The organism is Streptomyces sp. NBC_00094 (assembly GCF_026343125.1).
GTDB lineage: Bacteria > Actinomycetota > Actinomycetes > Streptomycetales > Streptomycetaceae > Streptomyces.
Genome location: NZ_JAPEMB010000001.1, coordinates 3,788,975 through 3,899,347 on the forward strand (window position 1 = coordinate 3,788,975; position 110,373 = coordinate 3,899,347).

The following is a 110,373-nucleotide window of genomic DNA, read 5'->3' on the forward strand; positions in this document are numbered from 1 at the left end:
AGCGGATCGAGCTGCCGCCGGCCCTGGCCACGTCCTGGCACGCGCGCGGCTACTACGGCTCGCTCAGCCACAACGCCAAGGCGATCTACCAGCGCTACCTGGGCTGGTTCGACGGGAACGTGGCCCATCTCTGGGAGCACCCGCCGGTCGAGACCGCGAAGCGGTACGTGGCCGTGGCGGGCGGCCCCGCCGAGACCCTCGCCAAGGCCCGCGAGTACGTCGACGCGGGCGACCTGCGGTTCGCGGCGACCCTGCTCAACCACCTGGTCTTCGCCGAACCCGGGAACGTCGAGGCGAAGGAGGCGCTCGCCGCGGTCTACGACCGGCTGGGGTACGGCTCCGAGAACGGCACCTGGCGCAACTTCTACCTCACCTCCGCGCTGGAGCTCCGCGAGGGCATCGTCAAGACGGACCTCGACCTGACCAACCCCGAGATGGCGATGGCCCTCACCGTCCCCATGCTCATCGACTCGATCGCCGTACGGATCGACGGGCCGCGCGCCTGGCACGACGACCTGACCGTCGACCTGGTCCTGACGGACGGCCCCACGGGCGCGGGGACGCGCCGACGTCTCACCCTGCACAACGGCGCCCTCACCCACCGGGAGATCTCCGAGCCCCGGACCCCCGCCGGGCTCACGCTCACGCTGGCCAAGGCGCAGCTCCTCGGCCTGCTGGCCGGCCGGAGCATCGAGGAGCTCGGGATCGGGACGGAGGGCGACCCGGCGCTGCTCGGGCGTCTCTTCTCGTACGTGACGAAGCCCGACCCGCAGTTCCCGATCGTCACGCCGTGAGCGGCCGGTCCCACCCGGACCGCCGGGAGCGGCGCGCACCGGACGGTCAGCGCACGAGCCACGCCAGTATGCCGAGCAGGATCAGCGCCGCGCAGATCCCGAGGTTCACCACCTTGTACTGGAGGAACACCGCGGCGAACTCGCGGATGGTCGCGGACGGCCAGAAGTAGGCCGCGGTGGGCGAGCCCACCACCTGGCCGTCCACCCCCACGCGGCGGGCCATCAGCGCGGCCCGGAAGGCGTGGAAGTTGTTGGTGACGATCACGCAGGAGGAGCCGGGCCTTTCGCGCTCCATCAGCTCCTTGCTGAAGAGCATGTTCTCCTCGGTCGTGCGCGAGCGGTCCTCGCGCACGACCGAGGCGGCCGGGAAGCCGCCCTCGACGAGGTAGTCGGCCATCGCGTGCGACTCGGGCAGCGCCTCGTCGGGGCCCTGGCCGCCGGAGGTGATGAGGACGGGCGCGTCCCCGCCGCGCGCGGCCAGCGTCTCGTACACCTGCCGGCCTCGGTCCAGACGGCTCGCGAGGAGCGGCGGCACGCGGCGGCCGCCGATCAGCCCGGAGCCGAGGACGACGACGTAGTCGGCGTCGCGACGGATCCGCATCCGGCCGTACAGGAACGCGTAGCCGACGAAGCAGAGGAAGAGGAACGAGACGTAGCCGAACACGAGCAGGGTGGTGACGACGATCAGTCCCAGGGCCCGCGAGTGCGTGACTACGGCGGCGATCATCAGACCCATCACGCCGAACATGCCGAGGCCCGCGAGGAGCGACAGCAGGTTCGCCGGACGTCTGCCCTCCTTGCGGACCATCTTCACCCCGTTCGCGCAGAGCAGTCCGGCGAGGACGATCGGGCCGAGGCCGAGGACGAGCAGCACCAGGATCATCACGGTCTCGGAGACACCGGGCGGGGCGGCGTCGATCTCCAGGAGGAGCCCGATCCCGAGCGCGGTGACGGCCAGGCCGAGGTGGACGGCATTGCCGAAGCGGCGCCGGTCCCGCAGCACACCGGCCCCGAAGAGCAGCAGGAAGACGGCGGCTACGACGAAGGCGAACATTCCGACATCGTAGACACCGCCACCGACAACCCGGCCGTCACCGGACCATCCGTCAGGCCTCACCCGCCAGCGCGAACAGGCCCAGCCGCGCGCCCTCTTCGTACGCGCGGCGCAGTTCCAGGTCGCCGAACAGGGCCCGCAGAGCCTCGTCGACGCGCACCCGCGCCGTCACGCAGTACGTCGCCGGCCGGTACGAGATGTCGAAGACGGAGGCTCTGAACAGGTCGACCGCGCCCAGGAGATGGGCGCCGTCGGCGGGCCGGCCGCCCACGACCCGCATCTGGGCGAGGAGTTCGGCCGCGCAGGCCGCCCCCACCGCGGAGCCGAGCGTCAGATGGCCGAGGAGCGCCCGCCGGGCGTGCTCGGCGGCCCGCTCGCGTTCTCCGTCCCAGGCGAGGAGTTCGGCCCGGGCGTGGTGCGCCCAGGCGTCGGCCCACAGGTCACGGCCCGCCCAGGTCCGGCGGCCCGTCGTGTCCAGGAGGAGCTGGTCCAGGGCCTCCTGGGCCGCCTCCGGGTCGGTCCGGCTCAGGGTGAGCGCGAGCGCGGCCCAGCACAGCTCCCGGGTCGGCCCGAACTCCGGGTGCTCCCCCATCAGGGACAGCGCGTCCCGGAACTCGACCGCCGCCTCACGGGTACGCCCCTGGTAGAGGGCGGTCGCGCCGCGCAGATGGGCCAGCATCGCCAGGCACCGGTCGTCCCCGTCCCGTACGGCCGCCGCCCATGCCTGGACGAGGAGCGGGTCGGCGTCCTCGGGGCGGCCCGACTCCAGCTCCAGGTAGGCGGCGAGCCACAGGGCTCGGGCGGACGGCTGTCCGGAGTGCAGGGAGAGGGCGTGACGCAGCCGGGTCCTGCCCTCGGCGACCCGTCCGCAGGCCAGCCACAGGAACCACAGGGAGACCGCGATCTCGACGGCCGTGTCGGCCTCGGCGCTCGGCGAGAGCGGTGCGGTCGTCGGGTCCATGGCGGCGGCCAGGTCCGGGAGCTCGCGCAGGGCGAGGTTCCTGGCGTCGACCTGCCGTCCGCTCTGCCACCAGTCGGCGGCCTGCCGGGCCAGTTTCACGCACCACCTCCGGTGGTGCAGGACGACGGCCCAGCGGTTGCCGCGTTCGGTGAGCCGGCGGGCGCCGACGGCCCGCATCGGGTGCGGCATCCAGTAGCGGGGGGCGCCGTCCTCCCCGTCGAACAGGTCGTCCACGGGGAGGAGCGCGAGGGGCGCGAGCCGGTCGAGGACGGTCTGGATCTCCTCCGAGGGGAGTGTGCCGGAGGCACAGACCTCGCGGACGGCCTCCCGGCCGAAGGCGCCCTCGAAGACGGAGAGCCGTTCCCACAGGAGGCGTTCGGCGGGGCCGCACCGCGCGTAGCCGCGTTCGGCGGCCGCCAGTTGGTCAGGACTCACGGGCTCACCCCACAGCAGCTCCGGCTCCGCCTCCGGCGACTCGCCCGCCTCTACGGCCCCGGAATTCCCGGGACCGGCGAACCTCGCCGCACTGCCCGCGCTTCCCGCGCTCCTTGTACTCCTCGCACTCCCCGTATTCCTTGTGCTCCCCGTACTCCTCGAACTCCTCGGGTTCCTCGGACTCCCCATGTGCCCCATGGATTCCATCCCCCGTACCATCCTGTCCTATTCTGTCCTGTCCTGGTCATGTCCGATTCTGTGACTTATGCCAGCCTTAATGGCGAACAATCGCCAGCACGGCTTGAATGCATATGCCTCAGTCCACATCCTGGGGCGCCCTGGTGCCCACATCCACGGTTTTCCAGGGATCGGCCAAGGAGGCATATGCACACCGGGGAATCCGTCCTGGGAGAGGCGGATCTGTCACTGATCCACGCACTGCAGATCGCTCCGCGCGCGAGCTGGACCCAGCTCTCGACCGTCCTGGGATCGAGCCCCGACACGCTCGCCCGACGCTGGGACCACCTCACGGCCGGGGGGTACGCGTGGAGCTCCCTGATCAGGGTTCCCCAAGGGGAGGGCGCGCTGTACGCGTGGGTGGAACTCGACTGCGTCGCGGGCGACACCGAGGCCACCGCGATCGCGCTGGCCCGCGACCCGTACACCCTCGCCGTCCACCAGGTGACCGGTGAAGCCGATCTGCTCCTGCTCGTGCGCTGTCCCGACCTGTACGCGTTCGACGCCTACCTCACCAACCGGACCCGGCGGCTGCCCGGGGTGCTGCGGACCCGTACGCAGATCGTCACCCGCATGCACAACCGCATGTTCCAGTCACGGATCGAGCAGCTCACCCCCGGTCAGGCACGGCACCTCAGGGAGGTCACGGGCGCGGACCGGCGGGCACGCGCGCAGGCGCGCGGTAATCCGCCGCTCGCCGAGCTCGACCGGCGGCTCATCGCCGAGCTGGCCGGCGACGCCCGCCGCAGCGCCGCCGAACTCGCCCGCCAGTGCGGTACGAGCGAGTCGACGGTCCGGCGCAGGCTGGACGCCCTCGCGGGGAGCGGGGCGCTCCATCACCACTGCCTGCCGGCCCCCAGGTTCTCCGGACGCCCGGTGTGGGCACTGGTCACGGCCGACGCCCCGCCGCTGGACGTGGCGGCGACGGTGGCGGCGCTGACCCGGCTGCGGACGTCCCGCCTGATCACCTCGGTCACCGGGCGCCACAACCTGGCCCTCTCCATGTGGCTCCGCACGGTCGACGAGCTCCACGACGTGACGGCGGCGATGACGCGGGCCTCCCCCACGCTGCGGATCACGGGCACCTCGCTCTCGCTGCGCACCCACAAGGTGGGTGCGCAGGTGATCGGCCCGGACGGGCGGCGGACCCACCACATACGGCCGGACCCGGGCCACTGAGGCCCACCGGTCTGTTCCCCCGCGCCGTTCCGCGTGTTCTCATGGCGCCATGGAGTTCGCCGTGTTCGTGACGCTGCCCGGACTGGTCATCCTGCTGACCGTGATCGCCTTCGCCGACCAGCTGCTGCGGGCGACCGGGCGCGGCAAGCGCACCGGCCAGGTCTCCTCCACGGGCTTCGAGCAGCTGCACGCGACGTTCTCGCCGGGCAAGCAGAACGAGCTCAAGCAGCGGCAGAGCTCCCTGGTGATGCGCGACGACGAGGAGGACGGCGCCCCGCCGCACCACTCGACCGTGGATCTGCGGGGCGGGCGCGCCGTCATCAGGCTCGGCAGGCAGGCCTAGGGACAAGACACTCCCCAGGGGCCGTCCTGACGATCAGGCCGGGCGGGACGCCTTGATCGAGTACATCATCGGGATCCGCGGACGGTCCGCCGGGAAGCGGTAGTAGCCGTCCTCGTGCCGCTGGAGCGCGCCGTAGCGCGGGAACAGCGAGGCCTCGTGCTCGTGCAGGAACTCGATCCTGAGGCCGGCCTTCGCGATCGCCGTGACGACCTCGCCGACCGGGTGCACCCACTCCACGCTGCGGTTGTGGACGGTTTCGGCGTCGAGGTCCGCGTACGTGCCCGGCGTGGTGTCCACCCACGGCTCGCGGACGAAGTAGTCGTGCACGATCCGCGAGCCGGTCTCGTCGTCGAGCGAGTCCGTCAGCGGATGGAACTCGGCCACGTAGAGGAAGCCGCCCGGGGCGACGAGCGAGGCGGCGGTCTCCGCCCAGCGCTCTATGTCGGGCAGCCAGCACAGCGCCCCGGTCCCGGTGTAGACGATGTCGTACGAGCTGTCCGGGACGGCCTCCGCGGCCTCGTACGCGTCGGCGGCGACGAAGGCCGCGCGGTCCTGCGAGTAGCCGAGGTCGGCGGCGAGCGAGCGGGCGGTCTCGACGGCCGGCTCGGAGAAGTCCAGACCGACGACGTGCGCGGCGCCGTGCCGGGCCCAGGAGAGCGTGTCCAGGCCGATGTGGCACTGGAGATGGAGCAGGGAGCGCCCGGTGACGTCACCGACCTCCGCGAGCTCGAAGTCCCGCAGGGCGTCCTTGCCCGCGCGGAAGGAGTCGAGGTCGTAGAACGTGCTGGCCGCGTGGATCGGGACGCGCTCGTCCCAGCGCGCGCGATTGCCCTCGTGCCAGTCTTCAGGGGTCGGGGAGTACATGTTCGCGAGGTTATCCACAGGTTGCGGAGGACGCGACCGGATTGACGGCCGCGCGGAGCATGATGGGTGCCATGACTGAGAGCAAGGACTTCACCCAGACCCCCGTGTGGGAGCAGCGGTTCCGCGCGCCGCGCGTCTCCCTGCCCGAGTGGGCCGAAGAGGCCCCGGACCGCTCGCTGTTCTCCTCCAACGCCACCGGGACGTACGAGCTGTACGCCTGGGACCGGGCGAGCGGCGAGCAGCGGCAGGTCACGGACCGGCCGAACGGCACGACGGACGGGACGCTTTCCCCCGACGGCGCGTGGATCTGGTGGTTCGCGGACACCGACGGGGACGAGTTCGGGGTGTGGATGCGTCAGCCGTTCGCGGGCGGTGCGGACGAGCCCGCCGTGCCCGGCCTCGCCGCCTCCTACCCGGGCGGTCTCTCCATCGGCCGTGAGGGCACCCTCGTGATCGGCTGCTCCACGGACGAGGACGGTTCGACGATCCATCTCGTACGGCCCGGGGCCGACGCCCCGGTCGAGATCTACCGGCACCCGGAGTCGGCCGGGGTCGGCGACCTCTCGCACGACGGCTCGCTGATCGCGATCGAGCACACCGAGCACGGGGACGCGATGCACTCGGCGCTGCGTGTGCTGCGCGCCTCGGACGCGAGCGTGCTGGCCGAGCTCGACGACACCAAGGACGGCACGGAGGAGCTCGGGCTCGCCGTCCTCGGCTTCGCCCCGGTGGCGGGCGACGCCCGGCTGCTCGTCGGGCACCAGCGGCGCGGCCACTGGGAGCCGATGCTCTGGGACGTGGTGACGGGCACCGAGACCGACCTCCGGCTCGACCTGCCGGGCGACGTGTCGGCGGAGTGGTACCCGGACGGCTCCGGTCTGCTGATCGTGCACAGCTTCGAGGCCCGCAGCGAGCTCTTCCGGTACGAGATCGCCACCCGCGCCCTGGTCCGGGTGGAGACCCCGGCCGGTTCGGTGCAGAGCGCGACGGCCCGGCCCGACGGCAGCGTCGAGTACCTGTGGTCCTCGGCCGCCGAGCCGCCGGTGGTGCGCTCCACGGACGGCGGGATCGTCCTCGACCCGCCCGGCCACAAGGCGCCGCCGTCGGTGCCGGTGGAGGACGTGTGGGTGGACGGGCCCGGCGGCAGGGTCCACGCGCTCGTGCAGCGCCCCACGGAGGGCGAGGGGCCCTTCCCCACGATCTTCGAGGTGCACGGCGGTCCCGCCTGGCACGACAGCGACGCCTTCGCCTCGGGCCCGGCGGCCTGGGTGGACCACGGGTACGCGGTGGTGCGGGTCAACTACCGCGGCTCGACGGGATACGGCCGGGAGTGGACGGACGCCCTGAAGCACCGGGTCGGTCTGATCGAGCTGGAGGACGTCGAGGCGGTCCGCGCGTGGGCGGTGGCGAGCGGCCTCGCCGACCCGTCCCGGCTGATCCTCTCCGGCGGCTCGTGGGGCGGCTACCTCACGCTCCTCGGTCTGGGCACCCAGCCGGACGTCTGGGCGGTCGGCCTCGCCGCGGTCCCGGTCGCGGACTACGTCACGGCGTACGAGGACGAGATGGAGGCCCTCAAGGCGCTGGACCGGACGCTGCTCGGCGGCTCGCCGGAGGAGGTGCCCGAGCGGTACGCGGCCTCGTCGCCGCTGACGTACGTGGACGCGGTGAAGGCCCCGGTGCACATCACGGCCGGCGTCAACGACCCGCGCTGCCCGATCCGGCAGATCGACAACTACGTGGACCGGCTGGCTGCCCGCGACGCGGTCCACGAGGTGTACCGGTACGACGCGGGCCACGGCTCGCTCGTGGTGGAGGAGCGGATCAAGCAGGTCGCCCTGGACCTGGCCTTCGCCGCGAAGCACCTGGGTACCCGGCCGTCGGGGAGCTGATCCCGCTTGCGTACCGTGGGGGTGTGTACCGGTTCCTGAGAACGCCCCGCTGGTGGGGGATCAACATCTTCGTCCTGCTGGCGATCCCGTTCTGCGTCTTCATGGGGACCTGGCAGCTGGGTAAGTTCGAGGATCGCGTCGACTCCCACCGGGAGGCCGAACAGCGGCCCGCCGCGAGCTCGCTGGAGGCGGCGCCGCTGGACACCCTCCTGCCGGTGGACACGGAGACCTCCGGGCGGCCCGCCGAGGCGCGCGGCCGGTTCGGGGAGCAGTTCCTCGTCCCGGAGCGCGACCTTGACGGCCGCACCGGCTCGTACGTCCTGACACTGCTGAAGACGGACGGCGGCCGGTCCCTGCCGGTGGTCCGCGGCTGGCTCCCCACGGGCGCGAAGGCCCCGGCCCCGCCGTCCGGCGAGGTCACGGTGGTGGGCGCGCTCCAGGCCTCGGAGACCCCGGGGACGAAGGGCGTCCACACCGCGGGCGGCCTGCCCGAGGGTCAGCTCGGCATGATCAGCGCGGCGTCCCTGGTGAACGTGATCACCGACGAGGTGTACGACGCCTGGATCACCCTGGCCGACGCCCCCGCCGGTCTCACCCCGGTCCCGGCGGCCGCCGCGGCGGGGACGAGCCTGGACGTGAAGGCCTTCCAGAACCTCGGCTACACGGCGGAGTGGTTCGTCTTCGCCGGCTTCGTGCTCTTCATGTGGTTCCGCCTCGTGCGCCGTGAGGCGGAGGCCTCCCGGGACGAGGCGCTCGGCCTGTAGCCGGACACCCCTGCGGAAGGGGCCCGGAGGACGGTCGTCCTCCGGGCCCCTTCCGTACGGGGTGGGTCAGGAGCCGGAGAGGATGCCGGTCCGGTAGATCGTGCCCGCGCAGGCGTCCGAGACGGTCGCCACGGCGACGGGGCCGCCCGGCTCCGCGGTGTGGCTGACCGAGACGCTGCCGTCCGCGGTGCCGCCGTCCTCCCGGATCAGCTGCGCCGCCATACCGCTCTCCGCGCCCTCCGCGCTGGTCCCGCTGTCCGTGCCGGTGCCCGCACCCGTGCCCGTCCCCGCACCCGGATCCGTGCCGGGGTCCTGGGTGCTCGGGGGCGTCGTCTGCGGCTCGGTCGTCGGCGGCTCGGTCGGCGGCTCCGTCACCGGCTCGGTCGTCGGCGGCTCCGTCGGCGGCTCCGTCGGCGGCTCGGTCGTCGGCGTGGTCCCGGTCGAAGGACAGGTGTCACTCGGCACCCAGGCGAACCGCACCTCGTAGGAGTCGTTGGGCTTCAGGACGAGCGCGGACGCCTCCAGGGAGAGGTCGGGCAACCCGCTGCCGTCGTCGGAGGTGTGCCGGACGACCGAGATCCGCGCCGGGTCGGCGGCTCCCCTGGCCTCGAAGCTGACGATGCCGCTGCCGTCCACGACACAGGTCTGTCCGGACACGTTGGCCACGCGGAACGTGCCGTACACGTTCCCCGAGCCGGCGGGCCCACCCGTCTGCGCCGCGCTGACGCCGAGCTGGTCCGCCCCGCACCGCGGGACGCCGCCGGGCACCGGGTTCTGCGAGCTCCGCGGGCCGCCGCCGGTCGCGCCGGCCCCCGGCCGCTGCGGCTTGCCCGAGGCCCCGTCGACCGTGCCCTGACTGGGGGACACCTGGGACGCGGGGGGCTTGGCCGACTGGCCGCCCTCGACACCCGTCTCGGCTCCGGTGCCGCCCTGGGCGTCCTCGCCGTGGCCCGCGTTCACGGGGTTGGCGGCGGTGATCCCGCCCGAGTTCGCGACGTGCACGAAGGCGGGCACGGCGGTCCCGATGAGGACCGCGGCGGCCGCGGCGCCGACGAGGGCCTGCCGCTTGCGGGCACGTCGCGCGGGCACGGCACGGCGCAGGTGGTCCAGTGAACCGGTCGTGGGCTCGAGCCCCGCGACGGCGCCCTGGAGCAGCCGCCGCAACGCGAGCTCGTCGCCCGCCCCGCCCTCGGCACTCTCGCCGTCCTCGACGCGGTCCACGGGACCGGGATCGGGATCGACACCGACACTGGCCCCGGCCTCGGCACCGGCCACGGGACCGGAATCGACACCGGCCTCGGCCTCGGTCCCGGCGCCGTCCTCCGAGTCGGGGTCGGTCTCGGGATCGGTCTCGGGCTCGGGATCGGGATCGATGTTCAGCATCCGTCGTCCAGTCAGGTCGTCACGTTCATCGGCATCGCGTTCCTCGTGGCTCATGCGTTCGCCTCCATCACGACACGCAGCGCCGCGATGCCTCGCGAACCGTACGCCTTCACCGAGCCGAGGGATATTCCGAGCGTCTCCGCGACCTGGGCCTCCGTCATGTCCGCGAAGTACCGCAGCACGAGGACCTCGCGCTGCCGTCGCTGGAGCCCCTTCATCGCCTTGATGAGGTCGTCCCGCTCCAGCTGGTCGTACGCCCCCTCCTCCGCGCTGGCCATGTCCGGCATCGGCTTGGACAGCAGCTTGAGGCCGAGGATGCGTCGACGCAGGGCGGACCGGGAGAGGTTCACGACGGTCTGACGCAGGTACGCGAGCGTCTTCTCGGGCTCGCGCACCCGCTTACGGGCCGAGTGGACGCGGATGAACGCCTCTTGGACCACGTCCTCGCAGGAGGCCGTGTCATCGAGGAGGAGTGCCGCGAGACCGAGCAGCGACCGGTAGTGGGCACGGTAGGTCTCGGTCAGGTGGTCGACGGTGGTCCCGGCGGCCGGTACCCCGTCGGTGCTCGCGCGGGGGGACGGGATGCCGTCCATCCCGGTCACCCGGGATCCCGCGGGTACGGGGGCGATCACCGGCAGACCGCCGAGTCCGCGCTGCCGCCCGAACGGACGGACCTCCGGGCCGCGTACGGAACCGCGTACGGGGACGCCGAGGGCACCCCGCACGGGAAGCACTGCCGTGCCTGCTCCGCGCAACGGGGTGACGGTCGCGATGTCGAGTACCTCTGCCACGCTTGTTGGACACGCTTCACCCTGCCAGGGTTGTACGCGTACGCCACCGAATTCGACGGTGACCCGTATGTCCTCATGCGTAACCGTTCTCCCCCGATGCCCCGCTTTCACAGCGCGCCCGTGCCCCACAACCATGGGTGAACACAGAGACGCACCCCACCGAACCACTGGTTGCAGCAAGGGGGAAATGCATCGTCGAACACGACATCACCGCAGTTCAAGAGGTTTCTGACGCATTTTTGATCACAGGTCGTTCACAGATCCTACAAATCCGCGACAACGGATTCCGCGATCTGCAGCGCGTTCAGGGCGGCACCCTTACGGAGATTGTCGGCGCAGACGAAGAAGTCGAGGGCTCGCTCGTCGCCCATCGAGCGCCGCACCCGTCCGACCCACGCGGGATCGGTCCCGACGACGTCGGCCGGGGTGGGGAAGTCGCCCGCGGCGGGATCGTCGTACAGCACGACCCCCGGCGAGGTCGCCAGGACCTCGTGCGCGCGCCCGACCGTGACGGGGTGTTCGAAGCGGGCATGTACGGAGACGGAGTGGCCGCTCACGACGGGCACCCGCAGACAGGTGGCGGCGACCCGCAGCCCCGGCAGCCCGAGGATCCGCCGGGTCTCGTCCCGGACGCGCTCCTCCTCCGAGGAGGCCCCGTCGGCGCCCGCCTCGCCCGACCAGGGCAGGACGTTGAGCGCGAGGGGACCGGGGAAGGGACCACCGTTCTCGCCGACGGCCCGCCGTACGTCACCGGGGTGCGTACCGAGTTCGCCGTCGCCGGCCACCAGTCCGAGCTGCGCGCGGAGCGTGTCGACGCCCGCCTGACCGGCACCGGCGCCACTCGCGGCCTGCTGGGCGGTGACGACCAGTTCGGCGACCCCGAACTCGGCGTGCAGGGCGCCCACGGCGGCGATCAGCGCGAGGGTGGTGCAGCCCGGGCTCGCGACGATGCCCCGGGGGCGTACGCGTGCCGCGTGCGGATTGACCTCGGGGACCACGAGCGGCACGTCCGCGTCGCCGCGGAAGGCCGCGGAGGTGTCCACGACGACCGCGCCCTTGGCGGCGGCGATGGGCGCCCACTGCGCCGCCACCGCCTCGGGCACGAGGAAGAGCGCCAGGTCGACGCCTTCCAGGGACTCCTCGCCGAGCGCGAGGACCTCGCACTCCTCCCCGCGGACGGCGGCCTTGGAGCCGGCCGTCCCCGGGGAGTCGAGGAGGCGTATCTCGCCCCAGACGTCCGCGTGGTGCGTGAGCATCTGGAGCATCACCGAGCCGACGGCTCCGGTCGCACCGACGACCGCGAGCGTCGGCTTCGACGTCATCGGCCGCTGCCTCCATAGACGACGGCCTCGTCCGAGTCGCTGTCCAGTCCGAAGGCGGAGTGGACGGCGCGCACGGCCTCGTTGACGTCGTCGGCGCGGGTGACGACCGAGATCCGGATCTCGGAGGTCGAGATGAGCTCGATGTTCACGCCCGCGTCGGAGAGCGCCTTGAAGAAGTCCGCGGTGACGCCCGGGTTGGTCTTCATACCGGCGCCGACCAGGGAGATCTTGCCGATCTGGTCGTCATAGCGGAGCGAGTCGAAGCCGATCGCGCTCTTCGCCTTCTCCAGGGCGTCGATGGCCTTGCGGCCCTCGGCCTTGGGGAGGGTGAAGGAGATGTCCGTGAGCCCGGTGGAGGCGGCGGACACGTTCTGCACGATCATGTCGATGTTGATCTCGGCGTCCGCGACGGCACGGAAGATGGCCGCGGCCTCGCCCGGCTTGTCCGGCACGCCGACGACGGTGATCTTCGCCTCGGAGGTGTCGTGGGCGACGCCCGAGATGATGGCCTGCTCCACCTTGCGGTCCCCTTGCGGCTCGTTGCTGACCCAGGTGCCCTGCAGTCCCGAGAAGGACGAACGGACGTGGATCGGAATGTTGTAGCGGCGCGCGTACTCGACGCACCGGTGCAGCAGCACCTTGGAGCCGGAGGCGGCGAGCTCCAGCATGTCCTCGAAGGAGATCCAGTCGATCTTCTTCGCCTTCTTCACGACGCGCGGGTCGGCCGTGAACACACCGTCGACGTCGGTGTAGATCTCGCAGACCTCGGCGTCGAGCGCGGCGGCGAGCGCCACGGCCGTGGTGTCGGAACCGCCGCGGCCCAGCGTGGTGATGTCCTTCTTGTCCTGGGACACACCCTGGAAGCCGGCGACGATGGCGATGTTGCCCTCGTCGAGGGCGGTGCGGATCCGGCCCGGCGTGACATCGATGATGCGCGCTTTGTTGTGGACCGAGTCGGTGATGACACCTGCCTGGCTGCCCGTGAACGACTGGGCCTCGTGGCCCAGGTTCTTGATCGCCATGGCCAGCAGGGCCATGGAGATCCGCTCTCCGGCGGTCAGCAGCATGTCGAACTCTCGCCCGGCAGGGATCGGGGATACCTGCTCGGCGAGATCGATCAGCTCGTCCGTCGTGTCGCCCATCGCGGAAACCACGACGACCACCTGGTGGCCGTTCTTCTTGGCATCCACGATCCGCTTGGCGACGCGCTTGATGCCTTCGGCATCGGCAACGGAGGAGCCTCCGTACTTCTGCACGACAAGGCCCACGTGCGCTCCTCGCTCAGTGTGTGCCGCAGCCGGCGCTGCGATCGGCTCAGTCTAACGAGCGACCCGAAAACGCCGACCGTATATCACATCCTGAGATGTGACGCTCAAGAAGTGATCACAACGATGCGATTCTCAGCGCTTGAGGCTCCGCAGGCCCAGCGGCCCCGCGATCTCCTCGATCATCACGCGCCCCGCCTCCTCCGCGAGCTCCTCCTCCGCCAGGTCCTCGTCCGTGTCGAGCCCGTCCAGCTCCGCCAGCGGCTGGTCGAGGCGGACGTGGGCGACGAGGGACTGGAGGGCGCGGAGGGTCGCCGAGGCGGTCGGACCCCAGTTGGAGAAGTACGAGAACTGCCACCACCACAGCGCCTCGCTGGTCCGCCCCGCCCGGTAGTGGGCGAGACCGTGCCGCAGGTCGGTGACGATGTCGGCGAGGTTGTCCGAGATCCGGGCCGGGACCGGAGCCTTGCGCGGCTCGTACGGGTCGAACACCTCGGAGAAGACGTCGACCGGCTCCAGGAGCACGGCGAAGCGCTCGCGCAGGTCGTCCACGTCCGGCTCAGGACCGGTGTCCGGCTCGTACCGCTCGTCGGGAACGATGTCCTCGTGCGCGCCGAGCCGCCCGCCCGCGAGCAGCAGCTGCGAGATCTCCAGGAGCATGAACGGCACCGCGCTGTCGGGCTCGTCGCCCTTGGCCACCTCGGTGGTCGCGACGATGAAGCTCTCGATGGAGTCGGCGATCTGGACCGCGAAGTCGTCGGGGTCCTGCGTGACGGAGTGGAGCGTGGCGTCAGACATCGAGCAGCCTTCCTCGGGGCGCACCTGCGTGGGCTCGGTCCTCGTCGTCATACATCTAGCAGCCTCCGCCCCTCGAAGGCACGGCCGAGGGTCACCTCGTCGGCGTACTCCAGGTCGCCGCCGACCGGGAGCCCGCTCGCGAGCCGCGTCACCCTCAGGCCCATGGGCTTGATCATCCGCGCCAGGTACGTCGCGGTGGCCTCGCCCTCCAGGTTCGGGTCGGTCGCGAGGATCAGCTCCGTGACCGCGCCGTCCGCGAGTCGCGCGAGGAGCTCGCGGATGCGGAGGTCGTCCGGGCCGACGCCCTCGATCGGGCTGATCGCGCCGCCGAGGACGTGGTACCGCCCCCGGAACTCGCGCGTCCGCTCGATCGCCACGACGTCCTTCGGCTCCTCGACCACACAGATGACGGTCAGGTCGCGCCGCGGGTCCCGGCAGATGTTGCACTGCTCCTGCTGCGCCACGTTGCCGCAGACCGCGCAGAACCTGACCTTCTCCTTGACCTCCAGGAGCGCGTGCGCCAGCCGCCGTACGTCGGTGGGCTCGGCCTGGAGGATGTGGAAGGCGATCCGCTGCGCGCTCTTGGGACCGACGCCGGGCAGCCTGCCCAGCTCGTCGATGAGGTCCTGAACCACGCCTTCGTACAACGGAACGCCCTTCTCGGGGGTGCTTGATTCTTACGGTAGTGGCTGAAAGCGAGCCTTAGAAGCCCGCAGAAGGCCACAAAAGGACGAGGCTCAGAAGCCCAGGCCCGGCATCCCGCCCAGGCCCTGCGCCAGCGGGCCCAGCTTCGCCTGCTGGAGCTGCTGCGCGTTCTCGGTGGCGGCCTGCACGGCGGCGACGACCAGGTCGGCCAGCGTCTCCGTGTCCTCCGGGTCGACCGCCTTGGGGTCGATCACGAGGCCGCGCAGCTCGCCGGAGCCGGTGACGGTCGCCTTCACCAGGCCGCCGCCGGCCTGTCCCTCGACCTCGGTCGCGGCCAGTTCCTCCTGGGCGCGGGCGAGGTCCTGCTGCATCTTCTGGGCCTGCTGGAGAAGCTGCTGCATGTTGGGCTGGCCACCACCGGGAATCACGGTCACTCCTGAGGTTCGGTACGTCCGTATGTCGATACGCCCGAGCCTACGTGGTCGCCGACCACCCTGCCGCAACAACTCTTTCGAGTGAGAAACTGCGGGCTCCTCTACCTGATCAACACCCTCTTGCGGGCGGAAATCCTGGGATTCCGGGCCCACCGCCCACCATTCGGCGGTAGGAAGGGCAGGCACCACGTGCACCGCACGTCACAGCAGGACACGCGCGCTGAGCTGAACAGAGGAGTACCCCGGTGAGCCAGCAGCCGGACATGCAGCCGCCGGGGCAGCCCGGGGAAGACGCCGACCCACCGATCCGCGACCTGACCGGTGGGTCTTTCCCCCTGGGCGACTGGGGCGAGCCCGCGGAGCGGCTCGACGAGCTGTACCGCTGGGTCGAGGCCAACGCCCTGCGCACCGCCGAGTGGTACCTCTCCGACCGCGTCCGGAAGCGCCGCAGCGCCCGGATCCTGCGGTGCGGCACCGCGCTCGGGGTGATCGCGGGCGCCGCGCTGCCGCTGCTCGACCTGACCGGGGTGGCCGAGGGCGCCGCCGGCTGGGGCTATCTGTCGCTGCTGCTGGGCGCCGCCTGCATCGCGTGCGACCGGTACTTCGGGCTGACGTCCGGCTGGATGAGGGACGTGGCGACGGCCCAGGCCGTGCAGCGCCGGCTCCAGGCCCTGCAGTTCGACTGGGCCTCGGAGAGCGTCCGGGAGGTCCTGGGCCCGACGGAGGGCACCGCCAGCGAGGCGGCCGAGCGATGTCTCGGCGTGCTGCGCCGCTTCTCGGAGGACGTGACCGAGCTCGTACGGGCGGAGACCGCGGACTGGATGGTCGAGTTCCGCTCGGGCCCGGCTCCGCTGGCGCTCCAGTCGGTGGGCGTGATGCCCGCGCGCACGGAGAACGCCCACCCCGCGAGCCGCTTCCCCCTGATGCCCGGCACCCGGCCGAACATGCCGCGCCAGCGGCCCCCGGAGGCCCGCTGAGCCCCCGGAGGCCCGCCGAGCCTCCGGAGGGCGTGGCGGGAGGTCAGCTCAGGATGATCATCGAACCCTGCGCCAGGCTCCGGGTCGCCGCCGCGTGCAGCCCAAGCCACACGTGACGCTCCCGCGCGAAGGGGCTGTCGTCGTACGGAATCGGTCCTGCCGGCTCCTCCAGGGAGGTCGGCCGGTCCGGCGGCGCCGGGGGCGCCGGGGGGTTCATCGGGTCGATGCCGATCGAGGGCGCCACGTACTCGAGCTCCCGCAGCAGCCCGTACGAGGAGCCGAGCGGACCGCCTCCCTCCAGGAGCTCGTCGCTGGAGAGCGGCACCGGGAAGTCGACGGGCACGTACGCGCCCGCGTGGTCGTAGTGCCAGACCAGGTGCGACTGCTGGGCGGTCGCCTCGAACATCTCCAGGAGCTGCTCGTAGTCCCCGCCGAGCTCGCCGACCGGCTCGACCGGCAGCCCGCACATCTGGAGGAGGTACACACGGCGCAGGAAGTGCAGGGCCTCGTAGTCGAAGCCCGCGACCGGGGCGACGTCGCCGGCGAGCCCCGGCATGTACGCGTAGACGGGCACGGTGGGCAGGCCGGACGCGCTGAGCACGGCGTCGTAGGCCGCTATCTCCTCGGCGAAGGGATTGTCGGGGCTGTGACACAGCACGTCGACGAGGGGGACCAGCCACAGGTCACAGGCCAAGGGAGGCTCGCTCTCCGTCAGTTGCAGGGACGGCCAGGGTAGTCGGCACGGCCGACGACGCCCACCCGCTCAGGAACTGCCCCCGTATCCCCGGCCTCAATCCGAAGGGTTCCCTTCATCGCGCGCGGCCCTCCAGGCGGTCCGCCCACTCCAGCGAGTGCGTGTTGTACGCCCTGACGACCTCGACGGCCGCGTCCGCGTCGCCGCGCGTGACGGCGTCCACCAGCTCGATGTGTCCGCTCCACAGCCAGCCGAGCACGTCCCGCTCGGAGCGCAGGTAGGGCACGGAGAAGACCCAGGCCTGAACCCGGAGCTTGTGCAGGAAGTCGGCGATGTAGTCGTTGCCGGCGACCAGGCGCCCCAGCTCACGCCAGTAGCGGATGTCGTACCCGATGAGGATGTCCAGGTCCCCGGCGCGGGCGGCGCGGGCCGCGGCCTCGCCCCGGCGCCGTACGGAGACGAGCGCGACCCCGACGCCGAGGTCGGGTTCCGGCTCCCGTTCCGCGGCGGAGACGGCGGAGGCGGAGGAAGCGGCAGAGGAAGCGGAAGGGAAGACGCAAGAGGAAGAGGCGGGCGGGGGCAGGACGGCGGGCGCGTGGCGGCGGAAGAGGCCGTCGACGACGAGCATCCGGGCCTCGACCATCCGCCGGTAGTCGTCGACCGAGAACTCGTGGACGCGGAAACCGCGGTGCTGGTCGGAGTCGAGGAGCCCCTGCGCGCAGAGGTCGACGAGGGCTTCCCGTACGGGCGTCGCGGACACCCCGTACTGCTCCGCGATCTGCTTGACCGTGAACTCCTGCCCCGGCTGGAGACGGCCCGCGAGCACCTCGTCACGCAGCGCGTCCGCGATCTGCCGTCGCAGGGTGTTGCGGGTGACAGCTCCGCTCGCGGGCATGTGGTCGGCCCCCTCCGTCCGGCTTCGGACACCCTAGTCCAAACGGAGGGAACCTCCCCGAATTCGCCTTACGTCACGACTCGCTCACACGGTGTACTGGTCGGCCACGGACAGCGCCGCGTCCAGGGCCGCCAGGCCCTCCTTGGCCTCCGCGTCGGAGACGTTGCAGGCGGGGACGGCGTGCGTGCGGTTCATGTTGATGAAGGGCCACAGGCCGTTCTTCTTCGCCGCGGCGCCCAGGGCGGCCATCGGCGCGGCGGCCTCGCCGGCCGCGTTGTACGGGACGAGCGGCTCGCGCGTCTCGCGGTTCTTGACCAGCTCCAGCGCCCAGAAGACGCCCATGCCGCGCACGTCGCCGACCGACGGGTGGCGCTCGGCGAGCTCGCGCAGGCCGGGGCCGAGGACGGTCTCGCCGATGCGGGCGGCGTTCTCGACGACCTTCTCGTCCTCCATCACGTTGATGGTGGCGACGGCGGCGGCGCAGGCCAGCGGGTGACCGGAGTAGGTCAGACCGCCCGGGTACGGGCGCTTGTCGAAGGTCGCGGCGATCTCGGCGTTGATGGCGACGCCGCCGAGGGGCACGTAGCCGGAGTTCACGCCCTTGGCGAAGGTCATCAGGTCGGGCACGACGTCGAAGTGCTCGGCGGCGAACCACTTGCCCGTGCGGCCGAAGCCGGCCATGACCTCGTCGAGGATGAAGACGATGCCGTACTTGTCGCAGATCTCGCGCACGCCGGCGAGGTAGCCGGGCGGCGGGGTCATGATGCCGGCGGTGCCGGGCACGGTCTCCAGGATGATCGCGGCGATGGTCGCGGGACCCTCGAAGGCGATCGTGTCCTCCAGGTGCTGCAGGGCACGCGCACCCTCCTCCGCCTCGGTGGTGGAGTAGAAGGGCGAGCGGTAGAGGAACGGCGCCCAGAAGTGCACGACACCGGCGGAGGCGGTGTCGGAGGGCCAGCGGCGCGGGTCACCGGTCAGGTTGATCGCGGTGGAGGTGGCGCCGTGGTACGAGCGGTAGGCGGAGAGCACCTTCGTACGGCCGGTGTGCAGCCGGGCCATGCGTACGGCGTTCTCGACGGCCTCGGCGCCGCCGTTGGTGAAGAAGATCTTGTCCAGGTCGCCCGGGGTGCGCTCGGCGATGAGGCGTGCGGCCTCGGAGCGGACGTCGATGGCGAAGGCGGGCGCGAAGGTGGTGAGCTTCCCGGCCTGCTCCTGGATCGCGGCGACGACCTTGGGGTGCTGGTAGCCGATGTTGGTGTAGACGAGACCGCTGGTGAAGTCGAGGTAGCGGTTTCCGTCGTAGTCCCAGAAGTACGAACCCTCGGCGCCGGCGACGGCGAGCGGGTCGATCAGACCCTGGGCGGACCAGGAGTGGAAGACGTGCGCGCGGTCGGCGGCCTTGACGGCCGCGCCGGCCTGGGGATCGGGTGCGGCGACATGAGGGGTCATGCGGTCGAGGGTAAGGAATCGCAGGTGGGGCGGGCCATGGCCATCTTGTCCACCGAGACCGGGCCGGACGCGACACCTTGCTCTGTCCCGCTTTGAACCCGACCGGCGGCTCGGAGGAAGCCACATCCCAATTGACAGCAAGCTGTCATCATGACAGCCTTCTGTCATGGGAACCGAGACTGACACCAAGACCGTTCATCTCGCCGTCTACGACACCCTCGCCGACTGGGAGACGGGCCACGCCACCGCCTGGCTCGCCCGTGCCGGATACACGATCCGGACCGTCGGCCCGGTCGCGGGAGAGCCCGTCACGACGATCGCCGGGATCCGGATCGTCCCCGACCTCGCGCTCGCCGACCTCCGCGCCGAGGACAGCGCCCTGCTGATCCTTCCGGGCGCCGAGAAGTACGACGAGGGCGACGAGCTCGCCCCCTTCACGGCCAAGGCCCGTACCTTCCTCGACGCCGGCGTGCCGGTCGCCGCGATCTGCGGCGCCACGGCGGGCCTCGCGAAGGAGGGCCTCCTCGACGACCGCCCGCACACGAGCGCCGTCTCCTTCTACCTGGCCGCCACCGGCTACAAGGGCGGTGAGCACTACGTCGACGCGGACGCCGTGACCGACGGGGACCTGATCACGGCGGGCCCGACGGAGCCCGTCGCGTTCGCCCGCGAGATCTTCGCCCGGCTGGGCGCGTACGAGGGCAAGCGGGACGCCTGGTACCGCCTCTTCCACGACTCGGACCCGGCGGCGTTCGTCGAGCTGAACTCGTGAGCGGCGACCCCGCGAGCCGCCGGCAGCAGCAGGACGCCCTGTCCCGTACGGCCCTGGGCGTCTTCCGCCTGAACGGCCAGTTCCTCGCCGTATCGGAGAAGCTGGCCGAGCCGGCGGGCCTGACTGCCGCCTGGTGGCAGGTCCTCGGCGCCGTCCTCCCCGAGCCGCTGCCGGTCGCCGGGATCGCCCGCGTCATGGGCATCACGCGCCAGAGCGTCCAGCGGATCGCGGACCTTCTCGTACGGGAGGGCCTGGCGGCGTACGAGGCGAACCCCGCCCACCGACGCGCCAAGCTCCTCACCCCCACGGAGGCGGGCCGCGCGGCGATCGACCGCATCGAACCGGGCCACGCGGAACTGGCATCCCTGCTCATGCACGAGCTGGGCGGCCAGGAGGCCTTCGACGAGACGGTACGGGTACTGGAACGGCTCTCGGGCGCGCTGGAGGCGGTCAACGCGACCTACTCGGCCCCTGAGGCGGCCGACTAGGACCTGTCCGCCGAGCCGCTTCTCGCGCGCGCTTCGGTTCAGCGGCCGATCACGTCCACGGGGCAGCGGATGCCAGAGGCTCGGGCCAGACGTCCGTCCGCGGTGACCAGCGCACAGCCGTACGCCTCCGCCGCGGCGACGTAGGCGGCGTCGTAGGCGGTGAGGTTCCCTCGTAGCTCCCACATGCGGGGCAGCAGGACGCGCGACAGTGGAACGACGGGCTCCAGCTTCACGAGCGCGACGACGGCGTCCTCCGCGTGCTGCTTCGAAATCTTCCCGCCGAGCAGATTGCCCCGGATCACCGACAGCACCTCGATCGTCCAGTGCTCCGGCGCGATCCACCTGCTGTCGGCGGTGAGGGCTGCCCGGCAGCGGTCGCCGATGGCGCCTTCGTCGAGCAGTGAGAACGCGAAGACCGAGGCGTCGACGACGATCACTCGTCGCCCTCAGGTACGCCAAGGGCCCCGTCGCGCTCCTCACGCCCGCCCCGCAGGGCGCCCAGCACATCGGCGGCGTCGAGCCGCACCCCGTACCGCCCTGCGGAGAATCCCTCAAGCACGGCCAGATTGTCCCGACGCCGCACTTCGTCGCTCAGCACGTCGAAGAGGTACGCCTGCAACGACTGGCCTCGCTCACCCGCTATGGCCGCGAGCCGGTCACGCATGTCCTCGGGCACGTCACGAATCTGCAGTGCAACCATGCACACCATGGTTGCATGCACATCTGCATGCACGCAATCGCCCGAACCGCTACGGGCCCGTCTTGCCCGTGAACGGGAAGAGGGGGTAGCCGTCCGTGCACGGACCCCCGGGCGGGTCGTACGGCCACTCCATCCCGACCCGGTACAGCACGGTCAGCGCGATGGCCGCCGCGAGCGGCGCGAGCCACATGACCGCCCGCCCGCCCCGGAAGGGCCGGCGCCGCAGTGCGAAGGGGAGCAGGGACAGCAGCAGAGTCATGCAGACCCAGATGAGCAGCATCAACGCGTTCAGCCCGATGTTGCTGCTCGCGTCGTTCCCGAGCGGGCAGCCCGCCCACGACCGCACGGTCCACGCGGTGCCGCCGTACGTGCCGAGGGCAGCGAGGGCGCCGGCCATCCAGTACCAGCCGCACCCCGGAGCGGAAACGGGCGGCGGCGCGCCTTTCGTCGTCGATCCGCGCATCCCCGTGCCCTCCCTGAAGACCGCCGATCAGCGCCTGACGATCCGGTCGAGGACCTCGGCGAGGCGGGCCTTGAGCGCCGGGGCGTGGTGGAGGGGCTGCGGCTCGTCGTCGCGGGCTATCCGGACGCCTCGGTCCGCGAGAACGTACAACATGCGGAGCGTGCGCAGGCAGTTGGAGAGGTGCGCGGGGACGGGGACGCCGATGTCGTCCGCCCCGAAGTCGGCGGCGACCACGTCGAGCCAGGCCGTCGCCTCGTGCTCGCTCAGGTCGGCGCGGGTGAGGATACGGGCGACCGCCCTCGCCAGCCGGTCGTCCTCCAGCTGGTCCCACACGTGCGCGGTCGGCGCCGTCAGCCGCGCGGCGGCGAGCTCCAGCATCCGCACCGGGTCCACCTCGGCGTGGCGCCCGAACACGTCGAGAAGGTCCGCCCCGTGGGCGACCGCGTGGAGCCAGCCGAGCTTCTCGTCGTGGCCCCGCAGGTCCTCCTCCGCCGGGTACCAGCGCGCCAACGCGTCCACCCACTCCGACCTGAAGTCCCCCTTGCGCACGAGCATGGCGAGCACGAGCGGGGCGAAGGTGCGGGCCTGGATCTCCGGGTCGTCGAAGCGGGCCGCCATCTCGTCGCCGAGCGCGAGCCTCCGGGGCTCGTCGATCACCCCTCGCTCGATCCAGGTCGCGAGGACGGAGTAGGCCGCCCCGTCACGGATCCCCGGGTCGGGATCCGCGAGCGCGCGGGACAGCTCTCCTGTCAGTTCTTCCAGGTCACGGTCGGCGGGTATGGCGTAGTCGGCGGCTTCGATGCCGTTCCAGTCGGTCACAGCGGCACAATAAGCGCATACCGCCGCCTCACGCCGAGAATAAAATTTCACTGATCCCGAGCGGCCGTATGCGTGTCCGCGTACGCGTACGGGTCGGCGAACAGCTCGGTCACGGCGCTCCGCAGGAGCAGCGTGTGCACGAACCTGTCAGGCCCGGCCGGCGGGAACCGCCACGCGAGCGGCCAGGTCCGTCCCGTCAACGCGGGCACGGGTACGTAACTCACACGAGCGGGCCCCGCGTTGAAGCGGGTCACCCCGCGCGGCCACGAGCGGTGCGCCGTCGACCCCGGCGGCACCAGGAAATAGACCCCCTGCCGGCCGTTCGCCTCGATGACGACGGGGCCGGGGTCGCCCCCGGTGAGTACCTCTATCCAGTCCGCGAGCCGTCGCCCCTCCTCACCGTCGACACGAACGGCGTCGAATTGCACCCCTGCCTTGCGGAGTTGGAATCCGGAACTGGGAATCCAGTCCGCGTTTACTTCCCGATTCTCTGCATTCACGAGGTCATGTTCCCGCGCCGACGCTAGCGTTTTCCACGACTGCGGTGGGCGCGTCGGCAACCCCTTGACCTGCACCAACGCACCTTATGGGCAGTCGAATTCGGCGGGGAGCAGTTGAGACCGGTTGAGATCGGTTGAGTTCGGATGGGGATCGCGATGGCGCGAGAAGAGAACAAGGAATCGGTGGGACCTGCGGCGAGGATGGCCGCGACGGTGGCGAAGAGAATGCGCGTGAAGAAGGGCCTGACGCAGGAACAGCTCGGCGCGCAGATGGGCTACACCGGCGCGGCCATCAGCGCGATGGAACGGCTGCTCCACCCGGTGAGCGACGAGATGCTGGTGCATCTCGAACGCGTCCTGGGCGGCGGGACGGGCATCTTCGAGGAGATGCGGGAGCTCGTACGGCTGGAGAAGCTGCCCGAACAGTTCCGTGGGTACGCGCCGATCGAGCAGAAGGCGGTGGCGCTGTGGCTGTACGCGAACCACGTGGTCCACGGGCTGTTTCAGACGGAGGCATATGCGCGGGCGTTGATTGCGGGCGGCTACCCGGATCCCACCCCGGAACGGGTCGAAGAGCTGGTGGTCGGCCGGATGGCGCGGAAGGCGCTGTTCGACCGGAAGCAGGTGTGCGAGATCGAGCTGGTCCTCGACGAGTCGGTGCTGCGGAGGCCGATCGGAGGCAAGGAGGTGATGGAAGAGCAGCTGGCGCACCTGGCGGAGTGCGCGCGGAGGCGGAACGTGAACCTTCAGGTGCTGCCGCTGGATGCGGGTCTGGGAGGTGAGTACGCGGGCGCACGAGGCACCCTGGAGATCGTCGAGACTCCGGCCCACGACCGCGTGACCTACCTGGAGATTCAGGGCGAGAGTCTGCTGATCACCGACCGGGCGAAGGTCAGTACGCACCTGCAGCGATATGCGAGGATCCGGGCACAGGCCCTGGATCCGCGCAGGTCGCTGGGCGTCATCGAGGAGTTGGCGGGAGCACGGAGATGAACGAGACCCTGCACTGGTTCAAGTCCAGCTACAGCGACGACGGAGGCGGCAGCTGCGTCGAGGTCGCCTTCGACTGGCACAAGTCCTCCTACAGCGACGGCGGCGGCGGCAACTGCGTAGAGGTCGCCACCTGCGCCCACGCCGTCCACCTCCGGGACTCGAAGGTCGGCGACGGGCCCACGTTCGTCGTGGAGCCCGCCGCCTGGACCGTGTTCGTTGCCTGGCAGGACTGATCAGCAGTACAGGTTCGACCCGGCGGGGACGCCCAGGATCTGGGTGAACTGCTGGTACTTGGTGACCCGGCTCTGGACCTGGGCCGGGTTACCGCCGTTGCACTCCAGCGAGCCGTTGATCGCCCAGATGGTCTGGCCGAAGCCGGCGCCGTTGACCATGGCGTTGTGGGCGGTCATCGTGCCGGGGCCGTTCTGGGTGTTCCAGTACCAGAGGCCCGTCTGCATGGCGACGGCCGGATCCTGCTCGACCTTCCAGGGGTTGTTGAGCAGGTCGATGCCGAGGGCGTCACCGGCGGCCTTGTAGTTGAAGTTCCAGGAGAGCTGGATGGGGCCGCGGCCGTAGTAGGCGGCCTGGCCGGCCGGGCAGCCGTAGGGCTGGTTCGCGTCGCAGTAGTGCGGGTAGTTCGCCGTGTTCTGCTCGACGATGTGGACGAGGCCGCCCGTCTCGTGGGAGACGTTCGCGAGGAAGGCCGCGGCCTCCTGCTTCTTCACCGTGTCGCTGCCGGTGTTGGCGAAGCCGGGGTAGGACTTGAGGGCGGCGGTGAGGCCCGCGTACGTGTAGAAGGGGTTCCGGCTCGGGAACATCTGGTTGAACTGGGCCTCGGAGACCACGAATCCGGAGCTCGGCGGCGGGGTGGTGGGCGGAGTGGTGGGCGGAGTGGTACCGCCGCCGTCGCAGACGCCCTGGTCGGCCCAGACGCCCCACTCGCCGGTCGTGCCGGGGGTCTCGTTCTGGGTCCACCACTTGGCCGACCAGTTGTGGCCGTTGTGCGAGGCCGTCATCCCGCCCGTGTAGACGCTGGAGGAGCTCCACGCGGCCGCGCAGGCGGCGGCCGCTCCGGCGGAGGCGACGGGGAGGAGGACGGCGATTCCGACGGCCGTACAGAGCGCGGCCAACAGGGTGACCAACTTACGCAGCATGCGTACTTCCTTCCGGGTGGGGCCGGGTGGGGGAAGCCACAGAAAAGCGTGATTGGTCTGGACCTGTCAAGGTCTAGACCAAAACTCGTGACAGTCGGGGCTCCGCTTGCCCCGAGTTACCTCAGCGCTGGATGAGGCGCTCCAACAGGCTTGCAAGGAGCGCCCGTTCGGCGACGGAGAGGGGCTCCATCAGCTCGTCCTGGGCGTCGGCGAGGACCTCGTCGAGGCGCCGGAGGTGCGCGCGGCCGCGGTCGGTCATGGTGACGACGTTGCGGCGGCGGTCGGCGGGGTCGGGGGTGCGCTCGACGTGGCCCTGGTCGGCGAGTTCGTTGATGACGGAGACCAGGTCACTGCGGTAGATGCCGGTGCGGCGGCTGAGGCCGGCCTGGCTGGTGGGGCCGTGCTCGTCGAGCGAGACGAGGACCGCGTAGTGCCACTTGCGGGCGTCCTCGGCGGCGAGGCAGGCGCTGACGAGACGGTCGGCCTGGGCCGCGGTGAGGGCGAGGAGGCGACTGGGGAGGGCGCGGAGGCGCTCCGGAGTCTGGCGCTCGTCCATGTCGGGGGTCTCGGAAGGCTGCTCGCTCATGTCGCGCAGATTACCTCTTGCGTTAGTGGTCCGAACGATCTAGATTCGTTAGTGCCACGAACGTTAGTGATCTGAACGTTAGAGGAGTGAACGCCATGCCTATGATCGACGTCCTCGACTCGGCCATGTACTACGAGTCGTACGAGGGGACCGGGTCGCACCAGGGGACCGGGACGCCCTTCGTCTTCCTGCACGGCAACCCGACCTCCTCCCACCTCTGGCGGCACGTCCTTCCGGCGGTCGGGGGCGGGCGGCGGCTGCTCGCGCCCGACCTGATCGGGATGGGGCGCTCCGGAAAGCCGGAGATCACGTACGGGTACGGGGAGCAGGCCCGGTATCTGGAGGCCTGGTGCGAGGCGCTCGGGCTCGACGAGGTGGTGCTCGTGGGCACCGACTGGGGCGGATCGCTCGCCTTCGACCTGGCCGCCCGGCACCCCGGGCGGGTGCGCGGGGTGGCGTTCATGGAGACGATCCTGCGACCGATGGCCTGGGCCGAGTTCCCGGAGAAGGCGCGGGACCGCTGGCGGGCCTTCCGCACCCCGGGGGTGGGCGAGGAGCTGGTCCTGGAGAAGAACCTCTTCATCGAGGACTCGTTCACGCAGACCGTGCTGACGGGCCTCGCCGAGGCCGATCTGGACGCCTACCGGGCGCCGTTTCCGACGCCGGAGTCGCGGCGGCCGATGCTGGAGTGGGCGCGGGCGATGCCGCTGGACGGGGAGCCGGCCCAGGTGGTGGCACGGATCGAGGAGTACGGGAAGTGGCTGGCGGCCAGTCCGGAGGTGCCGAAGCTGCTGCTGACCTTCGAGGGCTCCCCGACACTGATGATCGACGGCCCTACGGCGGAGTGGTGCGCGGAGCACATATCCGCGCTGACCACGGTCGCGTGCGGTCCGGCGGGGCACCAGGCCCCGGAGGACCGGCCGCAGGAGATCGCGGAGGCGCTCACCGCCTGGGCGGACCTGCACGGCCTCGGATAGCGCCGTGCCCTCCACCGGGGGCCGGGGAGGGCACGGGTGCGGGAGACCGCCGACTACAGGGGCAGGGCCTGGGTGACGTCGGGGAGCGCGGAGGTCGCCGCACCGCCCGTGACGGCGCTCAGGGGGGAGTCCGGCTGGCTGGCGGCACCGGTGACGGGGCCGAGGAGACCGGTCGCGCCCGCCAGGGGGTCGCCGGCCGCGGCGGCGGCACCCGCGCCGAGACCGATGGCGGAGGCGGCGAGGGCGAGGGCGGTGATGACGCGCTTGGAGGAAGAGTTCATGCCCCGCTAACGATCCCCCACGCCCCAGGTACCGGTACACGCTCCCCATCCACCCCCTGGGGGCCTTGGCGGCCCCCGGCAGAGGTCAAGGCCCGACAGGCCGGCGGCAGGTCCGGCAGGTCCGGCAGGTCCGGCAGGTCCGGCAGGGGGTCAGATCATCAGGACGATGCGGCCCGGGCGGTGGCCCGCCTCCGCGCGCCGGTGGGCCTCGGCGGCCTCCTCAAGGGGCAGGACGTCGGCCACCCGGGTGATCACCTCGCGGGCCGCCACCTTCTCCAGCGTCTCCTTCAGGCGGGCGGCGTCCGGCGCCGCCCGGACGGCCTCGACACGGATGTTCCGCTCGGCGGCCGGAATCCGGTCGGGAGCGATCGCGGCGAAGACGCCGCCGTCCTTCAGCACCGGGAGGAGCCCCTCGCCGGCGAGCGCCCCGTCGAAGATGCCGTCCACCCGCTCCGGGGCGACCGCGAGCACCCTGGCCAGCACCTCCTCCGGCGTGCCGCGCGGCACGGCGTGCTCCGCGCCGAGGATCTTCAGCTCGCTCTCGTCACCCTCGTGGGCGACGGCCACCACCCGCAGTCCGGCCGCCGCCGCGTACTGGACCGCGAAGCGGCCCACCACGGCGCTCGCACCGGTCACCAGCAGCGTCGCCCCCTCGGGGAGGCCGAGCCGGTCGAGGCCCAGCTGGGCCGTGGCCGAGGCCAGGGGGACGGACGAGGCCACGGTGAACTCCACGTCGTCCGGGATCGGGGCCAGCCAGGCCGGGTCGACCCGTACGACCTCCGCGTACGTGCCCTCGCCGGTCAGCTCCTCGTACCAGGGCACGAAACCGGCCACACGGGTTCCCGGGGGCATCCCGGGCAAGGGATCGAGCAGCTTCCCCGCGAAGTCCGTCCCCAGGACGAACGGGGGCTTGAGCGCGCCGACCGCGTCCGCGTACCGGCCGGCCCGGATCCGCAGGTCCGCCTGGTTCACACCGGCGGCCTTGAGCCGCACGCGCACCCTTCCCGGGACGTCCCCGGCCTCCGGCTCCGGCCGGCGGGCCATTCGGAGGACCTCGGGTCCGCCGTAGGCGGTCACTTCGACGACACGCATGGGGTACTCCTCAGACGGAAAGCCCCCTCGTGGCCATTACACCCACGCTCGACACCCCCCAGCAACCCCTGTTGGCCCGGCTGAAGGACCTACCTGTCGCCCCAACCGAAGGAAGGGAGAACTCCGGGTGACGAGCCGCCGCACACCCCCACGGAACCGCACACGCGTGCGTACCGTCGCGCGGGTGGACTGGCTTACCGCTGAGAACCTCATCGCCTTGGTCACCGCACTCCTCGGCGTCCTCGTCTCCACGGGGGCCGTCTGGTACGAGCGGCGGGTGCCGCACCAGCGGCGGATCGGCTACCGCGTCCAGCTGGACACGACCATCGGGAACGCCGCGGCGAACGGCGCGGTGACCGGCCCCGGCGCGGCCGTGCGGCGAGGGTTCTTCAACACGAGCCCGGACCTGCGGAACGCCACCCTCGTCCTGCTCCGGATAGAGAACGACGGGGCCATGTCGATCGGCGCCGACCACTACACGGACGGTGACGACCATGGACTCACGGTCGAGTTCGCACAGCGGCGGGTGAAGGCGGTCGTGGTGACCGCGCCCGACCACCCCCGGCTGCTCAGCCACTTCCCCGACAGCTGGCAGGGCCCGGCGGAGGGCGCGGCCACCATCCTGCTGCCCAAGGTCCCGCTCAACCGCGGCGCCCACTACAAGCTGCTCGTGCTGCTCACCGGCGGCCCGATAGGCGACCCGGTGTCGGTCGACGGCAACCTCGCCGAGGGGCACGTCCACGTCAACCACAGCACGACCCCCGACGACAAGCCGCCCGTCTTCAGCCGGGTCGCGCGGACCGTCACGGTCGTCCTCACCGTCTGTGTCGTCGCGCTCGCGGCGATCATCGTCCGGGAGCAGACCCCGCCGCCGATCGGCTGCGCCAGGGGCGAGCTCACCGTCACCGGCTCGACGGCCTTCGCGCCGGTCGTGCGGGAGCTCGCGAAGAAGTACGAGAAGGACTGCGAGGGATCGAAGGTGACCGTGAGCGCGCACGGCTCGACCTCCGGGATACGGGGGCTGGCCGAGACCGGGCCGAAGTCCGCCAAGGGCTCCCCCGCCCTCATCGCCCTCTCCGACGGGCGCAAGCCGAGCGGCTACCCGCAGCTCCGGGAGAGCATGGTCGCGGTCTCCCTCTTCACCCTCGTCCTCAACGACGGGATACCGGTGGACAGCCTCACCCTGGACGAGATCCGCCGCGTCTACCGGGGCGAGATCACCAACTGGAAGCAGCTGGTCCCCGGTCTCGACCAGCCGGTGCTGCTGATCAGCAGGGACGCCAACTCCGGTACGCGGGAGGTGTTCCAGCGCCGGGTCCTCGGCCGCAACGAGCTCGCCAACTCCTCGCTGAACTGCTCGACCCTCGACGACCCCGCGTCGAAGGTGATCCGCTGCGAGCTCGACTCCACCGAGCAGGTCCTGTCGACGGTCGCCAAGCTCCCCGGGGCCATCGGCTACACCGAACTCCGCAGCGGCAGCGGCCTGAAGGGGCTGCACCGGGTGGCCATCGACGAACGCAGGCCCCTCGTCGACGAGATAGGGGAATCCAGCTATCCGTACCGGGAGATCGAGTACGCCTACACCTGGGGTCAGCCGCCGGCCGACTCCCTGACCTCCAGCTTCCTCACCTATCTCATCCGGGGCAGCGGCCAGGACGTCATCCTCACCCACGGCCATCTGCCCTGCGCCACCCCGAAGGGGCTGCGGATCTGCGGAGACGGCTGACGCGCGGTCTGGCATGCTCTGACGACGTGGAGCCATTGAACCCGGAAGACCCGGTCAGCATCGGCCCGTTCCGCCTGATCGGCCGCCTCGGGGTCGGGGGCATGGGCCGGGTGTTCCTGGCGCGTTCGGCCGGTGGTCGGACCGTCGCGGTGAAGGTCGTGCACGCGGAGCTGGCCGCCCAGGAGGAGTTCCGGCGCCGGTTCTCCCGCGAGGTCGCCGCCCTGGAGCGGGTCGGTGGCACGGGCACGGCGCCCGTACTCGGTTCGGACACCTCCGCCGAGGCGCCGTGGGTGGCCATCGGCTACGTGCCGGGGCCGTCGCTGCGGGCCGTCGTCGGCGAGGAGTTCGGGCCGCTGCCGCCCGAGACCGTGCGGGCGCTGGCCTCCGGGCTCGCCCGGGCCCTCGTCCACATCCACGACGCCGGGCTGGTCCACCGCGACCTCAAACCCTCCAACGTGCTGCTGACCGTCGACGGACCCCGGCTCATCGACTTCGGCATCGCCCGCGCCGTCGACACCGTCGCCGACGGCGGCGGACTGACCAGCACCGGGGCGGTCGTCGGCTCGCCCGGGTTCATGTCGCCCGAGCAGGTCCGCGGCGAACACGTCACGCCCGCCTCGGACGTCTTCTGCCTCGGCTCCGTCCTCGCCTACGCGGCGACCGGCCGCTCCCCCTTCGGGACGGCGGACAGCGGCGTCCACGCCACCATGTTCCGCATCGCCCACGACGAGCCCGACCTGACGGACCTCGCGCCCGAGCTCGCCGGCCTCATCCGGGCCTGCCTCGCCAAGGACCCGGCGGCGCGGCCCTCGGCGACCGAGATCGTCGAGACCCTCCCGGTCGCCGACCCCTGGCTCCCGGCGGACGTCCTCGCCCGCCTCGGCCGGCACGCGGCCCGCCTCCTGGAGGCGGAGGCCGGGACGGACGCCGGAGCCTGGGCGGGTGCCGGAAGCCAGGGGCCACGGACCGGGGGCTCCGCCCTCTCCGCCGGTGACCCGACGCCCTCCACGCCCCTGCCGCCCACCGCCCGTACGGAGCGGGCCCGCCCCCGGCGGCGTACGGCCCTGGTCGCCGCCCTGGCGGCGCTCGTGGTGGCCGCCGCGGCCACCGTCACGTACACCTTCTGGCCCGACCCGGACACGGGCTCCGACGAGCAGAAGAACCGCGGCAAGGGCGAGACCGACGGCATCTCCGCCCGGCCCGCCGGGATCGTCCCGGCCGGCTTCCTCGGCGCCTGGGAGGGTGTGCTCCAGGGCGCGGCCGACCACCCCCGGGAGACCGCCCGGATCGAGATCACGCAGGGCGCGGCCGGCGCCAAGAACGCCGTCTACGTCCGTGTCGCCGAGGACCGGCTGTGCATGGGCCGCTCCCGGCTCGTCTCCGCCGACGAGGACAAGGTCGTCTTCGGCGAGTCCGACGTCACGAACAGCGTGCCCGCCGCGCGGTGCACCCCGGCGCCCCACCAGACCCTGACCCTGCGCTCCCCCGACGTCCTGGAGTGGACCTCGGGCGCCGCGAAGGCCACCTTCCGCAAGGCGCCCACCGGCACGACCGTCGTCCCCGCCCGCTTCCTCGGCCGCTGGCGCAGCAAGCCCATGCCGGAAATCTACGGCGACACGGACGACCGCTTCACCACGGAGGTGACGGTCAGCCAGGGCCCGATCGGGACCCCGCTGGTCCGCATCACCGACGTCTTCCCGAGGACGGACGCGGAGGGCCAGATGACCTCGGACGTCGTCAGCTGCTCGTCCACGGCCGTCCTCGCGGGCGTCGGCGACCTCCTCGTCATCGGCCCGCAGGTCAGCGACGCGGGCACCCTGGACCCCGAGTGCCCCGAGAACGGCTCCAGTTACCTGGTCGTGGACAAGTGGAAGGGCAAGGACCTGCTCCGCGTCTACCCGATGATCGACTCGGAGCCGGGCGAGTTCCTGCGGCTCTAACCGCCGACCCCGAGGAGCTCCAGGGCGGCGCGGGCGGCCTCCAGGAGCGGCGTACCGACGGTCCCGAGCACTGCGGCGATCCCGGCGACGGTCACCAGGGCCCGGCGCCGCGTCTGCTGCGCGTCGGCGGGCGCGTCCACCGCGGGCGCGGGCGCCGCGAGTACGTCCGCCGCGAGCACGGGCAGCGCCTCGTCGAAGGCGCCCCGGTCCTCGGGCGCCACCTCGGCGCGCAGCTCCCGCATGAGCGCGACGACGGCCCGCAGCGCCTCCTCCAGGGTCGGCTGGGCGGCGACATGATGGTGGACGATGCCGGTGTGGGCTGTGCCGCCGAAGATGTTGACCTGGTCGCCGCCGCCGTAGTTGTCTCCGGCCATCACTTCACGATCCCCGTGTGGTCGCGGCCCCCGATGATGTTGACGGTGTCCCCGGTGTAGTTCTTCGTGTTGACCGTCAGCTCCTCCACCCGGACATGGAATTCCGTGTCCGGGTTCTCGATCGCGAGCGCGATCCGGCGGACGAGATCCGCGAGCAGGCTCGCGTCGCCGCTGGTGAGCACGGCGAGTGCCGCCCCCGTGGTCTCGATGGCCAGGACCGAGTGCGGCTGCCGGAAGAGAACGACCAGCAGGTCGGCGACGGCATAGACGAGGATCGCGATGCAGACGAGCTGGATGACGCCCGCGCCGTCGCCGGAGGCTTCGATGGCCAGGGCCAGCACCAGGATCGGGAGGATCGCGATCACCAGGAACCGTTTCACGGCGGCCCCGCGGTCGGGCGTGACGACGTACGTGTGGACGCGGGCGATGTTCCCCAGCGGATAGCACGCGCGGTTCACCCACAGGAGACGCTTGCTGACGCTCACGTCGACGGTTCTGACGTCTCTCGGCGGCGGAGCGGGTGGATGGTTCGGCGGTGGAGGTGGAAGGAGAGGTCCGGTCGTGTCCATGCTTCCCCCTGGGACGGAACCGTACGCGAGTGGAGACTCATTAAGCGCCCAACACCCCTTGTCTGCAAGGCCAGTTCAGGACTTCCGGGGGCCTACTTCGGCCGCCCCGCGAGCCCGGCCTGATCGACAAGACACCCCCTGGCGGGTGTCGCCGGTGCGGTCATGGCGAAGGGCCCGCACCCCGGTTCGTCGCCGGTGTGCGGGCCCTTCGTCGTGCGTGCTCCTGCGGGAAGAACTACAGGAACGAGTTGATCTCGATCGTCTCGGTGCGGCCGGGGCCGACGCCGATCGCGGAGATCGGGGCGCCCGACATCTCCTCCAGGGCCTTCACGTACGCCTGCGCGTTCTTCGGCAGGTCGGCGAAGGTCTTGGCCTTGGTGATGTCCTCGGACCAGCCCGGCAGCATTTCGTAGATCGGCTTCGCGTGGTGGAAGTCGGTCTGCGAGTACGGCAGCTCCTCGACGCGCTTGCCGTCGATCTCGTACGCGACGCAGACCGGGATCTGCTCCCAGCCGGTCAGCACGTCCAGCTTGGTGAGGAAGAAGTCGGTCAGGCCGTTGACGCGGGTCGCGTAGCGGGCGATGACCGCGTCGAACCAGCCGCAGCGACGGTCACGGCCGGTGGTGACACCGCGCTCGCCACCGATGCGGCGCAGCGCCTCGCCGTCCGCGTCGAAGAGCTCCGTCGGGAACGGGCCGGCGCCGACACGGGTCGTGTACGCCTTGAGGATGCCGATGACCCGGCTGATCTTCGTCGGACCCACGCCGGCACCGGTGCAGGCGCCGCCCGCGGTCGGGTTCGAGGAGGTGACGAAGGGGTACGTGCCGTGGTCGACGTCGAGCAGGGTGCCCTGGCCGCCCTCGAAGAGCACGACCTTCTCGTCGTCGAGCGCCTTGTTGAGGATCAGCGTGGTGTCCGCGACGAACGGCTTGATCTGCTCCGCGTACTGGAGCATCTCCTCGACGATCTGGGCGGCGTCGATCGCGCGACGGTTGTACAGCTTGGCGAGGAGCTGGTTCTTGCCCTCCAGCGCCGCCTCGACCTTCTGGATGAGGATCGACTCGTCGTACAGGTCCTGGACCCGGATGCCGACGCGGTTGATCTTGTCCGCGTAGGTCGGCCCGATGCCGCGACCGGTGGTGCCGATCTTGCGCTTGCCGAGGAACCGTTCCGTCACCTTGTCGAGGGTGACGTTGTACGGCGTGATGAGATGAGCGTTACCGCTGATCAGGAGCTTCGACGTGTCCACGCCTCGCTCGTTCAGTCCGCTCAGCTCGGAGAGCAGGACCGCCGGGTCGACGACGACACCGTTTCCGATCACCGGGGTACACCCCGGTGAGAGGATTCCGGAAGGGAGAAGATGGAGCGCGTACTTCTGGTCGCCTACGACGACGGTGTGGCCGGCGTTGTTGCCGCCCTGGTAACGCACTACATAGTCAACGGATCCACCGAGGAGATCGGTGGCCTTTCCCTTGCCCTCGTCACCCCACTGAGCACCGAGCAGCACAAGTGCGGGCACAGGCGTACACCCCTTCCGGGTGGGGCATGTCCAAGGTCAGGGGCCGAGGCCGCCTCACCGGTGTGCCCCGGAATAGACGAAGCCCCTGGCGCAATAGCGCAAGGGGCTCTTGCACAAAGATGCTACCCGAGGAAGGACCGAGGTGTCGGCTCACGACCAGCTGCTGGTGGTCATCGACCCGGTCGCCCGCCGAAGTGACGGCGAGTCCGTACGGATCGCGAAGGATGTTCTGTCGGCGGGCGCGGAAGCGAAGATCTGCCTGCCCGACAGCCCGGACGAATTCTCCCGGGCCCTGGCCCGGCGTGGCTCCCGGCACCCCGTGGTGCTCGGCGACGACCGCGCGCTGCTCCGTACGGTGACGCTGCTGCACCGGGAGCGGGAGCTCGCCGACGGGGCGCTCTCCCTGGTCCCGATCGGCCCGCCGGACGCCCTGGAACTCGCGCACGCGCTCGGCGTGCCGCGCTCCGTCCCTGCGGCGGCGCGGGCGGTCCTCGACGGGGCGGTACGACGTCTGGACCTGCTGGTCGACGACAGCGACGGGGTCGTCCTGGCCGACCTGCTCGTCCCGGCCGTGCCCGTCCTGGCCGCACCGACCTCGTCCGTCTGGGGCACCTGCCGCTCCCTGGTCCGCACGCTGGTCCGCCCGGCCCCGACGGCCCTCGCGGTCCGCACCCACCGGCTGCGGGTGGAGGCGGACGGGGTGCTGCTCGCCGATGTGGACACACCGGTGGAGGGCGTCTCGGTCCGCTCCGTCGCCGGTACGGCGGAGGTCACCGTCCACCCGGCGACTGCCCCGGCCCACCTCGCGCTGGCCCGCACGCTCACGGTCTCGGGCCCGGACTTCCGCTACCGCGCGGACGGCCGCGTCACGGGCCCGGTCCGGCGGCGGACGTGGACGGCCCGGGCGGGCGCGTGGGGGCTGACGCTTCCCGAGGACGTCGCGGGGCTGTAGGGATCCCTGGGATCCCTCACGAGGGGCGCTCGCGGCGGTCCCCGCCGTCCCCCCCTGCCTGCCCCCGCCGCCCCCTGCCTGCCTCCCGCTTGTCCCCTGCCGCTCCCTGCCTGCCCCCGCCTGTCCCCCGTCGCTCCCTGCCCCTCCCCTACGGCCCCGCCCCCGGTTACGCTCCGCCCGTGAGCCTCGACGAGACCGGTACCGCGCCCTCCCCGACGTACGCCCTGCTCGCCGCCGAGGCCGGGCGTGAGGTCGTCGCGCCGGCCCGTGCGCACCGTCCCGAGGCGGACGTCCGGGCCGTGCCCTGGTGGCGGGTGCGGAGTCTGCGCCGGGTCTCCGGGCTGAACGAGGTGCTGATCCTGGTGGCCGTCTGCGCGGGCCTGGGCGTTCTGTCAGTGACCGGCCTCAACGAGGGCATCGAGGTCGGAACGTACACCGTCGGCGTCCTGACGCTCGGCGCGCTCCTGGTCTCCGGCTACCGGCTGCTGACCACCGGCCGTCACGCCGCCCGGCGCCTGGCCCGGGCCGCGACCGCCCCGGCACCCGCCACCCGGCGGTACGTGCTGCTGCGGGGCCCGGCGGGCGGCCGTCCGACCCTGTTCCTGTTCCCGGACGGCGAGCGGCCGGACGATCTGCCCGACGGGCTGCTGATGCTCCCGCCGACCGGCGCGCTGCCCTCGGCGCCCACCGGGTCCGTGGAGCTGCACGGCTGGCTCGACCGGGCGGAGTCCGGGCTGCCGGTCGTCGTCCCGTGGGTCGAGGGGCGGCCGCTCTGGCCCGCGGAGCCGCTCTGGGAGACGGGCGGCACGGACTTCGAGGGGCAGCTGGAGTGGCTGGCGCCGGGCGAGGAGGACCAGGAGGAGGCCCCTCAGCCCCCGGCCTGACCCTCCTTGCGAAGGCCCCCTCAGCCCCCGGCCTGACCCTCCTTGTGGGCCCGCCAGCGGTCCATGATCCCCAGCATCTCCGTCTGGAGGAACGCGAAGAAGTCGGCGGTGTCGGCGGTCCGCCGGCCCGCCGCCGTGTCCGGGCCCAGCATCTCGACGCCGTCGCGGAGCACCCGCTCCCAGCGGGTGAGGACCTGGTCCCGCTGGGTGAAGGTCTCGTACCAGAGCTCGTTGTGGAGGACGTACCGGTCGCGGCGCGTGCCCGGGTCGCGCTCGCGGCTGACCATGCTGACCTGGCTGAGGTAGCGGATGGCGCCGGAGACGGCCGCCGGGCTGATCCTGAGCTGTTCGGCGAGCTCGGCCGAGGTCATGGAGGCCGTCTCGGAGGCGAGGAGCGCCGCGAAGACCCGGGACGCCATGCGCTGCATGCCGGCCTCCGTCATCTCGGCGGCGAAGCGCTCGACGAAGCGCGAGGTCGCGTCCTCGGCGGCGGTGCCCGCGACGGCGGCGCCTTCGGTTCCGGTGCCTTCGGTGCTGCTCATGCCGGTCATCGTCTCCTTCGTTCGCCTTCCGACCCCGACTTTATACGCTTCCTTAACTTCACAAATTTGTGAAACTACCGTACGTTCTGAAGCATGACGAAGGCAATCAGCGTCGCCGGACTCCACAAGTCCTTCGGGCGCACCCACGCGCTGGACGGTCTCGACCTCGCCGTCGAGGCCGGCGAGGTCCACGGCTTCCTCGGCCCCAACGGCGCCGGGAAGTCCACCGCCATCCGGGTCCTCCTGGGCCTGCTCCGCCCCGACTCCGGTGCCGCCGCCGTCCTCGGCCGGGACCCCTGGCGGGACGCCGTCGAGCTGCACCGCCGCATCGCGTACGTCCCCGGCGACGTGACGCTCTGGCGCAACCTCTCCGGCGGCGAGGTCATCGACCTGTTCGGCCGGCTGCGCGGCGGCGGCCTCGACCGGGCCCGGCGCGCCGAGCTGATCGAGCGCTTCGAGCTCGACCCCACCAAGAAGGGCCGCACCTACTCCAAGGGCAACCGCCAGAAGGTCGCCCTCGTCGCCGCCTTCGCCTCCGACGTCGACCTGCTCGTCCTCGACGAGCCGACCAGCGGCCTCGACCCGCTGATGGAGGAGGTCTTCCAGAGCTGCGTCACCGAGGCACGGGAGCGCGGCCGGACGGTGCTCCTGTCCTCGCACATCCTCGGCGAGGTCGAGACCCTCTGCGACCGGGTCAGCATCGTCCGCAAGGGGCGGACCGTCGAGTCCGGTTCGCTCGCGGAGCTGCGCCACCTGACCCGTACGAGCGTCACGGCCGAACTGGCCTCGCCGCCCAACGGGCTCGCCCACCTCCCCGGCGTCCACGACCTGGCCGTGACGGGACACCGGGTCGATCTCCAGGTCGACACCGACAAGCTCGACGCCGTCCTGCGGTCCCTGACCGCGTCGGGCGTCCGCAGCCTGACCAGCACCCCGCCCACCCTGGAAGAGCTCTTCCTCCGCCACTACGCCGACGAGGCGGTCGCGTCATGAACACGAGCAGCGCCCTCGCAGGTACCGGGACCCTCACCCGGCTCGCCCTGCGCCGGGACCGGGTCATGATCCCGCTCTGGGCCGTCGTCACCGGCGGCCTGGTCGCCGGCGGGGTCGGCTCCCTGGAGGGGCTGTACGGGACGGCCGCCGAGCGCGCCGAGATCGCCGCCACCATGACCGCCAACAGCTCGATGCGCTCGTTCTACGGGCCCGTCTTCGGCGACTCCCTCGGCGGGCTCGTCGCCTGGCGCTTCGGCACCTTCGCCGCCGTCCTCGCCGCCGTCGCGAGCCTGATGGTCGTCGTCCGGCACACCCGCGACGAGGAGGAGACGGGCCGTCAGGAGATGCTCTCCGCCGGGGCGGTCGGCCGGCGCGCCCCGCTCACCGCCGCCCTCCTCGCCGCGCTCGCCCTCAACGGCGCCGTCGCCCTCATCGTCACGGCGGGCCTCGCCGGGCAGGGCGCGGCCGGGGCGCTCGCCCTCGGCCTCGCCGTCGGCGGCACCGGCATGCTCTTCGCGACCACGGCCGCCCTCACCGCCCAGCTCACGGAGAGCGCCCGGCTCGCCCGGGGCCTCGCGGCGGCCGTCCTCGGCCTCGCCTTCGTCCTGCGGGCGGCCGGCGACGCCGGTACGGCCTCCGGGGGCTCCGTCCTGACCTGGCTCTCGCCCTTCGGCTGGGCCGAGAACGTCCGCGCCTTCGCGGGCGAGCGCTGGTGGGTGCTGGGCCTGATCGGCGCGGCCGTCCTGGTGCAGACGGCGGTGGCGTACGCGCTGACCGGCCGCCGCGACGTCGGCGCGAGCTTCCTCGCGACCCGGCCGGGCCCGGCGGAAGGGCGACTGGCCTCGGCGGGCGGGCTCGCGTGGCGGCTCCAGCGCGGCTCGCTCCTCGGCTGGTCGCTCGGCTTCCTGCTCGGCGGGCTCGTCTTCGGCGGGATGGCCGAGGGCGCGGCCGACATCGTCGGCGACAACGAGCAGGCCCGTCGGATCTTCGAGCGGATGGGCGGGCAGAGCGGTCTCACGAACGCCTTCCTCGCCACCATGGTCTCCCTCTTCGGGATGATCGCGGCGCTCTTCGCGGTCGGGTCGGTGCTGCGGGCGCACGGCGAGGAGACCTCCGGCCGGGCCGAACCGCTCCTCGCGAACGCCCTCGGCCGGACCCGCTGGGCCGCCGGCCATCTGGTGATCGCCTTCGGCGGCTCGGCCCTGATCCTGCTCCTCGCCGGACTCGGCCTCACCCTCTCCTCCGGGCGGGACCTCGGCCCGATCCTGACCGCCTCCCTCACCCAGCTCCCGGCGGTGTGGACCCTCGCCGGGCTCGCCGTCCTCCTCTGGGGCGCCGCCCCGAAGGCCGCGACCGCCGCGTGGGGCACGGCCGGGATCTGTCTGGCCCTCGGCTGGATCGGCCCGGCGCTCGACCTGCCGCAGGCGGCCCTGGACCTCTCCCCCTTCGGCCACCTGCCGAAGCTCCCCGGCCAGGACATGACCTGGGCCCCTGTCCTGGCCCTGACCGCCCTGGCGGCGGCCCTGGTCGCGGCGGGCCTTGCGGGACTGCGCCGCCGCGACCTGACGACGAGCTGACGACGAGCCCGTACGAGGGGGCTGCTCACACCTCCACGAGCAGCTCCTCGAAGCCCCGGATCACGTACCCCGGCTTCCACACCGGCTCCGCCGCGAGCCGCAGGCCCGGCGCCTGGCGGAGCAACTCACCGAAGACCGCCTCCAGTTCGAGGCGGGCGAGCGGGGCACCGAGGCAGTAGTGGATGCCCGCGCCGAAGGTGATGTGCGGGTTGTCGGCCCGGGTGAGGTCGAGCTCGTCGGCGGTCGGGCCGAAGCGGGCCGGGTCGCGGTTGGCGGAGCCGAAGAGCAGCGCGACCTCGGAGCCGCGCGGGATGACCTGGCCGCCGACCTCGATGTCGTCGAGGACCCAGCGCTCGAACATCTGGAGCGGGGTGTCGTACCGCAGAAGTTCGTCCACAGCTGTGGACAACTTTTCGGGATCCGGACGGACGCCCTTCCTCAGCAGCGTCCACATGCCGTTGACCGTGGTGTTCACGGTGGCCTCGTGGCCCGCGTTCAGGAGCAGCACGCAGGTGGAGATCATCTCCTGTTCCGTCAGCTCCTCCACCCCGATGAGCGCCGAGATCAGGTCGTCCCCCGGGCTCTTCCGGCGCCGCGCGATCAGCTCCCGCAGGTAGTCCGAGAACGCGATCGAGGCCGCGACCGCCCGTCGGGCCGTCTCCTCCGAGGGCTTCAGCTCGAACATCCCGCAGATCGCCGCCGACCAGGGCCGCAGCCGCCCCCGCTCCTCGTCGTCCTCCGGGACGCCCAGCATCTCGGCGATCACCGCGACGGGGAGGGGTTCGGCGACCGAGGCGAGCAGGTCGCCGCCGCCCCGCGCGACCAGCTCCCCGACGAGGCCGGACGCGAGCCGCCGTACCGTCGGCGCCAGGTTCTCGACCGTCCTCGGCGTGAACGCCTTCGACACGAGCCGCCGGATCCGGGTGTGGTCGGCCGCCTCCAGATCGAGCAGCCCGTGGTCGTTGAGCGTGTGGAAGGGCTCGTACGCGGCGGCCGGTGCCTCCCGCCCGAACTCCTCGTGGGTGAACCGGTGCGTGTACGTCCGGCCGAGCCGCCGGTCCCGGAGGAGCGCCGACACGTCCTCGTGGTGCGGGATCAGCCACTGCCGGGTCGGACCGTGCCAGTGCGCGCGGCCGGCGGCGCGCAGCCGGGCGTAGGCGGGGTACGGATCGGCGACGAACTCGGGGGACCAGGGGTCGTACACGGCGTCAACGTCAACAGCGTCCATGACCGGACGCTACCGCCGAAGCCCGGCCCCGGCAGGTGTCAGCCGCCGACGCGCACCAGGCCCGCCTCGTACGCGAAGACCGCCGCCTGCGTACGGTCGCGCAGCCCCAGCTTCACCAGGATGCGGCTCACATGCGTCTTGATCGTGGACTCGGCGACGACGAGGTGCTCGGCGATCTCGACGTTCGACAGGCCCTGCGCGATGAGCACGAGCACCTCCGTCTCCCGCTCCGTCAGTTCCCCGATCCGGGCCATCGCCGGCGGGCGCGGGGAGTTGCCCGGCGCCTTCGCGAACTCGGTGATCAGCCGCCTGGTGACGGTCGGCGCGAGCAGCGCCTCGCCGGCCGCGACGACCCGCACGCCCTCCGCGAGCTGCCGGGCCGAGGCGTCCTTGAGCAGGAATCCGGAGGCCCCGGCGCGCAGCGCCTGGTACACGTACTCGTCCAGGTCGAAGGTGGTCAGGACGAGGACCTTCGCGTCCGCGTCGGCGGCGACGATCTCCCGGGTGGCCTCGATGCCGTTCAGCTCGGGCATCCGGATGTCCATGAGGACGACGTCCGGACGGAGCGCGGCGACCTGGGCGATCGCCTCCCGGCCGTTGACGGCCTCGCCGACGACCTCCATGTCGGGCATCGCGCCGAGCAGCACGGAGAAGCCCTCGCGGACCATCATCTGGTCGTCGACGATCAGCACCTTGATGCTCATTCCACGGTCTCCTCACGGCTCACGGGGATGAAGGCCGCCACCTCGTAGCCGCCGTCCGCCGTCGCCTCGGCCGTCATCTCCCCGCCCAGCATCGTCACACGCTCCCGCATCCCGGTGATCCCGTGGCCGGCCCCCGGCGACGGCTTCACGAGACCGCGCGCCGGACCGTTGGCGACCCGCAGACCCAGGCCGCCGAGGACGTACGAGACCTCGACCTTCGCCGCCGCGCCGGGCGCGTGCCGCAGCACGTTCGACAGGGCTTCCTGGACGATGCGGTACGCGGAGAGCTCCACGCCCTGCGGCAGCTCGCGCACCGCGCCGGTGACCGTCTTCTCGACGTCGAGCCCGGCCTCGGTGACGTTGCGGACGAGCGCGTCGAGATCGGCGAGGGTCGGCTGCGGGGCGTCGGGGGCCTCGTAGTCCTCGGCGCGGACGACCCCGAGGATGCGGCGCAGCTCGGTCAGCGCGGCGACCGCGTTCTCGCGGATGGTGAGGAAGGCCTGCTCCAGCTCCGGCGGCGGGTTCTCGACCCGGTAGGGGGCGGCCTCCGCCTGGATGGCGACCACCGACATGTGGTGGGCGACGACGTCGTGGAGCTCACGGGCGATGGTGGTGCGCTCTTCGAGGACGGTCCGCTTCGAGCGCTCCTCGGCGGTCACGGTCTGCTCGGCGGTGACCGCCCGGTCGGCCTGACGGCGGATCTGGATCATGGAGACGGTGAGCAGGGCGAGGGCCGAGACGAAGAGCAGCGGGATCGCGTCGGAACTGCGCCCCACGCCGAGGAACATCTCGGCGAAGAGGGCGTACGCCGCCGTCCCCGCCCACATCCACCCGGCGGTACGCGGCCCGGTACGGGCGGCGACCACGGTGAGGACGACCAGGTGGGCGGCGAACGCGTTGTCCGGCCAGGGCCAGCCGCCCCAGTAGCCGGACAGGAACGCGACGAAGGGCGTCGAGCAGAGCGAGGCCCAGTAGGCGAAGACCGGCCTGATCAGGGTCGCCAGCACGATCGTGGGCGACACCCAGGCGAACACGAACGCGGCCGGACCGAAGCCGGAATCGACCCGGTCGTACCCGATGAGGAAGACGATCAGGGCGAGGAAGACGACGATCGCGTGCGGCAGCAGCCCCGCGTGGACGCGTATCCGCGCCGGCAGGAACCGCGCCGACCCGCTGCCCACGTCCATGCGCGGCAGCGGCCGGTAGGCGAAGGCGTCGTGGAAGAGTTCCTGACGCAGACCGCCGAGGGCCGCCTGCACCAGGCGGAACTCGGGGCTGCGGCCCGTCTCGGAGGTCTGTGTCTGGGTCACGCCGACCACGGTACGGGCGGTGGGGGACCCGGTCGTCCCGCTGGATGCGGATCCTTCCGGGTCCCCCTTGAGGACTAGAACCGTCCTGGGGCAGGCCTTAGGGCCCGTCCGGGGCAGGTCTCAGGAGACGCTGTTGTAGGGCGAGCGGTTCGCGTAGAGGTCCGTGTCCTGACGGACGAAGGGGGTGGCGGCGACGCCCGTCGAGCGGTAGACGTACGTGCGGTTCGCCCCGTACCCGATCAGGTCCGGGCGCCCGTCGTCATCGAGGTCGCCGGCGCCGACGAGCTGGGAGAAGCCGCCCCAGCCGGCGCCGATCCGGACGCGGGTGGAGAAGTTGCCGCGGCCGTTGCCCGGGTACAGCCAGAGGACGCCGGCGGCGTCGCGGGCGACAAGGTCCCCGGCGGCCGTGCCGGCGACGTTCCCGACGGCGGTGACGTGGTTGTAGATCTGCCAGCCCCCGCCGACCCGGACCCGGGTCGCGAACGGCTTCGCGTAGCTGCCGGTGCCCTTGTAGAACCACATGACACCGGCGCTGTCCGTGCCCACCAGGTCGGGACGGTTGTCGCCGTCGAGGTCCGAGCCTCCGGCGAGCTTGTTGTAGATCTGCCAGCCCCCGCTGAGCTTCAGCCGGGTGGCGAACGTGCCGTCGCCCTTGCCCAGGTAGAGCCACTGCACGCCGGAGCCGTCGACCGCGATCAGATCGCCGTGGGCGGCGCCGCCCACGTTGCCGACGGCCTCGATCTGCTTGTACACCCCCCAGCCCGCGCCGAGGCGGGTGGACGTGGAGGTCACGATCCGGCCCTCGTACGGATGGTTCTGCAGGTCGTCGCGCCACAGCACGCCGTTGGCGTCCCGGGCGAGGACGTCGGTGGAGCCGTTGTCGTTGTAGTCGTGCGGGTTGGCCTTGCGGACGATGTTCGTGAACCAGCCCTGGTAGGCGGGCTCGCCGGAACCGTCGCGCAGCGTCGCCTCGGCCTCGACGGCGTACTTGCCGTTCGGCGCGTCCACGGTCGTGACCCTGCTCGTGGCGTCCACCTCTTCGATGACGCCGTCCCAGGCGAAGGAGAACAGGGTGCCGGCCGAGGGGCCTTCCAGGCGCTTCCTGAACTCCTTGCCGGTGGCGATGTGGGTGAGCGTGACGTCCACGAAGGCGTCGGCGCGCGACAGCGTCCAGCCGAGGGTCACCGTGCCGGGGGCCTTGTCGAGTTCCGCCACGTCGGGGACGTGCACCTGGTCGATCTCCAGCGGGATCACCACCTGGCCCGTGTCCGCCACCTTGGTGACCGTCGGGGCGCCGTCCGCGGCGGCCGCGATCCGGAACAGCCCGTCGCCGTCGGCGGCCCGGCTGCCGCTCGCCGCCGCGCTGCCGTCGACCGAGGGCGACGTGCCGGACACGTGGTCGAGGAGGTCGCGGGTCTCGCCGGTGGTCAGGGAGACGGCCTTGAGGGGCGTCTCGGCGCCGCCGTACACCAGCCAGCCGCCCACGAGCTCGTGGTACCACTCGTCGGCGCGGCTGCCCAGGACGGTCTTCTTCTCCTCGCCCGTCTCGCGGTCGACGGACGTGACGTACAGCCCGGTGCCGTAGGCGTAGTCGAGCCAGGCCACGTGCGAACCGGAGAACATCAGGCTGGTGAAGCCGTACCCGGACTCGACGGAGGAGTAGGTCGTGGAGACCGTTCCGGCCGCCACGTCGATCAGGGCCCGGCCGCCGACCCGCGCGTCCTGCGGACCCGTCGCGTACCCGACGAGGACGACGCCGTCGTGGACCACCGAGCTGGTGAACTCGGTGGCGTCCGCCGGCAGGCCCGCGATCTTCCGGTTGGTCGTCGCGGCGCCGTCCTTGGTCACGACGTGCAGTTCCGCCGTGCCGTCCTCCTTCGTCACCTGCGCGAGCACGCTCGTCGGGCTCAGGATGGCCACGTGACGGCCGTTCAGCGGGCGGAGGTCGATCTCCACGCCCGGGGCGGCCGGGTCGGCCATGTTCCGCAGGGTGAGCGGAGTCGTATCGCTCTCCCAGTCGCCGTCGCCGAGGACGACCACGTCGCTGCCCGTCGGGGTGACACTGCCGTCCTCGGGCTCCTGGATCCGGGTCGGGGTTCCCCCGTCGTACGGAGTCCAGGACAGGGTCTCGTTCCCGGACCGGTCGAAGGAGTAGCTGAGGAATCCGGTGGTGCCCACGCCCCTGAGGTAGGCGTCCTCGGGGAAGACGGGAAGGCCGGCGGTGGACTGCTCGGCCGGGGCCGGGGCCGAGGTGGCCGCGAAGGCGGCCGGGGCGGTGGCGAGCGTGCCGGCACCGAGGGCCGTGACGGCGAGGACGACCGTGACGGCCGTGGCGAGACGGCTGCCGGTGGAGCGGAACTGCAAGGTGAACCCCCACAAGAAGATCGGACACGCGAGTGGCGTGCCCGATCAGACTCGCGACCGGGTCGCATGGTTGTACGAAGGCGTCGGTGAACCGATCGACTTCGCGCCTCACCAGGCGAGCTGGGCGATCTCCTCCGCGACCACCGCGCACGCGTCCGCCGCCGGATCGATCAGCGGGAAGTGGCCGATGCCTTCGAGGAGCGTGAAGCCGACCTCCTCGCCGGCCTTCGCCGCCGCGTCCGCGTACGCCTCGGCGACGGGGTACGGAACGACGACGTCCTCGCGGCCCTGGACGACGGTGGTCGCGATGCCGGTCGGAAGAAGCGCTGCCGGGTCGGCGAAGGGCACCCGGTCCGCGAAGGGCGCCTCACCGCCGAGGAGTTCGGTGACCGCGCCGCCGCAGACCCCCAGCTCCACCGCCCGCCCGAAGTGGGCGATCGGGGCGAGGGCGACGACGCCGCGCAGCGCGGGCGGGGCGGGCAGCCGCCAGGGGGAGCCCGTGGGCAGGACGTGCCGGGCGGCGGCCCACAGCGCGAGGTGTCCGCCCGCCGAGTGGCCGGTGAGCACGATCCGGCCGGTGTCGGCCTGCGGCAGGTGCGCGGCGGCCAGCTCCGGTACGGCGTCGAGCGCGGCGGCCACGTCGTCGAAGGTCTCCGGCCAGCGGCCGGCCACCGGGGCCGTACCGCCCTGGCGGGGGATGTCGCTGCCGCGCCGGTACTCGACGCTGGCGACGGCGAAGCCGCGGCGGGCCAGGAAGTCCACGAACGGGGTCAGGTGCTGCCGGTCGTACGGTGCCCGCCAGGCGCCGCCGTGCAGGGCGACGACGAGCGGGGCCCTGGTGCGGCCGTCGCGCGGCGCGTAGAAGTCGACCACCTGGTCCGGGTGGTCGCCGTACGCGGCGGAGGCGTCCGGGGCGACGGCCGGGTGCGAGAAGGCCGAGGCTTCTTCGGCGGCATCGCGCGCGGCGGGGTCCGGCATCTGTTCCAACCTCTCGGTGACGCGGCCGAATTGGCCTGACCTGCGGGGACGGTACCAGCACCGGAGCCCCCGCAGATCAGGCGATCATCGGACCGATCGGCCTCGGACGGCCGGGACGTCGACCGGACCGACCGACGTCGGCCGGAACGTCGACCGACCCGTCCGACCTCGGACGGCCGGAACCTCGGCCGGACCGACCGACGTCAGACGGCCGGAACCTCGGCCGGACCGACCGACGTCAGACGGCCGGAACCTCGGCCAGGACGTCGGCCAGGACCCGGGCCGCCCGCTCCGCGTCCGCGAAGCCGACGTACAGCGGGGTGAAACCGAACCGCAGCACGTCGGGGCGGCGCAGGTCGCCGACCACACCGCGCCGGATCAGCTCCTCCATCACGGCCGGGGCCCCGGCGCAGCGCAGCGCGACCTGGCTGCCGCGCTCGTCGTGCGCCTGCGGCGTCGCCGCCTCGACGCGGCCCTCGGGCACGTACGCCCGCACGCACTCCAGGAAGAAGTCCGTCAGCGCGAGGGACTTGGCCCGCACGTCCTCGATCGCGACCCCGTCCCAGACGTCGAGCGCCGCTTCGAGGGCCAGCATGGAGAGGATGTCCGGCGTCCCGACCCGGCCCCGCAGGGCGCCCGCGGCCGCCTCGTAGCCGGGGGTCATCGCGAACGGGTCCGCGTGCGAGTTCCAGCCGGGCAGCGGCGAGTCGAAGCCCGCCTGGTGCCGCTCGGCCACGTACAGGTACGCGGGCGAACCGGGGCCGCCGTTCAGGTACTTGTAGGTGCAGCCGACGGCCAGGTCGACGCCATGGGCGTCCAGGCCGACGGGCAGCGCGCCGGCGCTGTGGCACAGGTCCCAGACGGCGAGCGCGCCCGCCGCGTGGAGCGCGGCGGTGAGGCCCGGCAGGTCCTGGAGCCGGCCCGTGCGGTAGTCGACGTGGTTGACGAGCGCGAGGGCCGTGCGGTCGCTCACCGCGTCCGCCATGTCGGCCGGGTCGCAGACCACGATGGCGTGACCCGTCATGCGGGCCGCCGACTCCGCGATGTACCCGTCCGTGGGAAACGTCGTGGCGTCGACGAGGATCTCGTCCCGGTCGTCACCGTTCAGCCTGGCCGCGGCGACGACCGCCTTGAAGACGTTCACGCTCGTCGAGTCACCGACCACGATCTGCCCGGGGGCGGCGCCGACGATCGGGGCTATCCGGTCGCCGATCCGCTCGGGCGCGGTCCACCAGCCGGACTCGCCCCAGGAGCGGATGCGGAGCTCGCCCCACTCGCGGGTGATCACGTCGGCCATGCGGGCCGGGACGTGGGCGGGGAGCGCGCCGAGGGAGTTGCCGTCGAGGTAGACGGTGCCGGCGTCGAGGGCGAACTTCTCGCGGTGCTTGGCCAGGCCGTCGGCGGCGTCCAGCCGGGCGGCCCTCTCCTCGTACGACTCAGACATGGCTGCGGGCCGTCCAGAGCTCCGGGAACACGTTCTTCTGGGCCCGCTTCTCCAGCCAGGCCACCCCGGCCGAACCGCCGGTGCCGGTCTTCGCGCCCATCGCGCGCCGGGTCGCGACCAGGTGGTCGTTGCGCCAGCGCCAGACCAGCTCGGCGACGTCGCTCAGGGCCTCGCCGAGCCGGACGAGCTCGGTGTTCTGGTCGGCGTCCGCGTAGATCCCGGCCCAGACGGCCTCGACCTCGGAAGAGGGCTCGTACCGCTGCGACAGGTCACGGCCGAGGACCGCCTGCGGCACGGGCAGGCCACGCCGGGACAGCAGGCCGAGGACCTCGTCGTACAGGCTCGGCTCCTGGAGCGCCTTCTCCAGCTCCGCGTGGACGCGGGGCGCGCCCCGGTGCGGGACGAGCATCGACGCGGACTTCTCGCCGAGCAGGAACTCCATCCGCCGGTACATCGCCGACTGGAAGCCGGAGCCCTCGCCGAGCGCGGCCCGGTAGGCGTTGAACTGGCCGGGGGTGAGCTGGGCGAGCGGCCGCCAGGAGTGGTTCAGGGCCTCCAGCTCGCGGACCGAGCGCTTGAGCGCGTCCATCGCGACCGGGACGCGGTCCTCGCGCAGGGCGCGGCTCGCGGTCTCCCACTCGTGGACGATCACCGTGAACCACAGCTCCATGACCTGGGTGGTGACCAGGAAGACCATCTCGCCCGGGTCGTCCGAGCGGAGGTGCTGGAGGTGCGTGAGGACGTCCGCCTGGACGTAGTCCTCGTACGGCGTGGTACCCGCGAAGTCGAGGTTCGGGTCGACGGCGACCGAACCGGCTGCGGAATCGGGAGAACCCGGGGGGAGTGACATTTCTGTCTCCTCGATACGAACTACCGGGTAGCGGTCTGCTCCACCGCCCGCACGTACTTCCCTGCGGTACGGGAGCCCCGGTCCCCTCGGGAGGCGTGCTTCGTCGCGCGCCGTCCCAAACGCATCATGACACGATCGGCCCCGTGATGTAGCTCCCGTCTTCGTCATACGGAAACGCGTTCGAGCGGCAGCCGTTCAGTCCCTTGATCTGCTGCATCATCGCCGGTGCGAGCTTGCCCGGACCCGGGCAGCCCATGTGCTGCCGGATGCCGATCTCGTGACCGACCTCGTGGTTGATGATCAGATGCCGGTACTCGGCCGCCTCGCCCGCGAAGGTCGGCGAGCCGAGCATCCACCGCTTGAGGTTCACCACGACACCGTCGGCGGTCTCGCAGTTCAGCTCGCCGTGGGTGCGGAAGCCCTGCCGGAGGCAGAGCGCGTCGGCCGTGTCCGGGGAGGCGACCCGGATGACGAAGTCGGCGTCCCGCGAGACCAGCTGGAACCGGCCCCGGCCGTGTGCGGCCCAGCCGCGCGGATGGGCCAGGATCCGCTGGATCTCGGCGGCCGTCTCCCGCGCCGACAGCCCGCTGCCGTCCTCGACCTGGACCCGGTAGCGGCGCAGGGAGCCGCCGGTGCCGACCGCGTCACCGGAGGCCTGCGCGGTGGTGAAGGTCCCGGCGCCGGACTGCGGCACGACGGTCTTCTTCGGCGTCGGTTTCGGCTTGGGCTTGGGCGTCGGCGGCTTCGTGGTGGGCTTCGGCTTCGGCTTCGGCTGCGTCGTCGTGGGCCGTGGGGCGGGGGTCGCGGTCGTCGTCTCCACCGCGGGGGCCGCCGCGTCGTCGGCGGCCTGACCGTTGAAGTGGGCGAGGGCGGCGCCGCCGCCGAGGGCGACCGTCATCAGGACGAGCGCCGGGAGTGCGAGCCGGCTCACGGGGCCGCGTCTGTCCCTGCCCCGTCGGCGGCTCTGGGCCCTTCGCCGTCCAGCGGGTGCGGCACGCTTGCCCACGGTCTTCTCCCCTGGTTCGGCCGGTGTGGGGGAAGAGGACGTGGGGCCTCGGGTACCGGCGTGTCGGTCCTGCGGTCCCGGGGATCGTACCGGCCGCTTCGAACAGCATCGAACGCGCCGAGGAGTCTGTCCGGATTTCCCCCTGCCCGGAAGGACAGGAGGAAATCGGGACGGATCAGGTCGGTCGAACGCCTGAGCCGAGGGTCAGCCGAGCGTCTCCGCCGCGGTCTCCGAGGAGTCCCGCAGGAAGGTCGTGCAGCGCTCGTACTCCTCCTTCTCGCCGATCGTGCCGGCCGCGCGGGCGAGGGCGTGCAGCGCGCGCAGGAAGCCGCGGTTCGGCTCGTGCTCCCACGGCACCGGGCCGTGGCCCTTCCAGCCGCTGCGGCGCAGCGCGTCCAGACCGCGGTGGTAGCCGGTACGGGCGTAGGCGTACGACTCGACGACCCGGCCGCCCTCGAAGGCGTCGTCGGCGAGCTGTGCCCAGGCGAGCGAAGAGGTCGGGTACTGCGCGGCGACGTCGGCGGGCGGCGTACCGTTCGCGAGCAGCTCGCGCGGCCCCGGGTCGTCGGGCAGGTGGGTGGGGGCCGGTCCCCCCAGCAGGTTCTCGTGGATGGCCATGGGCCCCAGCCTAGGGGGTGTCTTGTCGATCAGGCCGGATCAGGGAGCGGGGTCTGGTGCCGTGGATCGCAAGGCGGAGGAGGGAGTCGACGCGGTGGGGGCACCTCCCGTGCCCGAAGGGCTACGGGGGACGTCGGCGAGTGACGACAACGCGGCGAGGCGCGGCACCAGACCCCGCGAGCCCGGCCTGATCGGCAAGACACCCCCTAGGGGGTCGCCGTCTCGGGACTCGGCGGCCGGGCTCACGCGGAGGGCGTCCCGTTCCCCGCCTCAGGTCGGGGCGTCCCGCTCCCCCGGGTCCAGCGGCGGCGACGTCACCCCGCAGTGCACCCGGCACTCCGGGTGGCACTCCGCCCGCGCCGCCGGCGTCCGCATCGTCGTCCAGGCCAGCACCGCCCCCACCACCAGGATCCCCGCGCACATCGGCATCGCCCGCCGGAAGGTCTCGTCGAACTCCTCCGCCGAGAGGTACGCCTCCGGGCCCATCCCGGCGAGCAGCGGCAGCGCGGCCACCGCGAGCAGCCCGGCCGCCCGCGCCGCCGCGTTGTTGATCCCGCTCGCGAGCCCCGCCCTGGCCACGTCCACCGAGGCCAGGACGGTCGCGGTCAGCGGCGCGACCAGGGCCGTCATGCCGAGACCGAGCACCAGCACGGCCGGCAGCACGTCCTGTACGTACGAGGCGTCCTCCCCGACCCGCAGCATCAGCAGCATCCCCGCCGCGCACAGCAGCGGCCCCACCGTGAGGGGGATCCGGGGCCCGATCCGCTCCCCCAGCTCCCCGGACTTCGCCGAGAACAGCAGCATGAGCACGGTCGTCGGCAGCAACGCCGTACCGGCGCCGAGCGCCGAGTAGCCGGAGACCACCTGGAGCTGCAGCGCGGCCAGGAAGAAGAAGCCGCCGAACGCCGCGTACACGCAGAGGGTGACCAGGTTGACCGCCGTGAACAGCCGGGACTCGAAGATCGACGGCGGTGCCATCGCACGCTCCCCCCGCCGCCGCTCCACCACCACGAACCCGGCCCCGAGCACGACCCCGGCCACCCCCGCCCACCAGGCCGCGCCGATCAGCGCGTACGTCACGAGCCCGAGCGCCGCCGCGCCCAGGACCGCGCCGAGGACGTCGAAGCGGCCGTGCGCGGTCTCGTCCCGCGACTCGGGCACGTGGCGCAGGGCGACGGGTACGCAGAGGACGGCGAGCGGCACGTTCAGGAGGAACACCCACCGCCAGCCGGGACCGTCCACCAGCCAGCCGCCGACGAACGGCCCGATCGCCGCGCCCACTCCGCCGAAGCCGGACCACAGGCCGACCGCCTTGGCCCGGTCGTCCTCGTGGAAACTGGCCTGGATCAGCGCGAGCGAGCCGGGCGTGAGCAGCGCCCCGCCCACGCCCTGGAGCGCGCGGGCCGCGATCAGGACCCCGGCGTTCGGCGCGACTCCGCACAGCAGCGAGGCCAGCGCGAACCACACCACCCCGATCACGAAGACCCGGCGCCGCCCGTACCGGTCGCCGAGCGCCCCGCCGAGCAGGATCAGCCCGGCGAGGGTCAGCATGTAGGCGTTGACGGTCCACTGGAGCGCGCCGAGGTCGGCGTCCAGGTCCTCGCCGATGTGCGGCAGGGCGACGTTGACGACGGTGGAGTCGAGCAGCACCATCCCGGAGCCGAGCACGGTCGTGAACACGATCCACCGGCCGGTCGCCGAGGCCATCCGCACGTCCCGCTCACCCATGCCTGCATGGTCCCGCGAAGAGGACGAACCCGCCCTTCGAACCGCCCCGCAGCGGGTCGGCGCGCCCGCAGCGGGTCAGGCCGGCATCCGCAGCGGGTCGGCGCGCCCGCAGCGGGTCAGTCCGTCACCCGCAGCGGGTCAGCTCGTCCGCAGCCGCGTCGCCGCCCGGATCAGCGCGTCCACGCCCCGCTCCGCCTTCTTCCTCGGGCAGCCCACGTTCAGCCGGACGAAGCCCGGCGTCCCGTACACCCCACCCGGCATGATCGCGACCTTCTCCACCGACACCAGCTCCTCCTGGAGCCGCGTCTCCTCGATTCCGAGTGGCCGCAGGTCGATCCAGGCCAGGTATCCGGCCTGCGGGGGCTCCCACACGACACCGGGCAGGCCCTCCGAGATCCGCTCCCGGAGCAGCCTCATCGTCCCCGCGACATAGCCGCGCAGCTCGTCCAGCCACGGCGCGCCCTGCCGGTACGCGGCGATGTGGGCGGTCAGCGAGAGGACGGCGGGCGAGGCGAGCCCCTCGCCGGTCTCCATGCGCCGGACGAACGCCTCGCGTGCGTCGGGGTCGCCGACGATCCCGTACGAGCCCGAGAGCGCGGGGAAATTGAAGGCCTTCGTGCCGGAGGTGACCAGCGCCCAGCGGCGGCCCCGGCCCGGCTCGGCCACCCGGGTCCACGGGATGTGCCGGTGGCCCTCGGTGGTCAGGTCGGCGTGGATCTCGTCGCTGACGACCGCCGCGCCGTGTCGTTCCGCCAGCTCGGCGAAGACGGTGAGCTCCTCCTCCGTCCACACCCGGCCGGTCGGGTTGTGCGGGGAGCAGAGCAGCAGCATCCGGCTGTCGGGGCGGGCCAGCTCCCGCTCCAGGGCGTCGAGGTCTCCGAGCGGCACGCCCCGCAGCTCGCGCCCGAGCCCGGTGACGGCCTTGCGGAATCCGTCGTACGTGGGGGTGTGGACGACCACGCCGTCGCCGGGCTCCGTCCACATCTGCAGGAGCTGCGAGAGCTGGCTGAGCACGGAGGGCGCGTACACGAGCGCCCCGGGGTCGATGTCGGTCGCGTACCGGCTCGCGTACCAGTGCCGGATCGCCTCCCGGAAGTCCCCGAGCCGCCAGTCCGTGTAACCGAAGACGCCGTGGTCGACTCGGTCGCGGAGGGCCGCGAGGACCTCCGGCGGGGAAGCGAAGTCCATGTCGGAGATGGTGAAGGGGAGCAGATCGGGCACGCCGAAGCGGTCCGCTATCCCGTCCCACTGGACCGACCAGGTGTCGTGTCGGTCTATCTCGCGGTCGAAGTCGTACATCAGGCCCTCCTCGTCGACGCACGAGGGCCCGGCACCTCAGGAGGTACCGGGCCCGTCGTTCACACGCTTACTTCAGCTTCGTGCCGGTCGAGCGGAGCGCGGCACACGCCTCGGTCACGCGGACGGCCATGCCGGCCTCGGCCAGCTTGCCCCAGGTGCGCGGGTCGTAGGTGGACTTCTTGCCGACCTCGCCGTCGACCTTCAGGACACCGTCGTAGTTGCGGAACATGTGGTCCACGACCGGACGGGTGAAGGCGTACTGGGTGTCGGTGTCGAGGTTCATCTTCACGACGCCGTTCTCCAGCGCGGTGGCGATCTCCTCGGCGGTCGAGCCCGAGCCACCGTGGAAGACGAAGTCGAACGGGTCGTTCTTGCCGAACTTCGCGGCGACGCCCGCCTGGAGGTCCTTGAGGAGCTCGGGGCGGAGCACGACGTTGCCCGGCTTGTAGACGCCGTGCACGTTGCCGAAGGACGCGGCCAGGAGGTAGCGGCCCTTCTCGCCCAGGCCGAGGGCCTCGGCGGTGCGGATGGCGTCGTCGACGGTGGTGTACAGCTCGTCGTTGATCTCGTGCGTGACGCCGTCCTCCTCGCCGCCGGTCGGGGTGATCTCGACCTCAAGGATGATCTTGGCGGCGGCGGCCTTCGCGAGCAGCTCCTGGCCGATGGCCAGGTTGTCGGCGAGGGTCTCGGCGGAGCCGTCCCACATGTGCGACTGGAACAGCGGGTTCTCGCCACGGGCGACGCGCTCGGCGGAGATGTCGAGCAGCGGACGGACGTAGCCGTCGAGCTTGTCCTTCGGGCAGTGGTCGGTGTGCAGCGCGACCGTGATGTCGTACTTCTTGGCGACGATGTGCGCGAACTCGGCCAGGGCAACGGCGCCCGTGACCATGTCCTTGTTGTACTGACCGCCCAGGAACTCGGCTCCACCGGTCGAGATCTGGATGATGCCGTCGCTCTCGGCCTCCGCGAAGCCTCGCAGCGCCGCGTGCAGAGTCTGGGTCGAGGTCACATTGATGGCCGGGTAGGCGAACTTGCCTGCCTTCGCCCGGTCGAGCATCTCGTTGTAGACCTCGGGGGTTGCGATGGGCATTCGTCCGCTCCTTGTGATGTGCGGGGTGTGTGCGTTGCTGTCCCTGACCTGGGGGCGACGTCATCGTCGACCCCATCCTTTCAGACTCTCGTCCGGGCTCCCACGGGCACGGCATGCCAAGGGGCGGGGTGTTTCACGTGAAACACCCCGCCCCTTCGGGAAAACGCAGGTCAGGACCGCTCTCACCAGAGTCCGGGACCTAAGTCACGACTTCGCGGCAGTTAGCCCAGTTCGAGATCGCCCAGCTGGTAGCCGGTGAGGTACGGCAGACCCGCCCCGGCGATCGCGTCGGCCGCGCCCCGGTCCACGATCGTGGCCACGGCGACGACCTCGCCGCCCGCCTCGCGGACGGCCGCGACGGCGGTCAGCGGCGAGCCGCCGGTGGTCGAGGTGTCCTCGACCACGAGGCAGCGGCGGCCCTTCACGTCCGCCCCCTCGATACGGCGCTGCATACCGTGCGCCTTCTGCGCCTTCCGTACGACGAAGGCGTCGAGGCGCTGCCCGCGCGCGGCGGAGGCGTGCAGCATCGAGGTCGCGACCGGGTCGGCGCCCAGGGTCAGACCGCCGACGCAGTCGAAGTCCAGGTCGGCGGTGAGGTCGAGCATGACCTGACCCACCATCGGCGCGGCCTCGCCGTCCAGCGTGATGCGGCGCAGGTCGATGTAGTAATCGGCTTCCAGACCCGAGGAGAGGGTCACCTTGCCGTGTACCACGGCCTTGTCCTTGATCTGCTGGAGCAGCTCAGCACGTACGTCAGTCATGGTCAGCAGCTTAGGGCGTGTCCGGCGGGTCAGGGACGGAGCCGCCGCGGGTCAGGGACGGAGCCGCCGCCAGCTCCAGACGCTCGCGATCTCCAGCGGGTCGATCGGGGTGACCAGGCGCGGGTGGGTGTTGAGGCCGTTCGGCGGGCCGGACTGCGGCTCGACACAGACCGCCTCCGCCGGCTCGTCGTAGATCACGACCCACTCGGCGCGGCTGGTGACCTTCAGCTCCAGCTCCTCCGGCCAGGTGAGGGTGACGTCGACGCCCTCGGGCATCCCGAAGCAGTCGTCCCAGGGGCCGGGGAGGGGATCGATCCGGCGGCCGGTGGGGAGGTGGTTCTCGCCGCGCTCCTCCTGCCAGGCGGGCGTGAAGTCGAGCCGCACGTCCTGGCCGCCCTCGCCGAGGTTGCGCAGGAACCAGGGGTGCCAGCCGGCCTGCGCCGGGAAGGAGTCGTCATAGGTCTCGATCCCGAACCGGAGGGTGAGGGAGTCCTCGGCCAGCTCGAAGACCTGGGTCACCAGGCCCTTGTACGGCCAGGGGTCCCCGAGCTCGCAGGTGAAGACCGCCTCCGTCTCCGAGGTCCGGACGGTCTTCCAGGCGAGGTCGCGGACGGTGCCGTGGATGGCGTGCGGGGGTGCGTTGACCGGCAGCTGATGGGTGGTCCCCCCGTTGCGGAAGCGACCTTCCTCGGTCCGCCCGCACCAGGGCACCATCGGGAAGCTCCCGAACCGCTCACCCTGGCGCAGCACCTCGGTGCCGCCGATGCGCAGGCCCTCGATCCGGCAGCCGTGTTCGGGGCTGATGGTCAACTCGGCGTCGCCCGCCGTCAGTCGTGTCTGCATGCTCACGCCCCGACCCTAATCGTGCCGGGCCGATTCAGCGGCGTCGACGCAGGGCCCGGCCGACGACGACGGCGGAGGCGAGGGCGAGCACGGCGGCGGGGGCGATCCACCGCAGGGTGTCCGACGCGCGGGTGGACTCGGGCGCGGGAACGGGGGCGTACCGGCCGCGCGGAGGGGCGTGGTCGACCTCCTCGGCGCTCCGTCCGATCATGGTCCGCCGCGCGTGGGCGGCCTCGGCGGCGGGCTGCGGGGAGGGGAGCTCGACCGGGGTGACGCCGAACTCCTCGTCGAGCAGCGGGTCGAGGGAGGGGGGCGGGATCTCCACGCCGAAGCCGGAGGACCGCCCGGGCTCCTCGACCCCGTCGTCGACCCCGTCATGATCGGTTTCGGGACCGACGTCGGAACCGGCGTCGGCGGGGGTACGGGGGTCGGCGTCGGCACGGGAGTCGCGACCGGCACGGGAGTCGCCGCGCGTACCGGATTCGCCGCCGGTACCGGAGTCGGCGCCGTCCTCCTCGGCCGCGTCCCCCGGCTCCTCCGCGAGAGCGGCCACCGCCTCCACGAACTTGTCGAGCAGCCGGGCGCCCGCCGTGTTCCGGGCCTCGTCCGTCGCCTCGGCGAGCCGGCCCTCCGCCGTCAGGGCGCCCGTGAAGCTCAGGCTCGTTCCCTCGTCCACCGGAGTGAGGACGACGGTCAGGGACAGTTCGGCCGAGCCCTTGCCCCGGGCCTCGGCGCCCTGCCCCTCGTAAGTGATGGCACCGTCCCGCTCGACGACCCGCAGGGTGCCCCGGTAGGTGATGGTGTGGCCGCCGACGCGGACCTTGAGGCGGCCCGCGAGGGGGCCCGCCTCCGCGTCGGCGTCGCGCTGGAGGCCTGGCACGCAGCGCACCACCCGGGCCGGGTCCGTGAGCGTCGCGCGCAGGACCTCGGCCGGTACCGGGACGAACACCTCATGCTCCATGGAAGCCGAGCCTACTCAGGCCGGGGCGTGGCGTCGCCTCTTTGCGCCGGGGCCCGCGCGCCCTCGACCGCGCCTCGCCACCACCCGCGGCCCTCCCCCGCCCTCAGCCGCCGTACCGCGGGTGCACCAGGGTCGAGGGCGGCAGCTCGGCTCCCCGGGCCCGCTCGGCTCGGCGCGCGGCGGCCTCCAGGGTGCCCGCGCCGAGGGAGCGCAGCCGGGGTGCGTCGGGTGCGAGGCCGAGGGCGGGCGGCTGCGTTCCCACGACCGCCAGGAGGAAACCCCAGTCCCCGGGCCCCTGCTCCGTACCGCCGGTGCGGTCGGCGCGGTCGGGACCGGCGGCGAAGCCGGGGGTGCGGCCGCCCGCGCTGTAGGGGCGGGTCGCGAACCCGGCGGCGCGCAGGGATGCGTCCACCGTCCAGTACGTGTGGGGGCGGTCGGTGACCGAACCGGCATGGACGGCGAACCGTCCGGAGCCGGCGAGGACCCGGGCCGCGAGCCCGTAGAACTCCTCCGAGTACAGCTTGGTGCTGGGGGTGATGCCCGGGTCGGGAAGGTCGGAGATCACCACGTCGTACCGTTCCTGCAGATGATCGGCGGCACCCCGCAGCCAGTTGAAGGCGTCCGCGTAGACCACCCGGACGCGCGGGTCCCGGAACGCCTGCGCGTTGAGCGTGGCGAGGGCCGGATCGGTGCGGGCGAGGCGTACGACCCCGGGGTCGAGCTCGACGACGGTGACGGAGCGGACGCCGGGGTAGCGCAGGACCTCCCGGGCGGCGAGGCCGTCCCCGCCGCCGACGATCAGGACGCGCGCGTGCGGGCCTCTCATCGCGGGGTGGACGAGCGCCTCGTGGAAGCGGTACTCGTCCTGGCCTGCCACCCGGAGCCGGCCGTCCAGGAACAGGTCGGGCGGCCCCTCGCGGCCCCCCGTCACGACCACCTCCTGGAAGTCGGTGTGGACGGCGACCCGCACCTGCTCCCCGTACACGGCCCGGCGCGCGGCCTCCTCGAAGTCGTCGACGAGCACGGTCGCCGTGGCGAGGACCGCCAGGACCGACACGTTCACCCCGATCAGCAGGGCGCGGGAGCGGGCGGTCAGATCGCGGCGGAACACCCACAGCACGAGCCCGCCGCCCGCGATCGCGTTGACCGCGCCGGTGACGAGCGCGCCGGTGAGCTGGCCGAGCCAGGGCAGCAGCAGGAAGGGGAAGGCGAGGCCGCCGACGAGCGCGCCGACGTAGTCGGCGGCGAAGAGGTCGGCGACCGTCCCCGCGGCGTCGTCCTGCTCGACGGGCGGGGTCCGCCGACTCGCCCGCTTCGCGGGCCCGGACAGGGCGGCCCGCTGTATGAGGGACATGAGGAGGGGGATCTCCGCGCCGATGAGCACCCCGATGGCGAGCGAGAACCCCACGACGACGTACCGCGACTCGCCCAGCCAGGCGAAGGCCGCGTACAACGCCATCGCCGAGCAGCCTCCGATGAGGGCGAGCCCGGCCTCGACCAGGCCGAAGCCGACGGCGGCGCGGCAGCGCAGCCGCTTGGCGAGGAGCGAGCCCACCCCCATCGCGAAGACCATCACGGAGAGCACGACGGAGGCCTGGGTGACCGAGTCGCCGATCAAGTAGGAGGCGAGCGCGACCAGTTCGAGTTCGTAGACCAGGCCGCAGGCGGCGCAGACGAAGACCACGGCGAGGACCGGGACCCGCACCGCGTCGCCCGATCGCGGCGGCCGCGACGACCGGGGTGGCCGCTCGCGCCGCCGCACGGGCGGTTGGCGCACCCTGGTGGGTGGCATGGTCACGGTCGGCTCGATCATGAACGTAACGCTACGTCACGACTTACTCGCTCCTTGTCACCCACACGAGTGCACCTGGAGCTCTGGGAGGGCGTATCAGAGCGTTGCGGGCATACGTACGCCGATCCGGGTCCTGGTCACCACCAACTGCCCTTCCTGCGGGTAGGCGTGCCAGGTGCGCCAGCGCACCTGGCCCTCGTGACGCTGTGCCAGCATCGCCGTGAAGGCGTGCGGGGACCCGGGGAAGGTCCCCGCGAGCCCGTTCGGGTGGTCGGCGACGAGCGCGAGCAGCTCCTGCGCACGGCCCGCGAAGGAGCCGTGCGAGAGCGTCTCGACACGTGCGGCGAATTCGTACTCCCATTCGCCGACGCGCTTGGACACGCCGAGCGGGAGCGGGGTGCTGCTGCCGGGCATACAGGCGACGGTCTCCGAGCAGCTGCGGCCCTCCTCCTCCAGGAGTACCTGGTGGGAGGCGCCGAGCAGCCTCAACTGGAGTCTGGCGCCGGAGAGTTCGAGATCGAGTACGGCGAGGGCGGGCAGCGGCTCGCGCCCGAGGGCCCAGGCCAGATCGGCCGCACGCGTATCGGTGTAGGAGGTTTTCAGGGTGGTGAGCATGGGTCGGCTCCGCAAACACGGTTTGACGGGTGGGCCGGGGGCGCCCCGGAGAGGGTCCAACGGGAGTGGGGGATCGCCGGCTCGGTTCCACACACGGTCCGAGGGCTGTCTCTGTCAGGAGCGAGAGAACCACGGACGCCGGGCGACTCGCAGCGTTTTTACCCAACTTGCCGTGGTTTCCAACCCCTTCGGGGACCCCACAGTTCAATTGTTCAATCAGAATCGATCGACAAGATCCGACGAAATGCCAACGACACGTGCCTCCGGGTCCGTTGCGCCCAGTGGGTGCTCCGCCCCCCTGGGCGCTGTCCGACGGACCGGACGCCCCCTGGCTGCTGCGGCTGCCACCCCCTGGCTGCCGCAGCCGCCGCCCCCTAGCTGCCGCCGCCGCAGCCGCCGCCACCCCCGCAGCTGGATCCGGAGCTGCAGGAGCTTCCGCCCCCTCCGCAGCCCCCGGAACCGCTGCCGCCTCCGTCGGCCCAGCTGCGACCGCTCCTCCGCCCGCCGCGTCGGCTGCCGTGCCGGACTCCGGCACCGGACCGGCCCCGGAACGCGCCGACCAGACCGATGAAGACGACCGCCCCGATGAAGATGATGAAGAGTTCCATGTGTACTACCCCCGTTCTTCTGTACGAGGGGGATGCCCTCTGCAGCCCCCCGTCAAAGCCGACTTGAGCGAGTCCAGAGGTTCAGCTGCACGAGGACGAGGAGCTGGAGCAGGAGGACGACGAACAGGACGAACTCGAACACGACGAGCTGGAGGTGGAGCAGGAAAAGGACGACGACGAGGAGGACGACGAGCACGAGGACGAGGACGAGGACGAGGACGACGATCCGGCCCACCAGCTGTCGGTGGCACCGGAACCGCCACCGGACCGCACCGTGCCGCGCAGGGACAGCGCGACGACCCACACCACGATCGCGATCACGAACGCGATCCCGAGGATGAAGAATGCGATGTTCATGCCAGGGCGATCCCCTCGGCACGTCCTCGCCAAAGCGCACTTGAGCAAGTCCAGAGCTTCCCCCCAGGATGGCGGTCATGACACGACCGCTGCTCAACCGACGGCTCGCCGAGTTCGGGACGACGATCTTCGCCGAGATGTCCGCGCTCGCCGCCAGGACCGGGTCGATCAATCTCGGCCAGGGCTTCCCCGACACCGACGGCCCCGAGGAGATCCGCGAGGCCGCCGTCCGCGCGCTGCGCGACGGCCGCGGCAACCAGTACCCGCCCGGCCCCGGCGTGCCCGAGCTGCGGCAGGCCGTCGCCGACCACCAGCGGGAGCGGTACGGGATCGCGTACGACCCCGACACGGAGGTACTGGTCACCGCGGGCGCGACCGAGGCGATCGCGGCCTCGCTGCTCGCCCTCGTGGAGCCGGGCGACGAGGTGATCGCCCTGGAGCCGTACTACGACTCGTACGCGGCCTGCATCGCGATGGCCGGCGGCACCCGCGTCCCCGTCACCCTCCGCCCGCACGAGGGCGCCTACGTCCTCGACCTGGACGAACTGCGGGCCGCCGTCACCGACCGGACCCGGCTGATCCTGCTCAACACCCCGCACAACCCCACCGGCACCGTCCTCACCCGCGCCGAGCTGACCGCCGTGGCCGAGCTGGCGATCGAGCGGGACCTGCTCGTCGTCACCGACGAGGTGTACGAGCACCTGGTCTTCGACGGGGCCGAGCACGTACCGATCGCGAGCCTCCCCGGGATGCGGGAGCGGACCGTCACCATCGGGTCGAGCGGGAAGACGTTCTCGTTCACCGGCTGGAAGGTCGGCTGGATCACCGCGAGCCCCGAGCTGACCACCGCCGTCCGCTCGGCCAAGCAGTTCCTCACGTACGTCTCCGCCGGCCCGTTCCAGTACGCGATCGCCGAGGCGCTGCGCCTCCCGGCCACGTACTTCGACGAGCTCCGCGCCGATCTGCGGGCCAAGCGGGACCTGCTGAGCGAAGGCCTCGCGCAGGCGGGTTTCGAGGTCTACCGCCCGGCGGGGACCTACTTCGTCACCACCGACATCCGCCCCCTCGGCGCCGACGACGGCTTCGCCTTCTGCCGCTCGCTCCCCGAGCGCGCGGGTGTCGTCGCCATCCCGAACGCCGTCTTCTACGACCACCGCGAGGCCGGCGCCCCCTTCGTCCGCTTCGCCTTCTGCAAGAAGACGGAGGTCCTGGAGGAGGCCGTCTCCCGCCTCAAGCGCCTCGCCTGAGACCGGAGCGGGGCCCGAGGCCGAGGCCCCGCCTGAGGCCGAGGCCCCCGCCCGGGGCCCGGGGCCCGCTCCCGCTCCCCGCTCCCCGCTCCCCGCTCCCCGCTCCCCGCTCCCCGGCAACACGAAAGCCCGGCCCGGGGCCGTGACGTACAAGAGTCACAGCCCCCGGCCGGGCTTCGGCGTACTGCGGACGGCCGTCGAGGGAGGCTCAGGCCTCCTCGTCGCCGGCCTTCTCCTCGGGGGTCGCCAGACCGAACTGCTCCACGACCCACTTGTCGAACTCGATGGAGGCGCGGACCCAGCTGACCGTGGAGGACACGAAGTGCTCCAGGGCGACGCCGGTGCCGATCAGCATCTGGGCCTCACCGATGAGACGGAGGGTGGCGGAGCCGTCCTCCTCCTCGTGCAGGTGCGTGTAGACCTTGGGCCACAGGGTGCGGCGGTTCCAGTCGTCGATCGCGTCGAGGACCTTGGCGCGGTCGTCGGCGGAGTGCGGGCGGTCGTAGAACGTCCGCACGGAGAAGACCTGCTGCTCGTCCTCGCCGCGGAACATGAAGTACGTGCGGAACTCCTCCCACGGAGCCGCGAGGTCACCCTCGTCGTCGACGACGTACTTCAGCTCCATCTGCTCGAGGAGCTGCTTGACGAGGTCCTGGTCGGGGACGACGGGGCCCGCCGGTCCTGCGGCCTGAGGCTGGGGCTGGCCCCCGAAATTCGGAATCGAGGACGGGTCGATGCTCACCGTGTATTTCCCTTCGTACGGATGCTCGCCATCCTCCCCCATGTCGGGCGGTTCGGGGGAGCCCCACCAGCCGCGATCCGCTGCGGGCTGACAAGATCTGCACCCTCCGTCGCCGCCCGACCCCTCCGGGCTACCTCGCGGCACCCACGATCAGGCCGTCCTCGAAGCAGTCCACCCGGACCGTGTCGCCGTCGACGACCTCGCCCGCGAGGATCTCCTTGGCGAGGCGGTCGCCGATCGCCGTCTGGATGAGGCGGCGCAGCGGCCGTGCTCCGTACGCGGGGTCGTTGCCCTCCTCGGCGAGCCACTCCAGGGCCTCCGGGGTGACCTCCAGGGTGAGCCGCCGGTCGGCGAGCCGCTTGGCGAGCCGGTCGATCTGGAGCCGCGCGATCCGGCCCAGCTCGGCCCGGTCGAGCGCCGAGAAGACCACGAGGTCGTCGAGGCGGTTGAGGAACTCGGGCTTGAAGCTCGCCCTGACGACGTCCAGGACCTGCTGCTTCTTCACGTCCTCCGAGGTCAGAGGGTCGACCAGGTACTGACTGCCGAGGTTCGACGTCAGGATCAGGATGGTGTTGCGGAAGTCCACCGTCCGGCCCTGCCCGTCGGTCAGCCGGCCGTCGTCCAGGACCTGGAGCAGGACGTCGAAGACCTCCGGGTGCGCCTTCTCCACCTCGTCGAGCAGGACCACGCTGTACGGGCGGCGGCGGACCGCCTCCGTGAGCTGGCCGCCCTCCTCGTAGCCGACGTAGCCGGGGGGCGCGCCGACGAGCCGGGCGACGGAGTGCTTCTCGCCGTACTCCGACATGTCGATGCGGATCATGGCCCGCTCGTCGTCGAAGAGGAAGTCGGCGAGCGCCTTCGCGAGCTCGGTCTTGCCGACGCCGGTCGGGCCGAGGAAGAGGAAGGAGCCGGTGGGACGGTCGGGGTCGGCGATCCCGGCGCGCGTGCGGCGCACGGCGTCGGAGACGGCCTGTACGGCCTCGGACTGGCCGATGAGCCGCCTGCCGAGCTCGTCCTCCATACGGAGCAGCTTCTGCGTCTCGCCCTCCAGGAGGCGGCCGGCGGGGATGCCGGTCCAGGCACCGACGACGTCAGCGATGTCGTCGGGCCCCACCTCCTCCTTCACCATCGTGTCCTTCGACGACTCCTGCTGGGCCTCGGCCTCGGAGGCCTCCGCCAGCTCCCGCTCCAGGGCCGGGATCTCCCCGTACAGCAGCTTGGAGGCGGTGTCGAAGTCGCCGTCGCGCTGGGCGCGCTCGGCCCGGCCCCGGGTCTCGTCGAGCCGCTCCTTCAGCTCGCCGACCCGGTTGAGGGACTGCTTCTCCTTCTCCCAGCGGGCGGTGAGGCCGCGCAGCTCCTCCTCGCGGTCGGCGAGGTCGCGCCGCAGCTTCTCCAGGCGCTGCTTGCTCGCCGCGTCCGTCTCGTTCTTCAGCGCCAGCTCCTCCATGCGGAGCCGGTCGACCGCGCGCTGGAGCTCGTCGATCTCGACGGGCGAGGAGTCGATCTCCATGCGGAGCCGGGAGGCTGCCTCGTCGACGAGGTCGATGGCCTTGTCGGGGAGGAAGCGCGAGGTGATGTACCGGTCGGAGAGGGTGGCGGCGGCCACCAGCGCGGAGTCGTTGATCTGGACCTTGTGGTGCGCCTCGTACCGGCCCTTGAGGCCGCGGAGGATCGCGATGGTGTCCTCGACCGTCGGCTCGGCGACCAGGACCTGCTGGAAGCGGCGCTCCAGGGCTGGGTCCTTCTCGATCCGCTCGCGGTACTCGTCGAGGGTGGTCGCGCCGACCATCCGCAGCTCGCCGCGGGCCAGCATGGGCTTGAGCATGTTGCCCGCGTCCATGGCGGAGTCGCCGCCGGCGCCCGCGCCGACGACCGTGTGCAGCTCGTCGATGAAGGTGATGATCTGGCCGTCGCTCGCCTTGATCTCGGAGAGGACGGTCTTGAGGCGCTCCTCGAACTCGCCGCGGTACTTGGCTCCCGCGACCATCGCGCCGAGGTCGAGCGAGACCAGCCGCTTGTTCTTCAGCGACTCGGGTACGTCGCCCTTCACGATCCGCTGGGCGAGCCCCTCGACGACGGCGGTCTTGCCGACGCCGGGCTCACCGATGAGGACCGGGTTGTTCTTGGTACGGCGGGACAGCACCTGCACCACGCGCCGGATCTCGTGGTCCCGGCCGATGACCGGGTCCAGCTTGCCCTCGCGCGCGGCGGCCGTGAAGTCCGTGCCGAACTTCTCCAGCGCCTTGTACTGCCCTTCCGGGTCGGGTGTGGTCACCCGGCGTCCTCCCCTGCTCTTCTCGAAGGCGTCGAGCAGCTTCGATGCGCTCGCGCCCTGCCGGTCGAGGATCTCACCGGCCTGGCCGCCCTTGGCGGCGATCCCGATGAGCAGGTGCTCGGTGGAGAGGAAGTCGTCGCCGAGCTCCTTGGCGTGCCTGTCGGCGTCGGCGATGACCGCGAGGAACTCGCGGTTGGGCTGCGGGGGCGCGACCGTGGACCCCGTGATGCTCGGCTGGGCGGCGATCAGCCGCTCCGCGCCGGAGCGCACGACCGCCTGGTCGGCCTCGACGGCGACGAGCAGGTCGGTGATGTTCGCGGCTTCCTGTCGTCCTTGACCCGCCAGCAGCGCGAGCAGCAGGTGCGCGGGAATGAGATCCGGGTTCCCCTCGGACACGGCGCGGCTCGTGGCCGCGTTGATCGCGTCCCGGCTCCGGTTGGTCAGTTCGACGTCCACGTGCGGTGTTCCTCCTCGTTGTGCGGGGTCGTACGGGCTCGTGTACGGGTACACGCCCTATGACTCTTCCAACGTACACAAAGTTGAGCCTATTCCGCTCAAGGTATCGGAGGGAGTTCTCCCCCGGGTAGTTTCCGGGGCATGGCCACAGACCCGAGGAACCCTTCCGACTCGTACCTCAGCTTCTGGCGCGAGTACCACATGTGCACCCTGACGACCCCGCGCCCGGACGGCACCCCGCACGTGGTGGCGGTCGGCGTCACGTACGACCCCGAGGGCGGATACGCGCGGGTGATCACCAACAAGCACAGCCGGAAGGTCGCCAACGTCCTGGCGGCGGGCGCGGACGGGGCGCGGGTGGCGGTCTGCCAGGTCGACAAGGGGCGCTGGGCCACCCTGGAGGGCGTCGCCCACATCCGTACGGAGGCCGAGGTCGTCGCGGACGCCGTCGACCGCTACGCCGGGCGGTACGGCCGCACGCCGGCCCCGAACCCGGACCGGGTCGTGATCGAGATCGCCCTCACGCGGGCGATGGGCCGCGCCTGAGAAGTGCGCGGGCGCAGCACAGCGGCGCCATCGCGTTTCAGGTCCGCGATGGCGCCGCTGTGTGGGGGAAGTGCCTGAGCGATCTACAACGACGGGGGAACCGCTCAGGCACTGCGGGGGGTGGCGGTGATGGTCTCGGGCTCGATCAGCTGGTGGTCCCGCTGGTCGAGATTGACGAAGATCATGCCGTACCGGATGGCACAGCGGATCGGCTGTGGGGCGCCGCGGGGACGGCGGAGACAGCGGTAAGCGCGGACGTCCTCGTCCTGCTCACGTGCGATGACGATCGGCTCTCCGACGAGGGTCACCTTCAGCGAGTCGCCACGGTGGGGGATTGCCGTGGCGAGATCGACGAAGTGCCAGCCGGACCGGTAGGCCGAGGCCATCTCCCGACGGAACCGGCGATCGTCGGGCGGAACGCTCATGCTTCCGTGTCCGCCGGGGCGACATCCCAGACGGGGTCGCTCTGACGTGCCGGGGCGACACCCCAGTCGGGTTCGCTCTGACCCGCCGGAGCGACGTCCCACACGGGGTCGCTCTGGCGTGCCGGGGCGACATCCCACGACGGGTCGAGCAGACCTGCCGGGGCGACGTCCCACACCGGGTCGTTCGGGGCTGCCACGACCGTGGCGGGCGCGCTGTCCCACACCGGGTCGCTGACGGCCAGCGCTCCTACTGCCGCCGCCCCAATAAAGACGGAAGCAAGTATCGAGCGAAGCATTTTCCTGGACATGAGCGGCTTCGACCTCACTTGATGGTTTCCTCTCCCCCGCGTACTAGACGATGGCTCACTCTTTGCGCTCACACCACCAGGGCAATGCATCATGTTCCTGAAATGCAGGATCCTGGGGGGTGATCAAATGCCACAAAAAGACATAGACGGGACACATCCTCACGGGCATGTCGACCTGTGTACAGCCGGATCGGACTTGTACGCACGTGCGTTGCGCATCGGACGAATCACACGGAGCGAGGCAGAAGCCACACCCTGCCTCATGGACCTCGATCTGCTCCACCCGGATCCCGATGATCCGGAATGGCTCCGTCCCGTCCCGCCCTCGGCGGCCCTCGCCCGGCTGGTCCACCCCCTGGAGCGGGAGATACAGGAACGCCGGGCCCTGACCATGGGCTTGTCCAGCACGTTCGAGCAGTTCCTGGCGATCAGCGCGCAGGACCCCTCGACCACCCACGCCATCACCGTCCTCGAAGGCATCCACCGCATCGACGCCGTCCTCGGCCGGGCCACGGCCGAGTGCACCCAGGAACTCCTCACCGTGCAGCCCGGCGGCGGACGCAGCGAGCACACCCTCAGTACCGCGCTCAACCGGATCCAGCCGCTCCTCGACCGCGGCGTCCACGTGCGGACGCTCTACCAGCACACCGCCCGGCACAGCCCCGGCATGCAGGTCTACCTCGAACAGGACGGCATGGACCGGCTCCAGGTCCGCACCCTGGAGGAGAGCATCGAGCGGCTCATCATCATCGACCGCTCGGTGGCGCTGATCCCCGCGCGCCAGGACCGCCAGGTCGCCCTGGAACTGCGCCACCCCGGTCTCGTCGAGTACCTGGCGTCCGTCTTCGAACAGTCCTGGGCACGGGCCACCCCGTTCGGCGAACAGCTCCCCAACACCCATCCCAGGGACGGGATAAGCGGCGTCCAGCGCTCCATCGCCAAACTCCTCGTCGAGGGCCACGTCGACGAGGCCATCGCCCGGCGCCTCGGCATGAACGTCCGCACCTGCCGCGCCCACATCGCCAAGCTCGCCACCGCCCTCGGCAGCGGCAGCCGGGCCCAGCTCGGCTACCTCATCGCCCAGTCCGGCATCCTCGAACGGGACAACTGACGACCGTGTACGTAGAGATCGACCTCGACGGACCCGCGGGCACGCTCCGGGTCTCCGGGTACGGACTGCCCACCGTGGAGCTCGTACGCGCCCCGGGAACCCGCCCCGACACCCATACCCCCATCGGGACCCGGAAGGCCGACCTGCTGGCACTCACCGTCGACGGGGAGCCGGCCCGCCTCAAGCCCGCGCGCGGGCGGCTGCTGCGCTCCTCGTACCGCGTCGACGCCCGGGTCGACGGGGTCCGCTACCGGCTCGTGCCCTGCTCGTACGTGGAGAGCCGGCTCACCCGGAACGGGCGCCGGATCGGCACCCTGGAGTCCTCCGGGGACGGCCGCGTGGACACCGACTGGGACCCGGCGGCCGACCCGACCCCCCTCGACCACGCCGTCGGCGCCGCCCTCGCCGCCGCGTTCGGCACCGGCGCCGCGCCCTGGTGGGAGACCGTCGGCGACATCGTGGCCGAGCTGATCCCGTAAGCCCGTCGGATACGCCCGGGCACCACCGGGCACCACCGGGCACCACCGGGTACGACCGGGTACGACCGGGTACGACCGGGTACGACCGGGTACGACAAGGCCCCCTCCACGGTCGTGAAGGGGGCCTCGTACGTGTCGTGCGGAGCTATTCGCCCCGCTTGGGGCGCCAGACCACCAGCGCGCTCGCCTGCTGCACGTCCTGGTACGGCACCAGGTCGCGCCGGTACGAGGCGTGCACCTGGGCCTCGCGCTGCCGCATCGCCGCCGCCGCGCCGTCGACCGCCGCCGACAGCTCGGCGATCCGGCTCTGCAGCGCCGCGACCTGGTTCTCCAGCTCGATGATGCGCTTGATGCCGGCGAGGTTGATGCCCTCGTCCTGCGACAGCTGCTGCACCTGACGGAGCAGCTCGATGTCACGGGCCGAGTAGCGCCGCCCGCGGCCCGCCGTGCGGTCCGGGGAGACCAGGCCGAGACGGTCGTACTGCCGCAGGGTCTGCGGGTGCAGACCCGAGAGCTGGGCCGCCACCGAGATGACGTACACCGGCGACTCGTCGGTCAGTTCGTACGGATTGCGTCGGCGTCCGTCCACGGGTCACGCTCCCTTCGCGGCCTGGAACAGCTCCGCCCGGGGGTCCTCGGAGGCGGTCGCCTCCCGGAAGGTCTCCAGGGCCTCGCGGGCCTTGTCGTCCAGCTCCTTGGGCACCGCGACCTCGACCGTCACGAGGAGGTCGCCCCGCGTGCCGTCCTTGCGGACGGCACCCTTGCCACGGGCGCGCATGGTCCGGCCGTTCGGCGTGCCCGCGGGCAGCTTCAGCGTGACCGGGGGGCCGCCGAGGGTCGGGACCCTGATCTCGCCGCCGAGCGCCGCCTCCGTGAAGGAGACCGGCACCGTGACGGTGAGGTTGTCGTCCTTGCGGCCGAAGACCGGGTGGTCGTCGACGTGCACCACGACGTACAGATCGCCGTTCGGCCCGCCGCGCTCGCCCGGAGCGCCCTTGCCCCGAAGACGGATCTTCTGGTTGTCGCTCACGCCCGCCGGGATGCGGACCTGCATGGTGCGGGAGGACTTGGCCCGCCCGCTGCCCTTGCAGACCTCGCAGGGGTTCTCGGCGATGAGGCCGCGGCCCTTGCAGTCCACGCACGGGTCGGTGAGCGAGAAGCCGCCGCCGCTGCCGCGCGAGACCTGCCCGGTGCCGACGCAGGTCGGGCACACCCGGGGGGTGCCGTTCTTGTCGCCGGTGCCCGAACAGGCCGTGCACGGCTGCTGGCTGGACATCCGCAGCGGTACGGTCGCGCCCTCGATGGCCTCGGTGAAGCTGAGCGTCACCTCGGACTCGATGTCCTGGCCGCGGCGCGGCTGGGTACGCGTACCCCCGGCGGCCCCGCGGTTGAACAGGCCGCCGAAGACGTCCCCGATGCCGCCGCCGCCGAAGCCGCCGGCACCGCCGGGGCCGCCCTGGGCGCCTCCGAAGAGGTCGCCCAGGTCGAAGTTGAACGAGCCGCCGCCCGGGCCGCCGGCCCGGAAGCCGCCGTTCCCGAAGAGGGCGCGCGCCTCGTCGTACTCCTTGCGCTTCTTGGGATCGCCGAGGATGTCGTTGGCCTCGGAGATCTCCTTGAAGCGCTCCTCGGCCTTGGCGTCACCCTTGTTGGCGTCCGGGTGGTTCTCGCGGGCGAGCTTCCGGTACGCCTTCTTGATCTCGGCCTCGGTGGCGTCCTTGGGGACGCCGAGAACCTTGTAGTAGTCCTTCTCGACGAAGTCCTTCGTGCTCATCGACGTCCCTCCTTCCGGACGATCGTTGCGTCACCCCTCTTCGGGGGCACCGCTCTCCTCGTCTGCCGCCTTCTCGTCCTTGGCACCGGGCGTGGCGCCCGGCTGGGGCTCGGCCACCGCGACCCGGGCGGGCCTGATGGTCCGCTCGCCGATCCGGTACCCGGGCTGCAGGATCGCCACACAGGTCGTCTCGGTGACGTCCGGCGCGTACGAGTGCATCAGGGCCTCGTGGATCGTCGGGTCGAAGGGCTCGCCCTCCTTGCCGAACTGCTGCAGACCCATCTTGGCGACGACGGTCTCCAGCGATTCGGCCACCGACTTGAACCCGCCCGTGAGCTCGCCGTGGTCCCGGGCCCTGCCGACGTCGTCGAGTACGGGCAGGAGCTCGGACAGGAGCGTCGCGACGGCGATCTCCTTGACCGTGACCCGGTCCCGCTCCACGCGGCGGCGGTAGTTCTGGTATTCGGCCTGGAGCCGCTGGAGGTCCGCGGTGCGCTCGTCGAGCGCGGAGCGCACCTGGTCCAGCTGGGCCGTGAGGCCCGCGGTACCGGCCGACTTCTGGTCGCTTGCGTCCCCGGCCGGGGCCGCCTTCTCCTCCGTGGAGGAGTCGGCGGCCTCGGCGGCGTCGTCAGGGGTGGCGCCGGAGGGGACGTCGGACTTCTCCTCGAAGCCCGGGGTCTCCTCGGTCACGCCTGACCACCCTTCTTGGGCTCGTCGTCGATGATCTCGGCGTCGACGACGTCGTCGTCCTGCGCCTGGCCGGCACCGGCCTCGCCGCCCGCGGCCTGCGCGCCCTGCGCGTCGGCGTAGAGGGCCTGGCCGAGCTTCTGGGAGACGGCCGCGACCTTCTCGGTGGCGGTGCGGATCTCGGCGGTGTCCTCGCCCTTGAGCTTCTCCTTCAGCTCGACGAGCGCGGCCTCGACCTCGGCCTTGACGTCACCGGGGACCTTGTCCTCGTTGTCCTTGAGGAACTTCTCCGTCTGGTAGACGAGCTGCTCGCCCTGGTTGCGGGACTCGGCGGCCTCGCGGCGACGGTGGTCCTCGTCCGCGTACTGCTCGGCCTCCTGGCGCATGCGGTCGACCTCGTCCTTCGGCAGCGAGGAGCCGCCGGTGACGGTCATCTTCTGCTCCTTGCCCGTGCCCAGGTCCTTCGCGGTCACGTGCATGATGCCGTTGGCGTCGATGTCGAAGGCGACCTCGATCTGCGGGACGCCACGCGGCGCCGGCGGCAGACCGGTCAGCTCGAACATGCCGAGCTTCTTGTTGTACGCCGCGATCTCGCGCTCGCCCTGGTAGACCTGGATCTGCACGGACGGCTGGTTGTCCTCGGCCGTCGTGAAGATCTCGGACCGCTTGGTCGGGATCGTGGTGTTGCGCTCGATGAGCTTGGTCATGATCCCTCCCTTGGTCTCGATACCGAGGGACAGCGGGGTCACGTCGAGGAGCAGGACGTCCTTGACCTCACCCTTGAGGACACCGGCCTGGAGCGCGGCGCCGATGGCGACGACCTCGTCCGGGTTGACGCCCTTGTTGGCGTCCTGACCGCCGGTCAGCTCCTTGACGAGCTCGGCGACGGCCGGCATACGGGTCGAACCACCGACGAGAACGACGTGGTCGATCTCGGAGAGGTTGATGCCCGCGTCCTTGATGACGTTGTGGAACGGCACCTTGCAGCGGTCGAGCAGGTCCGAGGTCAGCTGCTGGAACTGGGCGCGCGTGAGCTTCTCGTCCAGGTGCAGCGGGCCCTCGGCGGAGGCCGTGATGTACGGCAGGTTGATCGAGGTCTCCGTGGAGGAGGACAGCTCGATCTTCGCCTTCTCGGCGGCCTCGCGCAGGCGCTGGAGCGCCATCTTGTCCTTGGCCAGGTCCACGCCGTGGCCGTTCTGGAACTGCGTCACCAGGTAGTCGACGACGCGCTGGTCCCAGTCGTCACCACCGAGGTGGTTGTCACCGTTGGTGGCCTTCACCTCGACGACGCCGTCGCCGATCTCCAGGAGGGACACGTCGAAGGTGCCGCCACCGAGGTCGAAGACGAGGATCGTCTGGTCGTCCTTGTCGAGGCCGTAGGCCAGGGCGGCCGCGGTCGGCTCGTTGACGATGCGCAGGACGTTGAGGCCCGCGATCTCACCGGCCTCCTTGGTGGCCTGACGCTCGGAGTCGTTGAAGTACGCCGGGACGGTGATGACCGCGTCGACGACCTTCTCGCCCAGGTACGCCTCGGCGTCACGCTTGAGCTTCTGCAGGATGAAGGCGCTCATCTGCTGCGGGTTGAAGTTCTTGCCGTCGATCTCGATCTTCCAGTCGGTGCCCATGTGGCGCTTGACCGACCGGATGGTCCTGTCGACGTTGGTGACGGCCTGACGCTTGGCCACCTCGCCGACGAGCACCTCGCCGTTCTTCGCGAAGGCGACGACGGACGGCGTGGTCCTGGCGCCCTCGGCGTTGGTGATGACGGTGGGCTCGCCGCCTTCCAGAACGCTGACGACGGAGTTAGTCGTGCCCAGGTCGATGCCGACCGCACGTGCCATTTCAATTCCTCCAGCTGACTGACTTGAGTGGATCTGACTCAAGGATGCACGACACCCCTCGACGAGTCAACAGACCTGAGCGGAGTCGGCTCAACTCTTCGCCCGGCGCGTCACTCAAAGAGGGGCCGGAAGGGGGTCCGGAGGCCAGGGCGAGCGCGTCGATCCCGTTCCGCGCGGGGTCGTGCGTGAGAGAGTCCGGATGCTCCTTGCCGGGCAAAGCAGGCATATCCCACGAATATCCCATGATTCTCATCGGCTCACTCGGAAGGGTGTGGGGAATGACGGCCAAGCGCACCTTCGACGTCCTGGGCGGACTCGCCCTGCTGGTCGCCCTCGCCCCGGTCCTCGTCGCCGTCGCCCTCTCGGTCGCGCTCGGCGGCGCGACCCCCGGCCACGGCGTGCTGCGGCGCCGGACGGTGGCGGGGCTCGACGGGCGCACCTTCACGATGCTGACCTTCCGCACGAAGAGCCCGCTGGCCGCGCTGCCCCTGCTGCTGCACGTCGTCGGGGGCCGGATGTCGCTGGTCGGACCGTGTCCGCTGGCCCCGTCCCACCGCGAGTGCGCGGGCGAGGGACGCCGCCGGCTCTCCGTACGACCGGGGCTCACCGGTCCGTGGCAGATCAGCGGACGCTCGGAACTGCCGTGGGAGGAGCGCGAGCTGCTCGACCTCCACTATGTGGACCACCACTGGCTCGGAATGGACCTGACCATCCTGGCGCGTACGCTTCCTGCAGTCCGCAGGCGTCGCGCGGCAAGGTTTGCCTGAGCGACACAGATCACCGTGAGTGCCGCTACAGCGCGGGGCCGTGACCCGGTAATCTCAGCACGGACTCAATAAGTTACCGCTTAGTAGGCCCGCGAGTAGTAGGCCCGCGAGGCCCGCCCGAGGAGCCCTTCATGCAACTCGCCGCGATCGTCGTGTCGATCGTCATCACGGTGGTGGCCGTCGCGCTGTTCGGCCGTGCCACCGTGCAGATCTACCGCTTCGTGCGGCTCGGTCAGCCCGTCCCCGCGGGCACGCGCACCGGCGACCCCACGCAGCGCACCATCACCCTGGCCAAGGAGTTCCTCGGCCACACCCGGATGAACCGCTGGGGCATCGTCGGCGTCGCGCACTGGTTCGTCGCGGTGGGCTTCTTCGCACTGCTCCTGACGATCGTCAACGCCTTCGGCCAGCTGTTCCAGGCCGACTGGCTGATCCCGATCATCGGTGACTGGCTGCCGTACGAGATCTTCACCGAGTTCCTCGGCCTGATGACCGTCCTCGGCATCGTGACGCTCATCGTGATCCGGCAGCTGAGCAAGCCGACCAAGGCGGGCCGCAAGTCCCGCTTCACCGGCTCCAAGACGGGCCAGGCGTACTTCGTCGAGGCCGTCATCCTGATCGTCGGCGCCTGCATCATGACGCTCCGCGCCCTCGAAGGCGTCCAGCACCACGTGACCAGCTGGGAGCCGGGCTTCTTCGCCTCGTACCCGCTGATCGCGCTGCTCGACGGCCTGAGCCTGAGCACGATCCAGTACCTGACCTACTTCGTCGCGGCGCTCAAGATCGTCACGTCCTTCACCTGGATGATCACGGTCTCGCTCAACACCAACATGGGTGTCGCCTGGCACCGCTTCCTCGGCTTCCCGAACATCTGGTTCAAGCGGAACTCCGACGGCTCCACCGCCCTCGGCGCGCTCCAACCGATGACGACCGCCGGCAAGGAGATCGACTGGGAGGACCCGGCCGAGGACGCCGTCTTCGGTGTCTCCCAGGTCGAGCAGTTCTCCTGGAAGGGCATCCTCGACTTCTCCACCTGCACCGAGTGCGGCCGCTGCCAGTCGCAGTGCCCCGCCTGGAACACCGGCAAGCCGCTCTCCCCGAAGCTCCTCATCATGTCGCTGCGCGACCACGCGCACGCCAAGGCCCCGTACCTGCTCGCAGGCGGCGGCAAGGACATGGAGGGCAACGAGAAGGCGACGCCCGAGCAGCTCAAGGACGTCCCCGCCTCCGCGATCGCCGAGGCCGAGCGCCCCCTCATCGGCACCGCCGAGGAGAACGGCGTCATCGACCCGGACGTCCTGTGGTCCTGCACCACCTGCGGCGCCTGCGTCGAGCAGTGCCCGGTCGACATCGAGCACATCGACCACATCGTCGACATGCGCCGCTACCAGGTGATGATCGAGTCCGCGTTCCCGTCCGAGGCGGGCACGATGCTCAAGAACCTGGAGAAGAAGGGCAACCCCTGGGGCCTCGCCAAGAAGGCGCGCGTCGAGTGGACCAAGGAGGTCGACTTCGAGGTCCCGATCGTGGGCAAGGACGTCGAGGACCTCTCGGAGTACGACTACCTGTACTGGGTCGGCTGCGCCGGCGCCCTGGAGGACCGGGCCAAGAAGACCACCAAGGCCTTCGCCGAGCTGCTGAACATCGCGGGCGTCAAGTTCGCGATCATGGGCGGCGACGAGAAGTGCACCGGTGACTCCCCCCGCCGCCTCGGCAACGAGCCGCTGTTCCAGCAGCTCGCCCAGGAGAACGTCGCGATGCTGAACATGGCGTTCGGCGAGGACGACGAGGACGAGTCGACCAAGAAGCCGAAGTCGGCGAAGCGGATCGTCTCGACCTGCCCGCACTGCTTCAACACCATCGCCAACGAGTACCCGCAGCTCGGCGGCGAGTACGAGGTCATCCACCACACCCAGCTGCTCCAGCACCTCATCGACGAGGGCAAGCTGGTCCCGGTGACCCCGGTCGACGGCCTCATCACCTACCACGACCCCTGCTACCTGGGCCGTCACAACAAGGTCTACACGCCGCCGCGCGAGATCATGTCCGCCGTCCCCGGCCTGCGCCAGCAGGAGATGCACCGCCACAAGGAGCGCGGCTTCTGCTGCGGCGCCGGTGGTGCCCGGATGTGGATGGAGGAGCGGATCGGCAAGCGCATCAACACCGAGCGCGTCGACGAGGCCCTGTCCCTCAACCCGGACATCGTCTCCACCGCCTGCCCGTTCTGCCTCGTCATGCTGACGGACTCCGTCAACGGCAAGAAGAACGAGGGCAAGGCGAAGGAGAACCTCCAGGTCGTGGACGTGGCCCAGCTGCTCCTCGACTCGGTGAAGGCCCCGGCGGAGCCGGAGCCCGAGCCGGAGCCGGAGCCGGCCGCGTAAGGGTCCGTACGTGAGAGAGGGCCGCCCCGCGTGATCGCGGGGCGGCCCTCTCCGTTTGAGGTGGTACGCCGGACTTGTCACAGCGTCCGCGCGCCTGCCCACCAGCCATGTCACGGCCCCGCCGTCCCCTGGGGATCCCTTAGGGGATGTCACAGCTCAGTGGCAAGGCTCGGCCGGACGAGCGCCCCCACAGCCGGAGCGGGTACGTTCAAGGGCGTGGCTGGATTCAGGAACGGACGCGGCCGGGACAACCGCCCCCCGCAGCAACAGCAGCAGCAACCGCAGCAGGCGCCCTACGGGTACGACGCGGCCCCGCCGCCGTACCCGCAGCAGCAGCAGTGGCCCCCGCAGAGCGGCCAGTACGGCGGTCAGCAGGGCGGTCCGCAGAGCGGTCAGTACGGCGGTCAGTACGGCGGCCCGCAGGGGCAGTCGCAGCAGCCGTACGGGGAGCCGGAGTACTTCGGGGACCCCCACGGGCAGCAGCCGCGGTCGCAGCAGCCGCACCCCGGCACGGCGAACAACCCGGGCCACACGCAGATGTTCAGCGTCGACGACCCGTACGGCGGCGCCGCCGGATACCAGGCGCCCCCCGCGCCCACGGGCCCCCGCCTCCCCTGGAAGGCGCTCCTGAGCGGCATCGTGCTGCGCCCGGCGGACACCTTCCTCCGGATGCGGGACCACGCCGTCTGGGGCCCGGCGCTGATCGTCACGTTCCTCTACGGCCTGCTCGCGATCTTCGGCTTCGACAAGGCGCGCGACGAGGCGATCAACGCGACCCTGTCGACGGCGATCCCGTACGTCCTGATGACGGCCCTCGGCTTCGTCGTCGGCGGACTGATCCTCGGCGCGGTCACGCACACGCTCGCCCGCCAGCTCGGCGGCGACGGCTCCTGGCAGCCGACCGTGGGCCTGTCGATGCTGATCATGTCGATCACCGACGCGCCCCGGCTCGTCTTCGCGCTCTTCCTGGGCGGCGAGAACGGTCTCGTCCAGGTCGTCGGCTGGCTGACCTGGCTGGCGCTCGGAGCCCTCCTCACCCTGATGGTGAGCCGCTCGCACGACCTGCCGTGGCCGAAGGCGCTGGGCGCGTCGGCGATCCAGCTGGTGGCCCTGCTGAGCCTGATCAAGCTGGGCACGCTGTAACGGCGTACCCCCGCGTACGGACGCACCGGAGGCCCCCCTCGCACGGCGATGGGGGCCTCCCGTCCGTTCAGCGGCTCCGGCCGATGCGCCACCACTCCTTGCGGTCGTCCGTCCCGTCCGCCCAGAACTCCAGGAGGTCGCCCGGCGCGAGCCCGAGCGCCCGCTCGATCTCCCCGGGGGTGAGGCTGCGCAGCGATTCCGACAGCGACCGGGTCAGGTCGTGCCAGTAGCCACGCAGCGTCGTCTCGCTCACGAACAGCTGCCGCGCGACCTGGGCGTAGCTCAGCCCGCGGGCCCGGCCGTGCAGGATCTGGCGCTGGCGCTCGCTGAGCAGCGTGATGCAGTCGCGCCGGACGAGGACCTCCAGGATGCCGACGACCGGCTGCGGTACGGCGGTGCCGCCGGCGGCGACGTCGAGGAAGAGCCGCTCGGCCTGCTCGCGCGGCAGCGCCTTGGAGACGATGCCGACGGCGCCGGCCGCCACGCAGGCCGCGAGCACGAACCGGCGTTCCTCCTGGCTGTAGACGCAGACGCGGTAGCCGTGGCGGGTCAGGGTGCGGATGGCGGCGATGCCCTGGCGGACGTCGGGTTGCCGTTCGAGGTTGGCGAGGTGCAGGTCGAGCAGGACGACGTCGGCCACGGGTGCGCGGCGCACGAGCTCCTCCACCGTCGCGACCGCGGCGACGACGTCGAGCCCGGGCATGAGCAGGCCGAACGACTCGCGGATCAGTGACGCGTCGTCGACGACCGCCACCGCGGGCCTCATGAGGCGTCCGCGAAGGCGGCCCGTACGGTCGGACCGGCAGGGCCCGCGGGACCCGTCGTCCCGGCCTCCGGCCCCGGGCGGGAGTGGACCGTCACGGTCGTTCCCTCGCCCACGGCGGACTCGATCCCGACCATGAGGCCCCGTCGGCGCAGCTCGCCGACGACCACCTCGCGCAGCCCGACCCCGGCGGTCGCCGACGCCGGGTCGAACCCGACGCCGTCGTCGTGCACGGTCAGCGTCCAGCCCCCGGAACAGGCCCCGCTCCCGGCCACCCCGGAGCCTCCCCCGTCGCCGGATCCGTCTCCGTCGAGGTGTACCACCACCTCGTGCGCGCGGGCGTGCGCCCGGACGTTCAGCAGGACGCTCTCGAAGGCGCGCTCGAGCGCCTCCGCCTGCGCGGTGGGAATCCGCAGGCCGGCGCCGAGGTCGAGAGACGCGGTGACGTTCAGGTCGGCGAAGCGGTCGCACACCCGCCTGACCAGCGCGGTGAGCCCCACCGAGGGCCCGGCGACGTCGGCGGCGTACACCTCCCCGCCCCGCAGGTAGGACCGCATGCGCCGGAGCTCCACCTCCGCCTGGCCGACGAGCCGGGCGCGGGAGACGTCGTCCCCCTGCTCGGTGAGCAGGCGCATGACGGCGACGCCGTTGTGCATCATCACCTGGGCCCGGCGTTCCTCCTCGCGCCGCGCCAGCTCCGCGGCACGCGCGCGTGACGCGTCGGCGTCGTGCGCGATGCGCCGGGTGTACCCGAAGAACATGCGGGCGACCAGCGCGTACACGACGTAGGTGAGGACGTTGCCGACGGCGGTCGAGGCCATGTCGACGCCCACGTCGCCGCCCAGATAGACGACGTAGGAGAGGGAGACGGCGAGCAGGCTGGCCGCCCAGAGGCCGAGGCCGCGCACGCCTCCGGCCGTGATGATGACGCAGAGCGCGTACCCCGGCTGGAACGCGGTCCAGGTGCCGAAGCGGTCCCAGGGCGCGAGGACCAGCGGGCCGAGTACGAGCAGGGTGCACGCCAGCGCGAAGTCCAGCGCGGACGCGAGCGTCCCCAGCGGCCTCCGGCGCACCAGCACCACCACGCTCACCACGGTCGAGGCGAGCGCCGCCGCGCCCCAGCACGCGAGGTAGGCGCCTTCGTGCGGCGCCCTGGCCGCGCCGAGCTGTACGGCGGGGACCATCTGCGCGACCGTACCGAGGCGTACCCCGGCGGTGAAGTACGAGAAGGCCCGCTCGACACCCGCCTTGGTGGTGGGCAGTTCGGCGACCCGCCACAGCCCGCTACGGATCCTCATCGTCCTCCTCGGCTCCGGGGCAGCCTTCCGGCACGCACGATGAAGATAGTTGAGCGGCATGCCTAAAGGCAGGGCCTCGGAAAGAGACCCTGCCCTTGGAGAGTTGGACGAGAGGGGACGTATCAGACGAGCTTGGCGAGCGCCGCCCAGGTGTAGTCCCCGGGGATGCCGTCGACCGGGCCGCCGTAGCCGCCGAGCTGGGCCATGCGCTGGAGCCCCATGTACGTGTTCTTGCCGGGGGCGCCGTCGATCGGGCCGGTGTACCCGAAGCCGGTGAACAGCCTCTGCAGGCCCTTCCACGAGTTGGGGCCCATCACGCCGTCGGCCGGGCCGGTGTACCCGCCGAGCTTGGCGATCCGCTGCACCGCCGCGTACGTGTTCGGCCCCGGGGCGCCGTCGATCGGACCGCTGTAACCGAAGCGCCGGCAGATGGTCTGGACGCCCTTCCAGGTGTTGGCGTCCATCACACCGTTGATCGTGCCGCCGTACCCGCCCTTGTAGGCCATCCGCTGGAACGCCATGTACGTGTACGTGCCGGGCGCGCCGTCGACCGGACCGGTGTAGCCGTAGCCCGTGACGACCTGCTGCACGCCCCTCCAGGTGTAGGTGCCCGGCACGCCGTCCAGGGCTCCGGTGTAGCCGCCGGCGCCGGCGATCTTCTGCAGCGTCAGTCCCTCGCCCTGGGCGGGGGGCGGCGTGGGCCCGGATCCCATGAAGTCGTAGGGGCTCTGCCTGACAGCGCTCGGGTTGACGACGTGCCAGTGCAGGTGCGGCCCGTCCGAGTTGCCCGAGCCGTCGGACCCCATCGCGCCGCCGGAGTACCCGACGATCGTCCCGGCGGACACGGAGGTGCCGTTGCTCAGCCGGAACTGCGACAGGTGCAGGTACTGGCTGCGGTATCCGTCGCCGTGGTGGATGCTGACGGTGTGCCCGGCGGAGCCGTTGTAGGGGATGTTCTCGATCGTTCCCGAGGCCGGGGCGGGAAGCGCGGTCCCCACGGCCATCGCGAAGTCGACGCCGTTGTGCTCCGGCGGGTTCCACGGGTCCGTGATGGCATACGCGGTGAACGGGTTGTAGAACACCGGGGCGGCATGAGCGCTCGTGGGCAGGACGATCCCGCCGACGGCCAGCGCCCCACCGCCCGCCACCGCGCCGCGGAGCAGATTGCGCCGGCTCACGCCCGCCGGGACGTGGTGGCAGCCCTGGCCACCGCCGCAACGGTGCAGTGCCTCGTTCTCGGTCAACGCTTCTCCCTGTGCCGGTCTCGACGGGCGAGTTCTTTCGGAAGATCACGAACCCGCTCATCCCAGCCGCTCGCCCCGGCACCGACAACCCAACGAAAGCGCGGGACTGAAGATCCGATTCCGCTCATTCGTTGGGTTGTCGGCGTACGAGCCATGGGGTGGTCTTGGGCGGTCCGTGGTTCCAGCGGCAGCACAGGGGATTTCAGGAGGTCAGGTGCCCGAGTGGGTTGATGGCGAAGAGCGGGGACCGTCCCGGCGGTCCCTCCTGCGGACGGCCGGCGCGCTGCTGCCGGCACTGGTCCTGGGGGTGGGCGGCGCGGCCGGTACGGCGACGGCGGCGGGCACTCCGAGGACGGCGGCCGACACGGCCCCCCGGGGGACGTTCTCGTCGCCCGGCTACGACTGGACGGCGGTCCCGGGATCGGGGGCCGCGTCCGGAGTGGTGTTCACGCTCACCGGACCGGACGGCAGGCCGCTGTCCGGCCGACGCGTCCGCTTCTCCCTGAGCGCGTTCCACACGGTCCTCCCGAGCCTCTGGTTCGAGGTGGACGCGGCACCCAAGGGGCGCAAGTCCCCCCAGAAGTACGGATACATGGACCTCGACACGGACGCGCGAGGCCGGGTCACCCTCGGCTCCCTGCTGCGGCACGGAGCCGTGCCGACCGGCGCGGCGGGCCTTGAGCTGCGCGCCCAACTGGTGGGCACCGAGACCATCCTCGCCACCTCCCGCCTGTCCGTTTCCGACCTGAGGAGCACGCGTTGACGAGAACGGTCGCCGGGGCGGAGCAGTGGGCCCGCCAGCACACGACCGACGGCGGTGCCCTCGGCTTCGACAACGGCTACAACTGGGCCGAGATGTGCCAGTCCCTGATGTTCCGGGCCTGCGACCTGAGCGACTCGCGCGGGACGGCGTACGACGCGTGGGTGGCGTCCGGCGAGGGGCACGACGACTGGTCGGCGGCCCCGCGCGGGGCCTTCCACTGGTGGGCGGATCCGGGGTCGCTCACGCCCGGCCACGTGGCCCTCGACCTCGACGGCCGCGGCACCCGCTGCCTGATGGCGTCGAGCGCCCTGTCGGGCGGTGAGGACTTCGCCCCCGGCGGCTACCGCATCGGCACCCAGTCCATCGCCCGGTACAACTCGCTCTCCGGCCTCGATTACCTGGGCTGGACTCTGGACAACGTCGGTGCGCGGATGGCCGACCTCGGCACCCCGGGCCCCGGCACCGGCCCCGGCTCGTACACCCTGACCTCGGCCGACCAGAAGGTCCTGCAGACGCTCGCGCAGCGCGGCGGCTACACGGGCCCGGTGGACGGCGTGATCGGCGTCAACGGCTGGAAGGGCGTCCAGACCGCCGTCCGCGGCTACGGCTACACGGGCCCGATCGACGGCGTGCCCGGCACGAACACGTACAAGGCCGTGCAGGAACTCGCCAGGGACGGCGGCTACAGCGGGCCGGTCGACGGCGCCCTCGGCCCGAACACGATCCTCGGCGTCTCGGCTTGGCTCGCCGCCCACCCGCAGACCACCACCCCGCCGGCGCCGGGTCCCGCGCCCACGCCGTCGCCGACGGACCCGGTGTACGGGATCGACGTCGGCACCAGCCAGGCGAACCTGGACTTCCTGGCCGCGCGCAGCGCCGGGTTCCGCTTCTGCGTGGTGAAGGCGGGCGGCTCCAACGACGGCACCCACCAGCCCTACACCTCGCCCTACTACGTCCAGCAGGTCGACGCGGCCCGGGCGGCCGGATTCCTGGTGGGCCACTACTGGATGACGGGCTGGGGAGCGGCGTCCACCGACGCCGAGTACTTCCTCGCCCATCTGCGGGACTACCGCCCCGGCGAGCCGCTGATGGTCGACGTCGAGGGCGTCGACCAGAGCCCGGTGTGGACGGACGCGCAGACGGCGCAGTTCATCGACATCGTGAAGGCCCGGCTGGGCACGACCCCGTTCCTCTACACGTACTCCTCGCTGCTCCAGTCCCGGTCCTGGCCGCTGACCATCGCGACGGGCGCGAAACTGTGGATCGCGGACTACGGCGTCGCGGCGGGCAGCCCGCGGATCGGCACGGCGTATCCGAGCTGGGCGATCCACCAGTTCAGTGACGAAGGGTCCGTCAAGGGCGTCGCCGTCGACATGAACCAGGCGAAGCCGGACGCCTTCGGGACAGCGGTCCTGCCGCCCCCGGGCGCGAACCCGGTCCCCGGCGGGACGCCGGCCATCCCGCTCACCGACGGCGTGACCCTCCAGAAGATCGCGCAGTTCGGCGGGTACACGGGCCCGATCGACGGGGTCCTCGGGCCGAACAGCTGGAAGGGCGTCCAGACCCTCCTCACCCAGCTGGGGCTGTACAGCGGTCCGGTCGACGGAGCCCCGGGCACGAACACGTACAAGGGCCTCCAGCAGCTCGCCCAGCGCGGCGGCTACACGGGCCCGGTCGACGGGATCATGGGCCCGAACACGTACACCGGGCTGCGGAACTACCTCGCGCAGGCAGGCGGGACCGCGAGCGTGACGATCTCGGCTGCGGACGCCAAGACGCTCCAGCAGGTGGCGCAGCGCGGCGGCTACACGGGCCCGGTGGACGGCGTCATGGGCGTGAACTCGTGGAAGGGCGTCCAGACGGTCCTCGCCCGGCTGGGGCTCTACAGCGGCCCGGCCGACGGGGTCCCCGGCCCGGAGACGTACAAGGGCGTCCAGCGCCTCGCCGCCGACTACGGCTACACGGGTCCGATCGACGGCGTCCCCGGCGCGAACACGTACGCGGGCCTCCGGACGTACCTGAGCGTGACGGGAAGCGGCCCCGGCCCGATCTCGGTGGCGAACGGAACGATCCTGCAGAAGATCGCCAAGGGCGGCGGATACACCGGCCCGATCGACGGCGTCATGGGCGTGAACAGCTGGAAGGGCGTCCAGACGGTCGTCCGGGGCTACGGCTACACCGGCCCGCTCGACGGGGCGCCCGGCACGAACACGTACAAGGGGCTCCAGACCCTGGCGACGGCCGGCGGCTACACGGGCGTGATCGACGGCGTCATGGGCGTGAACTCGTGGAAGGGCGTCCAGACCGTGATGCGCCGCTTCGGCTACACGGGGCCCATCGACGGAGTCCCGGGGACGAACACGTACGCGGCGATGCAGCGGATGGGGGCCTTCGGCGGCTACACGGGCCCGGTGGACGGCGTCCTCGGCTCGTACAGCTGGGCCAGCGTCCAGACGTGCCTGCGAGGCTGGGGCTACTCGGGCCTGATCGACGGGGTCCCCGGCTCGGGGACGTACGTGGCGGTCCAGCGCCTGGCCCAGACGGGCGGCTACTCGGGCCCGCTGGACGGGGTGCCGGGCACGAACACGTACGCGGCGCTGAACACCCTGGTCACCTGAGCCGACTCAGGTGACCAGGTGACCTGGTTCCAGGTCCGAGGGGCAGGTGCTCGACGTCAGGCGTCGAGCACCTGCCCCTCCCTCTTCACGACGGGCGGCAAGACCGACCAGGGGAAGTTGATCCACTCGTCGGTCTTCTTCCACACGTACTCGCACTTCACGAGGGAGTGCGACTTCTCGTAGATGACGGCGGAGCGGACCTCGGCGACGTGGTCGACGCAGAAGTCATGGACGAGCTTGAGCGTCTTGCCGGTGTCGGCGACGTCGTCCGTGATCAGGACCTTCTTGTCGGAGAAGTCGATCGCGTCCGGCACGGGCGCCAGCATGACCGGCATCTCCAGGGTGGTCCCGACCCCGGTGTAGAACTCCACGTTCACGAGGTGGATGTTCTTGCAGTCGAGCGCGTAGGCCAGACCGCCGGCGACGAAGACGCCGCCGCGGGCGATGGAGAGCACGATGTCCGGCTCGTAGCCGTCGTCGGCGATGGTCTGCGCCAGCTCGCGGACGGCGATCCCGAAGCCCTCGTACGTCAGGTTCTCGCGTACTTCACTCATGCCGGCTACCGCCTCACACCTGGGTCCGATGGAAGTTCATGAACGAGCGGGAGGCCGTCGGGCCCCGCTGGCCCTGGTACCGCGAGCCGTACCGCTCGCTCCCGTACGGGAACTCGGCGGGCGAGCTCAGCCGGAACATGCACAGCTGGCCGATCTTCATGCCCGGCCACAGCTTGATCGGCAGGGTGGCGAGGTTCGACAGCTCCAGGGTCACGTGCCCGGAGAACCCGGGGTCGATGAACCCGGCGGTCGAGTGCGTGACGAGCCCGAGCCGCCCCAGAGAGCTCTTCCCCTCAAGGCGCGACGCGATGTCGTCCGGCAGGGTGATGACCTCGTACGTCGAGGCCAGCACGAACTCGCCCGGGTGGAGGATGAACGCCTCGTCGCCCTCCGGCTCGACCTCACGCGTCAGGTCGAGCTGCTCGACGGCGGGGTCGATGTGGGGGTGACGGTGGTTCTCGAACACCCGGAAGAAGCGGTCAAGCCTCACGTCGATGCTCGAGGGCTGCACCATGGATTCGTCGTACGGGTCGATGCGCACCCGTCCGGCATCGATCTCGGCCCGGATGTCCTTGTCTGAGAGAAGCACGCCCCCACGATACGCAGAGGGCGCGGACCTGCCCCAATCGGCAGGGCCCCGCGCCCCGGCACTTCCCGGCGCCGCCCGCGTCAGCGCTGTTCGAACACCACGGGCACCGCATGACGCAACCGCGCACACCGCGGACACCGGATGAGCCGCCCGGGCCCGATCCGCCCGGCCCCCAGCTGCTGGAGCGGGAACGAGGCGGTACTGAACACGTGCCCTTCGGCACAGCGGACGACGGTGCGCTCCATGGAACCCATCAAGTCCCTTCCCCTACACATGCGGTGGACGAGACAGCCACATTAGGGGATCAACGGGACACCCTCCAGGCGGCGCTCCGCACACGCGGAGGCGTGAGCTTCGCCTCAAGTGGCGCATGGGGTACAGTGTGCAACGATGCGGCACGGTTCATCCGGCCGCTGTGCGGATGTAGTTTAATGGTAGAACATGAGCTTCCCAAGCTTATAGCGCGGGTTCGATTCCCGTCATCCGCTCCACAGCAAAGCCCCAGGTCAACGACCTGGGGCTGTTGCTTTTCGGCGCGACTCTTCTCAGCTACTTCGCGCTGCGGACGTGAACGGCCGTAGCGGATACGTGCGGGCGCATACTGGCAGCAATGACAAAGCCAAGTGCACCGAAGCGCTTTTTGCCCACCAGCCCATTCAAAGCCCCGGTCGCGCTGCCTCCTAAGCAGTTCGCCGTAGGCGACCAGGTCACACACGACGTGCACGGCCTCGGCCGGGTCGTCGGCGTCGAGGACGGGATCGCGACGATCGTGGATTTCGGCTCGACGCAAGAGCGGATCCTGAGTCCGTACGCCAAGATGAGCAAGCTGTAGGACCGCCGTGCCCGGCCACGGCACACCAGATCTGTTCATGGACCCGCTACGAAGAGGACCCCTCCCATCGACCTGACCTCGCCGTTCTCCGCTCCGGAAGGGGTGTCCCCCTGCGCCGCTGCGGCATCACCGCATCCCACCACAAATCCCTTCCAGGCGCCCGACTTCGGGGAGATCGAAGCCTTCCTGTTCGACGAGGATGCGCAAGCGTCAGCCTCTGGCACGAGTGCGGCTCGACGCGAGGCAGGCTAGCTCCCACTCGTGACGATGGCTTCGGCATCGGGCCACGAGGCCGGCTCGTCGGTGCCGGTGTCGACGTAGATCGCTTCCAGGCTCTGGCAGCGTGCCCCAGCCGTGCCCTTCAGGGCGGTGAACAGCGGTCAACACGGGCGTCTCGGGACCGGCGAGGAATGCCATACCAAGAAGCATTTCCGCAGGTCAGACCACAGCTGATCGAGACGGGCGTCGGTGATTCCCAAGCTTATAGCGCGGGTTCGATTCCCGTCATCCGCTCTTCCACGAAGCCCCAGGCCAGAGACCTGGGGCTTTGTCGTTGTCTCCAGCACGTCAGGTACGCGCACCACGGCCGGCTCGGTGCGAGCGATTCGCCGACGAACACCCACGAATACCAGCCGACTTCTTCATCTCGGCCGAGTCCCACAATCCCCCAACACTCACAGTGAGCATGCTGATACTTTCCGCGCATGGACTTCACTGCGATCGCCGCCTCGTTCACCAGCCACTACTACGCGAGCTTCGACGCGGGCGGCGCGACCCGCCAGGCACTCGCGAGCCTCTACCGCCCCGAGTCGATGCTCAGCTGGGAGGGGCAGCAGGTTCAGGGGGCGGAGAGCATCACCGCGACCCTGACCAAGCCCGAACTCGACACGGTCAAGCACTCGTTGACCTCGAACGACGCGCAGCCCGCCCCGGGTGGCGGCGTGCTGGTCACCGTCACCGGCAGCCTCGCCGTCGACAACGCCTTCGACAAGCCCATGCTGTTCGCCGAGACGTTCAACCTCCAGCCGATCCCCGGACAGCCCGGCGGCTTCTTCGTCTACAACCAGATCTTCCGCCTGCTCTTCTCCTGAACCACCCCGGTCCGGGCGCCCGCCGACAGCGGACGCCCGGACTCGCACTCTGGCATGGTCGCTCACCTGCAGAAAGCGCCGCCAACTCATTGATCGCAGACAGCAGGCGTACGCGCTGGCCTCCGCTCCGATACGCGCCCCCTGCGAGCCGAGGTCGCGGCCGTCGCGGTCCAACGGCGCGACCGCCCGGCCGAACTCCTCGACCCGTATCCCGGTGACGCCCCGTCGGCGACGTGGGTACTGGACTGCACGGCGATGTGACCTTGCCACGCCGAAGCCGCCGAGTGGCGTAGAACCGAGAGTGAACGGGCGTGTCGCCGATCCTCGTAGATCGTTCCCAGGCCATGAAGAAGATCGTTTCTGCCGCTGTGCTGGCCCTCGCCGGCGTTGCCCTCGCAGCCCCCGCCCACGCCGACAACGACACCAACTTCGGCAGCGGCGTCAACGCCGCCAACAACTGGAACTTCACCGCCGCCGACGTGTGCATCCAGGAGCTGGCCGTGGTGCCCGCACTCAGCGACTGGACGGGGAACCACAAGAACAACTGCTCCAACGGCAACGTCATCGACCACTCGGGAGCCGGGCAGACGCCCTGAACGTCTTCCGTCGGCGCGTGCCCGCCCGTGTCCTTCGGAGCAGTGAATTCCCGTCATCCGCTCTTCCACGAAGCCCCAGGTCAGCGACCTGGGGCTTCGTTGTTGTCCCCACCTTGGGGGCAGGTGGGCCACGGCCGGCCAGGGACGTCAGTCCGTGGACCTGGTGACGGCCGGGGGGCGCCAGGTGCCGTCGAGGGCGGTGGGGTCGGGCCAGTAGGCGCGGAGGTAGAGCGCGAAGGGGCCGGTGGGGGCCGGGAGCCAGTTGGGCAGGTCTTGCGGGTCGGCGGGCGGGCGGGCTCCGGCGTACAGGGTCAGGGAGCCGTCGGCGCCGAGGCGCAGGCCGGTGTTCTTGGTGCCGAGCGAGTAGCGGTGCAGGTCGTTGCGGTGGAAGAAGTGGTGCTCGTTGTAGAGGGTCACCGACCAGAAGCCCTTCACCGGGGGCAGGGAGCCGGCGGGGAAGGTGAGCGCGTAGCCGTGTTCGCCGGTGAGCGGGTCCCCGGTCGCGTCCTGGTCCTGGTAGAAGTACGCCGTTTCGGTGGGGGCGTTGACGAAGATGTTGGCCTTGCCCATGGCGGTGCGGCTCAGGTAGTCGCCGCCGAACGCCGCGCCGTTGCGCTGGGTGCTCCAGTGGTGGTCGAGCGGGACGCCGATGTTGCGGAACCGGAAGAGTTCCTGCACCAGGGTGGTGTTCGCGTCGACGGCCTCCTCCCGGAGTACCTCGGCCGACTGCGGGTTGGCGGCGGCCTCGTCCACGAGGGAGCGGAAGAGTCCGTACAGGGCCTCTTCGCCCGGGCGCGGGGGCACTTCGTCCAGGACGGCGGGGAGGAGGTCGAAGAACGTCCTCGGGTCGACCCACTGGGTCTCCTGCTCGCCGCTGGTCGAGTCCCCCGCCGGGTAGGACGGCGCCTGCGACCAGTCGGTGGTGTGCGGCTCTCCGGTGTACTCGGCGAGCGGGTAGGCGACGATCCGGTCGATGAGCGGCTGGACGGCGGCCCGGTCCTCGTCGGTGTCGTTCATGAAGACCCGGGGGATGCAGACGGCGATCCGGGTGTCGAAGCGGAACACGCCCTCGATGCCCGCGGGGACCTCGCCGTCCCACCCGGTCGGTGCGAGCAGGTAGTAGCCCGGCTTGGTGTCGTACATCGCGCCGAGGCGCGCGATCGACTCCGTCCGCTGGTCGACGACCTGGTAGACCCAGAACCGGCCGCCGAAGTCCGGGACCTGGATCACCGAAGGACCGCGCCGTGCGTCGAGGATCCCGAAGCCGTAGACGACGTCCTGGTTGGGGCAGGCCACGAGCCGTTCGTCCGGGGTGATGTAGTCGTGCAGCATCCCCAGCGTCCCCGGCGGGCCGACCGGGACCACGCCGCCCAGCAGCCCGGGAGCGGGCACCTGCTCCATGATCGAGAGCCGGTTGTGCATGTTCACCAGCGGCCAGCCCCACAGATAGGCCATCCGCCCCATCGCCCGCAGATACGCGTCGGTCATCCGCGATCCGGGGACGGGGGGCGCGAGCGCGGCGGAGGGGCCGGCGGAGCCGGTGCGGTCAGAGGCGGCAGATCCGAAGGGCGACATGACCTGAACCTACGGATGCCTCCCCACCACCACGCTGCTTTGCTACGCCACATGGGGGACGCGCCGAAAGCGCCGTCAGCCGGACCGCGGATCCTGCCGCAGCACCGCGTGCCACAACGTGCCAGTAGGGGCGGTGAACAGCGGTCACCAGGGGCTCCGCCGAGGCGGCCGGAACAGAACCGGAAGTGACTGTTTTCGCAGGTCGGAAGCCCTGAGAGGGGTCAAGTACCGGGTGATTCCCAAGCTTGTAGCGCGAGTTCGATTCCCGTCATCCGATCTTCCACGAAGCCCCAGGTCAGCGACCTGGGGCTTCGTCGTTGCCCAGGTCTCTCCGGGCAGGGAACCCGCCGCGCCTTGTCGCCTTCACGCGAGCGTGGGGCGAGACCGAACGTCGGTACCAGGCTGGGGTCGTTGAATGCCGTGATGCGGGCGATCCGCGTCCCGGTCAAGGTGAGGACCTGGACGCCGTACGCCTCGTACCGGCCGTCGCCCGCGTTCCCGTAGGCGATGAGGGCGGGCCGGCCGTTGGCGCGGGTGGGCACGAACCGCCAGAGGGCGCCGGCTGGAGCCACGCCGCCGACGGCTCCCGGGGAGCCACGGCCACCCGGTGGTCGTCCGAAGGCGCGCCCAGGCCCGACGGAAGCGGCCGCCGGGAACGGAGTCGCGGTCAGGCGGCCCGGCGGATGCCCCGGTCGTCGCAGGGCAGTTCGGAGGCCGGGTGGTTCGTCGTGAAGTCACGGGTCGCCTGCCGTTCGGCCTCGGTGATCGCCGTCGGCTTGATGTCGATGATGCCGCCGAAGGGACGGTCGACGTCCCGGATGATGCACAGCGCCGTCGTCAGCAACGCGGTGATCACGACGAGCGTGACCAGTTGGCCGCGGTTGTTCCTGCGGGGCAGACAGATGCCGAGGGCCACCACGGTGATGGTCAGGGTGGCGAGCAGGAACCAGAAGATGGCGCTGGGGATGCTGGCGGTGGCCTGGGTGAGGCGCTCCTCCCGCTCGTCGGAGCGCTTGTTGTCGGCGGCGATCAGCATGCCGAAGGCCGGCTTGCCCTCCATCGTGCGGAAGGTCTGCCGGAAGTCCGTCGACCACACGCTCGGCGCGGCGGAGCCCTTGCCGTCGGCCATGGCCGGCCATTCCTGCGTGCGGACGGCGCGTGCGTAGCAGACGGCGTCGGCCTGGATCCGGGCACGCTGGAGCTCGGGCGCGTACTCGGCGGTCTCCACGAGCTGGTCCAGTGCCCGGGCCTCGCCGCGCGAGGCGACCTCGGCCTTGCCGTAGGAACCGTTGGCCGTCACCAGGACGAAGGCCAGCAGCAGGACGGTCAGCGTCAGCAGCGGACCGACCAGGTCCTTGACGGCCATGCCCGCGTCGTCGTCCTCACTGAGCAGTCGGGGCCGCAGGTAGCGGTTGGCGGCGAGACCCGCGATCAGGGCGAGTGCGGCGACGACGATGACGAGGACCACGGGCGGATGCCTCCGAGGGGCGGCTGGGAATTCCCGGTACGGGGTAGGGGCGAACTTCGCGATTCATGGCCGGCCGTGACGCGGCCTGAACAGGGGAAACGTTCGTTCGCCCCCGCACGGGGGACACCTCTGCGCCGGCTGGAGCACCCGCGGCCTCAGCCCCTCGCCACGATGGGCGGCAGCCGGTAGGTGCCGTCGAGGGCGGACCGCCCAGGGGTGTAGAGGCGGATCACGGGCCGGAAGTCGCCGGCCGGGGCGGGCAGCCAGTTCGCCGCCTCGGCCGGGTCGTCGGGCCGCTCCCTCTGGATGACGACGGTCAGTGAACCGTCCTCGCCGTACACGAGGCCGGGGGTGCGGTCTCCGAGCGAGTAGCGGCCTGCCGGGTTGTCGACGAGGTAGTAGTCGGGGGTGTCGTACATGGTCACCGACCAGAACGACTCGACGGGCGGCGGCTCTTCGAAGCGCAGGGTGTAGGACCGGGCTCCGTTCAGCTGCTCGCCGTCGGCGTCGGTGAAGGTGTGCGCGTACACCGCCTCGTAGCCGTGGTTGCCCCACAGCCCGGTGCGCGCCGCGGTGGCCCGTACCAGGTAGGACGCCTCCCGGTCGGCGATCCTCCACTGCGGCGAGTCGATCGTCCCGATGCCGAAGTGGTCGAGGTTGTAGTCGAACAGGTGGGGGTCCATCTCCCAGGAGCCGGAAGGCCGTTCGGCGTCGGCGGGCTCCCTGGTCGCCGCCTCCACGCGGGCCTTCCCCTCCGCCAGGCCGGCGGTGAGGGCCCGTACGAGTGCGGGGGCGGCGTTCACGTACGGCGACGGGCCCTCTTCGAGCAGGCCGAGCGGCCGGAACCGCTCCTGGTGGTCCTGGTCCGGACCGGCGGGCGGGAACTCGGCCATCCAGACGCGGAGCCGCTCGAAGAAGAGCAGCTCCTCGGGAACGCCCGGGTCGGGCGCCGACAGTCCGGCGACGCCGGGGCTGCCGGGGTGGAGCGGGTCGAGGGTGAAGCCCTTCTGGAGGTTGCGCACCCGGGTCATGTCGTCCGGGCCGTCGCAGACGTTGCGCCCGACGACGGACACGACGCTCGTCGGGGCTTCGATGACCCCGCGTGCGCCGGCGGGCGGGGTGCCGGTCCAGCCGGGCGGAACGATCAGCCACTCCCCCGCCTCCGTACCGGTGGCCCGTTTGCCGACGTAGGCGAAGTTGTTGCTCCAGGCGTCGACGAACTGGAGCACGTAGTACGCCCCGGCCGTGTCCGGGGTGCGCAGACGCACCGGTCCGCCGGAGAGGTCGACCTGGGCGACGGTGTACACGGTGTCGTTGTTGACCGACACGAAGTGCGTCGAGGGGTCGGCGAGCTGGTCGCCGTGCGCGAATTCGTTGAAGGGGGCCGGGGGGAGGCTGCCGAAGCCCTTGGTCATGAAGGCGCCGACCATGGACAGGTCGAAGACGAGCGGGTAGCCGTAGACGTACGCGTCGGCAGCCAGGGCGGAGAGGTCGTTGCTGCTGGTCACGTGCGACTCCTGTCAGTCTTCGTCAACGCTCAGGGCAGGCATGGACCACGAGCCGTCCAGGACCGAGCTCCGGCACGTCATCCCTCATCACCCAAAGCGCATATTTCGCTCAAAAATGTCACGCTGCCTCACAGGGCGCATCCGCAGTCACCGTCCGGCACCGAGCTCAGGGGCGGGCGGGATGGCGGGCGGGATGGAGCGCCGCATGCTCAGGATCCGTGACCCGAGTGCCGGCTCACTGCCGCTCCCGCCCCGGGGTGCCTAGGATCGCGGGCATGGCCTTGATCATGAGTGACGTGGACCGGTTCGAGACTGCCAGGCCCCGGCTGGAGGCCATCGCCTACCGGCTGCTCGGCTCGGCGAGCGAGGCGGAGGACGCCGTCCAGGAGACGTTCCTGCGCTGGCAGGCGGCCGACATCGAGCGGATCGACGTGCCCGAGGCCTGGCTGACGAAGGTCCTCACCAACTGGTGCCTCAACATGCTCACTTCGGCACGCGCCCGGCGTGAGACGTACGTGGGGAGGTGGCTTCCCGAGCCGCTGCTCGCCGGGGACCCGATGCTCGGCCCGGCCGACACCGCCGAGCAGCGCGAGTCGGTGTCGTACGCCGTCCTCGTCCTGCTGGAGCGCCTGTCGCCCAACGAGCGGGCGGTGTACGTGCTGCGCGAGGCCTTCGACCACCCCCACCGGGAGATCGCCGAGATCCTGGACATCACCGAGGCCGCCAGCCAGCAGATCTACCACCGGGCCAAGAAGCACATCGCGGACGGCAAGGCGCGCACCGAGATCGACGGGGCCACCGCCCGGCGGATCGTCGAGGAGTTCCTGGCCGCGGCGACCACCGGCCGCACCGAACCCCTCGTACGTCTGCTCACCCAGGACGCCGTCTCGGTCGGCGACGGCGGCGGGAAGGTCCCGGCCCGCGCGAAGGCGTTCGAGGGAGCGCTCGCGGTCGCCACGTTCATGCGCGGCCTGTTCAAGCCCAGCGCGGCCAAGCGCGCCCATGTCGGCGGCGCGCCCGAGATCTACGCCACGACCGCGAACGGCGAGCCCGCCATCGTGGCGGTCGTGGACGGCCGGGTCGTCGGCATCACCTGCCTGGAGGTCACCGCGGAGGGCATCGCCGCGATCCGCCACCAGGTCAACCCCGACAAGCTCGTCCGCGCGACCGAACAGTGGGCCGGCGAGGACCACGGGGAGGGCCCGCTCGTCACCCTCTGAGCGAGTGTGACGCGGGTCACATCTCGATCCTGTCAGGGAACGCGGGGCTGTCCGGTTCAAGGGGCGAGACCACGCCGGACAACGGCAGCCCCGCCCAGACAGGAGCACGGACATGCAGCACCGCATCGTCGTCCTCGGAGCCGGCTACACCGGCGCCATCGCCGCCGGCCGCCTGGCCAAGCGACTGCACCGCGAGGACGTCACCATCACCCTCGTCAACCCCGAGCCCGACTTCGTCGAGCGTGTCCGGCTGCACCAGCTCGCGGTCGGCGAGGACCTCAGGCCCCGCCCGTTCGCCGAGATGTTCGCGGGCACGGGCGTGGAGCTGAAGCTCGCGAAGGTCACCGCCGTGGACGTGGACCGCAAGACGGTGGCGGTCGCCGCCGCGAACGGCCCCGAGCGGGAGGAGCTGGCGTACGACACTCTCGTCTACGCCCTCGGCAGCGGCTGGAACGACGGGGGCGTCCCCGGCGCCGCCGAGCACGCCGACGAGGTCTCCAGCCGCCCCGGCGCCCTCCGCCTCCGCGACCGCCTGGCCGCCCTGGACGCCGGCCGGCCGGTCGTCGTGGTCGGCGGCGGCCTGACGGGCGTGGAGGCCGCGACCGAGATCGCCGAGGCCCGCCCGGACCTCGACGTCGCCCTGGCCGCCCACGGCGCCCTCGGTGACTGGCTCTCCGAGAAGGGCCGCGCCCACCTGCGCAAGGTGGTGGACGGGCTCGGCATCACGGTCCACGAACACGCCGCGGTCGACGCCGTGGAGGCGGACCGCGTGACGACCGCCGACGGCCGGGGCATTCCCGCCGACGTCACGGTCTGGACCACCGGCTTCGCCGTCCACCCGATCGCCCGGGCCACCGCCCTGGAGATCGCCGACGGCGGCCGGATCGTGGTCGACGCCACGATGCGCTCGGCCTCCCACCCGGACGTGTACGCGGTGGGCGACGCGGCGATGGCGATGGGCCCGGGCGACAAGCCCCTCCGCATGTCCTGCGCCTCGGGCGTCCCCACGGCCTGGCAGGCCGCCGACGCCATCGCCGCCCGCCTCGCCGGCACCAAGGTCCCGCACATCGGCATCCGTTACTCCCAGCAGTGCATCTCCCTCGGCCGCAAGGAGGGCCTGATCCAGTTCGTCACCGCCGACGACCAGGCGGTCGAGCGCGCCCTGACCGGCCGTCTGGCCGCCCGCTACAAGGAACTGATCTGCAAGGGCGCCGCCTGGGGCGCCGCCAACCCGACCGTGGGCATGCCGACCCGGCGCCGGCGTGTCGTACCGCAGGAGACTCCGAGCCGCGCACGGGTGGAGGCCACGGCCTGACCCCGCCACGGCCGAACCGCGGCCATCGGCAGCCATGGTGTGCCGCCTCTTACGCCGCGGGTTCGATTCCCGTCATCCGCTCTCCCGAGAAGGCCCAGGTCGGCGACCTGGGCCTTCTTCATCGTCCGGACCTGACCACGGTCGACCTCGACGTGACCCGGTGCGCCGGGTCAGCGAACCGGGCGGCGGCGGGCGGAGCGGCGCAGACGCAGGGCGAGGTAGACGAGGTCGGCCACGAACACCACGATGCCGATGACCAGCAGGAAGAACAGTCCGTCGGCGGTGGCACCGATGATGCCCAGCACGATCGCGATGATGATCAGGGACAGGAAGAGCGTCATGAGGGCTGCCCCCTCGCTCGGTTCCGGGGCTCAGCGGCGGGCCAGCTGCCGTTCACCGTTCGCACCGGGCTGGTAGGGGAGGTCGTAGTGCCGGAAGACCGCCTCCTCGTCCCCGGCGGGAAGTACGTCGTCGGTGCCGACCGAAGGACACCGCTTCACCAGCGCCTTGTCATGGGCGACCTGCACGTAGCCCGGCCCCACCGTCGCACCGTCCAGGGGAACGAACACCAGACGGTGCCGGGTGGGCAGGCCGACCCGGACCGTGGCCATGGCCGGCTCGTCGGTGCTGGTGTCGACGTAGATCGCCTCCAGCTCACCGATCCTGTGGCCCCGCGTGTCCAGCACGTCGTGGGTTCGCCACGCCCGGATGTCCGCCATCCGGATCATGTCGGCCCCTGGCGGTCGGCCGCCGGTTCGGGAGGCGTGGCGAGGAGGATCTCGGCGGACTGGGCGACGTTGCCGGCGCGGACCGCGCGGGCCATGGCGTCACGTGCCGCGTCGGGTGCCGTGTCCGGGGGGACCACCAGGAGGGCGAAGTGGTCGTTGTCGCCACGGGTGATGAGGACGGTGTCGTCGCCGACGGGGAAGGAGTCGAGGCGTACGACCCTGTCGTCGACGACCACACGCGTCGGGACCCCCTCCCAGGCATCGGTGTCCAGGCCGACCCGGGTGATGGGGCCGAGGTGCACGGTGAGCGCCTGGATCAGGGCGGGCAACTCGGTCTCGACGTCCCGGGAACGGGGCCACCAGGCGCCGTCGAGGACGCCTTCGCGGGAGTGTGTCGTCTGCAGCCGGAGCAGGGCCGCGCCGGGCTTCACCGCTCGGTGGATCTCGTCCGGAAGGAGCTTCCGAGGGGTGGGAGTGTCGGATTCGGCCATGATGGTCCGCCTGCCTGCGCGAGGACGCCGTCACCTCATGGGCGGCGAGATACCGCCGTGGTCTCACGGTACTCCGCGCGCCCGCGCTCACGACTTCGCGCGCCCGCGCTCACGCCCGCGGCCGTCGTCCGGGTGGCGTTCCCTGGCGGAAATCGCCTGATAGGAAACCACTCGTCGGCCCATGGGGCGGAGTAGGCTGAATGTACCGGGAGTAACTCGAACACCCGCTCCCACGCGGACGTCGTTTCCGGCGATCGAGACACTGGGCCGTCCTGCAGGACGGCCCGGAGACGGGTCCGCGATCATGACCGCCACCCTCGCACCCATGCTTTCGGCGCGCCTGTCGCTGACACCCAAGACCACACTCGCCGGCCTCCTGGACGGCGCATGGTGGCCTCTTTCACGTGACCTCACCGCCGAACTTCCGGCCCTGGTCGACGCGTTGGACGAGCGGTACGGACGCATCACGCGCGTCATGGTGAACCCCACCCACTGGCCGGCCGTCCCGCACAAGGTCCCCGCCACCGGGCACACCGTGCACGTGGGCTGGTTCACCGAACAGGATCCCGACAAGATGATCCTGCTCTCCTACACCGTCGGCCGCTGCGACCTGCTGGTGATCCCACCCGAGACCGAACCCGCCGCAGCCGCCCGGCTCATGACCGCCGCAGCGATCCCCGGCGGCGTCCTCACCGCCGGTGCCCTGATGTCCGACGAAACCGCGACCGGCCTCCGTATGCGGGACGCCCGCAGCAGCAAGGACGCCTGGGAGACCGACGGCGGGTCCGCCCCACCGCCCCTCCGGCACCCGGTCGTCGGGGCTCGGATGATCATGCAGCCCGGGAAGCCGCGGAGGTGACGTCATGGAGACCTTGATCGCTCTCGCGGCAGTCGTCCTGCTGATCGCGCTCGGCATGAGCCTGATCCACCGGCTCAACGCCCAGCACGAGGCACGCATCGCGGCCCACCACTTCAGCGACCCCTTCCCGGCCATCGTCCGGCCACCCGGCCACGGCCCCCACCCGCCGACAGGGCGAGCCGCCCGTAGCCGGGCCACGGGCACCTGGCCCTGACCCCTCAGACCACTCCTCCGACCGAAGGCCGCGGGTGGGGCACCCGACACCCGGGACAACCCGCCCGCCGGCCTCTCGCTCATCCATGAAGGGACCACGCCCCTTGTACCCCACCGACACCGCGACCCTGCCCTCGGCCGGACACGCCGAGATCCGCATCGTCGCCGCCACCCCCGAAGCAGCCCGCGCGGTCGCCGAAGCGATCCGGCGCTCCTTCGCCGGGACGGAACAGCGCAGCTACCCCGTCCCCGAAGGCGGCACCCGGCTCCACCTCACCGTCGACACCGAAACCGCGTCGGAACCCGCCCACTCCTGGCTCACCACCAGCAGACCGTCCACGCGCACCGGCACCCACGTCGACGAGGTCTGAGAGGCATCGGACCCGCGCATGAACCGAAGGACCCGGCCATGGCGACACTCACCGAGCGACAGGTCTACCGCGAACGGGTCCTGACCGCCCTCTACGAAGCCACCGAAGGCAACCGCCTCCTCGGAGTCCCGGGGCGGAAGCTGCGGAACGACCTCCGCATCCCGGAGGAGGACCTGGCCGCCGCCTGCACCTACCTCGCCGGCGAGGAACTGATCACCGTCGACTGGGAACCGGGCAACACCCCCGCGATGGTCTCCCTGACCCACCAGGGAATCCGCCGCATGGAGGCCGAAGAGGAAGCACGCGGCTGAGCCGGACCGCCCGATGGCCGGACCACCCGATGGCCCGATGACCCGCTCTCCACCCAGCCGTTCCGGCCCAAAGTCGTACAATTGGACGTGGATCGAGCACGCTCACGTGTGGCGATCCGGAAGGGCGGCCCCGACGGAGTGAATGCGCCGGGGCCGTTGTGACGACCGCCACCGAAACGCTGTGCTCGGGGTGAGTGAATACCTGTGTTCGCGGTCTGAGAATTTGACGGCCCTCCCTGTGAGAGTTTTTGCAGTAAACACGCAGGGAGAAATATTTGCCGCACACGAGACACGGTGGCGTGCTACTGTTGAACTCAGTTGCAGTTTTGGTACCCCAAGCTTCAAGCGCCTCCGACCGGCCTCCGCGCCGCAGGGAGCGCTTCGCATTTCCGGTCATTTTCCGGGCAGGGCATCATCGCGGCGACACGGCGTCCGTAAAGTACGGAGGTCGGTGTACTGCCCAAAGGAGATATGACATGGCTACTGGCACCGTGAAGTGGTTCAACGCGGAAAAGGGCTTCGGCTTCATCGAGCAGGACGGTGGCGGCCCTGACGTGTTCGCCCACTACTCGAACATCGCCGCCCAGGGCTTCCGCGAGCTCCAGGAGGGCCAGAAGGTCTCCTTCGACATCGCGCAGGGCCAGAAGGGCCCGACGGCCGAGAACATCGTTCCCGCCTAAAGCTGACGCGTAGTTCGTAGCTGGGGCCCGCATCCCTAGGGGTGCGGGCCTCAGCTATACGTTTTTCCGCAGTGGTTCCACCTGCGGAATGGATCTCCCAGGGACACGGCCTCCACCGAGCCGCACCCGTCGATGCGCCGGATTCACTTCCACGGGGCATCACCTGTTTCCGCTTGCGTCGCCACGGATTTCCCGTCGACCAAGTTCGGTTTTGAATTCCGTCCGGCCCGTTCCTGTGATTCCCTCCAGCGGCTCATTCGCTGCCGGAGTGCGGAATTCCTCGACACGCGCCGCATCGAGGAAGGTTCTGAATGAACCCCACACGTACGAACAGCCGCTCCTCCGGCGCCCGTCGCCGCACCGGCGCCCCCGCGTTCGGCTCCGCCGCCGGTTCGGGCCGCGGCAGCCGCTTCGGCTCGCCCGCCCAGAACCGCTCGGGCGGTCAGAACGGCTCGGGCGGCGGTCAGAACGGCTCGGGCGGCGGGAAGCGCTCGGGCGGCCACGGCAGGCGGCCCGCCGCGGTGCAGGGCGAGTTCGCCCTGCCGAAGACGACGACTCCGGCGCTGCCCGCCGTCGAGGCGTTCGCCGACCTCGACATGCCCAGGGAGATCCTGGCGGCACTCACCGCGCAGGGCGTGTCCGTGCCGTTCCCCATCCAGGGCGCGACGCTGCCGAACTCCCTGGCGGGCCGTGACGTCCTGGGCCGCGGCCGGACCGGCTCCGGCAAGACCCTCGCCTTCGGCCTGGCCCTGCTGGCCCGTACCGCCGGACAGCGCGCCGAGCCCCGTCAGCCGCTGGCCCTGGTCCTGGTCCCCACCCGGGAACTCGCCCAGCAGGTCACCGATGCCCTCACCCCCTACGCCCGCGCCGTGAAGCTGCGCCTCGCCACCGTCGTCGGCGGGATGTCGATCGGCAGGCAGGCGAGTGCGCTGCGTGGTGGCGCCGAGGTCGTCGTGGCCACCCCCGGCCGCCTCAAGGACCTCATCGACCGCGGCGACTGCCGGCTGAACCAGGTCGCGATCACCGTCCTGGACGAGGCCGACCAGATGGCCGACATGGGCTTCATGCCGCAGGTCACCGCGCTCCTCGACCAGGTCCGCCCCGAGGGCCAGCGCATGCTGTTCTCGGCGACCCTGGACCGCAACGTCGACCTCCTGGTCCGCCGCTACCTCACCGACCCCGTCGTCCACTCCGTGGACCCGTCCCAGGGCGCGGTCACCACGATGGAGCACCACGTCCTGCACGTGCACGGCACCGACAAGCACCGGACGACCACGGAGATCGCGGCGCGCGAGGGCCGGGTGATCATGTTCCTGGACACCAAGCACGCCGTGGACCGCCTCACCCAGGACCTCCTCCACAGCGGTGTACGGGCCGCCGCCCTGCACGGCGGGAAGTCGCAGCCGCAGCGCACCCGCACCCTCGCCCAGTTCAAGACCGGGCACGTCACCGTCCTGGTCGCCACGAACGTCGCGGCGCGTGGCATCCACGTCGACAACCTCGACCTCGTCGTCAACGTGGACCCGCCGACCGACCACAAGGACTACCTGCACCGCGGCGGCCGTACCGCGCGGGCGGGCGAGTCCGGCAGCGTCGTCACCCTGGTCACCCCCAACCAGCGCCGCGACATGACCCGCCTCATGGCCGCCGCCGGCATCGTGCCCCAGACCACCCAGGTCCGCTCCGGCGAGGAGGCGCTGCGCAGGATCACCGGCGCCCAGGCCCCTTCCGGCATCCCCGTGACGATCGCCGCGCCGCCTGCCGAGCCGCGCAAGCGCGCGACCGGCCGCGGCCGGCGCAGCGCCGCTTCGACTGCCAGGCGCGGCGATCGGCGTCAGACCGCGACCGCTGCCTGACGTCGCGTGATCCGGACGCGATCTCGTGAACGAGCAGGACTGCGGTCCAGGCGTCCTCACCCTTGCCCTGGCCCGCTGAACCGTTTCGCCCCGGCGGCATCATCCCCTTCTTCCCCTTGTGAGGCATCGTGCGCTGTGTCATCGCCCGTTTCCCGTTCGAGCTCACCAAGACTGGTGTCCTGGACGCCATGAAGGGCGTCAAGCCCGAAGAGGTCGTCGGCGAGTCCGTGATCATCGGCCGCCGCACCTACCCCGTCAAGCAGGTCGGCCAGGTCGTCACCCGCCAGGACCGCCGCGATTTCACCGCCGGTGAAGTCGTCCGGGCCATGACCCGGCTCGGCTTCACCTGCCGCGGCCTCCCCGAGACCGCGGCGCCCGCTCGCGCCGTCGACCCGCTGCAGAACGCCTCCGCGCTGCTCGGCACCCCGACGGCCGTCTGACCGTACGACCGCCTGGCCGTCTGGCCGCCTGGCCGTCTGACGCACGACCGTCTGACGTACGACCGTCGCATCGAGGGCAACGCGAGCTGACGCCCGAACCACCAGAAGGGCCCGACCGGCACACGCCGGTCGGGCCCTTCCGCGTGCCACCGGCGTCACTGTTCGAGATCGATTACCTCACTGCCGAACACGCGAAAATCTATGGCGGCCAGAGTAGACATTGGGTGGTGACCTGATTATGGTTTCTCTCGTAGCCCAGAGAGACAGCAAGACCTGGCAGAGATGAACTGCCGGTCGGCGGTACATGTGGTTGCAGTAGGCAGGACGGTACGGCGGTGGAGTCTCGAAGCCAGGGTTGTGCAGGACGGCGACGGAACTGACGGCCGGACCGGGGGCCCGCAGTGATCAGGGGCCCCATGACAAGTAGGTGATCACCGAGGGAAGAACGGAGGAACCAGCGCCATCAGGATCGCCCGGACGGAAGTCGTGAGTCCGGGTACCGCAGGACATCGATAGTGAGGTGGTCTCCGGTCAAGCAACCGCGATCCCCGCACTCCCGACAGCGTCAAGGTCGGGTCTGCGGATACAGAGGGCCCGCGCATTATCAGCGCCGGCAGGTGGTGTAGTAGTTCCTTCGGGGCCCTGGTGCCGTACGGCACCAGGGCCCCTCAACGCGTTCCACGAGAGAGGTGCAATGACAGCAGACGACTCGTACGGCCGTCTCGACGACGACGACTACCCCGCCTTCACGATGGGCAGGGCCGCCGAAATGCTCGGCACCACCCAGGGTTTCCTCCGCGCCATCGGAGAAGCCCGCCTCATCACACCCCTGCGCTCCGAGGGCGGCCACCGCCGCTACTCCCGCTACCAGCTGCGCATCGCCGCCCGCGCCCGGGAACTCGTCGACCAGGGCACCCCCATCGAGGCCGCGTGCCGCATCATCATCCTCGAAGACCAACTCGAGGAAGCCCAGCGCATCAACGCCGAATACCGCCGCGCCGCCGAGTCCCCCGGAACGGCGCCCGGAAGCGACTGAGACGGTGCGCGCCCGCCGGACACCGGCGGGCCTCGCGCACACATACAGGCGTTTCCTCTGGTGACACGGTGTACTGACGTGTAGCGTCCCCGTTAGCTGTCGTGGTTCGGAAGTTCCCCTGCCCATGCCTTCGGCGTGGGTTTTTTGCTGTGCTGTGCCGCAGGGACCAGGGCGACCACCTCCGCCTCCCACATGGAGTGGGCGGCGTTCATCGACTGGAAGGCATGAGACATGGCTACGGGAACTGTGAAGTGGTTCAACGCGGAGAAGGGCTTCGGCTTCATCGCCCAGGACGGTGGCGGCCCGGACGTCTTCGCCCACTACTCGGCGATCAACTCCACGGGCTTTCGTGAGCTCCAGGAGGGCCAGGCCGTGACGTTCGACGTCACGCAGGGCCAGAAGGGCCCCCAGGCGGAGAACATCAACGTCGCCTGACCCGCTCCACCGCACGGAACGAAGCCCCAGGTCGACGACCTGGGGCTTCGTCGTCGTCCGGACCTCTCCCGGAGTCGCGTACTCCCCACGCCCCGCCGCCCCTTCTCGGAATTCCTCGGGATGTCCCTGCGCACCTATCGGCGCCGGGTCGCCGCCCTGATGACCGCCCTGGACGCCCGGTCCCGCTTCCAGGCCGGCCTGCGGGCCCGCGAGATCCTCGGGGGCTTTCGGAGGCCTGATCCATGACGTCGCGGACCCCCCGGGGCCCGTCGAGGCTCCGGATGCGGAACCTCCGGATGCCCGGGATGCTGGGGACGTCGGCTTTTCGTGAGGAGGACCACTGATGTCCATGCTCGACAAGCTCAAGGGCATGCTCAAGGGCCATGAGGACACCGCACGTCAAGGTGTCGAGAAGGCCGGTGACGCCGTCGACGCCAAGACGGGCAACAAGTACCAGAGCCAGGTCGATACGGCCCAGCAGAAGATCAACGAGCAGCTGGGTACGCAGGAGCAGCCGCCCGCCAAGGAGTAGCCCTCCCACCGAACGACCGACGAGGCCCCGGGGGTTGCACCCCGGGGCCTCGGGCGTTGCCCAGGACGCCCCCCCGGGGCCTCGGGCGTTGCCCAGGACTCCCCCCGGCCATGATCCGCCGGACAGGCCCTACCGCGGTGCCGTGTCGTCCGCCGGGAACGCCGGGCCGTGGCCGGGGACGATCACGTCCGCGGCGGCGAGCACCCGGAGCCGGGAGTCCCGCAGGACCGCGTGGTCCGGGGCGACCGGGTCGTCGACCGGGCCGTTGGGACGCCACCAGAGATCGCCCACGAAGGCGACGACGCCCGACTCCGTGCCGGCGAGCAGCGTGATGTCCTCGCGGCTGTGCCCCGGCGTCCGGATCAGGCGGAGCGACGGCGTGAGTTCGTGGCCCTCGGCGTCCCGGTCCGTCCACTGGTCGTTCTCGTAGATCGCCTTGTGGTCGTGGACGCGCGCGTGGCCGAAGAGGCCCACGTTCATGGTGTTGTCCGGGTGGTGGTGGCTGAGCACCACGTCGGTGATGTCGTCCGGGCCGAGGCCCAGTTCGGCCAGCGGGCCGAGGATCCGGTCACGGCCGGCCACCATGCCCGGGTCGACGATCACATGCCGGTCGCCGTCGTGCACGTACGAGACGGTGGCGGCGACCCCAGGGCCGGTCGAGAGGGTGTAGCCGGTGGTCAGGATCGTGTAGCCGGCGGTGCGGGTGCGCGGTGCGTCGTCGTTGTCCATGCCCCAAGTCTTCGCTTTCGCCTGCCCGCCCACGAGTGGCCGCACTGCCACCGATCGCGTGAATCGTGCCATCGCGCCCTCTCCGATCGCGTGCATCGCGCCGGGTCCCACCGGCGCTCCGTGCCACACTCCTCCCGTGCCGCCCTTCGTGACCGTCGCCGCCTACGCCCCGCACGGAGTCGGCATGCTCGGCGCCGGCATCGTCTCCGAGGTGTTCGACGCCCGCGGCCAGGGCCTGCCTCTCTTCGACTTCGCCCTCTGCACCGACCGGCCCGGCCGGGTCCGAACCGACGTCGGACTGCCCCTCGTCGTCGAGCACGGCCTCGACCGGCTGGCCTCCGCCGACCTCGTCATCGCCCTGCCCTGGGCCGACTTCCGTACGTCCCCGGCGCCCGCCGTACTCGACGCGCTGACCGCCGCCCACGGGCGCGGCGCCCTGGTCGCGGCGCACTGCGTCGGCGCGTTCGCGCTCGCCGCCGCCGGACTGCTCGACGGGCGCCGCGCCACCACCCACTGGCGGTTCGCCGGGCTCCTGGCCGAACGCCACCCGGACGTCACCGTCGACCCCGACGCCCTGTACGTCGACGAGGGCAGCATCGCCACCGGTGCGGGCGCCGCCGCCGGCTTCGACCTGTGCCTGCACCTCCTGCGGCGCGAGTACGGCGCCACCACGGCCAACGCCATCGCCCGGGACCTGGTGCTCCCCTCCCACCGGGACGGCGGGCAGGCCCAGTACCTGGCCACCCCCGTACCCGAGGACAGCCAGGACGAGCGGCTGGCCGAGGTCCTCGCCTGGGCCCGGGAGCATCTGGACGAGCCGCTGCCCGTCGCCGAGTTGGCGCGCCGGGCGCTGATGAGCCGGCGCTCCTTCGCCCGCCGCTTCGCCGCCTCGACCGGTACCACCCCGCACGCCTGGCTGCTCGGGCTGCGCCTCAGCCGCGCCGAGGAACTCCTGGAGACGACGGACCTCCCGGTCGAGGAGATCGCCCGCGCGGTCGGCTTCGGCAGCGCGGCCGTCCTCCGCGCCCGCTTCGTCCGCCGCCGGGGCGTGCCGCCCCGCTCCTACCGCCGCTCCTTCACCCGTCTCGACGGGCCCGAAGCCCGCCCGAGGGACGACACGCCGAAGAAGCCGGACGCCCCCTAGCCCGTACGGGTTCCTCCGGTTGCCGAGCCCCACGGCCCGATCGAGCCTGGGGTGATCGTGTGACCGACGGGAGCACCCATGAGCAGCCTCGACACCCCGGCCGAAGTGCCCAGACCCCGTGCGGCGGTGGCGAAGCCCGCCGCGCCCACCACCATGACCTGGGTGACACTCGCCCTGATGACGACCGCCTCGGTGGCGAGCCTGCGAGCCGCGCCCACCATGGCCATCTACGGCCTGGCCTGCGTCTTCCTCTACCTCGTCCCAGCCGTCGTGTTCCTGCTGCCGACGGCGCTGGTCTCCGCCGAGCTGGCCTCCGGCTGGAACGGCGGCGTCTACCGCTGGGTCTCCGAGGGGCTGTCCAAGCCGCTCGGATTCCTCGCGGTCTGGTGCCAGTTCGCGATGACGATCTTCTACTACCCGAGCCTGCTGGCCTTCGTGGCCTCCACGATCGCGTACGTCATCGACCCATCCCTGGCCTCCAACGGCGTCTACACCGCGATCGTCATCATGGTCCTGTACTGGACCGGCGTCTGGGTCTCCTCACGCGGGACGAAGGCCCTCGCCGGACTGTCCAGTTGGGGCCTGATCATCGGCACGCTCGTACCCGGCACGATCCTCGTCGTCCTCGGCATGGTCTTCCTGGGCCAGGGCAACCCGTCGGCCGCCCCCATGAACGCCGACCATCTGCTGCCGCAGTGGACGGGACTCGCCAGCCTCGTCCTGATCGTCAACAACTTCCTCTCGTACTCCGGCATGGAGATGAACGCGGTCCACGTCTCCTCGCTGAAGAACCCGGGGAAGGAGTACCCGAAGTCGATGTTCCTGGCCGTGTGCCTGGTGCTGCTGATCTTCATCCTGCCCGCGCTCGCGATCAGCTGGGTCGTCCCCGCGGACCAGCTCAGCCTCACCGCCGGTGTCATGCAGGCCTTCGACGCCTTCTTCTCGTACTTCAACATCGGCTGGATGACCCCGATCGCCGCCGTCATGCTGATCTCCGCGTCCCTGGCCGGCATGCTCACCTGGCTCGCCGGGCCGTCCAAGGGCCTCCTGGAGATCTCCCGCCACGAGGGCTACCTGCCGCCGTTCCTGCAGCAGCTCAACAAGTTCGGCGTCCAGCAGAACATCCTGGTCACCCAGGGCGTCGTGACCTCGATCATCGCCCTGATGTACGCGCTCATCCCCAACGTGTCGAGCGTCTACTGGATCTTCTCCACCATCACCACGCAGGTCTATCTCATCGTCTACCTGCTGATGTTCGCCGCCGCGATGCGGCTGCGGAAGACCCAGCCCGACCATCCGCGCGGCTACCGGGCACCCGCCCTCGGACTGATCTGCACGGTCGGCCTGCTCGCCTCGCTCGCGGCTCTCGCCATCGGCTTCGTACCGCCGTCCCAGTTCGGCGGCGGCAGCGTCTGGGCGTACGCCCTCTTCATCGCCAGCGGCCTGCTCGTCCTCGGGTTCCTCGTCCCCTGGGCCTTCCTGAAGTTCCGCAAGCCGAGCTGGCGTACCGCCGCCGCGGATTCCGACCCGTCCGGCTCGTCCGGCCCGTCCGGCCCGTCGACCGAGGGAGACCGGTCATGAGCCCCACCCGTTTCGCCTCCGAACACAAGTGGGTCTACTGGGGCGCGATCGTGCTCCTCGTCGGCCTCATGGTCACCGGCCTCATCCAGTACGCGGCCGTACGGACGAACAACCAGACGCAGTCCAAGGCCAACGAGCTCCAGGAGGAGCTGGTGAAGGCCGGCTACCCCTCCCCCGACACCGACACGATCGAGCGACTGCTCGGCACGGACGGCGGCCAGGTCTGCGAGGAGCCGGGCAACGCCCTGAAGACCGCGCTCTGGAAGATCCAGCAGTCCAACGGCGCCACCGGCCCCGGCATGCGGCCCGTCATCTCCGACTCCAAGGCCGTCGAGGCCGAGCGGATCGTGCTGCAGGTCTACTGCCCGGACCAGCTCGACGAATTCGACGAGGCCCTGGACGACCTGAAGACGGACGACACCGTACGGCGCTGACACGCCCGCTCGTCCCGCAGCAGCAGCACGAACAAGCACGATGAGGGGGCCTCCGCGGAGGCCCCCTCATCGTGTGGGTCTGGTGGGTCTGGCAGGTGAGTCTGGTGGCTGGCAGGTCTGTCTGGTGGGTCTGGTGGGTCTGGTGGGTCTGGTGGGTCTAGTGGGTCTAGTGGGCCGTGTGGCCCTCGTCGATCTCGTGCGGCTCGGGTGGCTTGTTGTGGGGCTCGTGCGTCTCGCCCGTCTCTTCCGCCAGGAAGGCCAGCACCGCGAGCGCGAAGAGCAGACCGAGGGCGATGCCCACGATGACCCAGCCCGTGGGGTGCGGCCAGAAGACGCAGGCCAGGGCGGCCGCCGCGACGAGGATCCAGGTGATCCAGGTGCGGTACCGGCGGACGAACGGCCCCACCGGCCCCGTACGCATCCCCGCGCGGTCCGCGGTGGCGCGGGTCGCGGAGATGCCCGAGTCCCAGAGGCCCCGGACCAGGGTCGCCGGGCGGCTCGGTCCCGAGAGCCAGGCGGCGAGGGCGATCAGCACGCCGAGGGTCACGAAGACCCGTACCGAGGTCCGGAGGTAGCGGACCAGCGTGTCGTAGACGGCCCCGGCGGCGGCCGGGGAGACCCCGGACGGCAGGGCGTTGAGATAGACCGTACGGAAGACGGTGAGGGCGACACCGAGGAACAGGGCCGCCACCGCGATGCCGAGGGTCCCGGCGATCAGGCTCCGGCGCCTGTGGGCGGCCAGCAGGACACCACCGGCGACCAGCAGCACCGAGATCACCGGCAGCCACACGCCCATCACCTGGAGCAGGGAGAAGCCGGTCTTCACCTTGCCGATGTCGTCGGCCTTGAGCACCGTGAAGTCGGTGTGGACCTCGGGGATGTTCCCCGCGACCGTCAGGCCCGCGTCGACGAGACGTTCCTTCACCCGGTCGATCACGGGCGCCAGGTCGATCGTCACGGTGTCCGTGTTGATCTGCACGGCGCCGTCGTCGCTGCCGGTCAGGGCACGGTCGAGGGAGGTGTGGATCGCCCGGTTGGCGTCGGTCCAGATCGTCTGGAAGGCCGGGGAGGCCACGACGTCCTGTGCCCGGTCGTGGACGAAGCTGCTGACCGCGCCCTCCAGGGAGTTCCCCAGCTTGCCGAGGGCCTTCTCCAGGAGCGGCCGCTGCTCCGGCGCCACGCCCTCCAGGAGGGAGGTCAGGTCGATGTGCTCCATGACGGCGCCGGTCACCCGGGTCGCGACGGCGTCCTGGACGGCCGGGTCGGCGGCGAGCGGGGTCACCGTCTCCACGTACCGGTCGGTGTCGCCGACGATGTCCGAGGTCCAGGAGGCGATGATGCCGAGCGGCGTCAGGATGCATCCGATGACGATGAGCAGGGCGGCGCAGAACGAGCGGAGGCGGTGACGGGGTGGCCTGGGCACCTCCGCACTCGCCTCCAGGGCGGCGATCCGGGCCCGGAGCACCGCCAGATCGTCACCGCCCGCATCCATGTCCCTGGCGTCCTTGGCGTCCACGGCACCCTCTCCTCACGATGAGATCGCACAGACAGACAAGTCGGGGCAATTCTCCGTGGGGCGGATGGCTTTGTCGCGCGGAGCGGGGTCTACGAAGCACGGCGTACGGAGCACGGTCCACGAAGCGCGGAGCGCGGCGTCCCGGGGAGGGGCGCCGCGCTCCGCGTCTCGTACGGGTGCCTCAGGCCGGGACCGGCTCCGCGGTGGCGGCGCGGGGCGCGGCCGGGGCGAGGAGCCGCTGGGCCAGGTGTCCGAAGGCGATCGCGAACACCGCCCACAGGATCGCCTGGATCCCGAGGGTGGCCAGGCGGAACTCCCACAGCACGGCGGCCGGGAAGCCGGCCTGCACGGCGTCGTCGTTGCCCGGCAGGAACGCGCAGGCCACCGCGACGGCGGCGACGAAGCCCGCCCCGGCGACGAGGGTCGCGTTCCAGTTCCCCAGGCGCGGCGCGAGCCGGCGGCCCGCGACGACGGCGGCGACGCCGAGCAGCACGCTCAGCAGGATCATCAGGAAGAAGAGCGTGGTGCGCTGCCCGATGGTGTCCGGGTTGCCGACGGCCGGCGGGGTCGCCGGGTACTTCAGGAACGGGACGAGGTAGACGGTCGTGAACGCGGCGGCCGCGACGAGCGCGGCGGTCGCCTTCGGGGAGAACCGGCCGACTCGTCCCAGGACGAAGGCGAACGCGAGGGAGGCGATGCCGCCGAGCGCGACGCCGTAGACGAGGACGCCGGTGGCCAGGCCCGCCGTGGACTGGACGTCCCGGCTGACGAGCTCCTCCTCTTCCTCCGCCGCGGCAGCCTCGTGCCCGGTCCCGTGGCCCGCGTGCTCGGCCTGTGCGGCGGCCTCCTCGACGGCGATCGAGGCGTCGACGGACGGTTCACCGACGACGTACGCGACGGCGAAGGCGAACAGTCCGGCGATCAGGCCCGCGAGCATGCCGCGGACCAGCAGTCTCCTCACAGTGGAGGACGACGTGTCGTACATGTGCGTGAGCTCCTCTACCGCGGTCAGTGGCAGGGGAAGCCGAGCAGGTGACGACCGTCGTGCACCCACTCGTGCACGTCACTGCCCGCGAAGACGGAGAGGGCGCCCTGCTCGGCGCCGACGAAGTAGAGCGCGACCAGCGCCAGCAGCCCGGCGAACAGCGCCCAGGGCAGCACGGTGCGGACCGGCAGGGAAACCGGCAGCGCGACAGGGGTGGTGGGGATGGCAGACGGGGCGACGGCCTCGGCCATGGCGGAACCTCCTCGGGAACTCGCGTCCCATTACGGTGGTGCGCGACGACGGTCGTCGGGTCTGACTCGCCGGGTCCCGGGGATGCCGGGGTGGCTCACAGTGGCGCGACCGTGCCGGTTTTGCACCGGACTTCCGTCTCGCCGTCGTCGGTTGTGGAATTGTCGCCGTGACCGTACCGCGCGGACCGCGCCGCGGGAAGAGCGCATGGGCGGCCGACCGAACACTGAGGGATGAATCACCCGTGAACACGCCTGCACCGGAACGGACTCCGGAACGGACCGTACGGCTCGTCCTGGTCGCCCCCGCCGTGAACGCGGCCCTGCTCGAAGGCCGCTTCGACGACGACTCCCCGGTGAAGCCGGGGGAGTCGGAGCCGGGGCGGACCGAGCCCGTGCGCCTCGGACGGACGGCCCGGGTGTTCGTCTCGCCGTCCGTCCGCTGCCGGAGCACGGCCGGACTCCTCGGCCTGCCGGAGGCCGAGGACGTGGCGGCCCTCGCGGGCTGCGCGATGGGCCGGTGGCGTGGGCGACGGCTGGACGAACTCGCCACCGAGGAGCCGGAGTCGGTGGCCGCCTGGCTCGCCGACCCGGACGCCGTCCCGCACGGCGGCGAGGCCCTGCGGTCCCTGTGGGACCGGGTCGCCGGCTGGGTGGACGCCCTGGAACCGGGCACCGTCTGGGCCGTCGCCGAGCCGGACGTGATCCGGGCGGCCGTCGCGCACGCCCTCGGCGCGCCCGGGGCGGCCTTCTGGCGGCTCGACGTGCGCCCCCTGTCGCGCGTCGCCCTCTCGGGCCGCTCCGGCCGCTGGAACGTCGTCATCGGGTCCCGGCTCGACTGAGAGGGCCGCCGGGCCCGCACGCGCCTACGCCGGCTCGCACGGACCCGTCAGGCTCGCACGGACTACGTCAGCTCGTACGGACTACGTCAGCTCGTACGGACCACGTCAGGCTCGTACGGACCACGTCAGGCTCGTACGGACTACGTCAGGCTCGTACGCGCCAGCTCCAGGAACTCCGTCTCCGTCAGGCCCAGTTCGCGGGCCTCCGCCGCCGCCTCGCGCAGCCGGGAGACCAGCCGGGCGCGGTCGGGGGCGGCGACGCCGGGGACGATGACGGCGCCGCGGCCCCGGCGGAGTTCGATGAGGCCCTCCTCGCGGAGCCGCTGATAGCCGCGGAGGACGGTGTGGACGTTGACGCCGAGGGAGTCGGCGAGCTCCCGGGCGGCCGGAAGGCGTTCGCCGGGCTCGGCGGAGCCGTCGGCGAGCGCCCCGCGGACGCAGGCGGCGATCTGGTCGCCGAGGGGGAGGGAGGAGGCCGGGTCGACGCGGAAGAGCACGGTCAGACCTTCCCATGCCGCTCGGCCAGCGCGTTCAGGAGGGCGGCGGCGGTCCGCGCGTCGGGCACGGTCACCGCGAACTCGCGCCCGCTGTCCCGCCGTACGACGAGGGCCTCGCCGGAGCGCAGCACCACGCCCGTCCGGTGGGCCCGGACCCGGTAGCCCCAGCCGCCGAAGTCGGCGACGGCGTCGATCTCGCGGACGCTCGCGCCCGCGACCCCGTCGAGCGGGACCCGGACGCGGGGGCGGGGCACGAGGGCGGAGCGGACGGTGAGGCCGTGCCGGTCGACGGTGACCCTGACCCGGGCGAGGGCGAGCCCCGGCACCCCGATGACGAGGCCGAGCAGGCCGAGGAGGGCGCCGGGCCAGGGGGCGAGGAGCAGGACGACCGGGGCGGCGACGAGGGCGAGCACCGCGAGGGCCGTCAGCGTCCGGGAGCCGGTGTCGCGGGACCAGCCGGCGGCCTCCCCCGCGCCGAGCGGGAGCCGCGGGTCGTCGGCGGGGTCGGGGCGGGCCGCCGGCGCCTCCGCGGGGACGAGCGAGGTGAGCACCCAGCCGGCGGCGCCGGACACGGCCGCCGCCGCCAGGGCCACGCCGAGGTCCATGCCGGGCGAGAAGACCTGTACCTCGAACTCGTCGACGCGGTTGGCACGGAGGAGCTGGACCAGGAGCCCGCCGGCGAAGCCCGCGGTGGCCCAGGCCGCCCACAGGAAGCCGCGGCGGACGAAGGCGGTCCAGCCGGCCGCGAGGCCGAGGAGCAGGCCCGTACTGATGAGGGCGTAGGCCGTGGCGCCGGTCCAGCCGTCGGGCTGTCCGCCGTCCCCGAGCGAGAAGTGGGTGGCGAGCTCGTCGGGCAGCTCGTCGCGCCAGCGGGCGAAGAGCAGCAGGTGGACGGCGAGGGCGAGGACGAAGGGGAGCGCGGCGAGCGCGCGGAGACGAGGCGTGGCACGGTTCATGAAAACCTCCTTGTTCGCACTCTACTAGAACAATGAGCTTTGTCATCAGGAGTGTGGCCGGGCTGTCGTCGAGATGCGAGCGCCACGCACCGGTTGTTGACTAGGTCAAACGCATACATATGGGGAGACTTCATGCGCCGCCGGCCCGCCACCGCCACCTTCGCCGCCCTCACCGCCCTCGCGGCCCTCGCCGCGTTCGCCACCGGCTGCGGCAGCGACGACGACAACCAGCCCGACCCGCTGCGG

116 protein-coding genes, 1 tRNA gene, 1 pseudogene and 1 riboswitch (2 of these 119 only partly in view) are annotated in these 110,373 nt (G+C 71.4%); of the genes and pseudogenes, 48 read left to right on the forward strand and 70 right to left on the reverse strand.

Annotated elements, in window-relative coordinates; genetic code table 11:
* Positions 1-794, forward strand: the 3' end of a protein-coding gene (locus OG580_RS16505) for an alkyl/aryl-sulfatase (protein WP_267044439.1). The gene continues 1,045 nt to the left of window position 1, outside the view; the window shows 794 of its 1,839 coding nt (coding positions 1,046-1,839); the start codon falls outside the window, past its left edge; it ends in the stop codon at positions 792-794.
* 46 nt (positions 795-840) lie between these two features.
* On the opposite strand, the gene OG580_RS16510 is transcribed toward OG580_RS16505, so the two are convergent.
* Positions 841-1,848, reverse strand: coding sequence for a YdcF family protein (locus OG580_RS16510; protein WP_267044440.1), 1,008 nt, complete (start codon positions 1,846-1,848; stop codon positions 841-843).
* A 52-nt stretch (positions 1,849-1,900) separates the two neighbouring features.
* Positions 1,901-3,244, reverse strand: a complete 1,344-nt coding sequence (locus OG580_RS16515; protein ID WP_267044441.1) for a tetratricopeptide repeat protein — start codon at positions 3,242-3,244, stop codon at positions 1,901-1,903.
* A 384-nt stretch (positions 3,245-3,628) separates the two neighbouring features.
* Between OG580_RS16515 and OG580_RS16520 the strand changes: the two genes are divergently transcribed.
* Positions 3,629-4,660, forward strand: a complete 1,032-nt coding sequence (locus OG580_RS16520) for an Lrp/AsnC family transcriptional regulator (RefSeq protein ID WP_267044442.1) — start codon at positions 3,629-3,631, stop codon at positions 4,658-4,660.
* A 49-nt stretch (positions 4,661-4,709) separates the two neighbouring features.
* The gene (locus OG580_RS16525; RefSeq protein WP_267044443.1) at positions 4,710-5,003 is read left to right on the forward strand and encodes a DUF6191 domain-containing protein; all 294 of its coding nucleotides are present in this window, start codon (positions 4,710-4,712) and stop codon (positions 5,001-5,003) included.
* Positions 5,004-5,036: 33 nt separating this feature from the next.
* On the opposite strand, the gene OG580_RS16530 is transcribed toward OG580_RS16525, so the two are convergent.
* Positions 5,037-5,867, reverse strand: coding sequence for a bifunctional 2-polyprenyl-6-hydroxyphenol methylase/3-demethylubiquinol 3-O-methyltransferase UbiG (locus OG580_RS16530; RefSeq protein ID WP_267044444.1), 831 nt, complete (start codon positions 5,865-5,867; stop codon positions 5,037-5,039).
* A 62-nt stretch (positions 5,868-5,929) separates the two neighbouring features.
* Between OG580_RS16530 and OG580_RS16535 the strand changes: the two genes are divergently transcribed.
* The gene (locus tag OG580_RS16535; RefSeq protein WP_267044445.1) at positions 5,930-7,756 is read left to right on the forward strand and encodes a prolyl oligopeptidase family serine peptidase; all 1,827 of its coding nucleotides are present in this window, start codon (positions 5,930-5,932) and stop codon (positions 7,754-7,756) included.
* Positions 7,757-7,779: 23 nt separating this feature from the next.
* On the forward strand, positions 7,780-8,520 hold the full coding sequence (locus OG580_RS16540; protein ID WP_267044446.1) for an SURF1 family protein: 741 nt from the start codon (positions 7,780-7,782) through the stop codon (positions 8,518-8,520).
* 66 nt (positions 8,521-8,586) lie between these two features.
* On the opposite strand, the gene OG580_RS16545 is transcribed toward OG580_RS16540, so the two are convergent.
* The 7 genes from OG580_RS16545 to OG580_RS16575 all read right to left on the reverse strand — a co-directional run bounded on the left by OG580_RS16545 (position 8,587) and on the right by OG580_RS16575 (position 15,152).
* Positions 8,587-9,957 carry a hypothetical protein gene (locus OG580_RS16545; RefSeq protein WP_267044447.1) on the reverse strand — a complete coding sequence of 457 codons (1,371 nt, stop codon included), beginning with the start codon at positions 9,955-9,957 and terminating at the stop codon, positions 8,587-8,589.
* Positions 9,954-10,541: a SigE family RNA polymerase sigma factor gene (locus tag OG580_RS16550; RefSeq protein WP_267048026.1), complete on the reverse strand. Its 588-nt coding sequence runs from the start codon at positions 10,539-10,541 to the stop codon at positions 9,954-9,956. Before OG580_RS16550 ends, OG580_RS16545 begins: the two co-directional genes overlap by 4 nt.
* A 416-nt stretch (positions 10,542-10,957) precedes the next feature.
* Entirely contained in the window at positions 10,958-12,016 is a 1,059-nt protein-coding gene (locus tag OG580_RS16555; RefSeq protein ID WP_267044448.1) for an aspartate-semialdehyde dehydrogenase, read from the reverse strand.
* On the reverse strand, positions 12,013-13,284 hold the full coding sequence (locus tag OG580_RS16560) for an aspartate kinase (RefSeq protein ID WP_267044449.1): 1,272 nt from the start codon (positions 13,282-13,284) through the stop codon (positions 12,013-12,015). Before OG580_RS16560 ends, OG580_RS16555 begins: the two co-directional genes overlap by 4 nt.
* Positions 13,285-13,416: 132 nt before the next feature.
* The gene (locus tag OG580_RS16565; RefSeq protein ID WP_267044450.1) at positions 13,417-14,079 is read right to left on the reverse strand and encodes a DUF5063 domain-containing protein; all 663 of its coding nucleotides are present in this window, start codon (positions 14,077-14,079) and stop codon (positions 13,417-13,419) included.
* 47 nt (positions 14,080-14,126) lie between these two features.
* Positions 14,127-14,726, reverse strand: coding sequence for a recombination mediator RecR (recR, locus tag OG580_RS16570; RefSeq protein WP_043221197.1), 600 nt, complete (start codon positions 14,724-14,726; stop codon positions 14,127-14,129).
* A 90-nt stretch (positions 14,727-14,816) separates the two neighbouring features.
* Positions 14,817-15,152 carry a YbaB/EbfC family nucleoid-associated protein gene (locus OG580_RS16575; RefSeq protein ID WP_267048027.1) on the reverse strand — a complete coding sequence of 112 codons (336 nt, stop codon included), beginning with the start codon at positions 15,150-15,152 and terminating at the stop codon, positions 14,817-14,819.
* A gap of 269 nt (positions 15,153-15,421) precedes the next feature.
* On the opposite strand from OG580_RS16575, the gene OG580_RS16580 reads away from it, so the two are divergent.
* Complete coding sequence (locus OG580_RS16580) at positions 15,422-16,135, forward strand: SLATT domain-containing protein (protein ID WP_267048028.1); 714 nt, start codon at positions 15,422-15,424, stop codon at positions 16,133-16,135.
* Positions 16,136-16,178: 43 nt separating this feature from the next.
* Here the strand turns inward: OG580_RS16580 and OG580_RS16585 are convergent, their stop codons facing one another.
* From OG580_RS16585 to OG580_RS16595, 3 genes are all read right to left on the reverse strand, one after another.
* Positions 16,179-16,829: a hypothetical protein gene (locus OG580_RS16585; protein ID WP_267044451.1), complete on the reverse strand. Its 651-nt coding sequence runs from the start codon at positions 16,827-16,829 to the stop codon at positions 16,179-16,181.
* A 115-nt stretch (positions 16,830-16,944) separates the two neighbouring features.
* Positions 16,945-17,724 (reverse strand): GntR family transcriptional regulator, encoded by a 780-nt coding sequence (locus OG580_RS16590; RefSeq protein WP_267044452.1) that lies wholly within the window; start codon positions 17,722-17,724, stop codon positions 16,945-16,947.
* 84 nt (positions 17,725-17,808) lie between these two features.
* Complete coding sequence (locus tag OG580_RS16595) at positions 17,809-19,173, reverse strand: aspartate aminotransferase family protein (RefSeq protein WP_267044453.1); 1,365 nt, start codon at positions 19,171-19,173, stop codon at positions 17,809-17,811.
* 166 nt (positions 19,174-19,339) lie between these two features.
* Between OG580_RS16595 and OG580_RS16600 the strand changes: the two genes are divergently transcribed.
* Together OG580_RS16600 and OG580_RS16605 are read left to right on the forward strand one after the other, a co-directional pair.
* Positions 19,340-19,945: a DJ-1/PfpI family protein gene (locus tag OG580_RS16600; RefSeq protein ID WP_267044454.1), complete on the forward strand. Its 606-nt coding sequence runs from the start codon at positions 19,340-19,342 to the stop codon at positions 19,943-19,945.
* A complete protein-coding gene (locus OG580_RS16605) occupies positions 19,942-20,433 on the forward strand; it encodes a MarR family winged helix-turn-helix transcriptional regulator (RefSeq protein ID WP_267044455.1) in 492 nt (163 codons plus the stop codon). The genes OG580_RS16600 and OG580_RS16605 overlap by 4 nt, the downstream gene beginning before the upstream one ends.
* Before the next feature lie 38 nt (positions 20,434-20,471).
* On the opposite strand, the gene OG580_RS16610 is transcribed toward OG580_RS16605, so the two are convergent.
* From OG580_RS16610 to OG580_RS16630, 5 genes are read right to left on the reverse strand one after another with little or no spacing between them, the layout of a single operon-like run.
* Entirely contained in the window at positions 20,472-20,870 is a 399-nt protein-coding gene (locus tag OG580_RS16610) for a type II toxin-antitoxin system VapC family toxin (RefSeq protein ID WP_267044456.1), read from the reverse strand.
* Positions 20,867-21,133, reverse strand: a complete 267-nt coding sequence (locus tag OG580_RS16615; protein ID WP_267044457.1) for a hypothetical protein — start codon at positions 21,131-21,133, stop codon at positions 20,867-20,869. Before OG580_RS16615 ends, OG580_RS16610 begins: the two co-directional genes overlap by 4 nt.
* 49 nt (positions 21,134-21,182) lie before the next feature.
* Positions 21,183-21,596, reverse strand: coding sequence for a hypothetical protein (locus OG580_RS16620; protein ID WP_267044458.1), 414 nt, complete (start codon positions 21,594-21,596; stop codon positions 21,183-21,185).
* 27 nt (positions 21,597-21,623) lie between these two features.
* The gene (locus tag OG580_RS16625) at positions 21,624-22,415 is read right to left on the reverse strand and encodes a DUF2785 domain-containing protein (protein WP_267044459.1); all 792 of its coding nucleotides are present in this window, start codon (positions 22,413-22,415) and stop codon (positions 21,624-21,626) included.
* A 47-nt stretch (positions 22,416-22,462) separates the two neighbouring features.
* Positions 22,463-22,915: a hypothetical protein gene (locus OG580_RS16630; RefSeq protein ID WP_267044460.1), complete on the reverse strand. Its 453-nt coding sequence runs from the start codon at positions 22,913-22,915 to the stop codon at positions 22,463-22,465.
* Positions 22,916-23,071: 156 nt separating this feature from the next.
* Between OG580_RS16630 and OG580_RS16635 the strand changes: the two genes are divergently transcribed.
* Both OG580_RS16635 and OG580_RS16640 read left to right on the forward strand, forming a co-directional pair.
* The gene (locus OG580_RS16635) at positions 23,072-23,908 is read left to right on the forward strand and encodes a helix-turn-helix transcriptional regulator (RefSeq protein ID WP_267044461.1); all 837 of its coding nucleotides are present in this window, start codon (positions 23,072-23,074) and stop codon (positions 23,906-23,908) included.
* Positions 23,905-24,141 (forward strand): DUF397 domain-containing protein, encoded by a 237-nt coding sequence (locus OG580_RS16640; RefSeq protein WP_267044462.1) that lies wholly within the window; start codon positions 23,905-23,907, stop codon positions 24,139-24,141. Before OG580_RS16635 ends, OG580_RS16640 begins: the two co-directional genes overlap by 4 nt.
* Here the strand turns inward: OG580_RS16640 and OG580_RS16645 are convergent, their stop codons facing one another.
* Together OG580_RS16645 and OG580_RS16650 are read right to left on the reverse strand one after the other, a co-directional pair.
* Entirely contained in the window at positions 24,142-25,062 is a 921-nt protein-coding gene (locus tag OG580_RS16645) for a glycoside hydrolase family 19 protein (protein ID WP_267044463.1), read from the reverse strand. It lies immediately after the preceding gene.
* 121 nt (positions 25,063-25,183) lie between these two features.
* Entirely contained in the window at positions 25,184-25,648 is a 465-nt protein-coding gene (locus OG580_RS16650; RefSeq protein WP_267044464.1) for a MarR family winged helix-turn-helix transcriptional regulator, read from the reverse strand.
* A 95-nt stretch (positions 25,649-25,743) separates the two neighbouring features.
* Here OG580_RS16650 and OG580_RS16655 point away from each other — a divergent pair, with 95 nt between their 5' ends.
* Entirely contained in the window at positions 25,744-26,625 is an 882-nt protein-coding gene (locus OG580_RS16655; protein WP_267044465.1) for a haloalkane dehalogenase, read from the forward strand.
* A 53-nt stretch (positions 26,626-26,678) separates the two neighbouring features.
* Here the strand turns inward: OG580_RS16655 and OG580_RS16660 are convergent, their stop codons facing one another.
* Together OG580_RS16660 and OG580_RS16665 are read right to left on the reverse strand one after the other, a co-directional pair.
* A complete protein-coding gene (locus tag OG580_RS16660; protein ID WP_267044466.1) occupies positions 26,679-26,906 on the reverse strand; it encodes a hypothetical protein in 228 nt (75 codons plus the stop codon).
* 150 nt (positions 26,907-27,056) lie between these two features.
* Entirely contained in the window at positions 27,057-27,998 is a 942-nt protein-coding gene (locus OG580_RS16665) for an NADP-dependent oxidoreductase (protein ID WP_267044467.1), read from the reverse strand.
* 184 nt (positions 27,999-28,182) lie between these two features.
* Here OG580_RS16665 and OG580_RS16670 point away from each other — a divergent pair, with 184 nt between their 5' ends.
* Complete coding sequence (locus OG580_RS16670; protein WP_267044468.1) at positions 28,183-29,724, forward strand: substrate-binding domain-containing protein; 1,542 nt, start codon at positions 28,183-28,185, stop codon at positions 29,722-29,724.
* Between the two features lie 26 nt (positions 29,725-29,750).
* The gene (locus OG580_RS16675) at positions 29,751-31,664 is read left to right on the forward strand and encodes a serine/threonine-protein kinase (protein WP_267044469.1); all 1,914 of its coding nucleotides are present in this window, start codon (positions 29,751-29,753) and stop codon (positions 31,662-31,664) included.
* On the opposite strand, the gene OG580_RS16680 is transcribed toward OG580_RS16675, so the two are convergent.
* From OG580_RS16680 to OG580_RS16690, 3 genes are all read right to left on the reverse strand, one after another.
* The gene (locus OG580_RS16680) at positions 31,661-32,038 is read right to left on the reverse strand and encodes a hypothetical protein (RefSeq protein ID WP_267044470.1); all 378 of its coding nucleotides are present in this window, start codon (positions 32,036-32,038) and stop codon (positions 31,661-31,663) included. The two genes, OG580_RS16675 and OG580_RS16680, sit on opposite strands and share 4 nt — an antisense overlap.
* Positions 32,038-32,523, reverse strand: coding sequence for a DUF6232 family protein (locus OG580_RS16685; RefSeq protein WP_267044471.1), 486 nt, complete (start codon positions 32,521-32,523; stop codon positions 32,038-32,040). Before OG580_RS16685 ends, OG580_RS16680 begins: the two co-directional genes overlap by 1 nt.
* 319 nt (positions 32,524-32,842) lie before the next feature.
* Positions 32,843-34,126: an adenylosuccinate synthase gene (locus OG580_RS16690; protein ID WP_267044472.1), complete on the reverse strand. Its 1,284-nt coding sequence runs from the start codon at positions 34,124-34,126 to the stop codon at positions 32,843-32,845.
* 142 nt (positions 34,127-34,268) lie between these two features.
* Between OG580_RS16690 and OG580_RS16695 the strand changes: the two genes are divergently transcribed.
* Complete coding sequence (locus OG580_RS16695) at positions 34,269-35,078, forward strand: diacylglycerol kinase (protein ID WP_267044473.1); 810 nt, start codon at positions 34,269-34,271, stop codon at positions 35,076-35,078.
* A gap of 179 nt (positions 35,079-35,257) precedes the next feature.
* A complete protein-coding gene (locus tag OG580_RS16700) occupies positions 35,258-35,962 on the forward strand; it encodes a hypothetical protein (protein WP_267044474.1) in 705 nt (234 codons plus the stop codon).
* A gap of 20 nt (positions 35,963-35,982) precedes the next feature.
* Here OG580_RS16700 and OG580_RS16705 read toward each other — a convergent pair whose 3' ends face one another.
* Entirely contained in the window at positions 35,983-36,504 is a 522-nt protein-coding gene (locus OG580_RS16705) for a GbsR/MarR family transcriptional regulator (RefSeq protein WP_267044475.1), read from the reverse strand.
* 93 nt (positions 36,505-36,597) lie between these two features.
* Here OG580_RS16705 and OG580_RS16710 point away from each other — a divergent pair, with 93 nt between their 5' ends.
* A complete protein-coding gene (locus tag OG580_RS16710; protein ID WP_267044476.1) occupies positions 36,598-37,497 on the forward strand; it encodes an ABC transporter ATP-binding protein in 900 nt (299 codons plus the stop codon).
* Positions 37,494-39,074: an ABC transporter permease gene (locus OG580_RS16715; RefSeq protein ID WP_267044477.1), complete on the forward strand. Its 1,581-nt coding sequence runs from the start codon at positions 37,494-37,496 to the stop codon at positions 39,072-39,074. The genes OG580_RS16710 and OG580_RS16715 overlap by 4 nt, the downstream gene beginning before the upstream one ends.
* A 25-nt stretch (positions 39,075-39,099) precedes the next feature.
* Here the strand turns inward: OG580_RS16715 and OG580_RS16720 are convergent, their stop codons facing one another.
* The 19 genes from OG580_RS16720 to OG580_RS16810 all read right to left on the reverse strand — a co-directional run bounded on the left by OG580_RS16720 (position 39,100) and on the right by OG580_RS16810 (position 59,508).
* Positions 39,100-40,302, reverse strand: coding sequence for a cytochrome P450 (locus tag OG580_RS16720; protein WP_267044478.1), 1,203 nt, complete (start codon positions 40,300-40,302; stop codon positions 39,100-39,102).
* A 38-nt stretch (positions 40,303-40,340) separates the two neighbouring features.
* Positions 40,341-41,006: a response regulator transcription factor gene (locus tag OG580_RS16725; RefSeq protein WP_267044479.1), complete on the reverse strand. Its 666-nt coding sequence runs from the start codon at positions 41,004-41,006 to the stop codon at positions 40,341-40,343.
* Positions 41,003-42,325 (reverse strand): sensor histidine kinase, encoded by a 1,323-nt coding sequence (locus OG580_RS16730; RefSeq protein ID WP_267044480.1) that lies wholly within the window; start codon positions 42,323-42,325, stop codon positions 41,003-41,005. The genes OG580_RS16725 and OG580_RS16730 overlap by 4 nt, the downstream gene beginning before the upstream one ends.
* 111 nt (positions 42,326-42,436) lie before the next feature.
* A complete protein-coding gene (locus OG580_RS16735; protein WP_267044481.1) occupies positions 42,437-44,680 on the reverse strand; it encodes a VCBS repeat-containing protein in 2,244 nt (747 codons plus the stop codon).
* A 108-nt stretch (positions 44,681-44,788) separates the two neighbouring features.
* Positions 44,789-45,658, reverse strand: a complete 870-nt coding sequence (locus OG580_RS16740; protein WP_267044482.1) for an alpha/beta hydrolase — start codon at positions 45,656-45,658, stop codon at positions 44,789-44,791.
* 238 nt (positions 45,659-45,896) lie between these two features.
* Positions 45,897-47,102, reverse strand: a complete 1,206-nt coding sequence (gene kynU, locus OG580_RS16745) for a kynureninase (RefSeq protein ID WP_267044483.1) — start codon at positions 47,100-47,102, stop codon at positions 45,897-45,899.
* Positions 47,095-47,952 carry a tryptophan 2,3-dioxygenase family protein gene (locus tag OG580_RS16750; protein ID WP_267044484.1) on the reverse strand — a complete coding sequence of 286 codons (858 nt, stop codon included), beginning with the start codon at positions 47,950-47,952 and terminating at the stop codon, positions 47,095-47,097. Before OG580_RS16750 ends, kynU begins: the two co-directional genes overlap by 8 nt.
* 124 nt (positions 47,953-48,076) lie before the next feature.
* Positions 48,077-48,958 carry a DUF3152 domain-containing protein gene (locus tag OG580_RS16755; protein ID WP_267044485.1) on the reverse strand — a complete coding sequence of 294 codons (882 nt, stop codon included), beginning with the start codon at positions 48,956-48,958 and terminating at the stop codon, positions 48,077-48,079.
* A 204-nt stretch (positions 48,959-49,162) separates the two neighbouring features.
* Positions 49,163-49,576: a DUF3151 domain-containing protein gene (locus tag OG580_RS16760; protein WP_267044486.1), complete on the reverse strand. Its 414-nt coding sequence runs from the start codon at positions 49,574-49,576 to the stop codon at positions 49,163-49,165.
* 270 nt (positions 49,577-49,846) lie between these two features.
* The gene (locus OG580_RS16765; protein ID WP_267044487.1) at positions 49,847-51,304 is read right to left on the reverse strand and encodes an MFS transporter; all 1,458 of its coding nucleotides are present in this window, start codon (positions 51,302-51,304) and stop codon (positions 49,847-49,849) included.
* A gap of 138 nt (positions 51,305-51,442) precedes the next feature.
* Positions 51,443-52,603, reverse strand: coding sequence for a MalY/PatB family protein (locus OG580_RS16770; protein ID WP_267044488.1), 1,161 nt, complete (start codon positions 52,601-52,603; stop codon positions 51,443-51,445).
* 67 nt (positions 52,604-52,670) lie between these two features.
* Positions 52,671-53,693, reverse strand: coding sequence for a class II fructose-bisphosphate aldolase (gene fbaA, locus OG580_RS16775; protein ID WP_267044489.1), 1,023 nt, complete (start codon positions 53,691-53,693; stop codon positions 52,671-52,673).
* Positions 53,694-53,914: 221 nt separating this feature from the next.
* Entirely contained in the window at positions 53,915-54,454 is a 540-nt protein-coding gene (gene pyrE, locus OG580_RS16780) for an orotate phosphoribosyltransferase (protein ID WP_267044490.1), read from the reverse strand.
* Positions 54,455-54,505: 51 nt separating this feature from the next.
* Positions 54,506-55,297 carry an aldose 1-epimerase gene (locus OG580_RS16785; RefSeq protein WP_267048029.1) on the reverse strand — a complete coding sequence of 264 codons (792 nt, stop codon included), beginning with the start codon at positions 55,295-55,297 and terminating at the stop codon, positions 54,506-54,508.
* 34 nt (positions 55,298-55,331) lie between these two features.
* Positions 55,332-56,258: an SRPBCC family protein gene (locus OG580_RS16790; RefSeq protein WP_267044491.1), complete on the reverse strand. Its 927-nt coding sequence runs from the start codon at positions 56,256-56,258 to the stop codon at positions 55,332-55,334.
* Between the two features lie 103 nt (positions 56,259-56,361).
* Positions 56,362-58,071 (reverse strand): polyamine aminopropyltransferase, encoded by a 1,710-nt coding sequence (locus OG580_RS16795; protein WP_267044492.1) that lies wholly within the window; start codon positions 58,069-58,071, stop codon positions 56,362-56,364.
* Between the two features lie 75 nt (positions 58,072-58,146).
* A complete protein-coding gene (locus tag OG580_RS16800) occupies positions 58,147-58,665 on the reverse strand; it encodes a DUF2617 family protein (protein WP_267044493.1) in 519 nt (172 codons plus the stop codon).
* A 374-nt stretch (positions 58,666-59,039) separates the two neighbouring features.
* Complete coding sequence (locus OG580_RS16805; RefSeq protein WP_267044494.1) at positions 59,040-59,273, reverse strand: hypothetical protein; 234 nt, start codon at positions 59,271-59,273, stop codon at positions 59,040-59,042.
* A 52-nt stretch (positions 59,274-59,325) separates the two neighbouring features.
* A complete protein-coding gene (locus tag OG580_RS16810) occupies positions 59,326-59,508 on the reverse strand; it encodes a hypothetical protein (RefSeq protein ID WP_267044495.1) in 183 nt (60 codons plus the stop codon).
* 199 nt (positions 59,509-59,707) lie between these two features.
* On the opposite strand from OG580_RS16810, the gene OG580_RS16815 reads away from it, so the two are divergent.
* Positions 59,708-60,877, forward strand: coding sequence for a pyridoxal phosphate-dependent aminotransferase (locus OG580_RS16815; RefSeq protein ID WP_267044496.1), 1,170 nt, complete (start codon positions 59,708-59,710; stop codon positions 60,875-60,877).
* A gap of 208 nt (positions 60,878-61,085) precedes the next feature.
* Here OG580_RS16815 and OG580_RS16820 read toward each other — a convergent pair whose 3' ends face one another.
* Together OG580_RS16820 and clpB are read right to left on the reverse strand one after the other, a co-directional pair.
* Positions 61,086-61,619 (reverse strand): YbjN domain-containing protein, encoded by a 534-nt coding sequence (locus tag OG580_RS16820; RefSeq protein WP_267044497.1) that lies wholly within the window; start codon positions 61,617-61,619, stop codon positions 61,086-61,088.
* A 130-nt stretch (positions 61,620-61,749) separates the two neighbouring features.
* Positions 61,750-64,350, reverse strand: a complete 2,601-nt coding sequence (clpB, locus tag OG580_RS16825) for an ATP-dependent chaperone ClpB (protein ID WP_267044498.1) — start codon at positions 64,348-64,350, stop codon at positions 61,750-61,752.
* A gap of 141 nt (positions 64,351-64,491) precedes the next feature.
* Here clpB and OG580_RS16830 point away from each other — a divergent pair, with 141 nt between their 5' ends.
* The gene (locus OG580_RS16830) at positions 64,492-64,896 is read left to right on the forward strand and encodes a pyridoxamine 5'-phosphate oxidase family protein (protein WP_267044499.1); all 405 of its coding nucleotides are present in this window, start codon (positions 64,492-64,494) and stop codon (positions 64,894-64,896) included.
* A gap of 104 nt (positions 64,897-65,000) precedes the next feature.
* Here the strand turns inward: OG580_RS16830 and OG580_RS16835 are convergent, their stop codons facing one another.
* Both OG580_RS16835 and OG580_RS16840 read right to left on the reverse strand, forming a co-directional pair.
* The gene (locus OG580_RS16835; RefSeq protein WP_267044500.1) at positions 65,001-65,321 is read right to left on the reverse strand and encodes a (2Fe-2S)-binding protein; all 321 of its coding nucleotides are present in this window, start codon (positions 65,319-65,321) and stop codon (positions 65,001-65,003) included.
* Positions 65,318-65,518, reverse strand: a complete 201-nt coding sequence (locus OG580_RS16840) for a hypothetical protein (RefSeq protein WP_267044501.1) — start codon at positions 65,516-65,518, stop codon at positions 65,318-65,320. Before OG580_RS16840 ends, OG580_RS16835 begins: the two co-directional genes overlap by 4 nt.
* A gap of 238 nt (positions 65,519-65,756) precedes the next feature.
* Between OG580_RS16840 and OG580_RS16845 the strand changes: the two genes are divergently transcribed.
* Complete coding sequence (locus OG580_RS16845) at positions 65,757-66,740, forward strand: helix-turn-helix transcriptional regulator (protein ID WP_267044502.1); 984 nt, start codon at positions 65,757-65,759, stop codon at positions 66,738-66,740.
* A 5-nt stretch (positions 66,741-66,745) separates the two neighbouring features.
* Entirely contained in the window at positions 66,746-67,219 is a 474-nt protein-coding gene (locus OG580_RS16850) for a hypothetical protein (protein WP_267044503.1), read from the forward strand.
* Between the two features lie 145 nt (positions 67,220-67,364).
* Here OG580_RS16850 and OG580_RS16855 read toward each other — a convergent pair whose 3' ends face one another.
* The 4 genes from OG580_RS16855 to dnaK are packed head-to-tail and all read right to left on the reverse strand — an operon-like array spanning position 67,365 to position 71,518.
* Positions 67,365-67,808, reverse strand: coding sequence for a helix-turn-helix domain-containing protein (locus OG580_RS16855; RefSeq protein ID WP_015034631.1), 444 nt, complete (start codon positions 67,806-67,808; stop codon positions 67,365-67,367).
* Between the two features lie 3 nt (positions 67,809-67,811).
* Positions 67,812-68,990, reverse strand: a complete 1,179-nt coding sequence (gene dnaJ, locus OG580_RS16860) for a molecular chaperone DnaJ (RefSeq protein ID WP_267044504.1) — start codon at positions 68,988-68,990, stop codon at positions 67,812-67,814.
* Positions 68,991-69,020: 30 nt separating this feature from the next.
* Positions 69,021-69,680 carry a nucleotide exchange factor GrpE gene (gene grpE / locus OG580_RS16865; protein WP_267044505.1) on the reverse strand — a complete coding sequence of 220 codons (660 nt, stop codon included), beginning with the start codon at positions 69,678-69,680 and terminating at the stop codon, positions 69,021-69,023.
* The gene (gene dnaK, locus OG580_RS16870; protein ID WP_267044506.1) at positions 69,677-71,518 is read right to left on the reverse strand and encodes a molecular chaperone DnaK; all 1,842 of its coding nucleotides are present in this window, start codon (positions 71,516-71,518) and stop codon (positions 69,677-69,679) included. Before dnaK ends, grpE begins: the two co-directional genes overlap by 4 nt.
* A 278-nt stretch (positions 71,519-71,796) precedes the next feature.
* On the opposite strand from dnaK, the gene OG580_RS16875 reads away from it, so the two are divergent.
* The 3 genes from OG580_RS16875 (at position 71,797) to OG580_RS16885 (ending at position 75,809) form a co-directional block, all read left to right on the forward strand.
* The gene (locus OG580_RS16875; RefSeq protein WP_267044507.1) at positions 71,797-72,285 is read left to right on the forward strand and encodes a sugar transferase; all 489 of its coding nucleotides are present in this window, start codon (positions 71,797-71,799) and stop codon (positions 72,283-72,285) included.
* Positions 72,286-72,416: 131 nt separating this feature from the next.
* A complete protein-coding gene (locus OG580_RS16880) occupies positions 72,417-74,666 on the forward strand; it encodes a (Fe-S)-binding protein (RefSeq protein ID WP_267044508.1) in 2,250 nt (749 codons plus the stop codon).
* A 216-nt stretch (positions 74,667-74,882) separates the two neighbouring features.
* Complete coding sequence (locus OG580_RS16885) at positions 74,883-75,809, forward strand: Yip1 family protein (RefSeq protein ID WP_267044509.1); 927 nt, start codon at positions 74,883-74,885, stop codon at positions 75,807-75,809.
* A 67-nt stretch (positions 75,810-75,876) separates the two neighbouring features.
* Here the strand turns inward: OG580_RS16885 and OG580_RS16890 are convergent, their stop codons facing one another.
* The 3 genes from OG580_RS16890 to OG580_RS16900 form a co-directional block, all read right to left on the reverse strand.
* A complete protein-coding gene (locus OG580_RS16890; RefSeq protein WP_267044510.1) occupies positions 75,877-76,575 on the reverse strand; it encodes a response regulator in 699 nt (232 codons plus the stop codon).
* On the reverse strand, positions 76,572-77,870 hold the full coding sequence (locus OG580_RS16895) for an ATP-binding protein (protein ID WP_267044511.1): 1,299 nt from the start codon (positions 77,868-77,870) through the stop codon (positions 76,572-76,574). The genes OG580_RS16890 and OG580_RS16895 overlap by 4 nt, the downstream gene beginning before the upstream one ends.
* A 122-nt stretch (positions 77,871-77,992) precedes the next feature.
* The gene (locus OG580_RS16900; RefSeq protein ID WP_267044512.1) at positions 77,993-79,114 is read right to left on the reverse strand and encodes a peptidoglycan DD-metalloendopeptidase family protein; all 1,122 of its coding nucleotides are present in this window, start codon (positions 79,112-79,114) and stop codon (positions 77,993-77,995) included.
* 214 nt (positions 79,115-79,328) lie between these two features.
* Between OG580_RS16900 and OG580_RS16905 the strand changes: the two genes are divergently transcribed.
* On the forward strand, positions 79,329-79,877 hold the full coding sequence (locus tag OG580_RS16905) for a hypothetical protein (RefSeq protein ID WP_267044513.1): 549 nt from the start codon (positions 79,329-79,331) through the stop codon (positions 79,875-79,877).
* Complete coding sequence (locus OG580_RS16910) at positions 79,874-82,495, forward strand: peptidoglycan-binding protein (RefSeq protein ID WP_267044514.1); 2,622 nt, start codon at positions 79,874-79,876, stop codon at positions 82,493-82,495. Before OG580_RS16905 ends, OG580_RS16910 begins: the two co-directional genes overlap by 4 nt.
* Before the next feature lie 56 nt (positions 82,496-82,551).
* Here the strand turns inward: OG580_RS16910 and OG580_RS16915 are convergent, their stop codons facing one another.
* Together OG580_RS16915 and dcd are read right to left on the reverse strand one after the other, a co-directional pair.
* Positions 82,552-83,049 carry a phosphoribosyltransferase gene (locus OG580_RS16915; RefSeq protein WP_267044515.1) on the reverse strand — a complete coding sequence of 166 codons (498 nt, stop codon included), beginning with the start codon at positions 83,047-83,049 and terminating at the stop codon, positions 82,552-82,554.
* A gap of 13 nt (positions 83,050-83,062) precedes the next feature.
* A complete protein-coding gene (gene dcd, locus OG580_RS16920) occupies positions 83,063-83,638 on the reverse strand; it encodes a dCTP deaminase (protein WP_030209939.1) in 576 nt (191 codons plus the stop codon).
* Between the two features lie 417 nt (positions 83,639-84,055).
* Here dcd and OG580_RS16925 point away from each other — a divergent pair.
* The 5 genes and pseudogenes from OG580_RS16925 (at position 84,056) to OG580_RS16945 (ending at position 86,157) form a co-directional block, all read left to right on the forward strand.
* A tRNA-Gly gene (locus OG580_RS16925) sits at positions 84,056-84,129 on the forward strand.
* A gap of 119 nt (positions 84,130-84,248) precedes the next feature.
* Positions 84,249-84,470: a hypothetical protein gene (locus tag OG580_RS16930; RefSeq protein ID WP_267044516.1), complete on the forward strand. Its 222-nt coding sequence runs from the start codon at positions 84,249-84,251 to the stop codon at positions 84,468-84,470.
* Between the two features lie 704 nt (positions 84,471-85,174).
* Positions 85,175-85,561 carry a nuclear transport factor 2 family protein gene (locus OG580_RS16935; RefSeq protein ID WP_267044517.1) on the forward strand — a complete coding sequence of 129 codons (387 nt, stop codon included), beginning with the start codon at positions 85,175-85,177 and terminating at the stop codon, positions 85,559-85,561.
* Between the two features lie 141 nt (positions 85,562-85,702).
* A pseudogene (locus OG580_RS16940) lies at positions 85,703-85,813 on the forward strand (DUF5990 family protein); the annotation flags it as partial.
* A gap of 92 nt (positions 85,814-85,905) precedes the next feature.
* Positions 85,906-86,157 (forward strand): hypothetical protein, encoded by a 252-nt coding sequence (locus OG580_RS16945; RefSeq protein ID WP_267044518.1) that lies wholly within the window; start codon positions 85,906-85,908, stop codon positions 86,155-86,157.
* A gap of 147 nt (positions 86,158-86,304) precedes the next feature.
* On the opposite strand, the gene OG580_RS16950 is transcribed toward OG580_RS16945, so the two are convergent.
* From OG580_RS16950 to OG580_RS16960, 3 genes are all read right to left on the reverse strand, one after another.
* Positions 86,305-87,732 carry a DUF1254 domain-containing protein gene (locus OG580_RS16950; RefSeq protein WP_267044519.1) on the reverse strand — a complete coding sequence of 476 codons (1,428 nt, stop codon included), beginning with the start codon at positions 87,730-87,732 and terminating at the stop codon, positions 86,305-86,307.
* 667 nt (positions 87,733-88,399) lie between these two features.
* Complete coding sequence (locus OG580_RS16955) at positions 88,400-89,200, reverse strand: hypothetical protein (RefSeq protein WP_267044520.1); 801 nt, start codon at positions 89,198-89,200, stop codon at positions 88,400-88,402.
* A 155-nt stretch (positions 89,201-89,355) separates the two neighbouring features.
* Positions 89,356-90,708, reverse strand: a complete 1,353-nt coding sequence (locus OG580_RS16960; RefSeq protein ID WP_267044521.1) for a DUF1254 domain-containing protein — start codon at positions 90,706-90,708, stop codon at positions 89,356-89,358.
* A gap of 275 nt (positions 90,709-90,983) precedes the next feature.
* Between OG580_RS16960 and sigJ the strand changes: the two genes are divergently transcribed.
* Both sigJ and OG580_RS16970 read left to right on the forward strand, forming a co-directional pair.
* Entirely contained in the window at positions 90,984-91,928 is a 945-nt protein-coding gene (sigJ, locus tag OG580_RS16965) for an RNA polymerase sigma factor SigJ (RefSeq protein WP_267044522.1), read from the forward strand.
* Between the two features lie 112 nt (positions 91,929-92,040).
* On the forward strand, positions 92,041-93,243 hold the full coding sequence (locus tag OG580_RS16970) for an NAD(P)/FAD-dependent oxidoreductase (protein ID WP_267044523.1): 1,203 nt from the start codon (positions 92,041-92,043) through the stop codon (positions 93,241-93,243).
* A gap of 170 nt (positions 93,244-93,413) precedes the next feature.
* Here the strand turns inward: OG580_RS16970 and OG580_RS16975 are convergent, their stop codons facing one another.
* From OG580_RS16975 to OG580_RS16985, 3 genes are read right to left on the reverse strand one after another with little or no spacing between them, the layout of a single operon-like run.
* Positions 93,414-93,584 (reverse strand): hypothetical protein, encoded by a 171-nt coding sequence (locus OG580_RS16975; protein WP_267044524.1) that lies wholly within the window; start codon positions 93,582-93,584, stop codon positions 93,414-93,416.
* A gap of 30 nt (positions 93,585-93,614) precedes the next feature.
* Positions 93,615-93,971 carry a PRC-barrel domain-containing protein gene (locus tag OG580_RS16980; RefSeq protein ID WP_267044525.1) on the reverse strand — a complete coding sequence of 119 codons (357 nt, stop codon included), beginning with the start codon at positions 93,969-93,971 and terminating at the stop codon, positions 93,615-93,617.
* Positions 93,968-94,462: a DUF5994 family protein gene (locus OG580_RS16985; RefSeq protein ID WP_267044526.1), complete on the reverse strand. Its 495-nt coding sequence runs from the start codon at positions 94,460-94,462 to the stop codon at positions 93,968-93,970. Before OG580_RS16985 ends, OG580_RS16980 begins: the two co-directional genes overlap by 4 nt.
* Before the next feature lie 304 nt (positions 94,463-94,766).
* Between OG580_RS16985 and OG580_RS16990 the strand changes: the two genes are divergently transcribed.
* The 10 genes from OG580_RS16990 (at position 94,767) to OG580_RS17035 (ending at position 101,195) form a co-directional block, all read left to right on the forward strand.
* The gene (locus OG580_RS16990; RefSeq protein WP_267044527.1) at positions 94,767-95,321 is read left to right on the forward strand and encodes a DUF5994 family protein; all 555 of its coding nucleotides are present in this window, start codon (positions 94,767-94,769) and stop codon (positions 95,319-95,321) included.
* 4 nt (positions 95,322-95,325) lie between these two features.
* Positions 95,326-95,535, forward strand: a complete 210-nt coding sequence (locus OG580_RS16995; protein ID WP_267044528.1) for a hypothetical protein — start codon at positions 95,326-95,328, stop codon at positions 95,533-95,535.
* An 85-nt stretch (positions 95,536-95,620) separates the two neighbouring features.
* A complete protein-coding gene (locus tag OG580_RS17000; protein ID WP_267044529.1) occupies positions 95,621-95,905 on the forward strand; it encodes a hypothetical protein in 285 nt (94 codons plus the stop codon).
* A 38-nt stretch (positions 95,906-95,943) separates the two neighbouring features.
* The gene (locus tag OG580_RS17005) at positions 95,944-96,216 is read left to right on the forward strand and encodes a hypothetical protein (RefSeq protein ID WP_267044530.1); all 273 of its coding nucleotides are present in this window, start codon (positions 95,944-95,946) and stop codon (positions 96,214-96,216) included.
* A gap of 476 nt (positions 96,217-96,692) precedes the next feature.
* On the forward strand, positions 96,693-96,896 hold the full coding sequence (locus OG580_RS17010) for a cold-shock protein (RefSeq protein ID WP_030939356.1): 204 nt from the start codon (positions 96,693-96,695) through the stop codon (positions 96,894-96,896).
* A gap of 311 nt (positions 96,897-97,207) precedes the next feature.
* A complete protein-coding gene (locus tag OG580_RS17015) occupies positions 97,208-98,752 on the forward strand; it encodes a DEAD/DEAH box helicase (RefSeq protein WP_267044531.1) in 1,545 nt (514 codons plus the stop codon).
* Between the two features lie 128 nt (positions 98,753-98,880).
* Complete coding sequence (locus OG580_RS17020; RefSeq protein ID WP_267044532.1) at positions 98,881-99,192, forward strand: SCO5918 family protein; 312 nt, start codon at positions 98,881-98,883, stop codon at positions 99,190-99,192.
* Between the two features lie 694 nt (positions 99,193-99,886).
* On the forward strand, positions 99,887-100,228 hold the full coding sequence (locus tag OG580_RS17025) for a MerR family transcriptional regulator (protein WP_267044533.1): 342 nt from the start codon (positions 99,887-99,889) through the stop codon (positions 100,226-100,228).
* Between the two features lie 231 nt (positions 100,229-100,459).
* Complete coding sequence (locus OG580_RS17030) at positions 100,460-100,663, forward strand: cold-shock protein (protein WP_031104458.1); 204 nt, start codon at positions 100,460-100,462, stop codon at positions 100,661-100,663.
* Positions 100,664-101,006: 343 nt separating this feature from the next.
* A complete protein-coding gene (locus OG580_RS17035) occupies positions 101,007-101,195 on the forward strand; it encodes an antitoxin (RefSeq protein ID WP_267044534.1) in 189 nt (62 codons plus the stop codon).
* A 129-nt stretch (positions 101,196-101,324) separates the two neighbouring features.
* On the opposite strand, the gene OG580_RS17040 is transcribed toward OG580_RS17035, so the two are convergent.
* Positions 101,325-101,924: an MBL fold metallo-hydrolase gene (locus tag OG580_RS17040; protein WP_267044535.1), complete on the reverse strand. Its 600-nt coding sequence runs from the start codon at positions 101,922-101,924 to the stop codon at positions 101,325-101,327.
* 184 nt (positions 101,925-102,108) lie between these two features.
* Between OG580_RS17040 and OG580_RS17045 the strand changes: the two genes are divergently transcribed.
* The 3 genes from OG580_RS17045 (at position 102,109) to OG580_RS17055 (ending at position 105,083) form a co-directional block, all read left to right on the forward strand.
* A complete protein-coding gene (locus OG580_RS17045) occupies positions 102,109-103,068 on the forward strand; it encodes a GlxA family transcriptional regulator (protein WP_267048030.1) in 960 nt (319 codons plus the stop codon).
* Positions 103,069-103,146: 78 nt separating this feature from the next.
* Positions 103,147-104,649, forward strand: coding sequence for an APC family permease (locus tag OG580_RS17050; protein WP_267044536.1), 1,503 nt, complete (start codon positions 103,147-103,149; stop codon positions 104,647-104,649).
* Positions 104,646-105,083, forward strand: coding sequence for a hypothetical protein (locus tag OG580_RS17055; RefSeq protein ID WP_267044537.1), 438 nt, complete (start codon positions 104,646-104,648; stop codon positions 105,081-105,083). The genes OG580_RS17050 and OG580_RS17055 overlap by 4 nt, the downstream gene beginning before the upstream one ends.
* A gap of 166 nt (positions 105,084-105,249) precedes the next feature.
* On the opposite strand, the gene OG580_RS17060 is transcribed toward OG580_RS17055, so the two are convergent.
* The 3 genes from OG580_RS17060 to OG580_RS17070 form a co-directional block, all read right to left on the reverse strand.
* Positions 105,250-106,575, reverse strand: coding sequence for a hypothetical protein (locus OG580_RS17060; RefSeq protein ID WP_267048031.1), 1,326 nt, complete (start codon positions 106,573-106,575; stop codon positions 105,250-105,252).
* 205 nt (positions 106,576-106,780) lie between these two features.
* Complete coding sequence (locus OG580_RS17065; protein WP_267044538.1) at positions 106,781-107,584, reverse strand: CbtA family protein; 804 nt, start codon at positions 107,582-107,584, stop codon at positions 106,781-106,783.
* A 23-nt stretch (positions 107,585-107,607) separates the two neighbouring features.
* Positions 107,608-107,835: a CbtB-domain containing protein gene (locus tag OG580_RS17070; protein WP_024755781.1), complete on the reverse strand. Its 228-nt coding sequence runs from the start codon at positions 107,833-107,835 to the stop codon at positions 107,608-107,610.
* A gap of 59 nt (positions 107,836-107,894) precedes the next feature.
* A riboswitch (cobalamin riboswitch) is annotated at positions 107,895-107,970 on the reverse strand.
* Between the two features lie 107 nt (positions 107,971-108,077).
* Between OG580_RS17070 and OG580_RS17075 the strand changes: the two genes are divergently transcribed.
* Positions 108,078-108,674, forward strand: coding sequence for a histidine phosphatase family protein (locus tag OG580_RS17075; RefSeq protein ID WP_267044539.1), 597 nt, complete (start codon positions 108,078-108,080; stop codon positions 108,672-108,674).
* Positions 108,675-108,814: 140 nt separating this feature from the next.
* Here OG580_RS17075 and OG580_RS17080 read toward each other — a convergent pair whose 3' ends face one another.
* Together OG580_RS17080 and OG580_RS17085 are read right to left on the reverse strand one after the other, a co-directional pair.
* A complete protein-coding gene (locus OG580_RS17080; RefSeq protein ID WP_267044540.1) occupies positions 108,815-109,171 on the reverse strand; it encodes a GntR family transcriptional regulator in 357 nt (118 codons plus the stop codon).
* A 2-nt stretch (positions 109,172-109,173) separates the two neighbouring features.
* Positions 109,174-110,127, reverse strand: coding sequence for a hypothetical protein (locus OG580_RS17085; protein WP_267044541.1), 954 nt, complete (start codon positions 110,125-110,127; stop codon positions 109,174-109,176).
* Between the two features lie 132 nt (positions 110,128-110,259).
* On the opposite strand from OG580_RS17085, the gene OG580_RS17090 reads away from it, so the two are divergent.
* Positions 110,260-110,373: the 5' portion of a S8 family peptidase gene (locus OG580_RS17090; protein ID WP_267044542.1), read on the forward strand. The gene runs 867 nt beyond the window's last position; only the first 114 of its 981 coding nucleotides appear in the window; the start codon lies at positions 110,260-110,262; its stop codon lies beyond the right edge, outside the window.

Excerpts from the sequence above, each read along its gene's own strand:
- OG580_RS16510 (WP_267044440.1), bottom strand. The coding sequence starts at position 1,848 with ATGTTCGCCTTCGTCGTAGCCGCCGTCTTCCTGCTGCTCTTCGGGGCC.
- OG580_RS16520 (WP_267044442.1), top strand. The coding sequence starts at position 3,629 with ATGCACACCGGGGAATCCGTCCTGGGAGAGGCGGATCTGTCACTGATC.
- OG580_RS16525 (WP_267044443.1), top strand. The coding sequence starts at position 4,710 with ATGGAGTTCGCCGTGTTCGTGACGCTGCCCGGACTGGTCATCCTGCTG.
- OG580_RS16530 (WP_267044444.1), bottom strand. The coding sequence starts at position 5,867 with ATGTACTCCCCGACCCCTGAAGACTGGCACGAGGGCAATCGCGCGCGC.
- OG580_RS16535 (WP_267044445.1), top strand. The coding sequence starts at position 5,930 with ATGGGTGCCATGACTGAGAGCAAGGACTTCACCCAGACCCCCGTGTGG.
- OG580_RS16545 (WP_267044447.1), bottom strand. The coding sequence starts at position 9,957 with ATGAGCCACGAGGAACGCGATGCCGATGAACGTGACGACCTGACTGGA.
- OG580_RS16555 (WP_267044448.1), bottom strand. The coding sequence starts at position 12,016 with ATGACGTCGAAGCCGACGCTCGCGGTCGTCGGTGCGACCGGAGCCGTC.
- OG580_RS16565 (WP_267044450.1), bottom strand. The coding sequence starts at position 14,079 with ATGTCTGACGCCACGCTCCACTCCGTCACGCAGGACCCCGACGACTTC.
- OG580_RS16580 (WP_267048028.1), top strand. The coding sequence starts at position 15,422 with ATGCAGCCGCCGGGGCAGCCCGGGGAAGACGCCGACCCACCGATCCGC.
- OG580_RS16590 (WP_267044452.1), bottom strand. The coding sequence starts at position 17,724 with ATGCCCGCGAGCGGAGCTGTCACCCGCAACACCCTGCGACGGCAGATC.
- OG580_RS16595 (WP_267044453.1), bottom strand. The coding sequence starts at position 19,173 with ATGACCCCTCATGTCGCCGCACCCGATCCCCAGGCCGGCGCGGCCGTC.
- OG580_RS16600 (WP_267044454.1), top strand. The coding sequence starts at position 19,340 with ATGGGAACCGAGACTGACACCAAGACCGTTCATCTCGCCGTCTACGAC.
- OG580_RS16615 (WP_267044457.1), bottom strand. The coding sequence starts at position 21,133 with ATGGTTGCACTGCAGATTCGTGACGTGCCCGAGGACATGCGTGACCGG.
- OG580_RS16620 (WP_267044458.1), bottom strand. The coding sequence starts at position 21,596 with ATGCGCGGATCGACGACGAAAGGCGCGCCGCCGCCCGTTTCCGCTCCG.
- OG580_RS16635 (WP_267044461.1), top strand. The coding sequence starts at position 23,072 with ATGGCGCGAGAAGAGAACAAGGAATCGGTGGGACCTGCGGCGAGGATG.
- OG580_RS16640 (WP_267044462.1), top strand. The coding sequence starts at position 23,905 with ATGAACGAGACCCTGCACTGGTTCAAGTCCAGCTACAGCGACGACGGA.
- OG580_RS16645 (WP_267044463.1), bottom strand. The coding sequence starts at position 25,062 with ATGCTGCGTAAGTTGGTCACCCTGTTGGCCGCGCTCTGTACGGCCGTC.
- OG580_RS16650 (WP_267044464.1), bottom strand. The coding sequence starts at position 25,648 with ATGAGCGAGCAGCCTTCCGAGACCCCCGACATGGACGAGCGCCAGACT.
- OG580_RS16655 (WP_267044465.1), top strand. The coding sequence starts at position 25,744 with ATGCCTATGATCGACGTCCTCGACTCGGCCATGTACTACGAGTCGTAC.
- OG580_RS16660 (WP_267044466.1), bottom strand. The coding sequence starts at position 26,906 with ATGAACTCTTCCTCCAAGCGCGTCATCACCGCCCTCGCCCTCGCCGCC.
- OG580_RS16665 (WP_267044467.1), bottom strand. The coding sequence starts at position 27,998 with ATGCGTGTCGTCGAAGTGACCGCCTACGGCGGACCCGAGGTCCTCCGA.
- OG580_RS16680 (WP_267044470.1), bottom strand. The coding sequence starts at position 32,038 with ATGGCCGGAGACAACTACGGCGGCGGCGACCAGGTCAACATCTTCGGC.
- OG580_RS16705 (WP_267044475.1), bottom strand. The coding sequence starts at position 36,504 with ATGAGCAGCACCGAAGGCACCGGAACCGAAGGCGCCGCCGTCGCGGGC.
- OG580_RS16710 (WP_267044476.1), top strand. The coding sequence starts at position 36,598 with ATGACGAAGGCAATCAGCGTCGCCGGACTCCACAAGTCCTTCGGGCGC.
- OG580_RS16715 (WP_267044477.1), top strand. The coding sequence starts at position 37,494 with ATGAACACGAGCAGCGCCCTCGCAGGTACCGGGACCCTCACCCGGCTC.
- OG580_RS16720 (WP_267044478.1), bottom strand. The coding sequence starts at position 40,302 with ATGGACGCTGTTGACGTTGACGCCGTGTACGACCCCTGGTCCCCCGAG.
- OG580_RS16725 (WP_267044479.1), bottom strand. The coding sequence starts at position 41,006 with ATGAGCATCAAGGTGCTGATCGTCGACGACCAGATGATGGTCCGCGAG.
- OG580_RS16740 (WP_267044482.1), bottom strand. The coding sequence starts at position 45,658 with ATGCCGGACCCCGCCGCGCGCGATGCCGCCGAAGAAGCCTCGGCCTTC.
- kynU (WP_267044483.1), bottom strand. The coding sequence starts at position 47,102 with ATGTCTGAGTCGTACGAGGAGAGGGCCGCCCGGCTGGACGCCGCCGAC.
- OG580_RS16750 (WP_267044484.1), bottom strand. The coding sequence starts at position 47,952 with ATGTCACTCCCCCCGGGTTCTCCCGATTCCGCAGCCGGTTCGGTCGCC.
- OG580_RS16760 (WP_267044486.1), bottom strand. The coding sequence starts at position 49,576 with ATGGCCATCCACGAGAACCTGCTGGGGGGACCGGCCCCCACCCACCTG.
- OG580_RS16765 (WP_267044487.1), bottom strand. The coding sequence starts at position 51,304 with ATGGGTGAGCGGGACGTGCGGATGGCCTCGGCGACCGGCCGGTGGATC.
- OG580_RS16770 (WP_267044488.1), bottom strand. The coding sequence starts at position 52,603 with ATGTACGACTTCGACCGCGAGATAGACCGACACGACACCTGGTCGGTC.
- fbaA (WP_267044489.1), bottom strand. The coding sequence starts at position 53,693 with ATGCCCATCGCAACCCCCGAGGTCTACAACGAGATGCTCGACCGGGCG.
- pyrE (WP_267044490.1), bottom strand. The coding sequence starts at position 54,454 with ATGACTGACGTACGTGCTGAGCTGCTCCAGCAGATCAAGGACAAGGCC.
- OG580_RS16785 (WP_267048029.1), bottom strand. The coding sequence starts at position 55,297 with ATGCAGACACGACTGACGGCGGGCGACGCCGAGTTGACCATCAGCCCC.
- OG580_RS16790 (WP_267044491.1), bottom strand. The coding sequence starts at position 56,258 with ATGGAGCATGAGGTGTTCGTCCCGGTACCGGCCGAGGTCCTGCGCGCG.
- OG580_RS16795 (WP_267044492.1), bottom strand. The coding sequence starts at position 58,071 with ATGATCGAGCCGACCGTGACCATGCCACCCACCAGGGTGCGCCAACCG.
- OG580_RS16800 (WP_267044493.1), bottom strand. The coding sequence starts at position 58,665 with ATGCTCACCACCCTGAAAACCTCCTACACCGATACGCGTGCGGCCGAT.
- OG580_RS16805 (WP_267044494.1), bottom strand. The coding sequence starts at position 59,273 with ATGGAACTCTTCATCATCTTCATCGGGGCGGTCGTCTTCATCGGTCTG.
- OG580_RS16815 (WP_267044496.1), top strand. The coding sequence starts at position 59,708 with ATGACACGACCGCTGCTCAACCGACGGCTCGCCGAGTTCGGGACGACG.
- OG580_RS16830 (WP_267044499.1), top strand. The coding sequence starts at position 64,492 with ATGGCCACAGACCCGAGGAACCCTTCCGACTCGTACCTCAGCTTCTGG.
- OG580_RS16835 (WP_267044500.1), bottom strand. The coding sequence starts at position 65,321 with ATGAGCGTTCCGCCCGACGATCGCCGGTTCCGTCGGGAGATGGCCTCG.
- OG580_RS16845 (WP_267044502.1), top strand. The coding sequence starts at position 65,757 with ATGCCACAAAAAGACATAGACGGGACACATCCTCACGGGCATGTCGAC.
- dnaJ (WP_267044504.1), bottom strand. The coding sequence starts at position 68,990 with ATGAGCACGAAGGACTTCGTCGAGAAGGACTACTACAAGGTTCTCGGC.
- dnaK (WP_267044506.1), bottom strand. The coding sequence starts at position 71,518 with ATGGCACGTGCGGTCGGCATCGACCTGGGCACGACTAACTCCGTCGTC.
- OG580_RS16875 (WP_267044507.1), top strand. The coding sequence starts at position 71,797 with ATGACGGCCAAGCGCACCTTCGACGTCCTGGGCGGACTCGCCCTGCTG.
- OG580_RS16880 (WP_267044508.1), top strand. The coding sequence starts at position 72,417 with ATGCAACTCGCCGCGATCGTCGTGTCGATCGTCATCACGGTGGTGGCC.
- OG580_RS16890 (WP_267044510.1), bottom strand. The coding sequence starts at position 76,575 with ATGAGGCCCGCGGTGGCGGTCGTCGACGACGCGTCACTGATCCGCGAG.
- OG580_RS16895 (WP_267044511.1), bottom strand. The coding sequence starts at position 77,870 with ATGAGGATCCGTAGCGGGCTGTGGCGGGTCGCCGAACTGCCCACCACC.
- OG580_RS16915 (WP_267044515.1), bottom strand. The coding sequence starts at position 83,049 with ATGAGTGAAGTACGCGAGAACCTGACGTACGAGGGCTTCGGGATCGCC.
- OG580_RS16930 (WP_267044516.1), top strand. The coding sequence starts at position 84,249 with ATGACAAAGCCAAGTGCACCGAAGCGCTTTTTGCCCACCAGCCCATTC.
- OG580_RS16935 (WP_267044517.1), top strand. The coding sequence starts at position 85,175 with ATGGACTTCACTGCGATCGCCGCCTCGTTCACCAGCCACTACTACGCG.
- OG580_RS16945 (WP_267044518.1), top strand. The coding sequence starts at position 85,906 with ATGAAGAAGATCGTTTCTGCCGCTGTGCTGGCCCTCGCCGGCGTTGCC.
- OG580_RS16950 (WP_267044519.1), bottom strand. The coding sequence starts at position 87,732 with ATGTCGCCCTTCGGATCTGCCGCCTCTGACCGCACCGGCTCCGCCGGC.
- sigJ (WP_267044522.1), top strand. The coding sequence starts at position 90,984 with ATGGCCTTGATCATGAGTGACGTGGACCGGTTCGAGACTGCCAGGCCC.
- OG580_RS16970 (WP_267044523.1), top strand. The coding sequence starts at position 92,041 with ATGCAGCACCGCATCGTCGTCCTCGGAGCCGGCTACACCGGCGCCATC.
- OG580_RS16975 (WP_267044524.1), bottom strand. The coding sequence starts at position 93,584 with ATGACGCTCTTCCTGTCCCTGATCATCATCGCGATCGTGCTGGGCATC.
- OG580_RS16980 (WP_267044525.1), bottom strand. The coding sequence starts at position 93,971 with ATGATCCGGATGGCGGACATCCGGGCGTGGCGAACCCACGACGTGCTG.
- OG580_RS16985 (WP_267044526.1), bottom strand. The coding sequence starts at position 94,462 with ATGGCCGAATCCGACACTCCCACCCCTCGGAAGCTCCTTCCGGACGAG.
- OG580_RS16990 (WP_267044527.1), top strand. The coding sequence starts at position 94,767 with ATGACCGCCACCCTCGCACCCATGCTTTCGGCGCGCCTGTCGCTGACA.
- OG580_RS16995 (WP_267044528.1), top strand. The coding sequence starts at position 95,326 with ATGGAGACCTTGATCGCTCTCGCGGCAGTCGTCCTGCTGATCGCGCTC.
- OG580_RS17000 (WP_267044529.1), top strand. The coding sequence starts at position 95,621 with ATGAAGGGACCACGCCCCTTGTACCCCACCGACACCGCGACCCTGCCC.
- OG580_RS17005 (WP_267044530.1), top strand. The coding sequence starts at position 95,944 with ATGGCGACACTCACCGAGCGACAGGTCTACCGCGAACGGGTCCTGACC.
- OG580_RS17010 (WP_030939356.1), top strand. The coding sequence starts at position 96,693 with ATGGCTACTGGCACCGTGAAGTGGTTCAACGCGGAAAAGGGCTTCGGC.
- OG580_RS17015 (WP_267044531.1), top strand. The coding sequence starts at position 97,208 with ATGAACCCCACACGTACGAACAGCCGCTCCTCCGGCGCCCGTCGCCGC.
- OG580_RS17025 (WP_267044533.1), top strand. The coding sequence starts at position 99,887 with ATGACAGCAGACGACTCGTACGGCCGTCTCGACGACGACGACTACCCC.
- OG580_RS17030 (WP_031104458.1), top strand. The coding sequence starts at position 100,460 with ATGGCTACGGGAACTGTGAAGTGGTTCAACGCGGAGAAGGGCTTCGGC.
- OG580_RS17035 (WP_267044534.1), top strand. The coding sequence starts at position 101,007 with ATGTCCATGCTCGACAAGCTCAAGGGCATGCTCAAGGGCCATGAGGAC.
- OG580_RS17040 (WP_267044535.1), bottom strand. The coding sequence starts at position 101,924 with ATGGACAACGACGACGCACCGCGCACCCGCACCGCCGGCTACACGATC.
- OG580_RS17045 (WP_267048030.1), top strand. The coding sequence starts at position 102,109 with ATGCTCGGCGCCGGCATCGTCTCCGAGGTGTTCGACGCCCGCGGCCAG.
- OG580_RS17050 (WP_267044536.1), top strand. The coding sequence starts at position 103,147 with ATGAGCAGCCTCGACACCCCGGCCGAAGTGCCCAGACCCCGTGCGGCG.
- OG580_RS17055 (WP_267044537.1), top strand. The coding sequence starts at position 104,646 with ATGAGCCCCACCCGTTTCGCCTCCGAACACAAGTGGGTCTACTGGGGC.
- OG580_RS17060 (WP_267048031.1), bottom strand. The coding sequence starts at position 106,575 with ATGGATGCGGGCGGTGACGATCTGGCGGTGCTCCGGGCCCGGATCGCC.
- OG580_RS17065 (WP_267044538.1), bottom strand. The coding sequence starts at position 107,584 with ATGTACGACACGTCGTCCTCCACTGTGAGGAGACTGCTGGTCCGCGGC.
- OG580_RS17070 (WP_024755781.1), bottom strand. The coding sequence starts at position 107,835 with ATGGCCGAGGCCGTCGCCCCGTCTGCCATCCCCACCACCCCTGTCGCG.
- OG580_RS17085 (WP_267044541.1), bottom strand. The coding sequence starts at position 110,127 with ATGAACCGTGCCACGCCTCGTCTCCGCGCGCTCGCCGCGCTCCCCTTC.